This window comes from Agrobacterium leguminum, assembly GCF_015704895.1.
Classification (GTDB): Bacteria; Pseudomonadota; Alphaproteobacteria; order Rhizobiales; family Rhizobiaceae; genus Agrobacterium; species Agrobacterium leguminum.
In genome coordinates, this window is the sequence record NZ_JADQWB010000007.1 from 1 (window position 1) to 115343 (window position 115343).

The 115343-nt window shown below is 60.7% G+C and carries 102 protein-coding genes and 1 riboswitch (1 of these 103 running past the window's edge); of the genes, 67 read left to right on the plus strand and 35 right to left on the minus strand.

The genetic code is table 11. The features are described from left to right. Positions 1-318: 318 nt before the first annotated feature. The 9 genes from I3J13_RS12330 to argE form a co-directional block, all read right to left on the minus strand. Positions 319-1776, minus strand: coding sequence for an NAD-dependent succinate-semialdehyde dehydrogenase (locus I3J13_RS12330; protein WP_196378975.1), 1458 nt, complete (start codon positions 1774-1776; stop codon positions 319-321). A 15-nt stretch (positions 1777-1791) separates the two neighbouring features. Further along, positions 1792-2835: a tartrate dehydrogenase gene (locus tag I3J13_RS12335; RefSeq protein ID WP_196378976.1), complete on the minus strand. Its 1044-nt coding sequence runs from the start codon at positions 2833-2835 to the stop codon at positions 1792-1794. A gap of 13 nt (positions 2836-2848) precedes the next feature. Then, the gene (locus I3J13_RS12340; protein WP_196378977.1) at positions 2849-4312 is read right to left on the minus strand and encodes an aldehyde dehydrogenase family protein; all 1464 of its coding nucleotides are present in this window, start codon (positions 4310-4312) and stop codon (positions 2849-2851) included. A 141-nt stretch (positions 4313-4453) separates the two neighbouring features. Next, positions 4454-6421, minus strand: a complete 1968-nt coding sequence (locus I3J13_RS12345) for a hydantoinase B/oxoprolinase family protein (RefSeq protein WP_196378978.1) — start codon at positions 6419-6421, stop codon at positions 4454-4456. A gap of 3 nt (positions 6422-6424) precedes the next feature. Next, positions 6425-8467 (minus strand): hydantoinase/oxoprolinase family protein, encoded by a 2043-nt coding sequence (locus I3J13_RS12350; protein WP_196378979.1) that lies wholly within the window; start codon positions 8465-8467, stop codon positions 6425-6427. Between the two features lie 128 nt (positions 8468-8595). Beyond that, positions 8596-9051, minus strand: coding sequence for a GNAT family N-acetyltransferase (locus I3J13_RS12355; protein WP_078053503.1), 456 nt, complete (start codon positions 9049-9051; stop codon positions 8596-8598). Then, entirely contained in the window at positions 9048-9404 is a 357-nt protein-coding gene (locus I3J13_RS12360; protein WP_035264219.1) for a cupin domain-containing protein, read from the minus strand. The genes I3J13_RS12355 and I3J13_RS12360 overlap by 4 nt, the downstream gene beginning before the upstream one ends. 26 nt (positions 9405-9430) lie before the next feature. After that, positions 9431-10354, minus strand: coding sequence for a 2-hydroxyacid dehydrogenase (locus I3J13_RS12365; protein ID WP_196378980.1), 924 nt, complete (start codon positions 10352-10354; stop codon positions 9431-9433). 23 nt (positions 10355-10377) lie between these two features. Then, the gene (argE, locus tag I3J13_RS12370) at positions 10378-11502 is read right to left on the minus strand and encodes an acetylornithine deacetylase (RefSeq protein ID WP_196378981.1); all 1125 of its coding nucleotides are present in this window, start codon (positions 11500-11502) and stop codon (positions 10378-10380) included. 203 nt (positions 11503-11705) lie between these two features. Here argE and I3J13_RS12375 point away from each other — a divergent pair, with 203 nt between their 5' ends. The 5 genes from I3J13_RS12375 (at position 11706) to I3J13_RS12395 (ending at position 16346) form a co-directional block, all read left to right on the plus strand. Then, a complete protein-coding gene (locus I3J13_RS12375; protein ID WP_196378982.1) occupies positions 11706-12584 on the plus strand; it encodes a GNAT family N-acetyltransferase in 879 nt (292 codons plus the stop codon). A gap of 39 nt (positions 12585-12623) precedes the next feature. Continuing rightward, positions 12624-12858: riboswitch (cobalamin riboswitch) on the plus strand. Between the two features lie 158 nt (positions 12859-13016). Next, a complete protein-coding gene (locus I3J13_RS12380) occupies positions 13017-14048 on the plus strand; it encodes an ABC transporter substrate-binding protein (RefSeq protein ID WP_196378983.1) in 1032 nt (343 codons plus the stop codon). Then, positions 14045-15073, plus strand: coding sequence for a FecCD family ABC transporter permease (locus I3J13_RS12385; RefSeq protein WP_080857332.1), 1029 nt, complete (start codon positions 14045-14047; stop codon positions 15071-15073). The genes I3J13_RS12380 and I3J13_RS12385 overlap by 4 nt, the downstream gene beginning before the upstream one ends. Next, positions 15070-15870 carry an ABC transporter ATP-binding protein gene (locus tag I3J13_RS12390; RefSeq protein ID WP_196378984.1) on the plus strand — a complete coding sequence of 267 codons (801 nt, stop codon included), beginning with the start codon at positions 15070-15072 and terminating at the stop codon, positions 15868-15870. Before I3J13_RS12385 ends, I3J13_RS12390 begins: the two co-directional genes overlap by 4 nt. Further along, a complete protein-coding gene (locus tag I3J13_RS12395) occupies positions 15867-16346 on the plus strand; it encodes a pseudoazurin (protein ID WP_196378985.1) in 480 nt (159 codons plus the stop codon). The genes I3J13_RS12390 and I3J13_RS12395 overlap by 4 nt, the downstream gene beginning before the upstream one ends. 117 nt (positions 16347-16463) lie before the next feature. Here I3J13_RS12395 and I3J13_RS12400 read toward each other — a convergent pair whose 3' ends face one another. Beyond that, complete coding sequence (locus I3J13_RS12400) at positions 16464-17294, minus strand: class I SAM-dependent methyltransferase (RefSeq protein WP_174039930.1); 831 nt, start codon at positions 17292-17294, stop codon at positions 16464-16466. A 113-nt stretch (positions 17295-17407) separates the two neighbouring features. On the opposite strand from I3J13_RS12400, the gene I3J13_RS12405 reads away from it, so the two are divergent. The 11 genes from I3J13_RS12405 (at position 17408) to I3J13_RS12450 (ending at position 30404) form a co-directional block, all read left to right on the plus strand. After that, positions 17408-18541: an ABC transporter substrate-binding protein gene (locus I3J13_RS12405; protein WP_035262089.1), complete on the plus strand. Its 1134-nt coding sequence runs from the start codon at positions 17408-17410 to the stop codon at positions 18539-18541. A gap of 96 nt (positions 18542-18637) precedes the next feature. Then, complete coding sequence (locus I3J13_RS12410; protein ID WP_059753331.1) at positions 18638-19777, plus strand: ABC transporter substrate-binding protein; 1140 nt, start codon at positions 18638-18640, stop codon at positions 19775-19777. Then, complete coding sequence (locus I3J13_RS12415; protein ID WP_020813248.1) at positions 19774-20841, plus strand: FecCD family ABC transporter permease; 1068 nt, start codon at positions 19774-19776, stop codon at positions 20839-20841. The genes I3J13_RS12410 and I3J13_RS12415 overlap by 4 nt, the downstream gene beginning before the upstream one ends. Then, positions 20835-21587: an ABC transporter ATP-binding protein gene (locus I3J13_RS12420; protein ID WP_003524635.1), complete on the plus strand. Its 753-nt coding sequence runs from the start codon at positions 20835-20837 to the stop codon at positions 21585-21587. The genes I3J13_RS12415 and I3J13_RS12420 overlap by 7 nt, the downstream gene beginning before the upstream one ends. A gap of 188 nt (positions 21588-21775) precedes the next feature. Further along, positions 21776-22276, plus strand: a complete 501-nt coding sequence (locus I3J13_RS12425; RefSeq protein WP_003524633.1) for an RNA polymerase sigma factor — start codon at positions 21776-21778, stop codon at positions 22274-22276. A 111-nt stretch (positions 22277-22387) separates the two neighbouring features. After that, positions 22388-23383, plus strand: coding sequence for a FecR family protein (locus I3J13_RS12430; RefSeq protein WP_196378986.1), 996 nt, complete (start codon positions 22388-22390; stop codon positions 23381-23383). Further along, on the plus strand, positions 23349-23663 hold the full coding sequence (locus I3J13_RS25740; RefSeq protein ID WP_236000907.1) for a hypothetical protein: 315 nt from the start codon (positions 23349-23351) through the stop codon (positions 23661-23663). Before I3J13_RS12430 ends, I3J13_RS25740 begins: the two co-directional genes overlap by 35 nt. Continuing rightward, positions 23596-26382, plus strand: a complete 2787-nt coding sequence (locus tag I3J13_RS12435) for a TonB-dependent receptor (RefSeq protein ID WP_236000909.1) — start codon at positions 23596-23598, stop codon at positions 26380-26382. The genes I3J13_RS25740 and I3J13_RS12435 overlap by 68 nt, the downstream gene beginning before the upstream one ends. 104 nt (positions 26383-26486) lie before the next feature. After that, the gene (locus I3J13_RS12440; protein WP_196378988.1) at positions 26487-27242 is read left to right on the plus strand and encodes a calcium-binding protein; all 756 of its coding nucleotides are present in this window, start codon (positions 26487-26489) and stop codon (positions 27240-27242) included. A gap of 14 nt (positions 27243-27256) precedes the next feature. Further along, positions 27257-29104 carry a type I secretion system permease/ATPase gene (locus I3J13_RS12445; RefSeq protein ID WP_196378989.1) on the plus strand — a complete coding sequence of 616 codons (1848 nt, stop codon included), beginning with the start codon at positions 27257-27259 and terminating at the stop codon, positions 29102-29104. Beyond that, positions 29091-30404 carry an HlyD family type I secretion periplasmic adaptor subunit gene (locus I3J13_RS12450; protein WP_196378990.1) on the plus strand — a complete coding sequence of 438 codons (1314 nt, stop codon included), beginning with the start codon at positions 29091-29093 and terminating at the stop codon, positions 30402-30404. Before I3J13_RS12445 ends, I3J13_RS12450 begins: the two co-directional genes overlap by 14 nt. A 24-nt stretch (positions 30405-30428) precedes the next feature. On the opposite strand, the gene I3J13_RS12455 is transcribed toward I3J13_RS12450, so the two are convergent. Both I3J13_RS12455 and I3J13_RS12460 read right to left on the minus strand, forming a co-directional pair. After that, positions 30429-31349 carry an SMP-30/gluconolactonase/LRE family protein gene (locus I3J13_RS12455; RefSeq protein ID WP_196378991.1) on the minus strand — a complete coding sequence of 307 codons (921 nt, stop codon included), beginning with the start codon at positions 31347-31349 and terminating at the stop codon, positions 30429-30431. A gap of 33 nt (positions 31350-31382) precedes the next feature. Next, positions 31383-32096, minus strand: a complete 714-nt coding sequence (locus I3J13_RS12460; RefSeq protein ID WP_035240481.1) for a GntR family transcriptional regulator — start codon at positions 32094-32096, stop codon at positions 31383-31385. Positions 32097-32199: 103 nt separating this feature from the next. On the opposite strand from I3J13_RS12460, the gene I3J13_RS12465 reads away from it, so the two are divergent. From I3J13_RS12465 to I3J13_RS12510, 10 genes are read left to right on the plus strand one after another with little or no spacing between them, the layout of a single operon-like run. Continuing rightward, positions 32200-33252: a Gfo/Idh/MocA family protein gene (locus I3J13_RS12465; protein WP_196378992.1), complete on the plus strand. Its 1053-nt coding sequence runs from the start codon at positions 32200-32202 to the stop codon at positions 33250-33252. Continuing rightward, positions 33245-34261 (plus strand): Gfo/Idh/MocA family protein, encoded by a 1017-nt coding sequence (locus I3J13_RS12470; protein WP_196378993.1) that lies wholly within the window; start codon positions 33245-33247, stop codon positions 34259-34261. Before I3J13_RS12465 ends, I3J13_RS12470 begins: the two co-directional genes overlap by 8 nt. Further along, positions 34258-35331 carry a Gfo/Idh/MocA family protein gene (locus tag I3J13_RS12475; protein WP_196378994.1) on the plus strand — a complete coding sequence of 358 codons (1074 nt, stop codon included), beginning with the start codon at positions 34258-34260 and terminating at the stop codon, positions 35329-35331. The genes I3J13_RS12470 and I3J13_RS12475 overlap by 4 nt, the downstream gene beginning before the upstream one ends. 21 nt (positions 35332-35352) lie before the next feature. Then, positions 35353-36624: an ABC transporter substrate-binding protein gene (locus tag I3J13_RS12480; RefSeq protein WP_196378995.1), complete on the plus strand. Its 1272-nt coding sequence runs from the start codon at positions 35353-35355 to the stop codon at positions 36622-36624. A gap of 57 nt (positions 36625-36681) precedes the next feature. After that, positions 36682-37650, plus strand: coding sequence for a carbohydrate ABC transporter permease (locus I3J13_RS12485; protein ID WP_196378996.1), 969 nt, complete (start codon positions 36682-36684; stop codon positions 37648-37650). Then, complete coding sequence (locus I3J13_RS12490; RefSeq protein ID WP_142780490.1) at positions 37643-38686, plus strand: carbohydrate ABC transporter permease; 1044 nt, start codon at positions 37643-37645, stop codon at positions 38684-38686. The genes I3J13_RS12485 and I3J13_RS12490 overlap by 8 nt, the downstream gene beginning before the upstream one ends. Before the next feature lie 22 nt (positions 38687-38708). Beyond that, the gene (locus I3J13_RS12495; RefSeq protein WP_196378997.1) at positions 38709-39788 is read left to right on the plus strand and encodes an ABC transporter ATP-binding protein; all 1080 of its coding nucleotides are present in this window, start codon (positions 38709-38711) and stop codon (positions 39786-39788) included. A gap of 37 nt (positions 39789-39825) precedes the next feature. After that, positions 39826-41550 carry an L-arabinonate dehydratase gene (gene araD / locus I3J13_RS12500; protein ID WP_196378998.1) on the plus strand — a complete coding sequence of 575 codons (1725 nt, stop codon included), beginning with the start codon at positions 39826-39828 and terminating at the stop codon, positions 41548-41550. Between the two features lie 9 nt (positions 41551-41559). Then, complete coding sequence (locus I3J13_RS12505; protein WP_196378999.1) at positions 41560-42357, plus strand: NAD-dependent epimerase/dehydratase family protein; 798 nt, start codon at positions 41560-41562, stop codon at positions 42355-42357. 34 nt (positions 42358-42391) lie between these two features. Further along, positions 42392-43102, plus strand: coding sequence for a ribonuclease activity regulator RraA (locus tag I3J13_RS12510; protein ID WP_020813265.1), 711 nt, complete (start codon positions 42392-42394; stop codon positions 43100-43102). A 3-nt stretch (positions 43103-43105) separates the two neighbouring features. Here the strand turns inward: I3J13_RS12510 and I3J13_RS12515 are convergent, their stop codons facing one another. Beyond that, positions 43106-45457: a helix-turn-helix transcriptional regulator gene (locus tag I3J13_RS12515; RefSeq protein WP_196379000.1), complete on the minus strand. Its 2352-nt coding sequence runs from the start codon at positions 45455-45457 to the stop codon at positions 43106-43108. 136 nt (positions 45458-45593) lie between these two features. Between I3J13_RS12515 and I3J13_RS12520 the strand changes: the two genes are divergently transcribed. From I3J13_RS12520 to I3J13_RS12610, 19 genes are all read left to right on the plus strand, one after another. Beyond that, on the plus strand, positions 45594-46622 hold the full coding sequence (locus tag I3J13_RS12520; protein ID WP_059753288.1) for an ABC transporter permease: 1029 nt from the start codon (positions 45594-45596) through the stop codon (positions 46620-46622). Further along, a complete protein-coding gene (locus tag I3J13_RS12525) occupies positions 46622-47503 on the plus strand; it encodes an ABC transporter permease (RefSeq protein WP_020813268.1) in 882 nt (293 codons plus the stop codon). Before I3J13_RS12520 ends, I3J13_RS12525 begins: the two co-directional genes overlap by 1 nt. Positions 47504-47507: 4 nt before the next feature. Next, complete coding sequence (gene nikE, locus I3J13_RS12530) at positions 47508-49154, plus strand: nickel ABC transporter ATP-binding protein NikE (protein ID WP_196379001.1); 1647 nt, start codon at positions 47508-47510, stop codon at positions 49152-49154. Between the two features lie 17 nt (positions 49155-49171). Next, positions 49172-50728: a hydantoinase/oxoprolinase N-terminal domain-containing protein gene (locus tag I3J13_RS12535; protein WP_196379002.1), complete on the plus strand. Its 1557-nt coding sequence runs from the start codon at positions 49172-49174 to the stop codon at positions 50726-50728. Beyond that, the gene (locus I3J13_RS12540) at positions 50721-51854 is read left to right on the plus strand and encodes a DUF917 domain-containing protein (protein ID WP_004438394.1); all 1134 of its coding nucleotides are present in this window, start codon (positions 50721-50723) and stop codon (positions 51852-51854) included. The genes I3J13_RS12535 and I3J13_RS12540 overlap by 8 nt, the downstream gene beginning before the upstream one ends. A gap of 43 nt (positions 51855-51897) precedes the next feature. Beyond that, positions 51898-53493 (plus strand): ABC transporter substrate-binding protein, encoded by a 1596-nt coding sequence (locus I3J13_RS12545; protein ID WP_196379003.1) that lies wholly within the window; start codon positions 51898-51900, stop codon positions 53491-53493. A 117-nt stretch (positions 53494-53610) separates the two neighbouring features. After that, entirely contained in the window at positions 53611-54687 is a 1077-nt protein-coding gene (locus I3J13_RS12550; RefSeq protein WP_006698622.1) for a DUF917 domain-containing protein, read from the plus strand. Continuing rightward, positions 54684-56222: a hydantoinase/oxoprolinase N-terminal domain-containing protein gene (locus tag I3J13_RS12555; RefSeq protein WP_196379004.1), complete on the plus strand. Its 1539-nt coding sequence runs from the start codon at positions 54684-54686 to the stop codon at positions 56220-56222. The genes I3J13_RS12550 and I3J13_RS12555 overlap by 4 nt, the downstream gene beginning before the upstream one ends. Positions 56223-56267: 45 nt before the next feature. After that, positions 56268-57212 (plus strand): isoaspartyl peptidase/L-asparaginase family protein, encoded by a 945-nt coding sequence (locus I3J13_RS12560; protein WP_196379005.1) that lies wholly within the window; start codon positions 56268-56270, stop codon positions 57210-57212. 116 nt (positions 57213-57328) lie between these two features. Then, the gene (locus I3J13_RS12565) at positions 57329-58234 is read left to right on the plus strand and encodes a LysR family transcriptional regulator (RefSeq protein WP_196379006.1); all 906 of its coding nucleotides are present in this window, start codon (positions 57329-57331) and stop codon (positions 58232-58234) included. 180 nt (positions 58235-58414) lie between these two features. Further along, positions 58415-59359, plus strand: coding sequence for an ABC transporter permease (locus I3J13_RS12570; RefSeq protein ID WP_003524593.1), 945 nt, complete (start codon positions 58415-58417; stop codon positions 59357-59359). Continuing rightward, entirely contained in the window at positions 59356-60174 is an 819-nt protein-coding gene (locus tag I3J13_RS12575) for an ABC transporter permease (RefSeq protein ID WP_003500526.1), read from the plus strand. Before I3J13_RS12570 ends, I3J13_RS12575 begins: the two co-directional genes overlap by 4 nt. Continuing rightward, positions 60171-61805 (plus strand): ABC transporter ATP-binding protein, encoded by a 1635-nt coding sequence (locus I3J13_RS12580; protein WP_196379007.1) that lies wholly within the window; start codon positions 60171-60173, stop codon positions 61803-61805. Before I3J13_RS12575 ends, I3J13_RS12580 begins: the two co-directional genes overlap by 4 nt. A gap of 13 nt (positions 61806-61818) precedes the next feature. Next, positions 61819-62661, plus strand: coding sequence for a serine hydrolase (locus tag I3J13_RS12585; protein ID WP_196379008.1), 843 nt, complete (start codon positions 61819-61821; stop codon positions 62659-62661). Between the two features lie 29 nt (positions 62662-62690). Beyond that, entirely contained in the window at positions 62691-64235 is a 1545-nt protein-coding gene (locus I3J13_RS12590; protein WP_196379009.1) for an ABC transporter substrate-binding protein, read from the plus strand. Between the two features lie 127 nt (positions 64236-64362). After that, on the plus strand, positions 64363-65805 hold the full coding sequence (locus tag I3J13_RS12595) for a M20 family metallopeptidase (RefSeq protein ID WP_196379010.1): 1443 nt from the start codon (positions 64363-64365) through the stop codon (positions 65803-65805). A gap of 517 nt (positions 65806-66322) precedes the next feature. Beyond that, on the plus strand, positions 66323-67252 hold the full coding sequence (locus tag I3J13_RS12600; protein ID WP_003524584.1) for a sugar ABC transporter substrate-binding protein: 930 nt from the start codon (positions 66323-66325) through the stop codon (positions 67250-67252). Between the two features lie 239 nt (positions 67253-67491). Then, on the plus strand, positions 67492-69033 hold the full coding sequence (locus I3J13_RS12605; RefSeq protein ID WP_196379011.1) for a sugar ABC transporter ATP-binding protein: 1542 nt from the start codon (positions 67492-67494) through the stop codon (positions 69031-69033). Between the two features lie 32 nt (positions 69034-69065). Beyond that, a complete protein-coding gene (locus tag I3J13_RS12610) occupies positions 69066-70097 on the plus strand; it encodes an ABC transporter permease (protein WP_003524582.1) in 1032 nt (343 codons plus the stop codon). 81 nt (positions 70098-70178) lie between these two features. Here the strand turns inward: I3J13_RS12610 and I3J13_RS12615 are convergent, their stop codons facing one another. Next, positions 70179-70934, minus strand: coding sequence for a gamma-glutamyl-gamma-aminobutyrate hydrolase family protein (locus I3J13_RS12615; protein WP_196379012.1), 756 nt, complete (start codon positions 70932-70934; stop codon positions 70179-70181). Positions 70935-71238: 304 nt separating this feature from the next. On the opposite strand from I3J13_RS12615, the gene I3J13_RS12620 reads away from it, so the two are divergent. Next, positions 71239-72336, plus strand: coding sequence for a TRAP transporter substrate-binding protein (locus I3J13_RS12620; RefSeq protein ID WP_003524575.1), 1098 nt, complete (start codon positions 71239-71241; stop codon positions 72334-72336). 384 nt (positions 72337-72720) lie between these two features. Here the strand turns inward: I3J13_RS12620 and I3J13_RS12625 are convergent, their stop codons facing one another. Both I3J13_RS12625 and I3J13_RS12630 read right to left on the minus strand, forming a co-directional pair. Next, positions 72721-74190 carry a TRAP transporter large permease gene (locus tag I3J13_RS12625; protein ID WP_003524574.1) on the minus strand — a complete coding sequence of 490 codons (1470 nt, stop codon included), beginning with the start codon at positions 74188-74190 and terminating at the stop codon, positions 72721-72723. Positions 74191-74222: 32 nt separating this feature from the next. Further along, positions 74223-74762 carry a TRAP transporter small permease subunit gene (locus tag I3J13_RS12630; protein ID WP_020813285.1) on the minus strand — a complete coding sequence of 180 codons (540 nt, stop codon included), beginning with the start codon at positions 74760-74762 and terminating at the stop codon, positions 74223-74225. Positions 74763-75177: 415 nt separating this feature from the next. Between I3J13_RS12630 and I3J13_RS12635 the strand changes: the two genes are divergently transcribed. After that, complete coding sequence (locus I3J13_RS12635) at positions 75178-75402, plus strand: aa3-type cytochrome c oxidase subunit IV (RefSeq protein WP_003524572.1); 225 nt, start codon at positions 75178-75180, stop codon at positions 75400-75402. 69 nt (positions 75403-75471) lie between these two features. After that, entirely contained in the window at positions 75472-76005 is a 534-nt protein-coding gene (locus tag I3J13_RS12640) for a hypothetical protein (protein WP_196379013.1), read from the plus strand. Positions 76006-76021: 16 nt separating this feature from the next. Here the strand turns inward: I3J13_RS12640 and I3J13_RS12645 are convergent, their stop codons facing one another. After that, complete coding sequence (locus tag I3J13_RS12645; protein ID WP_142780472.1) at positions 76022-77275, minus strand: NAD(P)/FAD-dependent oxidoreductase; 1254 nt, start codon at positions 77273-77275, stop codon at positions 76022-76024. 318 nt (positions 77276-77593) lie between these two features. On the opposite strand from I3J13_RS12645, the gene I3J13_RS12650 reads away from it, so the two are divergent. Then, on the plus strand, positions 77594-79330 hold the full coding sequence (locus tag I3J13_RS12650) for a methyl-accepting chemotaxis protein (protein ID WP_080854536.1): 1737 nt from the start codon (positions 77594-77596) through the stop codon (positions 79328-79330). Between the two features lie 83 nt (positions 79331-79413). Here I3J13_RS12650 and I3J13_RS12655 read toward each other — a convergent pair whose 3' ends face one another. The 8 genes from I3J13_RS12655 to I3J13_RS12690 all read right to left on the minus strand — a co-directional run bounded on the left by I3J13_RS12655 (position 79414) and on the right by I3J13_RS12690 (position 89299). Continuing rightward, on the minus strand, positions 79414-80730 hold the full coding sequence (locus I3J13_RS12655; protein WP_020813290.1) for an LLM class flavin-dependent oxidoreductase: 1317 nt from the start codon (positions 80728-80730) through the stop codon (positions 79414-79416). Between the two features lie 18 nt (positions 80731-80748). Beyond that, the gene (locus tag I3J13_RS12660) at positions 80749-82095 is read right to left on the minus strand and encodes an MmgE/PrpD family protein (RefSeq protein WP_196379014.1); all 1347 of its coding nucleotides are present in this window, start codon (positions 82093-82095) and stop codon (positions 80749-80751) included. 4 nt (positions 82096-82099) lie between these two features. Then, on the minus strand, positions 82100-82900 hold the full coding sequence (locus tag I3J13_RS12665) for an amino acid ABC transporter ATP-binding protein (RefSeq protein ID WP_196379015.1): 801 nt from the start codon (positions 82898-82900) through the stop codon (positions 82100-82102). Positions 82901-82912: 12 nt separating this feature from the next. Beyond that, positions 82913-83695, minus strand: coding sequence for an amino acid ABC transporter permease (locus I3J13_RS12670; protein ID WP_059753232.1), 783 nt, complete (start codon positions 83693-83695; stop codon positions 82913-82915). Beyond that, positions 83692-84435, minus strand: coding sequence for an amino acid ABC transporter permease (locus I3J13_RS12675; protein WP_003524557.1), 744 nt, complete (start codon positions 84433-84435; stop codon positions 83692-83694). The genes I3J13_RS12670 and I3J13_RS12675 overlap by 4 nt, the downstream gene beginning before the upstream one ends. A 195-nt stretch (positions 84436-84630) precedes the next feature. Continuing rightward, complete coding sequence (locus I3J13_RS12680) at positions 84631-85467, minus strand: transporter substrate-binding domain-containing protein (protein ID WP_196379016.1); 837 nt, start codon at positions 85465-85467, stop codon at positions 84631-84633. A 409-nt stretch (positions 85468-85876) separates the two neighbouring features. Beyond that, positions 85877-88165, minus strand: a complete 2289-nt coding sequence (locus I3J13_RS12685; RefSeq protein WP_003524555.1) for an NADP-dependent malic enzyme — start codon at positions 88163-88165, stop codon at positions 85877-85879. Positions 88166-88324: 159 nt separating this feature from the next. After that, positions 88325-89299, minus strand: coding sequence for a LysR family transcriptional regulator (locus I3J13_RS12690; protein ID WP_196379017.1), 975 nt, complete (start codon positions 89297-89299; stop codon positions 88325-88327). 325 nt (positions 89300-89624) lie between these two features. Between I3J13_RS12690 and I3J13_RS12695 the strand changes: the two genes are divergently transcribed. Both I3J13_RS12695 and I3J13_RS12700 read left to right on the plus strand, forming a co-directional pair. Next, on the plus strand, positions 89625-92054 hold the full coding sequence (locus I3J13_RS12695; RefSeq protein WP_196379018.1) for a glucose/quinate/shikimate family membrane-bound PQQ-dependent dehydrogenase: 2430 nt from the start codon (positions 89625-89627) through the stop codon (positions 92052-92054). A gap of 281 nt (positions 92055-92335) precedes the next feature. Then, positions 92336-93766 carry a mannose-1-phosphate guanylyltransferase/mannose-6-phosphate isomerase gene (locus tag I3J13_RS12700; RefSeq protein ID WP_196379019.1) on the plus strand — a complete coding sequence of 477 codons (1431 nt, stop codon included), beginning with the start codon at positions 92336-92338 and terminating at the stop codon, positions 93764-93766. Between the two features lie 64 nt (positions 93767-93830). Here the strand turns inward: I3J13_RS12700 and I3J13_RS12705 are convergent, their stop codons facing one another. Further along, positions 93831-94553: a CPBP family glutamic-type intramembrane protease gene (locus I3J13_RS12705; protein WP_196379020.1), complete on the minus strand. Its 723-nt coding sequence runs from the start codon at positions 94551-94553 to the stop codon at positions 93831-93833. Positions 94554-94774: 221 nt separating this feature from the next. Between I3J13_RS12705 and I3J13_RS12710 the strand changes: the two genes are divergently transcribed. The 6 genes from I3J13_RS12710 to I3J13_RS12735 all read left to right on the plus strand — a co-directional run bounded on the left by I3J13_RS12710 (position 94775) and on the right by I3J13_RS12735 (position 101063). Then, a complete protein-coding gene (locus tag I3J13_RS12710) occupies positions 94775-96007 on the plus strand; it encodes an ABC transporter substrate-binding protein (protein ID WP_196379021.1) in 1233 nt (410 codons plus the stop codon). Between the two features lie 143 nt (positions 96008-96150). Then, positions 96151-97053, plus strand: coding sequence for a carbohydrate ABC transporter permease (locus I3J13_RS12715; protein WP_080854544.1), 903 nt, complete (start codon positions 96151-96153; stop codon positions 97051-97053). After that, positions 97046-97987 (plus strand): carbohydrate ABC transporter permease, encoded by a 942-nt coding sequence (locus I3J13_RS12720; RefSeq protein WP_003525110.1) that lies wholly within the window; start codon positions 97046-97048, stop codon positions 97985-97987. The genes I3J13_RS12715 and I3J13_RS12720 overlap by 8 nt, the downstream gene beginning before the upstream one ends. Before the next feature lie 5 nt (positions 97988-97992). After that, positions 97993-99081, plus strand: a complete 1089-nt coding sequence (locus tag I3J13_RS12725; protein WP_196379022.1) for an ABC transporter ATP-binding protein — start codon at positions 97993-97995, stop codon at positions 99079-99081. A gap of 60 nt (positions 99082-99141) precedes the next feature. Beyond that, complete coding sequence (locus I3J13_RS12730) at positions 99142-99906, plus strand: sugar phosphate isomerase/epimerase family protein (protein ID WP_020811471.1); 765 nt, start codon at positions 99142-99144, stop codon at positions 99904-99906. A gap of 23 nt (positions 99907-99929) precedes the next feature. Next, positions 99930-101063: a Gfo/Idh/MocA family protein gene (locus I3J13_RS12735; RefSeq protein WP_196379023.1), complete on the plus strand. Its 1134-nt coding sequence runs from the start codon at positions 99930-99932 to the stop codon at positions 101061-101063. Between the two features lie 92 nt (positions 101064-101155). Here the strand turns inward: I3J13_RS12735 and I3J13_RS12740 are convergent, their stop codons facing one another. Both I3J13_RS12740 and I3J13_RS12745 read right to left on the minus strand, forming a co-directional pair. After that, positions 101156-101326 (minus strand): hypothetical protein, encoded by a 171-nt coding sequence (locus I3J13_RS12740; RefSeq protein WP_183044106.1) that lies wholly within the window; start codon positions 101324-101326, stop codon positions 101156-101158. Beyond that, positions 101319-101456, minus strand: coding sequence for a hypothetical protein (locus tag I3J13_RS12745; protein WP_196379024.1), 138 nt, complete (start codon positions 101454-101456; stop codon positions 101319-101321). Before I3J13_RS12745 ends, I3J13_RS12740 begins: the two co-directional genes overlap by 8 nt. 224 nt (positions 101457-101680) lie before the next feature. Between I3J13_RS12745 and queC the strand changes: the two genes are divergently transcribed. From queC to queE, 3 genes are read left to right on the plus strand one after another with little or no spacing between them, the layout of a single operon-like run. After that, on the plus strand, positions 101681-102391 hold the full coding sequence (queC, locus tag I3J13_RS12750; RefSeq protein WP_196379025.1) for a 7-cyano-7-deazaguanine synthase QueC: 711 nt from the start codon (positions 101681-101683) through the stop codon (positions 102389-102391). Next, positions 102391-102747, plus strand: coding sequence for a 6-carboxytetrahydropterin synthase QueD (gene queD / locus I3J13_RS12755; protein ID WP_020811477.1), 357 nt, complete (start codon positions 102391-102393; stop codon positions 102745-102747). The genes queC and queD overlap by 1 nt, the downstream gene beginning before the upstream one ends. Further along, positions 102744-103499, plus strand: a complete 756-nt coding sequence (gene queE / locus I3J13_RS12760; protein WP_196379026.1) for a 7-carboxy-7-deazaguanine synthase QueE — start codon at positions 102744-102746, stop codon at positions 103497-103499. Before queD ends, queE begins: the two co-directional genes overlap by 4 nt. 193 nt (positions 103500-103692) lie before the next feature. On the opposite strand, the gene I3J13_RS12765 is transcribed toward queE, so the two are convergent. From I3J13_RS12765 to I3J13_RS12790, 6 genes are all read right to left on the minus strand, one after another. Next, positions 103693-104742, minus strand: a complete 1050-nt coding sequence (locus I3J13_RS12765) for a Gfo/Idh/MocA family protein (protein ID WP_196379027.1) — start codon at positions 104740-104742, stop codon at positions 103693-103695. 6 nt (positions 104743-104748) lie between these two features. After that, the gene (locus I3J13_RS12770) at positions 104749-105534 is read right to left on the minus strand and encodes a ThuA domain-containing protein (protein WP_046801358.1); all 786 of its coding nucleotides are present in this window, start codon (positions 105532-105534) and stop codon (positions 104749-104751) included. Between the two features lie 57 nt (positions 105535-105591). Next, positions 105592-106620 carry an ABC transporter ATP-binding protein gene (locus I3J13_RS12775; protein ID WP_196379028.1) on the minus strand — a complete coding sequence of 343 codons (1029 nt, stop codon included), beginning with the start codon at positions 106618-106620 and terminating at the stop codon, positions 105592-105594. A gap of 10 nt (positions 106621-106630) precedes the next feature. Further along, positions 106631-107464, minus strand: a complete 834-nt coding sequence (locus I3J13_RS12780; protein ID WP_003523786.1) for a carbohydrate ABC transporter permease — start codon at positions 107462-107464, stop codon at positions 106631-106633. Then, complete coding sequence (locus I3J13_RS12785; RefSeq protein ID WP_059758565.1) at positions 107461-108435, minus strand: carbohydrate ABC transporter permease; 975 nt, start codon at positions 108433-108435, stop codon at positions 107461-107463. The genes I3J13_RS12780 and I3J13_RS12785 overlap by 4 nt, the downstream gene beginning before the upstream one ends. A 64-nt stretch (positions 108436-108499) precedes the next feature. Then, positions 108500-109765, minus strand: coding sequence for an ABC transporter substrate-binding protein (locus I3J13_RS12790; RefSeq protein ID WP_196379029.1), 1266 nt, complete (start codon positions 109763-109765; stop codon positions 108500-108502). A gap of 269 nt (positions 109766-110034) precedes the next feature. On the opposite strand from I3J13_RS12790, the gene I3J13_RS12795 reads away from it, so the two are divergent. From I3J13_RS12795 to I3J13_RS12805, 3 genes are all read left to right on the plus strand, one after another. Then, positions 110035-111048, plus strand: a complete 1014-nt coding sequence (locus I3J13_RS12795) for a substrate-binding domain-containing protein (protein WP_020811486.1) — start codon at positions 110035-110037, stop codon at positions 111046-111048. Positions 111049-111222: 174 nt separating this feature from the next. Beyond that, positions 111223-111420 carry a hypothetical protein gene (locus tag I3J13_RS12800; RefSeq protein WP_003523793.1) on the plus strand — a complete coding sequence of 66 codons (198 nt, stop codon included), beginning with the start codon at positions 111223-111225 and terminating at the stop codon, positions 111418-111420. A gap of 229 nt (positions 111421-111649) precedes the next feature. After that, positions 111650-111844 (plus strand): hypothetical protein, encoded by a 195-nt coding sequence (locus tag I3J13_RS12805; protein WP_196379144.1) that lies wholly within the window; start codon positions 111650-111652, stop codon positions 111842-111844. Here the strand turns inward: I3J13_RS12805 and I3J13_RS12810 are convergent. After that, on the minus strand, positions 111813-112394 hold the full coding sequence (locus I3J13_RS12810; RefSeq protein ID WP_196379030.1) for a DNA-3-methyladenine glycosylase: 582 nt from the start codon (positions 112392-112394) through the stop codon (positions 111813-111815). The two genes, I3J13_RS12805 and I3J13_RS12810, sit on opposite strands and share 32 nt — an antisense overlap. 97 nt (positions 112395-112491) lie before the next feature. On the opposite strand from I3J13_RS12810, the gene I3J13_RS12815 reads away from it, so the two are divergent. The 4 genes from I3J13_RS12815 to I3J13_RS12830 all read left to right on the plus strand — a co-directional run. Then, the gene (locus I3J13_RS12815) at positions 112492-112875 is read left to right on the plus strand and encodes a hypothetical protein (protein ID WP_196379031.1); all 384 of its coding nucleotides are present in this window, start codon (positions 112492-112494) and stop codon (positions 112873-112875) included. Next, positions 112872-113657 carry a 3-oxoacyl-ACP reductase FabG gene (locus tag I3J13_RS12820; protein ID WP_196379032.1) on the plus strand — a complete coding sequence of 262 codons (786 nt, stop codon included), beginning with the start codon at positions 112872-112874 and terminating at the stop codon, positions 113655-113657. The genes I3J13_RS12815 and I3J13_RS12820 overlap by 4 nt, the downstream gene beginning before the upstream one ends. A 174-nt stretch (positions 113658-113831) precedes the next feature. Then, complete coding sequence (locus tag I3J13_RS12825; RefSeq protein WP_020811491.1) at positions 113832-114887, plus strand: L,D-transpeptidase family protein; 1056 nt, start codon at positions 113832-113834, stop codon at positions 114885-114887. A gap of 19 nt (positions 114888-114906) precedes the next feature. Then, positions 114907-115343: the 5' portion of a L,D-transpeptidase gene (locus tag I3J13_RS12830; protein ID WP_020811492.1), read on the plus strand. 349 nt of this gene lie beyond the right edge of the window; only the first 437 of its 786 coding nucleotides appear in the window; its start codon is at positions 114907-114909; the stop codon falls past the right edge of the window.

Sequence of the window (115343 nt, forward strand, 5' to 3'; positions counted from 1 at the left end):
TCACAAACTCTGTGCGTTGATCCATGACAGAAATCTCCCGCCAAGCCATCCCGACACTCCTCCGCCAAGCAGAAAAAGTGTCAGGGATGTCTCCGAACATCTGTCAACTATGTCTCCGGGCTGTACACTTGTCCCGAGGATCTGTCCACCTATCGTAAAATCAATCGGTAGCAGATGCTCGGGACAGGCCCGAGCATGACGGAGGAGAGGTTTGTGGGCGTTCCATCAGTCTAACAGCAGCTGTCCGGCCGTTTTATTGCCTCCACACAAAAAGAAGGGCCGCAGAGCGGCCCTTTAGGCGGGGAGAAGGAAGCGGGCTCAGGAAAGCCCGCCAATATGAAACGTCTTGATCTCCAGATATTCCTCGATGCCGACCTGTGCGCCCTCACGGCCGAGGCCGGATTGTTTGACGCCGCCGAAGGGGGCGACTTCGGTGGAGATCGCGCCGGTGTTGAGGCCGACCATGCCGAATTCCAGCGCCTCACCCACGCGCCAGGCGCGTTTCAGGCTTTCGGTATAGAAATAGGCGGCGAGGCCGAAGGGCGTACCGTTGGCGATGGCGATGGCTTCTTCTTCCGTCTCGAAACGGAAGAGCGGTGCTACCGGTCCGAAGGTTTCTTCGCTTGCCAGCCGCATCCCGGTCGTGGCGCCGGTCAGCACCACGGGGGCGGTATATTGCGGACCTTCCGGCAGATCGTGCGGCCTGGTGATGATCTTCGCACCCTTGGAAACCGCGTCATCGATATGGGCGCGGATCTTGGCGATGGCCGGCTCGTTGATCATCGGGCCGATGGAAACGCCTGCTTCCGTTCCGGGTCCGACCCTCATGGCGTCGACACGATCCGCCAGTTTTTTCGCAAACGCGTCATAAACGCTCGACTGCACGAGAATGCGGTTGGCGCAAACGCAGGTCTGGCCGCCGTTGCGGAATTTCGAAACCAGCGCGCCTTCGATGGCGAGATCGAGATCGGCATCGTCGAAAACGATGAAGGGCGCGTTGCCACCCAGTTCCAGCGACAGGCGCTTGACGCTATCTGCAGCCCCCCGCATCAAAAGCGAACCGACGCGGGTGGAGCCGGTGAAGGAAATTTTCCGAACCGTCTCGTTGGCCATGATTTCATTGCCGATTTCCGTCGGCATGCCGGTGACGATGTTGATGACGCCCGCGGGAATGCCGGCCCGTTCGGCAAGAACGCCGAGCGCCAGCGCCGAATAGGGCGTGAATTCCGAAGGCTTGATGACCACGGTGCAGCCGGCCGCAAGTGCGGGCGCGACCTTGCGGGTGATCATGGCGTTCGGGAAATTCCACGGGGTGATGATGCCGCAGACGCCGACTGCTTCTTTCAGCACCACGATACGCCGATCCGGCGTTGGGGAAGGAATGGTGCTGCCGCCGATACGACGAGCCTCTTCCGCGAACCATTTGACGAAGGATGCGCCATAGCGGATTTCGCCCTTCGCTTCATCCAGCGGCTTGCCCTGTTCGGTGGTCAGGATCAGGCCGAGATCGTCGACATTGTCGATCATCAGCGCGAACCATTTTTCCAGAAGCGCTGCGCGCTCCGCGTGGGTTTTCTTTTTCCACGGGCCGAAGGCGGCGTTGGCGGCTTCGATGGCCGCGCGGGTTTCCGCGCCGTCCATATCCGGTACGGTGCCGATGACCGCCTGCGTCGCCGGGTCGATCACGTCGACCGCCTTGCCCGATGCCGCCGCTTTCCATGCGCCGCCGATCAAGCCCGTCTGGCGAAAGAGTTCCTTGTCCTTCAAGCCCTGCATCATAATTCTCCGAAATCAGTCGAGCGCCGCAAGAATGGCGGCGGTGATGGCGTCTGTCTTGTCCTTGCCCGGCACTGTGCCTATACCCCGGCCGGTCGCCGTTTCCAGCGCCGTCATGATACGCACGGCCGCGTCTTTTTCGCCGAGATGCTCGAGCATCATCGCGCCGGACCAGATGGCGGCGATGGGGTTGGCAATGCCGAGATGGGCAATATCCGGGGCCGAACCGTGCACCGGCTCGAACATCGAAGGCGCGCTGCGGTCAGGATTGATATTGGCGGAAGCGGCAAAGCCGAGACCGCCCTGAATGGCTGCGCCGAGGTCGGTCAGAATATCGCCGAAGAGGTTGGAGGCGACGACGACATCGAGGCTTTCCGGGGCCATAACCATGCGGGCCGCCATGGCGTCGATGTGATAGCTGGAAACCTCGACGTCGGGATACTCAGTGGCGAGCTTGTGGGTCACCTCGTCCCAGAACACCATCGAATACTTCTGGGCATTGGACTTGGTGATGGAGGCAAGCTTGCCGCGACGCTTCTGCGCCTGTTCGAAGCCGAAGCGCAGGATGCGCTCCACGCCCTTGCGGGTGAAGATCGAGGTTTCGACCGCAACTTCGTCATCGGTGCCCTGATGCACGCGGCCGCCGGCGCCGGAATATTCGCCCTCCGTGTTTTCACGGATGCAGAGAATGTCGAAGCCATCGGCCTTCAAAGGCCCCTGCACGCCGGGCAGAAGCCGGTGCGGGCGGATATTGGCATATTGCACGAAAGCCTTGCGGATCGGCAGCAGCAGGCCGTGCAGCGAGACCGAGTCCGGCACTTCCGCCGGCCAGCCGACCGCGCCGAGCAGGATGGCGTCGAAGCCGCGCAGGGTTTCGATGCCGTCCTTCGGCATCATCGCGCCGGTTTCCTTGTAGAAGGCGCAGGACCAGGGGAGTTCCGTTCCTTCAAGCGCAAAACCGGAGGTTTTGGCGGCGGCGTTGAGAACCTGCCATGCGGCGTCCGTCACGCTTTTGCCGATGCCGTCTCCGGGAATGAGTGCGATGCGATGCGTTTTCAAGACATTTCCCCTGTTACAGTCCGATAAGGACGCTTTTGCTCTTGCGGTTGGCGAGATAGGCCTCGCGTCCGAGATCCTTGCCGATGCCGGAGCGTTTGTAACCGCCGGTCGGCAATATATGGTCGCGCGAGCGGCCATAACGGTTGACCCAGATCGTGCCCGCCTGAATGGCGCGGGACAGGCGCATGACGCGCGAGACGTCACGGCTGAAAAGACCCGCCGCCAGACCGTAGGTCGGATGGTCGGAAAGCGCCAGAGCCTCTTCTTCCGTGCGGAAGGTCTGCAGCGTCAGCACCGGCCCGAAGATTTCCTCGGTGACGGCAGGGGAGGTCTGGTCGACATTGGCGATCAACGTCGGCTGATAAAAATAGCCGGGACCGTCCATGATCGCGCCGCCGGTCAGGCATTCGCCGCCATGGGCGACCGCCGCCTGCACGATGCCGTCGATGCGCTTGCGCTGCACCTCTGAGATGATCGGCGAATATTGCGTCGTCTCGTCCCAGGTCGGGCCGGGCTTCACCGCCTTCATGCGGGCGATGATGGCAGTGGAAAGGGCATCCGCAGCACTTTCCTCGACGATGATGCGCGAGCCCGCCACACAGGCCTGCCCGGCATTGGAGAGGATATTGCCGGCGATGGCCGCTGCCGCCTTCTCGATATCGGCATCGGCGAAGACGAGTTGCGGGCTCTTGCCGCCGAGTTCCAGCGTCATGGGCTTGATGCCGGTGCGGGCAATGTTGGCCATGATGGCGGCGCCCGCGGCCGTGGAGCCGGTGAAGCTGACCTTGGAGATATCAGGGTGTCCGGTGATGGCATTGCCGGTCATGGGCCCGTCGCCCAGCACGATGTTGATGAGACCTGCCGGCAATCCGGCCTTGATCGCCAGCTGCGCCATGAAGATGCTGGAGAAGGGCGTCATTTCAGACGGTTTCAGCACTACGGCATTGCCTGCCGCGAGCGCCGGGCCGAGCTTCCAGCCGGCCATGGAGACGGGGAAATTCCACGGCGTGATGGCGCCGACGACGCCATAGGGTTCGGTCATGATCATGCCGAGGCTTGCATCGTCTGTCGGCACCAGATCGCCGCCTTCCTTGTCCGCGAATTCGGCGAAGAAACGGATCTGTTCGGCGGTGACGGCGATATCGCCGGCGATCAGCTGGCCTACCGGTCGGGTCGAAGAGAGTGCCTCGATTTTCGCCAGCGTCTCGGCTTCCTGTTCGATCAGGTCGGCCCAGCGCTGCAAGACCTTTGTGCGCTCGCGCGGGCGCACGCCGCCCCAGTTGCTGCTCTTCAACGCGGCCTTGGCAGTCTGTACTGCCTCATCGACCAGCGCCGCATCCGCCTTGGGGCAACCGGCATATTCGATGCCGTCCGATGGGCGGTGCATGTCGATGCCGTTTGCCGCTGGAACCAGCCGGTCGCCGATGAAGTGGCCGATCGGCAGGGATAAGCTGTCTGGATCGAAGCTGAGCGTCATGTGGAATCCTCTTTGGATATGCCCCAACGCTAATCCCTGATGGCAAGCAGCATCGACCGACTGCGGCGCGGGCGGTGAATGAAAATCCTGTTTTGCCACCGGCAGACAGCGCAATCTTCGGCGGCCGGTATATGCCGCAGGTCAAACGCCGTAGCGGGCGCTTATCCGGTCGAAAATCCCGGCCATCCGCTCGCTAAGGGGGCGAGGATCATCGCCCTCGTTTTCGACCGCTTCAAACACCCGGTGTTTCAGGAAGAAGCGCCATCCCACGGGCGATTTTTGCAGGAATTGCGTCAGAAGATCATAGCGTTCCCGGGTCCATACCGCCTCGAAGGCGAGCCGCTCCGGTCCGTAGCTGATGATATCGTCCGTCTTCCGGCGCGGCGCGGCGCGCAGGGCAGCCGTCGCCTCTTCGTCGATATCATCACCATTGAGCGCCACCCCATAGTGTCTTGCAGCATTTTCTGCCGAGACCGCACCACGCCGCACATCGCGCAGCACGGCCTGCGGCGGGCGGGTGAAGGGGTCGCCGTAACCGCCGGCTCCCGGCCCGACGACTCGAATGACATCGCCCGGATCGCAATGGACGATATCGGTATTGCCGAGCGAGATTTCGCCCTCGGTATCGGGATTGCGGAGGAAGCGGGAAATCAGCCCCGGACCTGCGCCATTGACACCCCAGCTCGCCATCACCGAACGGTTGCGGTTGCGGGCCGTGACCACCGTTTCCGGGGAGGATATTTCAAACTCCATGACAGCCGAAAGCCCGCCGCGAAAACGGCCCGCCCCGCCGGTGTCGCGTTGCAGCCCATAACGGCGGAAAAGGATCGGTACTTCCGCTTCGCTGATTTCAATCGGCGTGTTGCGCAGAAAACCGGTGGCGCCGCCCGCGCCGTCGCTGCCGTCGCAGAAGGGCGTGCCGCCGCCGCCGCCGCCAACCGGGCCTATGGAGGCCATGACCGGACGGCCGTTCCTATCGCTGGTCTTGATGTTCATGATGGCGTTTCCGCCGGGTGAGGCGGCGGGAATAAGCTCCGGCAGGGCCTTTGCAAAAGCGCCGATGGTGACGATCTGCGTCATGGCGCAGGTCAGCGAACGCATGCCGACGGCGGCCGGGCGCTGGCAATTGACGATCGTGCCTTCCGGCAGCACGGCCCGCGCCGGGCGCAGGGTGCCGGCATTCAGAAGCAGGCTGTTATCGAGCGTATAAAGCACATAGGTCAGTCCGACCATGACGAGTGAATGCCGCTCGCGGCCGCCGGTTGGCATGTTCAGCGACGAGCCGAGCTGCGGGTCGCTGCCGGTATAGTCGAGGATGGCTTCGCCGCCGCGGATTTTCAGCGTCAGCGCCACGCGGCATGGCCGGCCGCCAACGGAATCCTCATCGGCATAATCGGCAAAGAAATAGTCGCCATCGGGCACCCGGGTGAGGATTTGCCGGGTCTGCTCTTCCGCATAGTCGAAAATCTGGCGCACACCGTCCAGAAAATCGTCAAAGCCGAAACGGGCGACGATCTCCTGCATTTTGCGTTCGCCGATATTGACGGAGGCGATCTGGGCGTGGAGGTCGCCGATATTCTGTTCCGGCATGCGGACATTGGCCTTCATCATGTCGATGATGAAGGGGTCGAGCCTGCCTTTGCGAACGAGCTTGACCGGCGGAATGCGCAGGCCTTCCTGCTCGATTTCGGAAAGCGAGCGGGACAATGAGGCGGGAACCGCGCCGCCGACATCGGTATTGTGGATATGCCCAACCACGAAACAGGCGATTTTGCCCTCATGGAAGACCGGTTTCCAGATGTGAATATCCGGCGAGTGAGTGGCGACGAAACCGCTATAGGGATCGTTGGTGATGCAGATATCGCCCTCTTCATATTCCTCGAACATGGAAAGCAGCGGCGCGTAATCGATGCCGCTATACCAGGGCGCACCGAATTGCCGGGGATTGGCGAAGGCCAGCCCCTCGCGCGTCACCACCTGGCAGGAAAAATCCTCGGTTTCCTTGACGAAGGCGGAATGGGCGGTGCGCATCAGCGTAAAGGCCATGGCATCGGCGGCGGCCGAGCAGAAATTGGCGAGCACCTTGAGATTGCGGCGATCGATGGTCATGGGTCAAAACTCCCGCTTGGTAATGACGAGATTGCCGAAACGGTCCACATGGACCGTAAAGCCGGGCGGCACCACGGTGGTGGTATCGTCCTGAAGGACGATGGCGGGGCCGTCGAAATCGTGACCGCTCGCCAGATCGTCGCGGTGATAGATTGCCATGTCGTGTTCCATGCCGCCAAACCAGCCTTTCGTGTGAAAGCGAGGTGTTGCGGGGCCGGCGGCCATGCCTGTCTCGCGAAGCGGCGGCTTCGGTGTTTTCCCGGAGACGACAAGTCTGAGATTGACCATCTGCACGGCCGCCCGTTCATCGGAATGACCGTAGAGGCGGGCATGTTCCTCATGGAAAGCCCTGTTTATCGCGCCGGCGTCGCCGCTGCCCAGCCACTCCGGCTGCAGCGTGGTTTCGATTTCGTAGGATTGGCCGCGATAGCGCATGTCGGCGGAAAGCCGCATCTCGCAATCACTGTTAAAACCCTGTTCCTTCAGCCAGTTGCGGCCGGTTTCCTGCATTTCGGCGAGAAGGGGGGCGAGATCGGAGACCTCCCCGTCGTTCACATCGCAATAGGTGGTGCGGATAAAATCGTTCTTCAGATCGGCAATCAGGCCGCCGAGCGCGGAAACGACGCCCGGGGTGGGCGGCACCACCACACCCTTCATATCCAGCTCACGGGCGAGGAAGCAGGCGAGCATCGCGCCGGCGCCGCCGAAAGCGAAGAGGTGAAATTCGCGCGGGTCGATGGCGAAACGGGAGGTCAGGGCGTTCACCTCCGCATACATGCCGGAGACGGCGATATCGACGATGTTTCCGGCGAGCGCCTCGACGGAAAGGCCGAGCTTTTCGGCGAGCGGCGAGAGCGCGGCGCGCGATGCGGCGTGATCGACGGTTACCGCGCCATAACCGAGCGGCATATGGCCGATGAGATTGGCGGCCGCCATGGCGTCCGTGATCGTCGGGCGGTCGCCGCCGCGTCCGTAACAGGCGGGTCCCGGCGTCGAGCCGGCACTTTCAGGCCCCACCTGCAACAGGCCGAGGCTGTCGACCCATGCGACCGAGCCGCCGCCCTGGCCGACGGAGCTGACCGAAACGGAGGGGACATGAATCTGGAAATCGCCGATCAGCTCGCCGACCCCATATTGGGCCTCGCCATCAAGGATAACGGCGACATCGGCGCTGGTGCCGCCGATATCGAGGCTCATCACTCGCTCAAAGCCGCTGGCCTTTGCCAGATAACCCGCGCCGATGACGCCGGAAGCGGTGCCCGAGAGGATCATCTGCACACATTCCCGCCGCGCCTGATCGATGCCCATGACGCCGCCATTGGTCTTGGTGATGAGCAGCGGGCAGGCAATGCCTTGCCTGCGTAGCACCGTTTCGAAACGGTCGAGGTAATGTGCGACGCGCGGCTGGACATAACCGCTGATGACGGCGGTGACCGTGCGCTCATATTCGCGGATGATCGGCCATGTCTCGGCAGAGGAGACCACCGGCAATTGCGGCGCGATGCGTTCGATCATCGCCTTCACGGCCCGTTCGTTTTCAGGGTTGCGGTAGGAATGCAGGAAGGCGAGCACAATACCGTCGCAACCGGCTGCAAGTGCGCCGGCGACAGCCTGCGCCACATTCTCTTCGTTCGGGGTGAGCTTTACCTCGCCGGTCGCCAGCATGCGCTCGGCGATACCGAAAACCCGTTCGCGCGGGATGAGCGGTTCCGGTCGCACGGAATAGAGATTGTGGATCTGCGGAATTTTCAGGCGTGCAACGCCCAGCACGTCCTCGAAATTTTCGGTGGTGAACAGCGCGACGTTCTGGCCGTTGCGCTGGATGACGGTGTTGACGCCGACGGTGGTTCCATGGGTGAAATAGGAAACGTCCTTCGCTTCGATGCCGTCGCGCTTTTTCAGCGTATCGAGCGCGAGAAGGATTTCTTCTCCGGGCGCATCGGGGCGGGAAAACACCTTCAGGGTGGAAAGCGCGCCTGTGCCATCGTCGAACACGGCAAAATCCGTAAACGACCCGCCAACATCGACGCCAATGCGATATCCCATCTCTTCCGTCTCCTTTTCCAGTGCGGACGATGCTGTCATCGGGACCGGAAAAGGGCCAAGCATTTATGGGGTAAGGGTCATAGCCCCAGGTTATGAGGATGGCCGGGGTGACCCATAGGGAGGGTTGTTCAACCCTCGCCGGGTTTCGGCACCGTCATGTAATATTCGGGATGAGGTGCTGCGCGATAGCCGGCCTTTTCGTAAACGCCATGGGCGTCGCGGGTCGCCAGCATCCAGCTCGATACCGTCGAAAGCTCCGGGTGTTTGCGTATCTCGGTGGCGATCCAGGACGCAAGGCCGCGACCGCGATGATCCTCCACCGTGAAGACATCGCGCAGATAGCCGAAAACGGCATAATCCGTCACCAGACGGGCGAAGGCGGCCATGGAGCCGTCAGGGGCGTAAACGCCGACCGGCAGCGAATGCGAAAGCGCCCGCTTCAGCCGGTCGGCGGTCATTCCCTGCGCCCAGTAGGAATCGCGGGCGAGAAAACCATGGACCAGATCGAAATCCACCCGTGCCGGATCGGTGCTCAGCACGTAGCCGTCGCGGGTGATTTCGAAAATGGCCGGTTCCCAGTTCATCCGTTCACCGTAACATAGATCTTGCGGACGGTTTCGATGGTTTTCCACACGCCGACGAAGCCCGGCTTCATGACGAAGCTGTCGCCAGCCGTATAACGCAGCGGTTCGCCGCCTTCCGGCGTGATTTCGATGACGCCTTCGAGAATATGGCAGAATTCGAAGGTTTCGCCCTTGATCGAACGGCTTTCGCCTGGCGTCGCTTCCCAGATGCCGGTGTGGACGGTGCCGTTGCGGGCTTCGTCCAGCGGCCAGGTCTTGAAGGACGGATCGCCGGAGATAAGGCGTTCCGGCAGGGCCTTGGAGGCTTTCGGTTCGAAGGCAGGGTGCGTGTCGATGGTCTTGAGAAGTGGCATGGGTGTCCTTTCCTGGAACGGGATGATCAATATCCGCGATTGCGGTCGACGAGGCCGAGCGGCTCGAGGCCGGACTGGTATCGTTTTATGTTCTCGACAACGGTGCGTGCTGCCGAATGCGGCTGGGTGACACTGGCGATGTGCGGCGTCAGGAGAATTTTCGGATGCGTCCAGAAGGCATGGTCTTCCGGAAGCGGTTCCGGATCGGTGACGTCGATCACGGCGCCCGAAAGCCTGCTGCTGTCCAGCGCATCGATGAGGGCGTCGTGGTCGAGCTGTTTGCCGCGCCCGGCGTGAACCAGCCCCGCACCCTCGGGAAGCATCCCCAGGCGTTCGCCATTCAGAAGTCCCGTCGTTTCGTCGGTCAGCGGCAGCAGGCAAACGAGAATATCGCTGGTCGAAAGGATCGTGGATAATCCGGCTTCGCCATGATGGCAGGTCACGCCATCGATCTCGCGCGGTGAACGGCTCCAGCCGGAAAGAGGAAAACCGAAGGGTTTCAGCCGTTCCAGCGCCGCAACGCCCAGCATGCCGAGGCCGAGAACGCCCACCCGGCAGTCTTCCGCCTGACGCTGCGGCAAGGCCTTCCAGAGTTGCTGGCGCTGCTGCTTCAAATAGACCGGCAGGTTGCGGTGAAGCGCCAGCACGCCGAGGCTCACATATTCCTGCATCATGCGGATGATGCCTTCATCCACCATGCGCACGACCTTCACATGCGCAGGGACGGCATCGATGTGAAACTGATCGACGCCCGCACCGATGGAAAACAGGATTTCGAGATTGCGGTAGCGGCCGATATCCTCCGGCACGGTCCAGGTAATGAGGTATCGAACAGCATTCGGATCGACGCTTTCGGCATCCATCGAAAAGGGCAGTTCCGGCAGGTCGCGGGCCAGAGCCTGCCGGAAAATCTCGCCGCGCTTCGCGTCGGAATTGAAGAAGAAAGTCATCTGAAATCCGTGGTTCCGAAGGTTTAAACCGTGCAGCGGTTCGCCAGTGTTTCCAGCATTGACTGGCAAGCCGACAGTTCGCCGGCCGTTATGAATTCGTCCGGTTTGTGGGCGCGGCCGATATCGCCCGGGCCGCAGATGATGGCGTCGATGCCGGCCGCCTGAAAAAGCCCGGCCTCCGTGCCATAGCTGACGGCGGCGATGCAGGGCGCGTCGGTCAATTCTTCCAGAAGCTTCACGAGCGGCGCATCGGCGGCAAGGGACAGCGCCGGATAATCGCTCATCGGCGTCCATTCTATGTCGATGCCCTCGGCGGCGAGCGCTTCGACGCCGTCGCGCACCGGCTGGAGCAGGGCGACCGGCGACACGCCAGCAATCGCCCGCGCCTCCAGTTCGATGGCGCAGAGATCGGGGATGATATTGATCGCCTGTCCGCCTTTCGCCGTGCCGATCTGCAGGGAGGAATAGGGCGGCTCGAACGTCGCTTCGAAAGGACCCTCGGTGAGAGCCTGTGCGGTCTCGACCGCCTTTGCCATGATGCCGGTCATCAGATGAATGGCGTTCACGCCCTGATCCGGCCGCGAGGAATGGCCGGAGCGGCCGCGAATGGTGATGCGTGCGGCGGCCTTGCCCTTGTGGGCGCGCACGGCGCGCAGATTGCTCGGTTCGCCGATGATCGCGCCCGCCGGTTTTGCGCATAGTTCCGGCAATCGGGCGATGAGATGCGGAACGCCGCGGCAGCCCGCCTCCTCGTCATAGGAAAAGGCGATGTGAACGGGCCGCTTCAGCGCCATGCGTGAAAATGCCGGTGCTGCGGCGAGAACCGTGGCCAGAAACCCTTTCATGTCGGTGGTTCCGCGTCCGTAGAGACGCTCTCCTTCGGCTCTCAACGTGAAGGGATCGGAAGACCATTCCGGCTCACCGGCAGGCACCACATCCATATGGCCGGACAAGATGTATCCGCTGATATCGGTCGGGCCGAAGCTGGCAAAGAGATTGGCGCGGTCGCCCTCCGGGCCGGCAAGCAGCGATACTTTCGCGCCGTGGCTTTCCAGATAATCGGCGATCCATCCGGCAATGTCGCCATTGGCGGTTCCGACCACCGACGGGAAGCCGACAAGACGCTCCAGAATGTCGATTGCGTTCATGGCTGTCTCCGTCGCTTCAACGCCGAAAAGCTTAGAGCGGCCTGCGGCGTTTATCTGCTGAAATACGGGTGATTTCAGTAGATTGTTGTGTCCTTCCAGCGCTTTCGGAAAATTCCTGCTGACGAGGCTGGTTATCTTCGGATGTCGTGAGCTGGGCTGCCGGGATCAAGGTTCCGCGCCGGAGGGAATGAGAGCCGTTTGTCATGGAGCTGCTCAAAGTCGATAGTTTCGAGTTGCGGACAGTGGATATCGCCGATGTAGAGGCCGATCATCTGCATGCTTTGTCAATGGCTGTCGGATGGCGATATCACGCGAACGAATGGTGTTTCCTGCGGCAGTGCGGCGTCGGCCTTGCCGCGCTTGACGAAATCGATCGCGTTGTCGCAACGGCAATGCTGTTTCCCTATGATGAGGGTTTCGCGACGGTCGGCATGGTCATCGTTTCCCCCCGTTTGCAGGGGCAGGGCGTCGCACCATGGCTGGTGGGCCAGCTCATTGCGGGCTACCCTGACGCGGCCCTGCGGTTGAACGCCACGGAAGCCTCGCGACGGCTTTTCGCACGGCTGGGTTTTGTCGGAGATACGGAAAAAGTACATCTCCTGCGCGGCAAGGCGCGCTGCCCTGCCGAGATGCCGACACTTGGAAGAAAACAGAGAATCGAGCCGCTGTCCGAGGATCATTTGTCCGCCGTGGCGGATCTGGATCGGACGGCTTTCGGTGTTTCGCGCCGGGGTGTCCTGCAACGCCTTCTCCGGGAAAATACGGGTTACGGCCTGTTCGAGGCCGATCGTCTTGCCGCCTTTGCATTGCGGCGTGCGGCGGGGCGGGGTCATATTGTCGGCCCGGTCGTCGCCGGTGACGAGGCGGATGCGATTGCGCTGGTCAGGCGGCATTTTTCCGATCTCGACGATCAGCTTGTCCGTCTCGACGCCGTGCGGGATAGCGGTCTTCTGACCGAGTTCCTAGCGCAATCCGGGCTGGTGGTGATCGAAACGCTCACCACCATGTCGAAAGGCGCGCCGCAACCGGCAGGCTCCGGTTCCGCAAAGATTTTCGCCCTGGCAGGCCCGTCTTTGTGCTGAGGTGCGGCACTATCGCAATTGACGCCCCGCCTCTTGCCCCTTATGTGAAAAAGCGACGGTTCCTGCAGCCGAAAGGCGAAGGGATTAATAGGGAACATGGTGCGGGCGATCTTTTTCGCCCAATGCCGTGGCTGCCCCCGCAACTGTAAGCGGATTGTCGTTCATCCCCGTGACGCTTCAAGGCGTCATGCCACTGTATTCTCCGGAATGCGGGAAGGCAGATGAGTGACGCAAATCCGTGAGCCAGGAGACCTGCCGTCGAAATATAAACCATCGTTACGGGCGGGGAAGCCCGGAGGAGGAGATTGTAATGTTATTTCATAACATTTCGTTTGCGTCCTATTGCCGTTCTCCGTACAAGACGTCCCGCTGTTGCTGCGCGTTCTGACGCCTGCTGCTCTGGAATAAGATTTACTTTCGACTGGAGAACACATGTTTCATTCTAGACGCCTGCCGGTCCATGCCGGCTTTCTGGCCGCTGCGCTTGCGGTTTTGCCTGTCGCCGCCGCCAATGCTGCCGAAACCACCTATCCCCTGACGATCAACAGCTGCGGTCAGGAGATCACCTTCAGGCAGGCGCCCGCCCGCACCGTGTCCGTCGGCCAGAGCACAACCGAGGTTCTTTACCTCCTCGGCCTCGCCGACAAGGTGGTCGGCACGGCGCTGTGGATCGGTCCGGTTCTGAAGGGCTACGAGGAGGCCAATGCCAGGGTCGAGCGTCTGGCTGACAATGATCCGAGCTTCGAGGCTGTCGTCGGCAAGAAGCCGGACCTTGTGACGACGCAGTTCCAGTGGCAGATCGGCCCGGAAGGCGTTGTCGGAACACCGGCGCAATTCGCCGAGCTTGGCGTTCCCGTTTATACCTCGCCCGCCGATTGCATGGGCAAGGACAATTCCGGCGGCGGCGACGGCGTGCGCAACACCGTCTTCACCATGGATCTGATCTACCAGGAAATCCGCGATCTCGCCAAAATCTTCAACGTGCAGGATCGCGGTGAAGAAGTCGTTGCCGACCTGAAGAAGCGTGAAGAAGCCGCCCGCGCCAAGATCGCCTCCGCCAACGGCAAGCTCTCGGCCGTCTTCTGGTTCTCCAGCGCCGAGCTGGATATCGATCCCTATGTGGCCGGCCGCAATGGCGCTCCCGGCTACATCATGTCCGCGCTGGGCTTAAAGAACGTCATCGAAAGCGATGAAGAATGGCCGACCGTCGGCTGGGAAACCATCGCCAAGGCAAATCCCTCCATCATCGTTGCCGGCAAGATGGATCGCCGCCGTTTCCCGGCTGACGATGTCGCCGTCAAGCTGAAGTTCCTCGCCACCGATCCCGTGGCCAGCATCATGCCCGCCGTCAAGGAAGGTCATGTGTTCGAGATGGATGCGCAGGCGATGAACCCGACCATTCGCACCATTGAAGGCATCGAAACGCTGGCCGAGGCGATTTCGGCTGCCGGCCTCGCCAAGTGAACGGTCTTTCCATCCATCTCGGCAGGGTAGGGCTGGCTTTTGCCGCGCTCGCCCTGCTGCTCGTCGCGCTGATGGCCGGGGCGGCCATCGGCGAGACCGCCATTCCTTTTGACGTCGTGGCGAAAACAATCGCCAACCGCGTCTTCCATGCGGCCTATCCGCTGGAACCGCTGGATGAGGGCATTGTCTGGAGTTATCGTCTCAGCCGCGCGGTCGTCGCCGCCTGTTGCGGCGCTTCTTTGGCGCTTGCCGGGGCGGTGCTGCAATCGCTTTTGCGCAATCCGCTTGCCGATCCTTATATTCTCGGCATTTCCGCCGGCGCCTCCACCGGTGCCGTCGCTGTCGCGCTGCTTGGCTTCGGAGCGGGGTTCCTGACGATGCCGGCCGGGGCGCTCATCGGTGCCTTCGTCGCGTTTTCGCTGGTCAGCCTTCTGGCTGTGCGGGCGGGACATGGCAACAGCGCCATCATTCTGGCGGGGGTGGCCGGGTCGCAGCTGTTTAATGCCATGACCTCTTTCATCGTCACCAAATCCGCTAATGCCGAACAGGCGCGCGGCATCATGTTCTGGCTGCTGGGCAACCTCTCGGGCGTGCGCTGGCCGGATGTCTGGCTGGCGCTTCCGGTCAGCCTTGCGGGACTTGCAGTGTGTCTCTGGTATGCCCGGGCGCTCGATGCCTTCGCCTTCGGCGGTCAGGCGGCTGCCTCGCTCGGCATTCCGGTGCGCTGGGTCTATGCCGTGCTGATCTCCGTTTCGGCGATCATGACGGCTGCGATGGTGTCTCTGGTCGGCTCCATCGGCTTCGTGGGCCTCGTCATTCCGCATGCCGCGCGCATCTTCGTCGGCGTTCGTCATGGCATATTGCTGCCGGTGACGGCGCTGACCGGCGCGGTTTTCATGATCATCGCGGATATTCTCTCGCGCATCGTCATTCCGGGGCAGGTGCTGCCCATCGGCGTCATCACCGCGCTCGTCGGCGCGCCCGCCTTTGCCTTCATCCTCGGGCAGAAGAGGGGGCGTTCATGAAATTATCCGCCCGCGACCTGCATTTCCACGCCGGCAATATCGATATCGTGCGCGGCGTTTCGCTCGATGTCGGTTCCGGTGAGTTTCTCGGCGTCATCGGACCGAACGGTTCCGGCAAAAGCACGCTGCTTTCCATGCTGGCAGGCATTCGCAAACCACGCCGGGGGCATGTTACGCTCGGGGGTGAGCCGCTTGCCTCATTGGGACGGCGAGACCTTGCCCGCCGGCTCGCCTTCGTGGAGCAGCAGGCCGAAACCACCGAACGCATCACCGCACGACAGGCGGTGGAGCTTGGGCGCACGCCCTATCTCGGGCCGCTTTCCGCCTGGTCGCAGCAGGATGACGCCATCGTTGATGCAGCACTTGCCAATGTCGACATGGCCGACAAGGCGGAGCGCAACTGGCACCATCTGTCGGGCGGCGAACGCCAGCGCCTGCATATCGCCCGCGCATTGACGCAGGAGCCGCATATCCTGCTTCTGGACGAACCGACCAACCACCTCGATATCGGTCACCAGATCGGCCTGCTCGATCTGGTGCGCCGGCAGGGCCTGACCGTCGTAGCGGCGCTACACGATCTCAATCACGCCGCCATGTTCTGCGATCGCGTCGCCATCATGCACCGGGGCGAGATGATTGCGGTCGGTCCGCCGCGGGAGGTTCTGACACCGGCGAGAATAGCCGCCGTCTTCGGGGTGGAATGCGTCGTCACCACGGATGAGGGCGGCTTTTCCCATATTCGGTTTCTGCCGGCCCATGGGCGGGCCGAGCATCCAAGGAAAGTACTGGTACGATGATGACATTGACGACGCTCACAAACGCTGCTGCAACGACCAGACTGTTTTGCGCCGCTGCCGTTATTGCCGTGGCGTTCACGGGCTTTCCGCTTCAGGCTTCAGCCGAAACCTTCGAGGTGAAAATGCTGAGCCGGGGCGAAAAAGGCCCGATGGTATTCGAACCCGATTTTCTCGAAATAGCGCCTGGCGACCGCGTGCGCTTCGTGCCCACCCACAAGAGCCACAATGCCGCGACCATCGATGGCATGATCCCGGAAAGTGTCGAAGGTTTCAAAAGCCGGATCAATGACGAATTCGAGACCGGGTTTGAAAAGCCGGGCTTTTACGGCATCAAATGCTCGCCGCATTACGGTATGGGCATGGTCATGCTGATCAAGGTCGGCGAGGCGACCCTGCCGCAGAGCTACCGGACAGTGGACGTACCCGGCCGGGCGAAGCCAAGGTTCGAGGACCTCTTCGAGCAGGCGGAAAAATGAGGCCGCACTGAGCTCTCATCCGTCATGCCGGACTTGATCCGGTATCCAGCCACGGCGCGTCTGCGCCGTGGGAAGAGTCTTTTGCGATCAAGGACTTGATCGCACTGGGTCCCCGATCTAGTCCGGGGTGACGGAGTAGTCTCCCGGCTTCACCGCGCACACGGCATAACGATGCTGCAGCCCGCGCAGAATGCCTTTCAGCAGGCTGAAATTTTTCGCCTGGGCACGGTGGATGGCCTGAAGCTCCTGATCGATTGCGACAGGTTCGAAGCCGGTCGCACGTAACAGCGCCGCGACATCGCCGGCCCTTGCGCCCTTCGAAAAATAAACGCGGGAAAGAATGCTGTTGAAGGTGTTTTCCGGGTCCGCCGGCTTGTGCGGCTGGTCCGGTTTGACGAGGCCGATGCTTTCGAGGCTGGCCGCCAGTTTCTTCACCAGTTTTTCGCGCCAGCCGGTATTCACGAAATCGCCGTCGACGATCAGAAGCCGTCCGCCCGGTTTCAGAACGCGGAACCATTCGGCAAAGCTTGCCTGCGGGTCCACCAGCGTCCAGACCAGATGACGGGTGATGATGACATCGGCGCTTTCATCCGGCTCCATCGTGTTTTCGGCATCGCCGACGAAAAAGCGGATGCTGCGGCCACGGCTTTTCGCTTTTTCACGGGCAAGCGCCAGCATGGTTTCCGACCAGTCCATGCCGGTGACCTGAAAACCGAGATCGTCCATCAGGTGCGAGATGACGCCGGTGCCGCTGGCAAGATCGAGCGCCCTGCGGCCTTCTCCGCGGCCGAGATGTTTCAGGATAAGCGCGTGCCAGGCCTCGCGCTCGTCTTCGGAGAAAATTTCATGTCCGGGGGAAAGGTCGAAAGTCGCGGCGCGGCCGGACCAATAGGATTTGATTTCGTCTCTCAGACTGTCGTTTTTGCCATATTGGATTGTGTCGATCATCGGTCTTCAACTCACGTACCGGTCAGTTAAGAATGGCTCTAAAACATAAATGTTGACTAGTATAGTCAGAAAATAATACAGCCGCGCCAGTCAACACTGGAGAGCAATATCCGATGCGCATCTCAGCCAAATCTGCGGCACTTGCCCTTGGCCTTCTCGTATCCGCCGCATGGCCGGCATTCGCCGAAAAGGTCACCGTCAAGGATGTGACGGGCCGCGATGTCGAGGTGAATGTGCCGGTATCGCACGTCATCCTCGGTGAAGGTCGCCAGATTTATTTCCTGGCTGCGCTCGACAAGGAAAACCCTTTCCAGCACGTGGTTGGCTGGCGCGACGATCTGACGAAAGCCGACCCGGAAACCTATGCGGCCTATCTCGCAAAGTATCCGGAAATCGCCAAGCTGCCGACATTCGGCGGCATGAAGGACGGCACTTTCGACATAGAACAGGCTGTCGCCCTGAAGCCTGACGTGATCCTGATGAATATCGACGCCAAGACGGCGACCGAAGAAGCGGGCTATATCGAAAAGCTCGCCAAGGTCGGCATTCCGCTGGTCTACGTCGATTTCCGTGAAAAGCCGATGGAAAATACCGAGCCGAGCATGCGCCTCATGGGCCAGCTGACGGGCAAGGAAAAGATCGCCGAGGACTTCATCAAGTTCCGCGCCGACTCCATCGCCAAGGTTACCGATACGCTCGAAAAGGCCAATCCGAAGAAGCCTGTCGTGTTCATGGAGCGCGCCGGCGGTTACTCCGACGATTGCTGCATGTCCTTCGGCAACGAGAATTTCGGCAAGATGGTGGAGCTTGCCGGCGGCGTCAACATGGCCAAGGACATCATTCCCGGCACCTTCGGCACCGTCAATCCGGAACAGATCATTGCCTCCAACCCGGAGCAGATCATCATCACCGGCGGCAACTGGAACGGTTATGTTCCGGGCGGCAACTGGGTCGGCGTCGGTTATGGCGCGGATCTGAAGGAAGCCCATCGCAAGCTTGAAAACCTGACCAAGCGCCCGGCTTTCACCGGCGTGCAGGCGGTGAAGGACGGTAATGTCCACGCCATCTGGCATCAGTTCTACAACAACCCCTATCAGTTCGTGGCCGTTCAGGAAATCGCCAAGTGGCTGCATCCGGACCTCTTCAAGGACCTCGACCCGGAGGCGACCTTCAAGGAACTGCATGCCCGCTTCCTGCCGCTCGATTACAAGCCCGGCTACTTCGTTTCGCTGAAGGACGCCAGGTAATAAAGGGACGGTGAAGGGGAGCGCCGTCCAACCGATGGATAAAGCCGCAGCCATGCGGCTTTATCGCTTTGTTTTGGAACTCAATGAGGACTTCTCATGCGGCTCAACGCTCTCAGGCATCTTGCGGTGCTGGCTTTCTCCCTTCTCGCCGTGCCGGTTCTGGCTGCCGAGATTACCGATGTCACCGGTCGCAAAGTCGAGCTGGACCTGCCGGCCAGACGCGTCATCGTCGGTGAGGCGCGCCAGGTGCATGTCATTGCCGCGCTCAAGGGCGACAAGACCTTCGACACCATTGTCGGCTGGCGTGACGATCTTCTCAAGAAGGACCCCGACAGCTACACCGCCTATGTCGAGCGTTTTCCGCAGATCGAGAAGCTGCCGCGCTTCGGTTACGTGCCGCAGGGCGATTTCAGCCTGGAAACGGCCATCACCCTTTCGCCCGATGTGATCACCCTCAATCTGGAAGCGGAGAAATCCGCCAAGGAGAGCGGTTTCGAAGAAAAGGCCGCCGCCGCAGGCATCAAGATCATCTATCTCGATTTCCGCATCGATCCTGAAAAGAACAGCGAAGCCTCGGTCGAAATTCTCGGCAAACTCTTCGGCGCCGAAGAGCGGGCGAAGGAATTCATCGCCTATCGCCGCGCCGAAATCGCCCGCGTGACCGACCGGCTCGCCAGCGTCAAGGACCTGAAGCGCCCGAACGTCTTCATTGAACGCGCGCCCGGCATTTCCGGCGAAAACAATTGCTGCCGCACTTTCGGACCGGTCAATTTCGGCGCGATGGTCGATCTCGCCGGTGGCCACAACATTGCCGACGGCATCATCAAGACGACCTTCGGCGATCTCAATCCCGAACAGCTCGTCGTTGCCGATCCGGACCACGTCATCGTCACCGGTTCCAATTGGGCTGCCGAATCCGACATCAACCAGTTCGTTCCGGTCGGACGCGGGGCGGATATGGCTCTCTCGCGTGAGCGACTGGCCAACCTGATGAAGCGCACGCCGTTTCCGGAACTGAAGGCCGTGAAGCAAGGCAATGTCCATGCCGTCTGGCACCAGTTCTATGGCGCGCCCTACGAATTCTTCCCGATCCAGCAATTCGCCAAGTGGTTCCATCCCGATCTCTTCGCCGATCTCGATCCGGAAAAGAATTTTGAGGAATTTCACCGCAAATTCCTGCCCGTCACCTACAAGCCGGGCTATTTCGCCTCGCTCGAAAAAGGTTTGAACCAATGAGTTCGCTGAATGAAAGCGCGGTTGGCATCAGTGGGCGCGATCAATATCGCGCCCTTGCCGCGCGCAGGATAATCATCCTCTTCGGGCTTTTTATCGCGCTGTGTTTCAGCATGGCCGCCGACATGGCGCTCGGTCCGGCGCGCTACACGCTCTCCGAGGTTCTGGCGACGATTGCCGATCCGGCCGCCGTCGGAAACCAGCTTCGGGTGGTGATCTGGGATATTCGCATGCCGATCGCGCTGATGGCGGTGACCGTGGGAGCGTCGCTTTCGGTTGCAGGTGCGCAGATGCAAACCATCCTGTCGAACCCGCTCGCCAGCCCCTTCACGCTCGGCATTTCGGCTGCGGCAAGCTTCGGTGCGGCGCTGGCGCTGGTTGGCGGCGTGGCGATCTTTCCGGGCGCCGTGCATTACATGGTGCCGATCAACGCCTTCATCATGGCCATGGTCGCTGCTCTCTTCATCCATTTCGCCTCGACGCTTCGCGGGGTGACGGTCGAAACCATCGTGCTGCTCGGCATCGCGCTGGTGTTCACCTTCAATGCGGCGTTGTCGCTGCTCGAATATCTGGCCTCCGAACAGGCGCTTGCCGCCGTGGTTTTCTGGACCATGGGCAGCCTGACGAAGGCGACCTGGGACAAGGTCTATATCACCGCCGCCATCCTCCTCGTCACCGTGCCGTTGTTCATGCGCAATGCCTGGGCGCTGACGGCGCTGAGGCTCGGCGATGACAAGGCGGCCAGCATGGGCATCAATGTCCGGCGGCTGCGGTTGACGACCATGCTGACGGTCAGCCTGCTGGCGGCCATTCCAGTCTCTTTTGTCGGCACAATCGGTTTCGTCGGGCTGGTCGGTCCGCACATAGCCCGCATGGTGGTGGGTGAGGACCAGCGTTTCTTCCTGCCCGGCTCGGTGATCTGCGGTGCGCTGCTTCTGTCGGCAACCTCGGTCATCAGCAAGATTCTCATTCCCGGCGCTATTCTGCCGATCGGCGTCATCACGGCGCTCGTCGGCGTTCCGTTCTTCTTCGCGCTTATTTTCGGCAACAGGAGGCGCGCATGGTAGCGCTCGCACTGAAAGATGTCGGCGCCGCCTATGGGCGCATCACGGTTCTCTCCAAGGTCGGCATCGATACGCTGGAAAGCGGCAGTGTGACGGCTGTGATCGGCCCGAATGCCGCCGGCAAGTCGACGCTTTTCAAGCGCATCGCCAGCCTGATTTCCGGTCCCGGATTGGTGGAACTCTCCGATACGGCCCGCGGCAACCGCGCCATCTGCTACATGCCGCAGGATACCGGCGCCAACGCCGTGCTGACCGTTTATGAATCCGTACTTCTTTCCGCCAAGCAGGGCGGCGGCTGGCGAGTCCATGACGATGAGCTGTTCGAGATCGACGCCATTCTCAAGGCGCTGAAAATCCATGACCTTGCTTTCCGCGGGCTTGGCGAATTGTCCGGCGGTCAACGCCAGCTTGTTTCGCTGGCGCAGGCGCTGGCGCGCAAGCCGGAAGTGCTGCTGATGGACGAGCCGACATCCGCGCTCGATCTTCACCGGCAGATCGAGGTTCTGGGCTTCGTTACCGATCTGGCGCAGAAGACCGGTATGATCGTGCTGATCGCCCTGCATGACCTCAACCATGCGCTTCGTTATTGCGCCAATACGATGGTTATCGCGCGCGGTGAAATGGTGGTGAGCGGTAGCACGGAGGCGGTGATAACCCCGGAGATGCTGCGCGATATCTATCGCATCGATGCCCGTATCGAGCCCTGCTCGCAGGGCAGGCCGATGGTCATCGTCGACGGGGCCATCTGACAGGTCAAGACCCGGCCGCGCTTGCTGCCGGGTCTGCTCGATGCGGCCTGCACAAATTCTTGATGATAATAGTCATGAAATATCTGTTCGATCCACGGTTTGGATGCTAGAGCTTTGAGCGGCAGAACTGCGCGGCCATTCGGGGGCGGCAGGTTTCGTCGATCCTTGAAATTTCTCTCGGTTGAGACATGGGCATACGGGAAGATGACAAGCGTTATAACGCTTACGTCGCGCATAGGGTCGACCTGATCAAATACGCCACCCTCATTCTGGGGTCGCGGGCGGATGCGGAGGACGTGGTTCAGGAAGCCTTCCTGAAATTCGTTCCCGAGGCCTCCGGCAATCCTTCCAATCTCAAATCCTATCTGTTTCGCATCGTTCGCAATCTTGCGCTCGACAATCGCCGGCGCAGCCGCCAGGACCTTCGGGAACGGCCGGACGATACGCCGTTCTGGGGCGTGCCGCAGGACAATGGTACGCCGGAGGAGCATGCCCTTTTCTGTGACGAAGTCCGGCAGATGCGGACTATTTTGGCCGGCCTGCCGGTTCAGGCAAGGGTGGCATTGGAAATGCACAGATTCGGTGGTTACAATATGGAGGAGATTGCGCGTCACCTTGGCGTGTCCGTGGCCAGCGCACATCGTCTGATCAAGGGCAGCATTGCCGCGATTACCAAAGAAATGAAGTAAAATAGTCCCGATTGTCCCGCCCTGTGAAAAAAATCTCTTCCTCAAACGTCTTTATAGCAATGCAGAAGACGACGCTTCTCCTCCGCCCCGCAAAGGAACTGGCCCGGTTCAATGACCATTGATCCAGAGAAAAAAATTGAATTGCCGGCCGGTAAGGCGGAAGAGGCGGCCGACTGGCTGCTGCGCTTGCAGTCTGGCTCGGCGGAACCGCGGCTGAAGGCGGAATTCGAGCAATGGCTGGCGGCAGCGCCGGCAAACCGTCTCGCCTGGGAACGAACATGCAAGACGTGGCGCAATCTCGGCCTGGCGGAGCCAGAATTTAAGAACCTCTGGGAAGATGCGCCGCATCTGCCCGGCAAGGCCGCGACAAAGCCGCAGCGGCGGCGCTGGTCCGTGCGGCACTATGCCGGCGCGGCCGTGGCGGCTGCGTCCCTCTGTCTTGCGGCGCTGTTCGTTCCGGCATTTTTCGTTCGCCTGGAGGCTGACTATCAGACCACCACTGCCGAAAGCCGCACGATCACCCTCGAAGACGGCAGCAAAGTGCAGCTTGCCGCCGCGAGCGCGCTTTCAACGGATTTCACGAATGGCCGCCGCAACGTGACGGTGCTGAAGGGCGAAGCCTTTTTCGACGTCGTGCCGGACAAAACGCGTCCCTTCGTCGTGGAGGCAAAAAACGTGACCGTTCAGGTGCTGGGCACAGCTTTCGACGTCGACCTGACGGATGGCGTAACCCAGGTGGCGCTGGCGCACGGTTCCGTGGAGGCGTCTTTCCGCAATGCGCCGCCAACGCGGCTGGTGCCGGGCGAGATGCTGATTGTCGACGCTTCCGGCGCGATCCGCAAAGAGACTGTTTCCGTCGAGGATATTGGCGGCTGGCGCAACGGTGAACTCTATGTGGTCGATGCGACGATAGGCTCGGTCGTGGAGCAGATCCAGCGTTACCATCCGGCGTGGCTGACCATGGCCGACAAGCGGCTTGCCGAGCAGAGGGTGACAGGATTTTACGATCTGCGCGATCCGGATCGCGCGCTGGAAGCCCTGGTGGAACCCTACAAGGGCAAGGTGCATGCGATTGGCGGCAGCGCCCGCATCATCACCCGCTTCTGAAATATTGCGAAACAAAAAATCATATTTATTTTCAGTAATTTATAAAATTTCTTCCGAAAGCCTGAAAAAAATCGACGAGGCAATCGTCTTTTTGTTGAGTAATCCGGTCAAGATATATCCGGAGCGAAAGACAGGAAGACAAAAGCAATATGCGCCTCCAGACATGCAAGACCGGTTCAGGGGAAAAAGCAGCAAAGCAGGCTCGCAGGGCTTTGCTGCTGGCGACAACGGCGGTCGCCGTTTCATTCGCGACGCCCGTTCTGGCCCAGACCGGAGCTGACACCGCCAATTCCCAGCGTCCAGGCGGTGAGCAGGGGGCGACGCGGCCGTTCAATATTCCCGCCCAGTCGCTGTCATCGGTCGTGGGTGCTTTCGGGCGGCAATCCGGCCTTCAGGTCACGCTTGCCACGCCGGCGGCGGGCAATGTGCGCACCAATGCCGTCACCGGCAGTTTCACGGTGCGGGAGGCGCTGTCACGGTTGCTGGCGGGAACGGGCGTCAATTTCCGTATCGCCGGCAATGGCAGAACCGTCGTCATCGGCACGGGGCAATCGACCGTCGATCTTTCCGCCGCGGAGGGTACGACGGTTCTGGAAACCATTACCCTGACCGGCAAGACCGGGCGCAACTCCATTGCCGGTTCCGGTTATCAGGGGACGCCCGACTGGGTTTATGAAACGCCCGCCAGTGTCAGCGTGGTCGGCCGTGAGGCGATCCAGTCGGCCGGGGTGCGCAACACGCGCGATGTTTTCAACCGGGTTTCCGGTGTTTATGCCGGCGAGGGCAATGGCAGCTTCCCTACCGTTTCGCCCAATGTGCGCGGTTTGCAGGAAAGCGGCCGCGTGGTCGTCTCCATCGATGGCGCGCGGCAGAATGCGCAGCGTGGTGCGGCCTTCGGCGGCGCCACGAGCTACACCGCAAGCGCCGGGCAGGGTTATGTGGATGTCGCTTTCATCCGTGCCGTCGAGATCGAGAAAATAACCAATGCGCGCTCAGGCAATGCCGGCTCTCTGGGCGGCAAGGTCGAGTTCCGAACCGTCAGCGCTGATGATCTGATTGCCGAGGGTGAAAACAAGGGCGGGGAAGTGAATGTTTCCCGCGGCACCAATGGTTATGATTTTCAGGGCTCGGTTCTTGGCGCCGTTCGCTCGCCGGATGGTCCTCTCTCCTTCGTCGCCGGCTACAGCCGCACGATCATGGATGAATACAAGATCGGAACAAAAGGCGAGGCTCGCAGCACCGCGCTGACGATGAAGGATTTGCTCGGCCGCGACGGCTGGTCGACCTTTTTCAAGGGCGAAGGCGACTTCGGCGACGTGAAGGCTTCGCTGTCCTGGATGCATCAGGAGAATGACTTCGTTCAGGGCGCTTCCACGGTGATCGACCGGGAAAGCGTGCGAAACGACAGCGTCGTCGCGAAGCTTGACTGGGACCCGGAGAGTGAACTCATAGACCTCAAGTCGTCGCTGTGGCTCAACGATAATATGACGCATGAACTGCGGGCGGCGCGCACTGGAGCCGGGAGCGCAGGATATGCGGCTGAAACCAATCTTGACATGGGCCTACGGAGTTTCGGCGTTAGCGTTGAAAACACCAGTCGTGCCACTACACCGGCAGGCGAGCTTAGCCTTAACTACGGCGTCGAGGCTTTTCGAGATATTGCTTCTTCGATTGCCACCAGTTCCACCATCGAAAATAACCCCTCTTATGCCAGTAGTTATACCGCTTTTAGCCCGGCAGGGCGACGTGATGTAGCGAGCCTATTTTTCAACGGTGAGCTGGAACCTGCAGACTGGATCACGTTAAGCGGCGGTGTTCGGTATGACTGGTCGCGACTGAAGGGGCGCACGACATATTACAATCAGGTTACAGTCGCTACAGGCTCAAACCGTATTGTTGGCTCGGCAGACAGTTATCTCACGTATGTTTCACAATACCTGCCGGCGACCTACAGCCGCGTCTACGCCATCTGCATGACTGGGGTGTTTGGTGGCCGTACTTTCACTGCGGCCCAGAGGGCAAGTTCCTGCAATACTTTGAACAACGTTTGGCCCGCCACCAGGGGCGAAATCATTGACGGCCGGTGGCGCGATGCCGGAACGACTTACTATGCTACCACTTACTCAACGGAATATCCCTCCTATGACGTGGAGATAGACCATACCTACAGCGCATGGCTACCTTCCGCGACGATCGAACTGAAACCCGTCGACTGGTTCCGCCCCTATGTGAGCTATTCCCAGAGTCTGCGTCCGCCGACAATTCTCGAGGCGTTTTTTGCCGGTGCGCGTCCGGGCGATAGCCCCGGATACGAATACGCTCCGAACCAGGCCCTGCGTGCCGAAAAGGCGACGACCTACGAAGTCGGCGCGAATATGAGCTTCGACGGCGTGCTGCTGGACGACGATTCCATTCGCATCAAAATGGCTGCCTTTCGCCGCGAGGTGAAGGACTATATCGCGCTCGGTTATCTCGTTACGGATCAGGTTCTCGACCGCACCTATACCAGCTTCGTCAATCTGGACGGCACGACCTATATGCGCGGGCTTGAGTTCGAGGGCAACTACGATGCCCGCAGTTTCTGGATCGGCGGCTCGGCAACATTTCTGAAAACAGAATGGCCTGAAAAGACACAGGTTTTTTCCAACGGCACGACCACCACAACGGGCGAAATCGTTGCCTGGCCGGGCGACGTCGCGCCCAAGGTGAAGCTGACGCTCGATGGCGGCATGCGTTTCTTCGATGAAAAATTCTCGCTGGGCGCAAGGCTCAACCACGTTACGCCGACGCAGTCGCGCACGCTGGATACGGAAGGCAATCTGCGCGAGGTGACCGATCCCTACACGACGGTGGATCTCTACGGTTCCTATGCCTTCAACGACAAGGCCACGCTTCGCTTCGCCGTCAATAACCTGACGGACCGCAAATACATCCCGGCGGCAAGCGCCTACACGGCGCCAGGCCGCACCTTTATCGCGACGATGAACGTGAAGTTCTGAACCGTGGAAGAAATTCTCCGGGCTGGGTTGCAGCCCGTCCCGGAGATGAAACGCCTTCGCCACAGGACGAAGGTATCGATATTGGCCAGCAAAGGAGTACACCTATGGCTACCACAATTCAACTGACGCAGTCTTCCTCCGATCTGATCGGCTACCTCAACGGTTGGACGAGCGGTTTCGGTTCGACCTACGGTGCGTTCTACGACGCTCAGACCAGCTCTCTCGCCACCACCACCATCGATCCGAACACGACCTATGAGGCGTGGGGCGATGGCAGCACCGGCGGCAAGGGCATCGTCATGAGCGGCGCTCTGCAGTACTCCCAGGGTAACCTGACGGGTTCGGTCGACAGCATCGTTCTGGGCACCGGCTACAGCCAGTCCACCAGCGGCATCGCCGTCAGCCAGCAGGAACTGCTGATCGATCCCGACAGCGCCTATTCGCTCGCCGGTGCCCGCGATCTTCTCGATCTCGCCGTCTACCAGCTTGCCCGCTTCGGTTCGCTGGCCGGCTTCTATGATTACTTTGCCGCCACCGGCACGGTGATCGAGGATACGACGGCCTCCAACACCCTGACAGGCTTTGCTGGTGCAGATACGTTCGTATTCTCCGGCGGCAATGATGTGGTGCAGGCCGGTCCCACCGGGACCTACGGCTACCAGGACGGTACGGACAAACTGGACGTTTCCGCTTGGGGCTCCGGGAGCATTGACGATGTCTTCATCAGCAACAATACAAATGGCGATGCTGTCATCGAAAACATTTTTGGTGGCGACACTATCACCCTCGTTGGTGTAGATTCCAGCGTACTCGACGCATCGGACTTCATTTTCGCCAGCGCATCGGCGCTTGCCGCGTAAAGGAAAATCAGGCTGTGGGCTTTCAAAACCACCAGCAGACGCCGCCGCAGTCCCTCACTGCGGCGGTTGTTTCGCCCCTTAAAAGCACATTTCTCGGCGTTGCGCTGGTCAGCGGCGTGGTCAATATACTCGCGCTCACGTCGCCGCTCTTCATGCTGCAGGTTTATGACCGGGTTCTGGCAAGCGGCAGCCTGCCGACGCTGATCGGGCTCGCCATTCTCGCGCTTGGCCTTTATGGCTTCCAGTGCCTGCTCGATATCATCCGCGCCCGCGTTCTGATCCGCATCGGTGAAGATTTCGACATGCGTTATTCCGGCAGGGTGCATGATGCGGTGGTGCGTCTGCCGCTCGTCAACCGCATGCCGGGCGACGGTCTGCAGCCGCTGCGCGATCTCGATAATGTGCGCGGTTTTCTCTCCGGCACCGGGCCGACCGCCTTTTTCGATCTGCCGTGGATGCCGCTTTATCTCGGCATATGTTTTCTGTTTCATTTCTGGATCGGCGTGACGGCGCTTGCCGGCGCGATATTGCTTGTCTCCCTCACGATCCTCACCAATATCTTCTCGCAGAAGCCGATCCGCGACACCATGGTCGAGAATATGGCCCGCAACCGGCAACTGGAGGCCTCGCGCCGCAATGCCGAAGTCGTGCAGGCCATGGGGCTTGGCGGCCGGCTCGGAAAACGCTGGCAAAATTCCAACGAGGCGTATCTCGCCGCCAATCGCAAGGCGGGCGACGTGGCCGGCGGTCTCGGCAACATCGCGAAGTCTTTGCGGGTCGTGCTGCAATCGGCCATTCTGGCGGTCGGCGCTTGGCTCGTCATCAATCAGGAGGCCTCCGGCGGCGTGATGATCGCCAGTTCGATCATGATGGGCCGGGCGCTCGCGCCCGTCGATCTCGCCATTTCCAACTGGAAGTCCTTCGTGGCCGCCCGGCAGAGCTGGGCGCGGCTGAGGGAGCTTTTTGCGCAGATGCCGGCCAATGCCGCCGCTATGGCCCTGCCGAAGCCTGAAAAGGAACTGCGGGTCGAAAACGTCACCATCGTTCCGCCGGGGGAAAGAAAACCGACCGTCACCGGGCTTGGCTTCATCGTGACCGCCGGAAACGCGCTCGGCGTCATCGGCCCCTCCGGCTCGGGCAAATCCACGCTCGCGCGCATTCTCACCGGCGCGTGGATGCCGGCGGCCGGCAAGGTAAGGCTGGACGGTGCAAGTTTCGAGCAGTGGGACCGTGAGGCGCTGGGCCGCCATATCGGCTATCTGCCGCAGGGCGTGGAGCTGTTCGATGGCACGATCGGTGAAAATATCTCCCGTTTCGAGGATAATCCCGATCCTGACGCCATCATCGCGGCGGCCAGGGCTGCGGGCGCGCATGAACTGATCCTGCGTTTCGAAAAGGGTTATGACAGCGATATCGGCGAGGCGGGTTCGGCGCTTTCCGCCGGGCAGCGCCAGCGCATCGGCCTTGCCCGTGCGCTATACCGCGATCCCTTCATCGTGGTGCTGGACGAACCCAACGCCAATCTCGATGCGGAAGGCGAAGCCGCCGTGGTCAAGGCGATTTCCTCGGTCAAGGCGCGGGGCGGTATTGCCGTCGTCGTTGCCCACCGGCCGAGTGCCATCGGTGCTGTCGATTTCATTCTTATGATGGAAGAGGGGCGGATGAAGGCCTTCGGCCCGCGCGACGAGGTGCTTTCGAAGGTACTGCGCGTTCCGCAGGCGCAGGCGGCCAAGGGATTTACCGCATCCGCCCAGACGATCTCGCCGCTGCGCGTCGTCGCCAATACCCAGCCGCAGGCGTTGGTGCTGGAAGACGTCCGTGAAGAGAACAGCCAGGAAGGAGATGCGGATGTCAAACATTGATCAGCGCAGACATGTGTCCCGTTCCATCCGCAAACATCTTGTTGCCGGCCTTGCTGCGGGTGTGGCGCTGCTGGCCGGTGTCGGCGGATGGGCTGCGACGACCAATCTTGCCGGCGCGGTTGTCGCCTCCGGCCACCTGGTTGTGGATTCCTACAGCAAGAAGGTGCAGCACCCGAGCGGTGGTGTCGTCGGTGAAATTCTGGTGAATGAGGGCGACAGGGTGAAGGCCGGGGATGTGGTCATGCGCCTTGATGCGACCCAGACCCGCGCCAATCTCGCCATCGTGACCAAGCGTCTGGATGAGCTGAATGCGCGCATGGCAAGGTTGGAGGCCGAGCGCGACGATCTGCCGGAGCTCGTTTTTCCGCAGGCGCTGATGGCGCGAAAAGACGATGCCGATGTCGCCTCCGCCATGCGCAGCGAGACCAAACTGTTCGAATTCCGCAAATCCTATCGCGAAGGGCGTAAAGCACAGCTTTCCGAACGCATCACCCAGTTCGAACATGAGATCGAAGGGCTGAAGGCGCAGGAAGTCGCCTATGATAACGGCCTTGCCGTGCTGGAGGCTGAAATCACCTCGCAGAAATCCCTGCGCGAACAGGGTATCGTTTCGGTGCAGAGGCTGAACAGCCTGCAGACGCAGGCCGCGACATTCGGCGGCGAGCGCGGCGAAAAAATCGCCTATCAGGCGCAGACGGCGGGGCGCATTACCGAAACCAGGCTGCAAATCCTGCAGATCGATCAGGAATTGCGCACCGAGGTCGGGCGGGAACTGCGGGAAATACAGGCGCAGATGGGTGAATTCGTCGAGCGCAAGGTTGCCGCCGAAGACGAGCTGAAGCGCATCGATATCGTCGCGCCGCAATCCGGCGTGGTGCATGAAATGGCCGTGCACACGGTGGGCGGCGTGGTGACGCCGGCGGATCCGATCATGCTCATCGTGCCTGACGGAGACGAGCTGGCGCTGGAGGTGCAGATCGTGCCGAAGGATATCGATCAGCTTCAGGTGGGGCAAAAGGCCATGCTACGCATGACCGCTTTCAATCAGCGTGTCACGCCGGAACTGGAAGGCCATGTCAGCCGCATCGCGGCGGATATCACCACCGATCAGCGCAGCGGTCTCTCCTATTATCTGGCGCGGATTTCCGTGCCGGTTTCCGAGCGGCAGAAGCTGAACAATGCGCCGCTGGTGCCGGGCATGCCGGCCGAGGCGTTCATTCAGACCAGCGAAAGGACGGCGCTGTCCTATATCACCAAACCGCTGACCGACCAGATCAGCCGCGCGTTCCGTGAGGAGTAGGAATCTGGGTCCGGTTTCCGGGCTCTATCCACCTTCGCCAAAACGGAAGGCGGCAAAGCCTTTCGTCCGTGTCGGGATCGCCCAGACACCGCCCGAAAATGGTGCTTTCGCCAGCCGGTCTTCAGACATGTTGTGGCGGTGCGATGTCAGGAAAAGGATGCTGAAATCAGGTCCTCCGAAGCACGGCATGGTGGGGTGCGGGACGGGCGCTGCGAGCACCTCCGCATGCTTGCCATCGGGCGTGAAAACGTTCAACAGGCCGGCGGAAACGCCCGCGCTGTAATAGGTGCCGCTGCTGTCGAGACAGCCGCCATCGGGTCTTCCCGTCTCTTCCGTCATCCGGGCCACCAGCACGCCCTCATCGAATGTGCCGTTCCTGCTGTCGAATTTTCGCCGGCGTATCCATTTCTGGACGGAATCGCTCTGCCACATGATGGAGCCGTCCGGGGAAAAGGCGAGGCCGTTCGGGCATGTCAGGCCGGTCTGCATGCGCTCGGCGCTTTTTTCGGTGATCCGCCAGAGTTCACCATGGGGCTCCATGTCCGCGAGTGGCACATTATGCATGGTTCCCACCCAGAAGGCGCCGTCGGGGCCGATCCGTCCGTCATTCAGCCGGCAGGGAATGCCGTCCGGTGACGGGAGGGAGTGGAGAAGGCGTGTTTCGCCGCTCTCCGGATTGAGGATGACAATATCCATGCCGCAGGCGACGATGAGGTCGCCGTTCTGACAGAGACCGAGACTCGAGACCGTATGGGGAAACGCCCATTCGCGATAGAGACCGGGCTCAAGCGCTGCGGACCGCACCGTCCCGCCGAGTATATCGCACCAGAAAAGCACCTGTCGCCGCTCATCCCAAACGGGGGATTCCGCAAGTGTGCTCATCGTGTCGCACAGAAGTTTCGCCTGCGACATGGCAAGCGCTTTTTCGGGATTTGCCGTATTCATGATGCTCGAACCGTTGAAGATGATGGCGCGGAATTATTCGAAATAGTCCTGGTGGTTCTCGAAAACCTGCGAAAGAATGCCGAGAACGCGTCTCAGGTGCTTGCGCAAACCATCGGTCGCACGGGCTTCGTCCCCGGCCTTGATCGCATCGTAAACCGCCTCATGTTCGGAGAGCAGTCGCGCCATATGCGCCTCGTCGGTGATGGCGAGCGCGCGCAGGCGGTCCAGCCCCGCCTTCTCGCGGATCAACAGCGTTTCCAGCCTCTCAAGCCCCGTCGCGGCGGCAAGCGCGCTGTGGAACTGGTCGTCATGCACACGAAAAGCCTTTCTGTCCCCGCGGTGCATGGCTGCGCGCTGGCCGGTGAGGGCGTGTTCGATCTCCTGCTCGGCCTCCGCCGTTATGCCGATCTGGCACAGCCTGCAAACCGCAGCGACCTCCAGCGCCTCGCGGATGAATTGCGCGCTGCGAATGTGCTTTTCCGATAATCTGGAGACATAGGTGCCGCGGCTTGGCAGGGTGACGATCAGGCCGTCATCCCGCAGGCGGCTCAGCGCTTCGCGCACCGGCGTTCGACTGGAATTGAACAACTGTCCGATTTCGTTTTCCGAAACCGCCTGGCCGGGAAAAAGCTCCCGGGACAGGATGGCCGATTTCAGCGCGGAATAGATCTGGTCCACGACCGGACGGTTAAGGTCCAGTCGTTCCATTGTCGGCACGGTGCCACCTGTTACGGGAATTTTCGGCATATACCCTCCAGCGTTTTCATAACCGGTATACCGGAACACAAGTCTGTTGACAACCGGCATACCGGTATGCAAATGATTGCGTATTGGGAAGGAGGCTCCCGAAATGCAAAATATCAAGACCTGCGTCATTGTTGGCGCCGGAATGGTGGCGAAGACGCATGTGCTCGCCTGTGCGGCAAGTCCGGAAAAAATTCGCCTGAAGGGTTTAGTCGATGGCGGCTCCGGCCGCGCCAGGGCGCTGGCCGCCGAAGCGTCGAAACATACCGGATACGATGTCGCCGTTTATTCCTCGGTCGAGGAAGCCGCGCGCGATGCGGATGTCGATTTCGCCATCGTCGCAACGCCGCCGAATGCCCGCGTCGATATCGTCGGACAGCTCGCAAAGGCGGGCAAACACATTCTGATGGAAAAGCCCGTCGCCCGTAACACGCAGGAAGCCGGCGGCCTTGTCGCCCTCTGTCGTGAGGCCGGCGTCACGCTCGGCATCATCTTCCAGCACCGCATGCGGGCTGCATCGCAAAAAGCCCGTGAACTGGTCGATGACGGGACGCTCGGAGCGCTCGGTCTTTGCGAAATTTCCGTGCCGTGGTGGCGCGCGCAATCCTATTATGATGAACCCGGCCGCGGCACCCTCGCACGCGACGGTGGCGGTGTTCTGATCTCCCAGGCAATCCACGCCATCGATCTGGCGCTGAGCCTTGCCGGGCCGGTCTCGCGCGTTCAGGCCATGGCGGCGGCGACGCGGTTTCATCGCATGGAAACCGAGGATTATGTCGCGGCCGGCCTGCGCTTCAAAAATGGCGCCGTTGGCTCGCTGGTGGCAAGCACCGCAAGTTTTCCCGGCGCTCCGGAATCGATTGTCCTGCATTTCGACAATGCCAGCCTGCGGCTCGCTTCGGGCCTCCTGCATGTCGACTGGCGCGATGGCCGGCAGGAGACCTTTGGCGGCGCGGCATCCGGCACCGGCGGCGGCGGCGACCCCATGGCTTTCACGCATGAATGGCATCAGGGCGTCTTCGAAGATTTCGCAGACGCCATCTCCTCAGGGCGCGCCCCGGTCGTCACCGGTGAAGCGGCTCTTTTGTCTCACAGATTGATCGACGCGATCATCAACTCGGCCGACACCGGCAAGGAAGTGGAACTGCAGGATGACTAAAGCAATCAAGTTCGTCGCTCTCGGCATAGAGCACCGGCACATTTTCGGCATGGCCCAGAACCTGCTGGACGCCGGCGCGGAATTCGCTGGCTGGTGGACCGAAGGCGAACCCGACGTGGTGGAAGGCTTCGTCAAGCGCTTCCCGACCGTGCCGCGCGCGGCATCGAAAGAGGCTCTGCTTGCCGATGGCACCGTCGATCTCGTGGTGATCGCTGATATTCCTTCCAAGCGCGCCGATCTGGCGATCGCCGCCATGGAAGCGGGCAAGGACGTCATGTCCGACAAGCCCGGCTGCACCACTTTCGAACAGCTCGATCGCCTTCGCCAGACCGTGGCAAAGACCAAGCGCATCTGGACCGTCGATTTCTCCGAGCGTTTTGAAGTTCCGAGCGTGACCAAGGCGGCCGAACTCGTTGCGCAGGGCGCCATCGGCCGCGTCATTCAGACCGTGGGCCTCGGCCCGCATCGTCTGAACCGCCAGATCCGCCCGAAGTGGTTCTTCGAGCGCGAGGCCTATGGCGGCATCATCACCGATATCGCCAGCCACCAGATCGACCAGTTCATGTTCTTCACCGGTTCGACCGAAGTGGAGATCGTGGCTGCCACCGTTGCCAACTATGCCAACCCGCGCGATCCGGGCCTGCAGGATTTCGGCGAAGTGGTGCTGCGCGGCGACAAGGGCCACGGCTATATCCGCGTCGACTGGTACACGCCCGATGCGCTGCCGACCTGGGGCGACGGCCGCCTCACGATCCTCGGCACCGAGGGCTACATCGAGCTGCGTAAATATGTCGATGTCGGCAACAAGGAAGGCACCGACCGTCTCATTCTCGTGAATGGGGACCGCTGCGAATATATCGACGCCTCCGGTGCCGGCCTGCCCTATTTCGGCCGCCTGTGCGACGACATCCGCAACCGCACCGAAACGGCGATGACGCAGGAGCATGTGTTCAAGGTATGCGACCTGTCGCTGCAGGCGCAGGCCAAGGCCGAGGGAGCTTCGAAATGATCGGTGTTGCCATCATTGGCGCCGGCATCGGCGCCCAGCATCTAAGCGGCTATCGGGCCCTGCCGAAGCGCTTCGTCGTCAAGGCGATCTGCGACCTCGATCTGGAGCGCGCCCGCTCCGTGGCGGGTGAGGATGCGTCCATCCGTCTGACAACCGATCTCGATGAGATTCTGGCCGATGAGAGCATCCAGCTCATCGACGTCTGCCTGCCGCCGCACCTGCATTTCCCCGTGACGCTGAAGGCGCACGCGGCGGGCAAGGATGTGGTCTGCGAAAAGCCGCTCGTCCGCTCGCTTGAAGAGGCAAATGCGCTGATCGACTCCGTCAAAAAGACCGGCCGTGGCGTGTTTCCGGTCTTCCAGTACCGTTTCGGACATGCGATGCGGCAGCTTCGCGCGCTCATCGATGCCGGCCTTGCGGGCAAGGCTTTCGTCGCGAGTTCGGAAGTTCACTGGAACCGTGGCGCCAGCTATTACGACATTCCGTGGCGCGGTACGTGGAAGGGCGAGTGCGGCGGCGCTATTCTCGGCCACGCCATACACGCTCATGATCTTCTCTGCCACGTTCTCGGCCCGGTCGACGAAGTATTCGCCATGGCCGATACGCGCGTCAACAAGATCGAAACCGAAGACTGCGCGGCGCTCAGCTTCCGCATGAAAAGCGGTGCGCTGGCGACGAGCTCGGTGACGCTCGGTGCCGCCGAAGATACGTCCCGCCTGCGTTTCTGCTTCGAAGGCTTCACCGCCGAGAGCGGCACGCTGCCCTATCGCCCGGCCGAAGACACATGGCGTTTCATCGCCCGTGCGCCGACCACGCAGGACCAGATCGACGCCGTTCTGGCGACGGTGGCCGATGGCGAAAACGGCTTTGCCGGTTTTGTCGAAGCCATTGCCGACGCGATGGAAGGACGCGGCGGCAAGGAAGTGACTGTGAACGATGGCTTGCAGTCCATCGAACTCGTCACCGCCATCTACCGCTCGGTGCGGGAAGGAAAGCCGGTTCGCCTGTCCGACGCCGCAGAAGGCGAATGGATCAAGGGCTGGGCTCCGCGCGCATCCGCCAACGCATAATCATCTAAGGGAGGAAAAGAGATGATCGGTAAATACAGCATGGCATTGGCGCTCGCCATTGGCGCGGCGTCCTTTGCAGGCGCCGCCCAGGCGGCTGAGGAAGTGCGCTTCACCTGCGCTTATGACGGCAACGGCTGCGAAATTCTGAAAGACATTCTCGCGCGTTACGAAAAGCAGCATCCGGACGTGAAGATCGTCACCGACGTCGTGCCCTACAAGGCGCTGCTGGAAGGCTTGCCCGTGCAGCTCGCCGGCGGCAGCGGCCCGGATTTCGCAACCGTGACCGACCTTGGCGGTCTCAACCGCTATTATCTCGATCTCACGCCCTATGTGGACGCGAAATATTGGGAAGATAATTTCTCCAACGTGCTGAAATGGTACCGCAGCGGCCCCGACGACAAGGGCATCTACGGCATGCATACCCAGCTCACCATCACCGGCGCCTTCATCAACCGCACCCTGTTCGATCAGGCCAATGTCGCCGTACCCGGTAAGGATGCAACGCTGGACGACTGGGCGAAGGCTGCAAGTGCCGTCGCCAAGGCAACCGGCACGCCATACCCGATGGCCATCGACCGTTCCGGCCACCGCATTGCCGGTCCGGCCATTTCCTACGGCGCGAAGATTTTCGATGCGGACGGCAAGCCAATTCTGGTCGATGAAGGCTTCACGACCTTCGTGAAGAAATTCGTGGAGTGGAACAAGGACGGCACCATGGCGCGTGACGTCTGGGCCGGGCAGGGCGGCAATACCTATCGCGATGCCGCGCAGGAATTCATCAACGGCCAGCTCGTATATTATTACTCGGGCAGCTGGCAGACGGCGCGGTTCGACAGCCAGGTCGGCGATGCTTTCGACTGGGAAGTCGTGCCGCAGCCCTGCGGCGGCGCTGCCTGCACTGGCATGCCGGGCGGCACCGGCGTTGTCGGCTTCAAGCAGACCAAGAACCCGAAAATCGTTGCCGATATCCTGAACTTCCTCGCTCAGGACGAGAATTATCTCGACTTCACCGTGCGCACCCGCAACGTTCCGGCCCACAAGGCCGTGGCTGACAAGGGCGTGACCTATACGGGTGCGACGCCGGCGACGCAGAAGGCCATGAACGCCTGGCTGGACCAGATCCCTGGCCTCAGCCCGATTGCCTACACCTATCAGGGTTACAAGAATAATCGCGCCATGTTCAACATCTCCGTCCAGCGCATCACGCAGGCCATCGTCGGTGAAAGCACCGTCGATGAAGCCATGGCCCGCGCGAAGACGGACCTCGAGGAAGCGTTGAAACAGGCGAAGTGATCCATCGCCTTCCGGCGCGGCGCATGCCGCGCCGCGCCGGATCGAAGGAGGACCCTCATGTATAAATTTCTTGCGCCCGTCATGGGCATCGTCGAACTGCCCTTCGCCTTCCTGCAGAAGGTTCTCGGCCACCGGCGGATCGCCTGGGTGTTTCTTACACCCAACCTGATTCTGTTTGCGGTCTTCGCCTTTCTGCCGATCGTGCTGAACATGGCCTATTCCGTGACCGGCAGCGAACACATATTGCTTTCTGAGCGCCCTTCGGTGGGCGGTGAAAACTTTTCGGTCCTTCTTTCCTGTCAGAACTACCTTGAACCCAATTCCTGTCAGCGCGACCTGTTCTGGCGCTCGGTCTGGAACACGGTTTTCTTCGTGGTGCTGCAGGTCGGTTTCATGGTCGGTTTTTCACTGATCACAGCCATCGTGCTTAACCGCGATATCCGGGCGCGTGGGTTCTTCCGTGCCGTCTTCTTCTTCCCCGTGCTGCTGTCGCCCGTGGTTGTGGCCTTGATCTGGAAGTGGATTCTCCAGCGTTTCGGCGTTCTCAACGCAGCGATGGAGGGTCTGGGCCTCGGTTCGGTCGACTGGTTGCTTGAAGCCAATCTTGCCTTCGGCTGGTCGGTGTTCCTGTCGGTCTGGGCGCATATGGGCTTTTACACGCTCATTCTTCTGGCCGGGCTGCAGGCGATCCCGCGCGATGTCTATGAGGCGGCGCAGCTCGACAAGGCGAGCCCTTGGCGCATCTTCCGGCGCATCACGCTGCCGCTGCTTGCGCCCACCATGCTCGTCGTTCTCGTCCTGTCGCTCATCAAGGGCGTGCAGACCTTTGATGAAGTCTTTGCCTTCACGGGTGGCGGCCCGGGCTCGGCGACCACCTTCATCATTCAGTTCATCTATCAGACCGGCTTTGCCGGGACGCCCCGCAATTTCGGCCTGGCGGCTGCTGCTTCGCTGCTGCTCGCGGTGGTGCTGGTGGTGCTGACCGCCCTGCAATTCCGGGCAAACAGGAGCAAGGTCGATGGCTAGGATTGGCGCATTTCTGACCCGTACCCGCGGCCGAAACGGCAAGCTGCATTGGACCGACTGGTTGTCCTACGCCTATCTCGGCGTGGCCGTGCTTATGATGTTCGGTCCCGTCGTCTGGCTCGTGCTCTCCTCGTTCAAGACGGAAGCCGATCTCCAGCGCTTTCCGCCGCGCCTCCTGCCCTATACGCAGGAAACCGTGGTGGTGGATGGGCAGGCAGCGCCGCTGCCGGCCTACGTGGACAAGGATGGCCGCAAGTTCGGCATGGTCCGCCGCATCGGTCTCGTGGCCCAGGTGGTTGACCCCGCCAAGCCAAGCGAAGTCCTGAAGATGCCGTTCAACGAGCTGAAGCCGGCTGAAAAAGTGGCGCTGGCGACTGAAAACTACACAGAGCTTTTCCAGCGCTTCAATTTCCCGCTCTATTTCTGGAACTCGACCTTCATCACGGTGACGTCAACCATCATCATGCTGATCGTCAATTCCATGGCGGCCTTCGCGCTCTCGAAATACCAGTTCAAGGGCAGGGGTGTGGTGCTGGCGCTGGTTGTCGGCACGCTGATGATCCCGCAGACCGTCGTGCTGGTGCCGCTGTTTCTCATCACCAGCCAACTCGGCATGATCAACAGTCTCTGGGGCGTCATCATTCCGGGAGCCGCGACACCCACAGGTGTCTTCCTGCTGCGGCAATATATGCTGACGATCCCGGATGAAATCCTCGATGCCGCCCGCATGGACAAGGCGAGCGAGTGGAAAATCTACTGGCGCATCATCCTGCCGCTTTCGGCCCCGGCGCTTGCCGTTCTTGCGATCCTTGCGATCATGTGGCGCTGGAACGACTTCCTCTGGCCGTTGATCGTGCTGACGCGCAACGACAACTTCACCCTGCAACTGGCGCTCAACTCCTTCCAGGGGGAGATGACGACGGAATGGAGCAACCTTCTGGCCATGACGGTGCTGACACTCGCCCCGATCGCGCTGGTCTTCATGTTCCTGCAAAAATACATCGCCACCGGCATTGCATCGACGGGCGGCAAATAATCCTGAGGGAGGAAACACGACAATGGCAAGTATAGAGCTTCGTCAGGTCAAAAAGACATATGGTGCCCTCGATGTCATCAAGGGTGTCGATCTCGATATCAAGCACGGCGAGTTTTGTGTTTTCGTCGGTCCTTCCGGCTGCGGCAAGTCGACCCTGCTGCGCATGATCTCCGGTCTCGAAGAACTGAGCGGCGGCGATATCGTCATCGGCGGCGACGTGGTCAACACGGTTCCGGCCGCAGATCGCGGCCTTGCCATGGTGTTCCAGTCCTATGCCCTTTATCCGCATATGACGGTGCGTGAAAACCTGTCCTTCGGACTTGAGAACATCGGCACCTCCAAGAAGGATATCGCCGAAAAGATTTCCCAGGTTTCCAAGATGCTACAGATCGACCAGCTGCTGGAGCGTCGTCCCAAGGATCTCTCGGGCGGCCAGCGCCAGCGCGTCGCCATCGGCCGCGCCGTGGTGCGCGAACCGCGTGTGTTCCTCTTCGACGAGCCGCTTTCCAACCTCGATGCGGAACTGCGCGTCGACATGCGCGGTGAGATTTCCAGTCTTCACCGGCGTCTCGGCAATACCATGATCTATGTGACGCACGATCAGGTGGAAGCCATGACCATGGCCGACAAGATCGCCGTTCTGCGCGCCGGCAAGCTGGAGCAATTCGGCGTGCCGCTGGATCTTTATAACCGTCCGGCCAATCTCTTCGTGGCGGGCTTCATCGGCTCGCCGAAGATGAACTTCTTTGCCGGCGAAGTGACTTCGGATGCAGCGCCGTCGCTGAAGATCGCGACCGGCGAATTGATCCCGCTGCCGCAGACCGGCTTTTCCTACAAGCCCGGCCAGAAGGTGACACTGGGCATCCGGCCGAACCATGTACAGCCGGGTGAGGGCGGCGCACTGACCATGTCTGTGCGCACTGCAGAACAGCTGGGCGGGGAATCCTATCTCTATGGTAATCTCGGCGACGGCACTCCGGTGACGCTGCACCTTTCAGGTCAGACCTCGACCTCGGCGGGCGAAGTCATCCGCCTGTCGGCGCCGCTGGAACATATCCATCTTTTCGATACGACGAGCGGGCTGACGCTCCGGCAGGACTGACAGCCTTTGGCGCAACCCGCAACGCAGGACCATTGACATGACCGATAAAAAACTCCGTTCCGACCGCTGGTTTGCTCCCGACGACCTGCGCAGCTTCGGCCACCGCTCACGCATGATGCAGCTCGGTTATGCGGAGGAGGATTTTGTCGGCAAACCCGTCATCGGTATCCTGAACACCTGGTCCGAGCTGAATACCTGTCACTCGCATTTTCCCGAGCGCGTACAGGATGTGAAACGCGGTGTGCTGCAGGCTGGCGGTTTCCCCGTCGAGATGCCGTCGCTTTCGGTGGATGAGAGCTTCACCAAACCGACATCGATGCTCTACCGCAACATGCTGGCGATGGAGACGGAGGAAATGATCCGCTCGCATCCGCTCGACGGCGTGGTGCTGATGGGCGGTTGCGACAAGACGACACCCGGCCTCGTCATGGGCGCGATCTCGGCCGGCGTGCCGATGATCTATCTGCCGGCAGGCCCGATGTTGCGCGGCAACTATGCCGGCAAGGTGCTGGGTTCGGGTTCGGATGCCTGGAAATATTGGGACGAGCGCCGTGCCGGCAATGTCACGGACGAGGAATGGCGCGGCGTGCAGGGCGGCATCGCCCGCTCCGCCGGTGTGTGCATGACCATGGGCACTGCCTCGACCATGACCGCCATCGCCGACGCCCTTGGCCTCACCCTGCCGGGTGCCTCTTCCATTCCGGCGGTGGATGCCGAACACCAGCGCATGTCGGCAGGTTGCGGCCGGCGTATCGTGGAAATGGTGGCCGAGGAGCTGACGCCGGACCGTATCCTGACCGCGACCGCGTTTCGCAATGCCGCCATCGTCGCCATGGCGACCGGTTGCTCCACCAATGCCGTCGTGCATTTGATCGCCATGGCCCGCCGCGCCGGCGTGCCGATGACGCTCGATGAGCTGGACGAGCTTGGCCGGGTCACGCCGCTGATCGCCAACGTCCGCCCGTCCGGCAAAGACTATCTAATGGAGGATTTCTATTATGCCGGCGGTCTGCGCGCACTGATGAAGCAGCTGGAAAGCCGTCTCGACTGTTCGGCGCTCACCGTGACCGGCCGCAGCATGGGCGAAAACCTCGAGGGTGCGAAGGTCTACAATGACGATGTCATCCGCTCGCTGGATAATCCCGTCTATGCGGAGGGCTCGCTTGCGGTGCTGCGCGGCAATCTTTGCCCGGATGGCGCCGTCATCAAGCCTGCCGCCTGCGATCCGAAATACCATATCCATGAAGGCCCCGCGCTGGTTTTCGACAGCTATCCCGAGATGAAGAAGGCGATTGATGACGAAAACCTCGATGTCACGCCGGATCATGTGCTGGTGCTGCGCAATGCCGGCCCACTCGGCGGTCCCGGTTTTCCGGAATGGGGCATGCTGCCCATCCCCAAGGCGCTGATCAAGAAGGGCCACCGCGACATGGTGCGCATTTCCGATGCCCGCATGTCCGGCACCTCCTATGGCGCCTGCGTGCTGCATGTCGCGCCGGAGAGCTTCGTCGGCGGCCCGCTGGCGCTCCTGAAGACCGGCGATATCGTGCGCCTCGATCTGCCGCAACGTCGTCTCGATATGCTGGTCAGCGAAGAGGAAATCGCCAGCCGCCGCGCCGCCTGGCAGGCGCCCGCGCCACGTTATGAACGCGGTTATGGCTATCTCTTCTCCAAACACGTCACCCAGGCCGATCAAGGTTGCGATTTCGACTTCCTGCAGACGGATTTCGGCCGCACCGCCGGCGAGCCCGATATTTTCTAAGGACGCGACATGTTAAAGCGATTGCTCATCACCGGCGCCGGCGGCAAGCTGGGCAGCATGCTGCGCGGACGGCTCGGCCATATCTCCGAGACCATCCGCCTTTCGGACGTCGTCGATCTCGGGGAGGCAGCCCCCCATGAGGAGCTTTTTCACTGCCGGCTCGAAGATGAGACGGCGGTTCATGAACTGGTGAAGGGCTGTGACGGCATCGTCCATCTCGGCGGCATTTCGGTGGAAAAGGCTTTTGATCCCATCGAGGCCGCCAATCTTCGCGGCGTTTACAATCTTTACGAGGCGGCGAGGCAAAACGGCCTGCCGCGCATTCTCTTCGCCTCCAGCAACCACACGATCGGTTATTATCCGCAGGGACAGCAGCTCGAGCCGGAAACACCTTTCCTGCCGGACGGCCTTTACGGTGTCTCGAAGATTTTCGGTGAGGCCATGGCAAGCCTCTACCATTCCAAATTCGGCCAGGAGACGGCCATCGTCCGTATAGGGTCGTGCGAAGAAAAGCCCTCGAACTGGCGGATGTTGTCGACCTGGCTCAGCTACGGCGACTTCGTCTCGCTGATCGAGGCCACCTTCCGCGTGCAGAAACTCGGCTGCCCGGTCATCTGGGGCGTTTCCGCCAATGACGACAGCTGGTGGGATAATTCCCATGTCGATTTTCTCGGCTGGCAGCGCCGCGACAATGCCGCGCGCTACCGTGCGGAAATCGAACGCGATGTGCCGCGCCCCGATCCTGAGGCCGCAATCGCAAAATATCAGGGCGGTATCTTCACAGACGAGCCCATTCACCGGACTTGAAACACACCCATCCGCCCATTGCGAGGAGACAGACATGAACAATGAAACGCGCGAAAAACTGCTGACGATTTCCGTCGCTACCCTGGCGACGGCGCTTTACAAGCGGGGTCTGCGCAACCAGGTCATTCAGGGTGTGCGCCCGCTGGGCTACAAGGGCAAGAATATGGTCGGCCCGGCCTTTACCCTGCGCTACATGCCGGCCCGCGAAGACCGCAACCAGCTTGTTGAATTCCGCAATCCCGCCCATCCGCAGCGCGTCGCCATCGAAACATGCCCGCCGGGCCATGTGCTTGTCATGGACAGCCGCAAGGATGCGACCGCCGCCTCGGCCGGCGATATTCTGGTGACCCGCCTGATGGTTCGCGGCGGTGCCGGCATCGTCTCCGATGGCGGTTTCCGGGATGCGGCTACCATTGCCGAGCTCGATATTCCGGCCTACCACACCCGCCCTTCCAGCCCCACTAACCTCACCAAACACGAGGCAATCGAGATCAACGGTCCGATTGGCTGCGGCGATGCGCCCGTGTTTCCGGGCGATATCATCGTCGGTGACGCCGATTGCGTCATCGTCATCCCTGCGGGCATTGCCGACGACGTCGCGACCGAGGCGGTGGAAATGACGGCTTACGAGGATTTCGTGGTGGAGCAGGTCAAGGCCGGCCAGACGATCATCGGGCTTTACCCCTGCACCAAGGAGGAGCACCAGACGGCTTTTGCCGAATGGCGCAAGAAGAACAACCGCTGAACCTTACAGCCAACCCAGTGCTTTCGCCGCGCAGATCGCCTCCGCGCGGCGTTTGCAATCCAGCTTGCGGAACAGGTTGCCGAGGTGAAACTTCACCGTCACTTCCGAGATATTGAGCGTCTGGGCAATCTTCTTGTTTGACATGCCACTGGCCAGCAGTTGCAGCATCTGCGCCTCCCGCTGTGAAAGCCCGCCATGCAGGGCGCGCGCCTGCGGCGAATTCACCGAAGCGGCGAAAATCGACAGCGCGGTGCGGACATCGGACGAGGTTTCGATGAAACTGCGGATGCGGCGATTGTTCAGGAGCGGTGAGAGGAAGATGCGCTCCTCCGACAGGACGCCGCTGCAGCCAAGGCGGGTCGCGGATTCAATGGCGGTGAGGATATGGGCGCGGGCGGCGGCGTTGTCGCGGCGCTGGTGCGCGGCGTAGCTCTGCCAGATTCGCAGCGCGACCTTTTCGCGGTTGGTGACCTTGGGATTGGCGATCATCGCGTCGATCTGGCGGGAGAGATAGGCACGCGGCGTGAAAAGATGCACGGCATCGCGTAGCCAGGCCATCACATAGGCGATCTCATCGCGGCGCGTCAGCCGGGAAAGATCCTCATGCGCGCTCTCTACCCAGTTGCGGCCCATGGGCATGCGGATCGCCGAAAGCGTCGCGGCCGCATCCGCCCAGCGGTTGGCGTTCTGATAGGCGATGGCCGTCCTGATTTCCATCATCGCATGAAATTGCAGCCCTTCCGAAAGATGGATCCACAGACCGTCGAGAAAACCGGGGCGCACGGTCATCGGAAAATGATCGATCAGCACCTGCGAGGCATAGTGCAGAGCGAACTGCATCAGGCTCGGCCATATCTCGGCCGCAGCGAAATGATCGAATTCATGTTCGACGAAATGCAGCAAGTCGCGCGGTTTTCCCGCCTCATAGGCAAGACAGGCTTCCGCCAGCCGCAGCATCCGGAACTCCTGGGCGGCATCATGCGGCACCTGTTCCAGCCGCGCACGCGCCTCCTGCGCCGCTCGACGGGCCAGAAGCACATCGCCGCTCATCAGCCGCAGCACGATCTGGTGCAGATGGATGAAAAATTCGAGCAGCGGCTGACCGCCCATCTTGCGCAGATAGATGAGCGCACGGGCGGCGGCCGCCTCCGCCTCGCGGAAATTGCGGCGACGAATTTCGAATTCCAGCAGCGCATTGTAATAGGCCGCCCATTTGCCGTGGTCGTCCATGGGGTAGTCGGCCATGAACTCGGCGAGACGGGTTATCACCGCGTCATTGGGCGTCAGGTCCTCGGCAATCATCAGGTTCAGTCGGAAGGTGCGTGCGGCGAAGGAAAACCGTGAACCCCGGGCAAGCACCTTCAGCGGATCGAGGTAGTCCGATCCGAGGCTTTTGCCGAGCAGATGGCGCACGCGCTGCAACTCACCCTGTTTCAGCAGGGCGCGGGTAACGGCGAAGAGCACGGTTTCATTCGTTGCGATCATATCCTGCGAAAACCGCATGATGATCTCGCGAAACCTGTCGACGCTGCTCCTGTAGATCAGTTCGCGGCCATGGGCGCGTTCCAGGATTTGCGCGGCATGGGTCTCATAACCGCGGTCGAGCAGCATCGCCATGGCCGCAAGCGCCCGTCCTTCCTTTTCGAAAGCCGATGCGACCTCCACCACGGCGCTGCCGGCCTGCAGGGTAGCGAGACGTTCCCGTGCAGCCACGCTCAGAAGCCGTATCAGCGTGGGGTGGTTTTCGGGATTTCCGGTGAGGAAAGGCGGCAGCAGTTCGGTCCAGTCCGCCTCGGGCTCCGCAGACGGGTTTTCCAGCCAGAACGAAAGTTCAACCGTCTGGGCGGGAGAAAGATGCGGCAGGTAGTTTTCCCGCAGATAGTCGGCACACAGCGTTTCATCCGGAAGACGCGCCAGTGACAGAAAAGCCGGCCAACCCGCATAGTCGTGGAGTGCGAGACGTTTCTGCTCAGGTGGCAGGTCTTCCACCCCGTCCGCACCAAAAAGCAGTTCATTCGGCCCGATGGTGAGCGAGCCGCGATGCAGGATTTGCCGGGCCAGTCCGCTGATCCGCTGATCCGGCCGGCAGGCTATGACCACCAAGCGCACCGCCTCCAGAATGGCGGCCGGCATGCGCGCCGCCCGTGCGAAAACCGGCACGTCCCACAGGAGGCAACCATTCGCGGCCTCGTCGCTTCGCGGCTGGTGCGTGCGGCACACCTCGGTGCCGAGCTCTTTTGCGAGCATTTCCAATAGCACGCTTTTTCCCGCACCCGCAGGCGCCCGCAGAAAGATCACGCCGGCGGTTTCGCTGGCGATGCGGCGGCAGAGGCGGGTGCGGGGCAGGAGCGTCATTCGCAAAGGGATAGGGGATTTAATCTTAAAAACCTATACTCATCTTTTAAAAAACTATACCTTTCGGCAATTGTTCAAACGGACATGTGGTGAAAACTTGTGCTCACGCAACCGATGCACAAGGAACGTTCCACCGATGCAGCAACATCCGCTGGTCGCGATTTTGAACAGGCTCGGCACCTTCGTGCTGGTCATGATCGCCCTGTCCATCATGATTTTCGTGCTGGCCCGCGTGGTGCCTGGCGATCCCGCCCGCATGGCGCTCGGTCCTGCGGCAACGCAGGAGCAGGTGGATGCGCTGCGCGGCGAGATGGGTCTCGATAAGCCGCTTGCCGTCCAATATCTCGACTATATCGGCAATGCCCTGCATGGCGATCTTGGTTTCTCGCTGGTGTCGCAACGCCCGGTGACTACCGATCTGGCGCAGACCGTTCCGGCCACCGTGGAGCTGGTGCTGGTCTCGGTCATCTTCATGTTTGCCGTCGCCATCCCGCTCGGCGTCATCACGGCGCATTACCGCGATCGACCGCTGGACCATATCGGTCGCATCCTGTCGCTTACCGGGGTCACGATCCCAAGCTTTCTTTTCGCCATCACGCTGCAATTGCTGGCCGCCCGGTTTCTCTCCGGCTGGCCGATCATCGGCAGGCTCGACCATGGGCTTGGCTGGCAGGGCGGCCCGACGGGCTTCATCCTGATCGACGGTACGCTGGCCGGACGTTTCGACGTCGTGCTCGATGCGCTGAAGCATCTCGCACTGCCGGCTTTTGCGCTTTCCATGGCCGGCATCGGCCAGATCACCCGCATCACCCGCTCCTCGATGATCGAGAACCAGCGCAAGGACCATGTGCTGACCCTGCAGAGCTTCGGCGTGCCGGAGAGGGTCATCATCTTCCGTTATCTGCTGAAGCTCTCTTCCATCGCGCCGCTGACGATCATGGGTCTCGAATTCGCGTCGCTGATCGGCAATGCCTTCGTGATTGAGATGGTCTTCGCCTGGGGCGGGTTCGCTTCCTACGGGCTGAACGCCATCCTGCAGAAAGACCTCAATGCCGTGACCGCCGTGGTGCTGGTGGCCGGCCTGTTCTTCATCGTTGCTAACCTGATCGTGGATGTTCTGATCTCGATCATCGACCCGCGCCTGCGCCGCAAGGAGGCTCGCTGATGGCTGATATGAAAATGCTCGAACCCACCGATCGCGGCCTAAGCGCCGGTTACATGATGTGGTATCGCTTCAGCCGCAATCCGGCAGCCGTCATCGGCTCGCTGATCCTCCTATCGGTGCTGGTGTTGGCGGTCTTCGCGCCATGGCTCACGCCCTATCCCAAACATATCGGTGCGGTCGTCGATTTCCGTGCCCGCCACATGCCGCCGGATCTGGAGCACTGGTTCGGCACCGATAAGGCCGGACGCGATATCTTCTCCCGCACCATCTTCGGGCTCCGGGTCTCGCTGCTTCTCGTCATCGGCGTACTCGGCATTTCCGTGCCGGTCGGCACCGTACTTGGCCTCATCGCCGGTTATTTCGGCGGCTGGACCGAGAAGCTCATCAGCGGCCTGACGAATGTGATGCTGGCCATGCCGCCGCTTGTCATGGCGCTCGCGGTTTCCAACCTCCTGGAACCGACGCTGATGAACGCCATGATCGCGATCACGCTGCTGTGGTGGACCTGGCATGCGCGGCTGATCTATTCGGTGTCGAAGTCCATCGCCTCGGAAGACTATATCGAGGCGGCGCGTCTTGCCGGTGCCGGCCCCCTGCACATTCTTTTTCGCGAAATCCTGCCCAATTGCGTCTCGGTCATATCGGTCAAGACCACGCTCGATGCCGCCTTTGTCATCCTGTTCGGCGCGACGCTGAGCTTCCTCGGTTTCGGCGTCAAACCGCCGACCCCTGACCTTGGATCGATGGTTGCCGACGGGCGCCAGTTCATGCCGGATTTCTGGTGGGAAGTGCTCTGCCCCGGTGCGGCCGTGCTTTACGTGACGCTGGGTTTCAACCTGCTGGGCGACGGCCTGCGTGACATGTTCGACGTGGAAAGCTAAGGCCATGACTGAACCGCTTCTCAAGGTCGAAAACCTCAACGTCACCTTCACCAATTACGGCCGCACGCGGCAGGTTCTGCGCGATGTTGCCTTCACGGTTGCCGCCGGCGAACGCGTGGCGCTGATCGGCGAAACCGGATCGGGCAAGTCCGTCACCGCCAAGGCGATCATCGGCACTTTGCCGAAAAATGCCGCGATCACCTCCGGCGCGATCGTCATCGATGGCCGGGATGTGCTGTCCATGTCGCGCAGGGAGCGTGAGGCGCTGAAGGGCACGGCGTTTTCGCTGATCATGCAGGACCCGCTCTCGTCCTTCAATCCGGTCTTCAAGATCGGCACGCATCTCGATGATGTCATGCGTTTTGCCGACAAGCGCGACGGCGTCAACTCGTCCAAGGCAGAGCGTCGCAACCGCATAGCGGCGGTGCTGCGCCGAGTACAGCTTGCCGATACCGAGCGGGTGATGAATGCCTATCCGTCCGAGCTTTCGGGCGGTATGCGCCAGCGCGTGCTGATCGGGCTTGCCCTGCTGCACCAGCCGAAGCTCCTGATCGCCGATGAGCCGGGCACGGCGCTCGACGTGACGACACAGGATGAAATCCTCAACCTCATCAACCAGCTGGTTGCCGAAGAAAACATGGCGCTGCTGATGATTACCCACAATCTTGGCGTCGTGCGCAAGGTGGCGGACAGGGTCGTGGTTATGCATCACGGCGATATCGTCGAGACCGGTCCCTGCACGCAAATCCTGCATAGCCCTGCCAAGGACTATACGCGTTCGCTGCTGGATGCGGTGCCGCCGCTCTATGGCCCACGCGTCACGGACCTCACGCAAAGCACGCGGCAGCCGATCATCACCATCGAAGCTCTGAACAAGATTTACGGCAGGCGCAATGGCTACCATGCCGTGCGCGACGTGAACCTGACGCTGAAGCAGGGCGAGGTTTTTGGTCTTGCGGGCGAATCCGGTTCCGGCAAGACCTCGGTTGCGCGCATGATCATGGGCCTTTCGCGTCCTACCTCCGGCAATCTTGTCATTGACGCCCCAGCGCCTGAGCGCGGCAAGCGGCTGACGCAGATCGTCTATCAAAATCCGGGCACCTCGCTCAATCCGAAGCGCACGGTGAAACAGACGCTTGCCCTGCCGTTGAAATCCATCGGCATGGATGGGCAGGCGCGGGAAAGCCGCATGCAGGAACTGATGGGGCTGGTGCGGTTGCCGCAATCCTATCTCGGCAAATATCCGCATGAGCTTTCCGGCGGCCAGAAGCAGCGCGTGGCGATTGCCCGTGCGCTGGCGGCCGAGCCGAAAATCCTTATCCTCGATGAGCCGACGGCAGCGCTCGATGTCTCCGTGCAGAAGACGGTGATCGACCTTCTGCTGCAGCTGCGCGAGGAGCTTGGCCTCACCTATCTGATGATCTCGCACGACCTGTCGCTGATGCGCAATTTCTGCTCGCGCATCGCCATCATGCTGCGCGGCGAGATTGTCGAGGAAGGCGTGACGTCGGCGGTCTTTGCCGAGCCGGCCCATCCCTATACCCGCGCCCTGATCGCGGCCATCCCCGTCGTCACCGACGAGGAAGAACGTCTCAAACCCACCGTGACCGAGGAAGAGCGCATGCGTTTCCTCGTAAAAACGACCGATTGATGAAAGAGGAGCCTGACGTGTATCGCGTTGGAATTGACGTCGGCGGCACGAATACCGATGCCGTTGTGTTGCAGGATAAAACCGTTCTGGCGGGGGTGAAGGCCTCCACGACAGAGGATGTGACGTCCGGTGTCATCGAAGCCCTTGAAAAGGTCATCGAGGCTTCGGGCATCGACAGGGCGCGCATCGGCGCCGTGATGATCGGCACCACGCATTTCACCAATGCAGTGATCGAGCGCCGGCATATGGACGAGGTGGCCGCCATCCGTCTCGGCCTGCCGTCCGGCGCCGGCCTGCCGCCCATGGTGGACTGGCCGGACGATCTCCGGGAAATCGTCGGCAACCACGGTTATCAGGTGCGCGGCGGTTACGAATTCGATGGTCGGGAAATTTCGCCGCTCGATGAGGACGAGATTGTCCGCATCGCCGCCGATATCCGCGCCAAGGGCCTGAAGGCCGCAGCTGTCACCTGCGTTTTCAGCGGCATCAACGAAGCGATGGAGCTGCGGACGAAGGAAATCCTGCAGGAACGCTGCCCCGGCCTGCCGGTGGTCATGTCCAAGGATATTGGCCGTCACGGTCTGCTTGCGCGTGAAAGTGCTGCAATCATGAATGCCAGCCTGCTGTCGCTTGCCGACCGTACCGTTGCTGCTTTCGGCGAGGCGCTGAAGGCTGCGGGCATTACCTGCCCGTTTTATATTACCCAGAACGACGGCACGCTGATGGCGGCCGACGTCGTGCGCGGCTTCCCCGTGCTCACCTTCGCGTCCGGCCCGACGAATTCCATGCGCGGTGCGGCCTTCCTCACCGGCCTCAAGGATGCCGTGGTGGTAGATGTCGGCGGCACAACTTCCGACGTCGGCTCGCTCTCGCACGGTTTCCCGCGTCAGGCTTCGACCACGGTGGATATTGGCGGCGTGCGCACCAATTTCCGCATGCCTGACGTCTTCTCCATCGGTCTCGGCGGCGGTTCGCTGGTGGTCAATGGCGACCATGGCCTGACCGTTGGCCCGAAATCCGTCGGTTACCGGGTTCGCCGCGAGGCGCTCTGCTTCGGCGGCTCGACCCTGACGGCGACCGATATCGCCGTTGCCTCCGGCAAGGCCGATGTGGGCGAGAAGGCGCTGGTCTCCAGCCTCGACAAAAAGCTCGTGAATGCGGCGGTCGACAAGATCAATGACATGCTCGAGGCCTGCGTGGAGCGCAGCCGCATTTCGTCGTCACCGGTGCCGGTAATCGCGGTTGGCGGCGGTTCCATCCTGATGCCGGATCGGATCGGTGACCTGGAAGTCATCCGGCCCGAGAATTTCGCGGTGGCCAATGCCGTCGGTGCGGCAATCGCGCAGATCAGCGGCGAGACCGACCGGGTCTTCTCGCTGATCGACGGACGCACGCGCGAGAGCGCACTGGCCGAGGCGGAAGCGGAGGCTCGCGAAAAGGCGATTGCAGCCGGCGCGGTTGCCGAAACGCTGGAAGTCATCGAACGCGAGGACATGCCGCTTGCATACCTGCCCGGCAACGCCACCCGCATTCATGTGAAAGTTGTTGGAGAAATGGGAGCCAATCATGGCTGAGACACGCAAGCTGAAATATGACGAAGCGGCATTGCGGACGTTGACCCGTGAAGACCTCGACGCGCTGGAAATCGGCGCCGGCATTCTCGGCACGGGCGGCGGCGGCAATCCCTATCTCGGCAAGCTGCTGGCGCTGGAAGCCATGAAGGCCGGTTACGAGATGAAGATCCTCGCAACCGACGCCATCGAGCCGGACGCGCTCTGCATGTCCATCGGCGGCATCGGCGCGCCTGTCGTCGGCGTCGAGCGCATTCGTGAAGGCCGCGAAGGCCTGCGCTGCCTGCGTGCGATGGAAGAGTTGATCCGCACGCCTGTCGACGCCATCGTCTGCGAGGAAATCGGCGGCTCGAACTCCATGAACCCGCTGGTGACGGCGGCACTGGGCGGCCTGCCGATCCTCGATTGCGACGGCATGGGCCGGGCATTCCCGGAAATGCAGATGACCACCTTTTCCATCTACGGCCACAGTTCCACGCCGTCGGTGATGTGCGATCTGCACGGCAATGCTGTTATCTTCAGCCATGCCGTCTCCGAAGTCTGGCACGAGCGCATGGCGCGCGCCTGCGTCGTTTCGCAGGGTGGCGGCGCGATGCTGGCGACCGCACCGATGCAGGCGCATTACGTGCATCAGTATGGCATTCCGAAAACCTACACCAAGGCGATCGCCATCGGTGAGGCGGTGATCCGCGCCCGCAAGCAGCAGGAAGATCCGATTGCCGCGGTCTGCGCACTCGAAGGCGGGCGGCGCATCTTCAACGGCAAGATCACCGATCTGAAGCGCCACCTTCGCGGCGGTTTCGCGGTCGGCGATCTTACGCTCTCCGGCTTCGATGATTGCGCCGGCCAGACGGCGGGCGTCGCTATCCAGAACGAATTCCTGCTGTTCTCCCGTGACGGCAAAGTGGAAGTGACGGTACCCGATCTGATCGTCCTGCTGGATGTCGATACGGGTTATCCGATCACCACCGAAGTGCTGCGCTACGGCCAGCGCGTGGCCGTCATCGCCATCCCCTGCCACGACCTGCTGCGCAGCGCCCGCGCGCTTGAAGTCGTCGGGCCGGCGGCATTTGGCTATCCGGACATTCCTTTCTCACCGCTGCCCGTCCCGGTCAGCAAGGCTGCCTAACCATAAGTGGGGCCAATGCTCCGCAATAAAGAGGAGAACGATAATGAAAATGCCTGTACTTGCTTCCCGTCTCGCCGCGCTGGCGCTCGGCACGGCAATCGCCCTGCCGCTTGTCTCTTCCGCAGTCCTTGCGGAAGACAAGGTATCGGTCGCGGTCAACACCATGCAGATATTCAGCTCGCTCGATCCGGCGAAGGTGACTGATTACACCGGCTACATGGCCATCGTGAACATGTATGACGGCCTGACCACGGTGAACGCCAAGGGCGAAATCGTGCCGCATCTGGCGAAATCCTGGGAGATTTCGGAAGACGGCCTGACCTATACCTTCCACCTGCGCGACGATGCGAAGTTTCAGGATGGCACGGCGGTAAAGGCTGCCGATCTTGCCTGGTCGATCCAGCGCCTGCTCGGCATCAACAAGGGTCCGTCGAACCTCATCGTCGGCGTTCTGAAACCCGAAAACGTTACCGCGCCTGACGATGCCACGCTGGTCATGAAGATCGAGCGTCAGTTCTCGCCCTTCATGGCGGCGACGCCGCTGATGATGGCAATGAACAAGACGCTGATCGAAGCCAATGCCAAGCCGGAAGACAAATGGGGCGAGGCCTATGTCGGCGAACATTCCGCCGGTTCCGGACCCTACAAGCTCGTCAGCTATAACCGTTCCGCCGATATGGTCATCGCCCGCAATGCCGATTATTTCCTCGGCTGGACCAAGGGCAAGCCGATCGATGAAGTGCGCTTCGTGCAGACCAGCGACGACGCCACCGTCAAGGCGCTGGCGGAAAAGGGCGAACTCGGCCTTTCCTCGCACGGGCTTGGCAACGACACCTATGAATCCATCGGCCGGATGAAGGGTTACAAGTTGATCCAGACCCGCACCGCCGGCGGTTTCGTCATCAAGCTCAACACCAAGGTCTATCCCACCGACGACGTGCACGTTCGCCGCGCCATCGCCTATGCGACCGACTACAAGACGATCCAGGAAGTGATCTATCCCGGTTTCGACATGAAGGGACCGCTCTCCGACGCGTTCAAGGATGCGCATAACGGCGATATCCAGCCCGGCGTCTATGATCTGGACAAAGCCAAGGAAGAACTCGCGAAGTCGAAATATGCCGGCCAGAAGATTACGCTCGTCAACAGCTATGTCGCTTCGCTGGCCTTTGAGGCGGAAGTGGCGCTGCTTCTGCAATCCAGCCTCGAGCAGATCGGCATCACGCTCGACATCAAGCCGGAGCCGTGGAACCGCATCGTTGAGCTTTCCTCCAAGCCGGAAACGACGCCGGCATCGACGCAGGTGAATATTTCGCCGACCTATCCGTCGCCGGATTCGATGTTCTACAATCAGTATCACTCCAAGGCATCCGGCACCTGGATGTCGATGGAATGGCTGCAGAATGCGGAAATCGACGGCCTGATCGACAAGGTCCGCGCCACCACCGATGTGAACGAGCAGAACACGACCTACAAGGAACTGCAGACGAAGATCGCCGATCTTCAGCCTGACGTCTGGGCCGTTGCGCCGAACCGCCGTTATGCGGCGAACAAGTGCCTTCAGGGTTACGAGTTCATTCCCATGCAGAGCTGGGACCTGAACTTCTCCAACTTCCATTGGGACTGCAAGGCGGAGTGATCTCCGCCTTATGAAAACCGGCCCCGCCACAAAGGCGGGGTTGGCCAGACTTGGAACTTCAAAGGGAAGGAGCATCGCCTGCGGCCGGAAAGGCTGCGGCATGCCCGAGGATGACGCATGATCCAGGAATTTTCCGAAGACGATATCGAACCTCTGGCCACCGGCGCCTGGATCCTTGGAACCGGCGGCGGCGGCAACCCCTATATCTCGACGCTCAATCTGCGCCGTCTTTATGCCGAGGGCAGGCGGGTAAAGGTCATGGACCCCATGGCGCTTGCCGATGACGACATGGTTGCCGTCGTCTCCAAGATGGGTGCGCCGCTTGTCGGTCAGGAGCGGCTGGGGGACCCCGTGCATCTTGCCCGCGCCGTCGAGGTGATGGAGGATTATCTCGGCAAGCCGTTCCGGGCGATCATGAGCGTGGAAATCGGCGGCTCGAATGCGCTGTCATCCTTCCTCGCCGCTGCCGTGCTCGACCGGCCGGTCGTTAATGCCGATGCCATGGGGCGCGCCTATCCCGAAGCGCAGATGACATCCTTCGCCATCGGCAACCTGCCGATGTTTCCGCTGTCGCTGGTCGATGTGCGCGACAATGAGGTGATCGTGACGCGTGCTGCCTCCTGGAAGTGGATGGAGCGCATCTCTCGCAAGGTCTGCACCGAAGTCGGCTCCACCGCCGCCACCTGCAAGGCGCCGCGCACCGGCAAGGAAGTGAAGGAGTGGGGGATTCACTACACCGTCACCAAGGCGACTGAACTTGGGCGTGCTGTGATGGAGGCGCGTGCGCGCCACGACGATCCGGTTCAGGCGGTTCTTGACCATGAGGGCGGCAAGCAGCTGTTCCGCGGCAAGGTGGTGGATGTGGCGCGTGAGACCACCGGTGGTTTCCTGCGCGGCAGCACGACCATTGAAGGTATCGATGCCGACCGGGGTTCACGCATGGAACTGGCCTTCCAGAACGAATGGGCGGTCGCCTTCCGCGATGGCCAGCCGGTCGCCATGACGCCGGACCTGCTCTGCCTTCTCGACACGGTTTCCGGCGGTGCCATCGGCACGGAATCGGTGCGTTACGGCCAGCGTGTCACGGTTGTCGCCCTGCCGGCGCCGGAGCTTTTGACAACACCTGCCGGTATCGCCGCCGTCGGCCCGCGCGCCTTCGGTTATGACATTGATTTCAGATCGGTATTCCCATGAAACGCATCGGTATTGACGTTGGCGGCACCAATACGGATGCCGTTCTGATCGATGGCGACACCATCGTCGCTTCCATCAAGGTTCCGACTACGCAGGATGTCCTCTCCGGCGTAAAGGCGGCGCTTGCCCATGTGGCAAGCCATGTCGGCGCGGCTGACCGGCCGATTGATGCGGTAATGATCGGCACCACCCATTTCACCAATGCGGTGGTGGAGCGCGCCCGCCTGGAACGGGTCGCGGCGATCCGCATTGCGTTGCCAACAGGTTCTTCACTGCCGCCGATGTGCGACTGGCCGAAGGATCTTCGCGAGGCCGTGGATCCGCTCATCTTCATGGTGCATGGCGGCCATGAATATGACGGCAGCCCGCTGGTGCCCATGGTTCCCGATGAAATCCGCGAAGCGGCGATGAAAATCCGCGATGCGGGCATCACCTCCATCGCCATTTCCGCGACCTTCTCACCGCTGACGACGGAGTGCGAGGTGAGGGCGGCGGAAATCGTCCGTTCTGTGATCCCTGATGCACGCATCACGCTCTCTCATACGCTTGGCCGCATCGGGCTGCTCGAGCGAGAAAATGTCGCCCTCCTGAACGCAGCGCTGCAAACACTCGGCAAGACCACGGTGCAGGCATTTTCGGATGCGCTGCGCGACGCCGGTGTGAAGGCGCCGTTCTATCTGACCCAGAATGACGGCACGGTGGCGCTCGCGGATGTCGCCGCTGCCAACCCGGTGCACAGCTTCGCGTCCGGCCCGACCAACTCGATGCGCGGTGCGGCCTTCCTCACCGGTCTTTCCGATGCCATGGTGGTGGATGTCGGCGGCACCACCTCCGATATCGGCTGCCTTGTCGGCGGTTTTCCGCGCGAGGCGAACAATATCGTCCATATCGGTGGGGTGCGCACGCTCTTCCGTATGCCCGATCTTCTGCCGATTGCGCTCGGCGGCGGTACTATCGTCGACCCTGAGACGGGCAAGATCGGTCCGCGCTCGGTCGGTTATCGCATCCTGACGGAAGCCCGCGTTTTCGGCGGTGAGACGCTGACGACATCGGATATCGCCGTTGCCGCCGGCCTGATCGAGATGGGTGACCGCGACCGTGTGAAAGACCTCGATCCGGCTTTCGTGCAGGCCACGCTTCAACGCATCCGTGATATGGTGGCCGACAGTTTCGACCAGATGAAGACTTCCGCCGAAGACGTGCCGCTGGTTGCGGTCGGCGGCGGGGCGTTCCTGATCCCTGAGACTGTTCCGGGTGCATCGGAAGTGTTGCGGGTGGAAAATGCCGGCGTTGCCAATGCGCTGGGCGCGGCGATGGCGCAGGTTTCCGGCGAGGTCGATCAGGTCTTTTCCGGCCTGAGCCGCGATGAAGCCCTTGCGAAAGCCGAGACCGAGGCGCAGAACGCCGCGGTCGCATCCGGCGCGGAGCGGGCGAGCCTCAAGACGCTTGAGGTGGAGGATATTCCGATCGCCTATCTGCCTGGCGGCGCGCGGCGGGTCCGGGTGCGGGTCATCGGCGATATCGCCTTTCATTGATGGTAAGAGGCCCCGCCGCTGGTGGGGCGACGAGGGAGTGAGAACATGACGAAGATCGCACTGGCCATTCACGGTGGTTGCGGCGTGATGCCGGAAGGCAGCATGACGGCCGGGGAGTGGGCTGCCGCGCGCGACGATCTGGCAGCGGCGCTGCGCGCCGGTTATGGCGTGCTGAAGGCTGGCGGAACGGCGCTTGAAGCGGTTGAGGCGGCGGTCGTCGTCATGGAGGACAGTCCGCATTTCAATGCCGGCCACGGGGCCGCGCTCAACGAAAACGGCATTCACGAACTCGATGCTTCGATCATGGATGGTGAAACGCTGGCAGTGGGTGCGATCAGTGCGTCTCGCGCCATCCGCAACCCGGTAAAGGCGGCCCGTGCGCTGATGGCGGATGAGCGTGCCGTCTATCTGACGGGGGAGGCGGCCGACCGCTTTGCGAAGGAAAAGGGGCTCACCACCGAGCCTCAATCCTATTTCACCACCCCAAAGCGCCTCGAGGCACTGGCGGCGATGAAGCGCCATGCCTCCGCCGGCACGGAAGCGACGGAAAACGAAAAGCACGGAACCGTCGGTGCAGTTGCGCTCGATGCGATGGGTCATCTCGCGGCGGCCACTTCGACCGGCGGCTACACCAACAAGCCGGATGGCCGTGTGGGTGACAGTCCGGTGATCGGGGCTGGCACCTATGCGCGGGATGGGGCCTGCGCCGTTTCCGGCACCGGCAAGGGCGAGTTTTTCATCCGTTATGTCGTTGGCCACGAGATCGCGTCCCGCGTCGCCTATCTCGGGCAGGATCTGGAGACCGCCGCCGGCGATCTCGTTCACAAGGATCTGGCGCCCTACGATATCGGCGCGGGCCTCGTCGCAATCGATGCCGAAGGCGGCATATCCGCGCCCTATAATACATCAGGCATGTTTCGCGGCTGGGTAACACCATCGGGAGAGGCGCGTGTGGCCACCCATGACACGATCTATGAGGTGGAATTGTAACCGGCGACCGTGCCGGCCAAGTGGCGGCGTTAAAAAAAACGGTGACATCAAGGTCTATCGGCGGCAAAACGTTTGAACCGAAACCGGCTCGTCTCTTCACCCATGGTGCTGGCCTCATGAACATCAAGCAGCTCGAAGTCCTGCGCACGCTTCTTTCCACTGGCTCGACCATCGCCACGGCCAAGGCCATGGGGCTCAGCCAGTCCGGTATCAGCCGGCTTCTGGCCCAGCTCGAGGCCGACCTGTCGCTGACGCTGTTTGCCCGTGACAAGGGGCGATTGATCCCGACACCGGAGGCGGTGCTTCTCGCCCGGGATGCGGAAAGCGTGCTGCTTGCCGTGGACCGCATGTCCGGCCACGCCGAGGATTTGCGCAATGGCGCGGCCGGTCCGGAAATCGTCCGCATCGGCCTGCCGAGCAGCATGTGGGAAAATTTCGCGCCCGCCATGCTGATCGACTATGTCCGGGATTTTCCCGGCGTTCGCATCGAGACTTTTTTCGAAACGACGACGGCCATCAACAAGCTCGTCGGCGAGCGGGTGATCGATCTCGGTTTCCTGCGGATGGAAGGCGAGATCGGGCCGGGCATTGATGTCGAGCGTGTCGCGACCGGCAAGAGCGTCTGTGTGGTGCGGGAGGATCATCCCTTGGCCAAGCTCGAGGAAATTACCGTCAAGGACCTGCGCAATGTTCCGCTCATCCTGATCGGCCGGCAGCGGCCGAACCGCATGGCGCTCGATCAGGTTTTCAAGAAGGCCGGCGTCAAGCCGATGGTGAAGATCGAGACCCACACCAACAGTTCCGCTTGCGCCTATGTCGCGCATGGGCTGGGGGTCACGATCATCAGCAGTTTTTATGCCAACCTCTACCGGCATCTTCCCGTTGTCGCCCGGCCATTCGTTCCGCAGGCGACGCAGGAATTCGGCCTAGCCCGTGCTTCCGGCGCACCGCTGTCCATCGCTGCGCAGGCGCTGAGCGATGCCTTGAAGCGGGAAATCCAGCTTTCGCAAAAAATCGACTGAAAACGGGATTTTGGGCGGAAAATCTCATTGTCCTCATCAGGATGAAATGCGCCGTCATTCTGCATAGATATATGACGTTTATGCATAATATTGCGCCTTATTTATCAATCCGTCATAGTCACCAGCAACGAAACCGATAGAGGCGGGATACCATTCCCCGCCATCAATCGTGGGGAACCGATGATAAGATTCATACTGAGCCGTCTTTTGATGGCGCTGCCGACGATCGCATTCGTGTCGATCACGGTTTTTGCGCTCATCCGCTTCATTCCGGGCGATCCGGCTGCCCTGATGCTGGGCGACATGGCGCAACCGGAACAGATCGAAGCCATGAGGACTGAACTCGGCCTCGACAAATCCATGCCGCAACAGTTCCTCATCTGGGCCGGCAATGTGGTGCAGGGCGATTTCGGCCGCTCCATCGTCAATGATGAGGCGGTGCTGCCGCTGGTCGTGTCGCGTTTTCTCGTCAGCGCCGAGATCGTCGTGGTCGCCGTGCTGCTCGCCAGCCTGATTGCGGTTCCGGCGGGTGTGATCGCCGCCTGGAAACAGAATAGCCTGACCGATCTGGCACTTGTTGGGACGGCAACCCTGCTTCTGTCTATTCCGACATTCTGGCTGGGTCTTCTGCTTCTTCTGTTTTTCGGCCTCAAGCTCGGCTGGTTGCCGGTGCTCGGATATGTGTCGATCAGCGACAATCTCGTCGGCGGCATGCTTTATCTTGTCCTGCCTGTCATGACGCTGGTGATCCATGAAATGGGCGTCCTGATCCGCATGGCACGCGCCTCGACACTGGAGGTGCTGCGGCTGGATTATATTACCCACGCTCGCGCCAAGGGCCTTTCGGAAAGCGCCGTTCTCTGGCGGCATGCGTTCAAGAACGCCTTCGGCCCGACATGGACGATGATCGGCCTGATCCTCGGCAATCTCCTCGGCGGTATCGCCGTCATCGAGACCGTGTTCACCATTCCCGGCCTCGGACGGCTGATGGTCGACAGTATTTTCGCCCGCGATTACCCCGTCATTCAGGGATGCCTGCTGTTCGTCTCGCTGTCCTATGTGCTGGTCAACCTGTTTGTCGACCTTCTTTATCCCCTCTTCGATCCGCGTGTGGTTGCCGAATGAAAAAGTTCACACTTAACGGGCTTATCGGCGGCTTTCTCATCGCCCTCCTGCTCATCACCGCCGTGACCGGCCTGTTCTGGACGCCCTATGACCCGATGAAGCTCGGCTTTGCCTCGCGTCTGGCCGCACCCGGTCCGAGCCATCTTCTCGGCACCGACGAATTCGGGCGCGATGTTTTGAGCCGTCTGATGGTCGGCGCGCGCGCCAGTGTCTGGATCGGCTTTCTGACGGTCAGCTTCGCGACGATCTGCGGCACGCTGATCGGCCTTGTCAGCGGTTATGCGCGGGGCTGGGTGGATGGCGTCATCATGGCCATCAACAATGCGCTTCTCGCCTTTCCGGGCATTCTGCTGGCGCTCGGCCTGCTCGCGGTTTTCGGCGCAAACCAGTATGGCATCATCTTCGCGCTCGGCATCGCCTATACGCCATCCATGGCGCGTGTGGTGCGCGGTGCGGTCCTCTCATTGCGTGAGCGGGAATTCATCGAGGCGTCGCTGGTAATGGGCAATGGTGAGATCTACACCATGTTCCGCCACATCCTGCCCAATTGCATCGCGCCGATAACGGTTCTTGCCACCTCCATGTTCGGCTGGGCCATCCTTTCGGAAAGCGCGCTCTCCTTCCTCGGCCTCGGCGTGCCGCCGCCGGCGCCCACCTGGGGCAACATGCTGGCCGCCGGCCGTCCCTTCATCCAGCAGGCCGTTTGGCTCGGGCTTTTCCCCGGTCTCTGCATCGCACTGACGCTGCTTGGCATCAATCTTCTGGGCGATGCCCTTCGCGACAGGCTTGACCCGCGCATGAGAGGTCTCAAATGACGGACAACACACTTCTCACCGTTCGCGGCCTTTCGCTCGAAGTCGCCAGAACCGGCCACCGGGTGGTCAAGGATGTCTCCTTCGATATTGCCGCGGGCGAAATCTTCGGCATCGTCGGCGAAAGCGGCTCGGGCAAGACGCTCGCAACCCGCGCGCTCATCTCGCTTTTGCCTCCGGCCATCGCCGTCACAGGCGGGTCGATCATCTACAAGGGGCAGGATGTCATGTCCCTGCCGTTGAAGGAGCTTCGGCGTCTGCGCGGCGCGGAGATCGGCGTGGTGTTTCAGGAGCCGATGACCTCCCTCAATCCGTCAATGACGATTGGCCGGCAGCTGGAGGAGGGGCTGATCCTTCACACGAAGCTGTCGCCCGAAGAGCGACGTGAGAAAATTCTCGACATGCTGCGCCGGGTCGGCATCCGCGATCCCGAAGGCGCGCTGACGGCCTATCCGCATGAGTTTTCCGGCGGCATGCGCCAGCGCATCATGCTGGCCTCGGTCATGCTCCTGAAACCCGCTTTGCTGATTGCCGACGAGCCGACAACGGCGCTGGACGCGGTCATCCAGCGCGATGTCATGGAGCTGATGGTGGAGCTGACGCGGGCGGAAGGCACTGCCGTTCTCCTCATCAGCCACGATCTGCCGATGGTGGCGCGTTATACCAGCCGCATCGTGGTGATGGAAAAAGGCGCAATTGTCGAGCAGGGCCGCACCGACGACCTGCTGGATGCCCCGCAGCACCCCTATACGAAAAAACTGCTTTCCTCCCTGCCATTCCGCGGCGAGCCGCGCAGTATCGACACCTCCAAGGCGCCGATGGTTTCGGCCCGCGATATCGTTGTCGATTATGCCGGCCGTAAATCCCTGCTGAAGAAGGCCAAACCGAAGCGGGCGCTGCATGGTGTCAGCATCGATATTCATGAGGGCGAGGTCGTGGCGCTCGTCGGCGGTTCCGGTTCCGGCAAGACGACGCTTGGCCGCACCATTGCCGGGCTTGTGCAGGAGAGCGAAGGGCATATCCGCTTTCAGGGCCGGGAGCGCAACGAGGACTGGAAGGATTATCGCCTGAATTGCCAGATGGTGTTTCAGGATCCCTATTCCTCGCTTGATCCGCGCATGACCATTCAGGCGCTGGTGGAGGAGGCGCTGCGCCTCGTGCCTGACCTCGACCAGGCCGCCAAGCGCAAGCGGGCGCTGGAAACGCTGGAGGAAGTGGGGCTCGGCGCCGATTTTGCCGCCCGCTACCCGCACGAGCTTTCCGGTGGCCAGCGCCAGCGCGTGGCGATTGCCCGCGCCATTGCCCGCCGTCCGCGGTTCCTGATTGCCGACGAACCGGTTTCAGCACTTGACGTGACGGTGCGGGCGCAGGTGCTCGATCTCTTTTCCGATCTGCAGAAACGTTACGGTTTTTCCTGCCTGTTCATCAGCCACGATCTCGGTGTGGTGGAGCAGGTGGCCGACCGTGTCGTCGTCATGCAGGACGGCCGCATCATCGAAGAGGGTGATCGCGACACGATTTTCGACAGCCCGAGAGAGGCCTATACGCGCCGGCTGCTCTCGGCCATTCCCGCCCTCGACCAGAATGAAAAGGGCGGCGTGACACTCAAATGGCGTCTGGAAGATGAAGTTTAACAGGAAGATGACTATGACCGTGGCTGCCCAACTGAATGCGATCTGTGATGCACAGCCTTTCGTGACGCGCTTCATGGTGCGCAATCTCCTGACCGGCGAAGAGATTGGGCGCGGAGAAAACGAGGAGACGCCATCCGGCAGCACCCGCAAGACGTCGATCATGATGGCCGTGCTCAAGGCCGCCAGCGAAGGGCGGATCGATCTCGACCAGCCCGTCACCTATGAAAAGCGGCTGGCGGAAGAGGTTGCGAGCGGCATGTTCCGTTATATGACGCCGGGTATCGTCATCTCACTACGCGATGCCGTTGCCGGCATGATGGTGCTGAGCGACAATGTCTGCACCAAGATGGTGCTGGAGAGGCTGACGCTGGAAGAGGTGGACGGTTATTGCAAATCGCTCGGCATGGCCAATACCCACCACCGTTTCCTCATCCCACCGCTGGCGCTGGCGGCCGACCATCCGTTGAAGACAGTTACGACCACCTCGGCGGCGGATCAGGTACTTCTGCTGCAGACCATTCTCGATGCGCAATCGTCGCCGGAGGCGCAGGCAAAGCTCGGTTGCAGCCCGCAATTGTGCGAGTGGGCCATGCAGACGCTGAAGAACCAGATTTTGCGTTATGGAATCCGCTCCCGCCTGCCTTTCGAGGCCGTGGTGGCCAGCAAGAGCGGTCGCGGCAAGCGCGGGCGCATGGATGCCGGTATCGTCTACAGAAACGGCGCGCCGTCCTTCATCATCACCACCTATACCGATGAGGTGCCGCAAACCATGCCTGATGGCACGCCGGGATACACCATCGCGCTCGAAACGATCGGCCGGCTGGCACAGGCCTGCTGGGATGGCTTTCACCAATGACAATCAATGACAACAAAGAGGGTAGAACAGTGAAAAAACTTCTTCTCGCAGGCGTTGCCCTGCTCGTGACCGCCAATATGGCCGCAGCACGCGATATCACCATCGCCCAAAGCTCGGATCTGCGCAGCAACAATCCGGGTGTGAACCGCGACGGCAATACGGACGGGGTGATCCTGCATATCGTCGAAGGTCTTGTCGGCTACAACAACGCCGGCGAGGTGAAGCCGCTTCTCGCCGAGAGCGTCGACGTTTCGCCCGATGGCCTGACCTATACGTTCAAGCTGCGCAAGGATGTGAAGTTCCACAATGGCAAGCCGCTGACCGCAGAGGATGTCGTCTGGAACTGGACGCGCTATCTGAAGCCGGAAACCAAATGGGCCTGCCTCAACGATTTCGCCGAGGGCGGAGCAGCTCACGTCACGGGCGTCAAGGCCACGGATGCATCCACGGTTCAGATTACCCTTGAAAAACCCTCCGCCGTTTTCCTCGGTCTCATGTCGCGGCCGGAATGCGGTTATACCGGCATGATCTCGCCGGAATCGGTTGCTGCCGATGGCAGCTTCGCCAAGCCCATCGGCACCGGGCCGTTCCAGTGGGACGAGTGGAAGAAAGGCGAATATATCCGCCTCGCCAAATTTGCCGATTATGTTTCGCCGGCAAATGACGGCAAGCCGGACGGCATGGTCGGCTCCAAGCGGCCGCTCGCCGACGGCATCAAGTTCATGGTTATTCCCGATGCTTCGACCGTGAAGGCCGGGCTTGAATCGGGTGTGCTCGATACGGCCGAGATTTCGCCCGATCTCATTCCGGAGTTCAAGACCAATGAGAAGATGCAGCTCATCGTCGCCCGCAACAACGGCAAGAACCTGTTCTACATCCAGACCCGCGACAAGGTGCTGAGCAATCCCGGCGTGCGCCGCGCCATGGCGATGGCGCTTGATCTCGATGAACTGGTCGCGGCCGCATCGAACGGTACTGGCGAAGCCAACGGCTCGATGGTCTCGCAGGACTCGGTTTATTATGACGAGGCCCAGAAAAAGCGCCCGGCCTATGATGTCGAGGCCGCGAAGAAGGAGCTGGAGGCCGCCGGTTACAAGGGCGAGCCGATCTCCATCATCGCCAACAAGCGCGGCAACGTGCCGAGCTTCCCGGCCGCCGTCATGGCGCAGGCCATGATGCAGCAGGCGGGTCTCAACGTGCAGATCGAGGTGCTGGACTATGCCACGCAGGTGGATCGCCGCCGTTCCGGCAATTATCAGGTGATCTCGCAGTCGGTCGCCCCGCGTCTCGACCCGGCCCTGATGTATGCCTTCTATGTCGGCAACAAGGACAAGAACGCCTCCCTGATGTGGGACGATCCGAAGGCGATAGAACTGATGAAGGCCGCTTATGTGGAGGCCGACCAGACCAAGCGCCAGAAGATTTTCGACGAGTTCCACGAGCTGATGCTGAAGGAAATGCCGGGTATCTTCCTCTACGACATGGTCGATGTCTGGGGCGCCACGAAGAAGCTCAAGGGCCAGCCGGTCTGGCAGTCGAACGCCCGTCTCTGGGAAGTCTCGGTCGACAACTGATCCACTGTTGCCCGCGCCGGAGGCGGACCCCGGCGCGGGCTTTCCATCATAGGGTGCAAGGATTTGGCGGTGCATCCGCCGAAGCGCTTGCGCGTGCCCGTAAAGGGCGGAAATGCGAGGACAAGCCATGAACCGTGACGCCGTGATGTCGATTGCCGCCGAAGTCGAGGTGATGAAGCCCGATTTCACCACCTTGAGCGACAGCATCTGGGATTTTGCCGAACTCAAATTCGAGGAACAGCAATCTGCCGGCGTTCTGGCGGGCGCGCTCGAGGAAAATGGCTTTGCGGTTCGCCGTGGCGTGGCAGGCATGGAGACGGCCTTCATCGGCGAATTCGGCAGCGGCAAGCCGGTTATCGCTTTTCTCGGTGAATTCGATGCGCTGGCCGGCATGAGCCAGGTGGCCGATGTGGCTAAGGTGCAGCCGCGCGAGGCGGGTGCCACCGGCCATGGCTGCGGCCACAACCTGCTTGGCGTCGGCTCATTGATGGCCGCTATTGCGCTCGCCCGGCATCTGGAAACCAATAATCTGCCCGGCACCGTGCGTTATTACGGTTGCCCCGGCGAGGAGGGCGGTTCCGGCAAAACCTTCATGGTGCGCGCCGGCCTTTTTGACGATGTCGATGCGGCGCTGACCTGGCATCCGGCACCTTTCAACGGCGTACGCTCGACCAATAATCTGGCCGTGCTGGAATATTTTTACCGTTTCAAGGGTGTTGCGGCCCATGCCTCCAACGCTGCCCATCTCGGGCGTTCGGCGCTCGATGCCGTCGAACTGATGAATGTCGGCGTCAATTTCCTGCGCGAACACATGCCGCAGGATTGCCGGGTGCATTATGCGATCACCGATACCGGCGGCAAGGCGGCGAATGTGGTACAGGCGAAGGCGGAAGTGCTCTACCTGATCCGCGCCCCGGAGATGCGTCAGGCGCTCGATCTCGCCGCAAGGGTGGACAAGGTGGCGCGCGGCGCGGCGATGATGACCGAAACGGAGGTGGAAATCGTCTTCGATACCGCTTCCACCAATCTCCTGCCCAATATTACGCTGGAAACGGCGATGCATGAAAACATGGTGGCGCTCGGCCCCATCGCTTTCGACGAGGCGGATATCGCTTTCGCCAAACTTATTCAGGACACTTTCACCGACGAGGCGATCAAAAGCAGCATCCGGCTCTATCAGATAAAGGGCGATGTCTTTTCCAATCGGAGGATCGACGGGTCGACGCCGCTGCATCTCGGCCTGCGCGATTTCGAGGGCCAGTCGCATTTTCGGGCGGGTTCCACCGATGTCGGTGATGTCAGCTGGGTGACGCCAACCGCACAGTGCTGGACGCCCGCCTGGGCGATCGGCACCAATCCGCATACCTGGCAGGTGGTGGCGCAGGGCAAAAGCCCCGCCGCCCACAAGGCCATGGCCCATGCCGCCAAAACACTCGCATCGACCGGCTTTGCGCTGATGACCTCGCCGGAACTGCTCGCCAGTGCCAAAAGGGAATGGCAGGAAAAGACCGAGGGCAGCAAATATGTCTGCCCGATTCCCGCCGATGTCATGCCCGGTTCCCATCGATAGAACGTGGTGCACCAACACGCCCATTCTGCTGAACCTGTTCCCTTATCGCGTATTTTCGCCGGTGGAATGGTGCCTCACATGGGCGCGGCAAGCGAAAAAATGTGACCCGCCGGTGGTCTTGCCAATGGCAGGGTTTGCGGGTCCGGCATTGGAAACGGACCTTCCGCCATATTCCTCGTGATCCTCGGTTTCGGCCCGAGGATCCATGATTTCAACGGCTTATCGATCCTCGCCTGACGAGCGGGGGTAACATTGAAAAAGCTTCGGCGTGGTTCCCGGCAATCCGCCCCGGAACTCCTTCCTCCTGAAATCCTCCTTAATCACCGCCTTGTGTGCCGCTTCGCCGCCTTGCCGTGAAGAAAGCATTGACGTTCGGACCAAAAATGGAATAAATATATCGAACAGACAGAAAATCGGTTTCATTATTCCGTTTTCTCGCTGTGAGGAGGTAGCGGCGGGCTCTCGGGTTCGCCTCCGGCTGGGAGAGGTGGCGCCGGACACCGAGGAGGAGAAAACAATGAAGAAATTTATCATCGGCGCAGCCATGTCTGTGCTTCTGGGCACGGCGGCGCATGCGGAGACCGTGGGCGTCTCGATGGCGCTGTTCGACGACAACTTCCTGACCGTGCTGCGCAACGGCATGCAGGATTATTCCAAGGAACTGAAGGGCGTGACCCTGCAGGTCGAGGACGCCCAGAACGACGTCGCCAAGCAGCAGAGCCAGATCCAGAATTTCATCGCGTCCAAGGTCGACGCGATCATCGTCAACCCGGTTGATACGGATGCGACGGCGGCCATGTCGAAGCTCGCCGCCGACGCCAAGATTCCGCTGGTTTACGTCAACCGCCAGCCGGTGAACGTCGATAGCCTGCCGGACGGCCAGGCATTCGTCGCCTCCGACGAGACAGTGGCCGGCACGCTTGAAGCGAAAGAAGTTTGCCGCCTTCTCGGTGGCAAGGGCAATGCGGTCATCATGATGGGTGAGCTTTCCAATCAGGCGGCGCGCATGCGCACGCAGTCTGCCAAGGACGTTCTGAAGACCGACGAATGCAAGGGTATTTCGGTTGTTGAAGAGCAGACCGCGAACTGGCAGCGCACGCAGGGTTCCGACCTTGTGACCAACTGGCTCTCCAGCGGCATCGAATTCAATGCCGTCATCGCCAACAACGATGAAATGGCGATTGGCGCGATCCAGGCCCTGAAGGCCGCAGGCAAGGACATGAAGAGCTATGTCGTCGCCGGCGTTGACGCCACGCAGGACGCCCTTGCCGCGATGCAGGCGGGCGATCTGGATGTAACTGTGTTCCAGGATGCGGCAGGGCAGGGCAAGGGCGCTCTCGATGCTGCGCTGAAGCTCGTCAAGGGCGACAAGGTGGAGAAGAAGGTCTACATTCCTTTCCAGCTCGTCACGCCTGAAAACGTCAAGGACTACGTGGCCAAGAACTAACGGCCGCCTTCCGGCATCTGCGCCCGTTCAGATCGATATTGGAGGCAGATGCCGGTTTCCGACGGCGCCGAAGACAAGCTTCGGTGCGCGAGCGGATTACGATTGAATTTCAGTGAATTCAAAGTGTTGCAGCGCCTTTCATGTCGTGATCGACATGGCGCTGCAAGCCTCCCCGGAGGCAAGGTGCGCCGTCTGGCAAAGCCTGTTTCCGGTCATTTTTGTCTATTGTGGAGGATGAGATGGTCGTCAGTCCATCGACAATGGCCGCCGTGCGCGCCAGCGGAGCCGTGCCGAATGCGGAGTATCTTCTCGCGGCGGAAGGCATACGCAAGGAATTTCCCGGCGTCGTGGCGCTTGATGATGTGCAGTTCAAGCTGAAGCGCGGCACCGTGCATGCGCTGATGGGTGAGAATGGCGCCGGAAAATCGACGCTGATGAAGATCCTGGCCGGCATCTATCAACCGGACAGTGGCGAAATTCGCCTGAAAGGCGCCGACATACGTCTCGATTCCCCGCTCGATGCGCTGGAAAACGGCATTGCCATGATCCATCAGGAACTGAACCTGATGGCCTATATGACGGTGGCCGAAAACATCTGGATACGCCGCGAGCCGAAGAACCGGCTGGGCCTCATCGACCATGGCGAAATGTATCGCCGCACCGAAACGCTGCTGGAAAGACTCGGCATCGATCTAGACCCGGAAACCCGCGTCGGCGAGCTTTCGGTGGCAAGTCGCCAGATGGTCGAGATCGCCAAGGCGGTTTCCTATGATTCCGACGTTCTCATCATGGATGAGCCGACATCTGCGTTGACGGAGCGCGAGGTCGAGCATCTCTTCCGCATCATCCGCGATCTCCGGGAACGCGGTATCGGTATCGTCTACATCACCCACAAGATGAACGAGCTGTTCGAGATCGCCGATGAATTTTCGGTTTTCCGCGACGGCAAATATATCGGCACCCACGCCTCGACCGATGTAACGCGTGACGACATCATCCGCATGATGGTGGGCCGTGAAATCACCCAGATGTTCCCGAAGGAAGAGGTTCCGATCGGCGACGTGGTGCTTTCGGTCAAGAATCTCACGCTCGACGGCGTTTTCCATGACATTTCCTTCGATGTGCGCGCCGGTGAAATTCTCGGCGTTGCTGGCCTTGTCGGATCGGGCCGCTCCAATGTGGCGGAAACGGTGTTCGGTGTAACGCCCGCATCCTCGGGCACGATTGCAATCGACGGCAAGCCGGTTTCGATCGACAGCCCGACGAAGGCTATCAGTCACCGCATGGCGTTCCTGACGGAGGATCGCAAGGACACGGGGTGCCTGCTGATCCTGAATATTCTGGAGAACATGCAGATCGCCGTCCTGCAGGACAAATATGTCGCCAATGGCTTCGTGCAGGAAAATGCGCTGTCGGATGCCTGCGAGGAGATGTGCCGCAAGCTCCGGGTCAAGACGCCGCATCTTTACGAGCGCATCGAGAACCTGTCGGGCGGCAACCAGCAAAAGGTGCTGATAGGCCGCTGGATGCTGACGAAGCCGCGTATTCTCATTCTGGATGAACCGACGCGCGGCATCGATGTCGGGGCCAAGGCGGAAATTCACAAGCTGGTTTGCGAGATGGCGCGCCAGGGCGTCGCCGTCATCATGATTTCCTCCGAAATGCCGGAGGTTCTGGGTATGAGCGACCGTGTCATGGTCATGCATGAAGGTCGGGTGACGGGCTTCCTTGATAGAAGTGAAGCCACGCAGGTTAAAGTGATGGATCTCGCATCGCGGTGAGGCGCGCCGGGATTTCTCGAGGAGGAATGACTATGAATACGAACGCCGCCGCCAACACAGAGTTGGACGCAAAGTCCGGACGCAAGCCGCACCGGCGCATCCCGCCGGAGGCCAATATCTTTTTCGTGCTGATCGGCATCGCGCTGGTTTATGAAATTCTCGGCTGGATTTTCATCGGCCAGAGCTTCCTGATGAACCAGCAGCGCCTGACGATCATGATCCTGCAGGTCTCGGTGATCGGCATCATCGCGGTTGGTGTCACGCAGGTCATCATCACCGGCGGTATCGATCTCTCTTCCGGTTCCGTGGTCGGCCTGACGGCGATGCTGTCCGCCAGCGTGGCGCAATCGTCCACATGGCCGCGGGCGCTTTATCCGGGGTTGACCGATCTGCCCTTCTTCATACCGCTCGCCGTCGGCATATTGGCTGGCGCCCTTGCGGGCTTCATCAACGGGCAACTCATCGCCCGCACCAAAATTCCGCCCTTCATCGCAACGCTTGGCATGATGGTGACGGCGCGTGGTCTTTCCAAGTGGTATACGAAGGGCCAGCCGATCTCCGGTCTGACGGACGGTTTCAACTTCATCGGCACGGGCATCTGGCCGGTCGTGGTGTTCCTCGTCGTCGCCGTCATCTTCCACGTGGCGCTGCGTTACACCCGCTACGGCAAGTTCACCTATGCCATCGGCGCCAACCAGCAGGCGGCACGCGTGTCCGGTATCAATATCGAGGCGCATCTGATCAAGGTCTATGCCATTGCTGGCCTGCTCGCCGGCCTCGCCGGTGTTGTCACCGCCGCTCGCGCACAGACGGCGCAGGCCGGCATGGGCGTGATGTATGAACTCGACGCCATCGCCGCAGCCGTCATCGGTGGCACATCGCTCGCCGGCGGTGCCGGCCGCATCACCGGAACGGTGATCGGCACCATCATCCTCGGTGTCATGACGTCTGGCTTCACCTTCCTCCGGGTGGATGCCTATTATCAGGAAATCGTCAAGGGCCTGATCATCGTGGCTGCGGTCGTTGCCGACGTCTACCGACAGAAGAAACGCGCAAAGCGCTAAATCCTCCTCCCAGACTTGGGGCAGGCCTTCAGGCTTGCCCCTTTTTTGTGTTCCCGTGAGCCGAGGGGGATCGGCTAAGGCTCATGCCTTGCTGTTCCGATAGCCGTAGACGGCCTTGCCGAAGGCCTCGAACAAAGCGCGCGACGGCGCGTCGGTTTCAGCCCAATATTCCGGGTGCCATTGCACGCCGACGGCAAATCCCTTGGCGTCGATGACTGAAACGGCCTCGATGGTGCCGTCTGCCGCCGTCGCCTCCACCTGCAGGCGTGGCGCAGTTTCAGCAATCGCCTGCCGATGCAGCGAATTGATCTGGATTTCACCCGACATGCCGAGATGCTGTGCAATGCAGGAACCTTCGCGCACATGCACCGGCTGGCGGATGGCGAAGGCCACGTCGCGGTCGTCATGTTCCGGCTTGCGGTGGTCCCATATGCCGGGCTGCTCTTGAATTTCGGACGCAAGCGTGCCGCCCAGCGCGACGTTCAGCTCCTGAATGCCGCGGCAGATGGCCAGCATCGGGATGCCGCGTTCGATGGCGCGGCGGATGAGCGGCAGGCTGGTGGCGTCGCGGGCCTGATCGAACGGGCCGTCACTTTCCTGCGCTTCTTTTCCGTAAAGGGCAGGATGCACATTGGTGGCGGAGCCGGACACGAGCAGGCCGTCCACCCGGTCGAGAATGGCGTCGACCTCGTTCCCGTCTTCGAAGGCGGGGACGATGAAGGACATGACGCCAGCCACTTTCAGCGCGGCGGAAACATATTGGTTCTGCGCGGCGTGCCAGTCGGCTCCGGTGAAATGCCGGATGTCGGCGGGGACGGCGATAATGGGTTTTGGCATGGTGGCTCCGGGACGAATCTTCGAAATTTGTGCGACTGCCGGCTGGCCAAGTCAAGCACGCGTTTTGCGTTATGACGATCCTTTATGCGCCTAAAGTATAAGGCGATGCCGGGATATTTCAGTTGAAAATAAAATACGAAGCAGAGTTTCCGAAAATTCCCCGAAAGGCCGGTTTTTCCGCGATTAATTCTTGGTGCGGGTGCTTGTCAGCCGGGCCGTAACCGTGCTTACTTTGCTGCGATGCCTGAACAGCAACGAGGGGAATTCAAAGCTGCGGGCAGCGTTCATATCTGGGAGGATATAGATGGATCGCCGTTCCTTTATGAAAAAAGGTGCGCTTGCGGGAGCTGCCACGGCAGCGCTGGCCGCGCCCGCCATTGCACAGCAAAATACCAAGATCAACTGGCGCCTGACGTCGTCGTTTCCGAAATCGCTCGACACGATCTATGGCGGCGCGGAAGATATTGCCAAGCATGTCGCCGCCGCAACCGACGGCAATTTCACCATCCAGCCCTTTGCCGCCGGCGAAATCGTGCCCGGCCTGCAGGCAGCCGATGCCGTATCATCCGGCACGGTGGAAATGTGCCACACCTGCTCCTATTATTACGTCGGCAAGGACCCGACCTTCGCCATCGGCACGGCAATACCTTTCGGCCTCAATGCCCGCCTGACCAATTCATGGTTCTATGAAGGCAACGGCAACAAGCTGCTCAACGAGTTTTACGCCAAGCACAATCTCTACGGCATGATTTCGGGCAATACCGGTGCGCAGATGGGCGGCTGGTTCCGCAAGGAAATCAACACCGTTGACGATTTCAAGGGTGTGAAGATGCGCATCGCCGGTCTGGCCGGCAAGGTGGTGGAAAAGCTCGGCGTAGTGCCGCAGCAGATCGCCGGCGGCGACATCTATCCGGCGCTGGAAAAAGGCACCATCGACGCGGCGGAATGGGTCGGCCCTTATGACGACCACAAGCTCGGTTTCCAGAAGGTGGCGAAATATTACTATTATCCCGCCTTCTGGGAAGGTGGCCCGGTCATCCACTCCTTCGTCAATCTGGAGAAGTGGAACAGCCTGCCGAAAAACTACCAGACGGCGCTGCAGGACGCCTGCGCCTTCGCCAACACCAGCATGATGGCGAAATACGACGCGAAAAACCCGATCGCCATCAAGCAGCTCGTCTCTGAAGGTGCGGTGCTCAGGCCGTTCAGCCAGGAAATCCTCGAGGCCTGCTACAAGGCCGCGCTGGAAGTCTATGCCAATATTTCGGCCTCCAATCCGGACTTCAAGAAGATCTACGAAGATCAGGTCGCCTTCAAGCGCGAAGGTTATCTGTGGATGCAGCTTGCGGAATACACTTTCGATACTTTCATGATGATCCAGCAGCGTAACGGCAAGCTCTGATTATTCGGTGACGGCGGACCGAGCAAAGGCCCTGGGGATTTCGGTCTCCGGGGTTTTTGTTGTGCGTGCATGCCTTCACGCATCCGACAACAAAGGATGATTTACGATCAATTCCGTTGTGGGCAAAAGCAGCAGGCTCCGGGGCCAGCCGGAGTGTCGGCGAGGATTGGCCACGCCGACCTCGGCAAAGGCCTTGCTCTCAACTGTGGAGGTGATGCGATGTGGAAAACGCTGAGCATTGCATTCGTCATTAGGAAAAACCGGACAGGCTGGTCAGTGACTGTCCGGTTCAATTTCTAAAGAGAATAAACGGAAGGCAGGGGCGCAACCCTGTCTTCCACTCCGCAATCATAAGCGTTTCGCCCAGTCCTTACAAGACGCCGATCAGGGCCCGATCTTCGGTGGCTCGCCAAGATTCGGCATGCCCGGCAATCCACCCGGCTGGCCGAAATTGGGCATGGTGTTGCCACCCTGATTGCCGAAGGCGGGAACTTCGATCTTGATGGAATTCAGATCGACCTCGGGCGCCTTGTCCAACCAGTAGGTGACGGATTCCGGCCAGAAGATCACGATGGCGACGAGGATGAGCTGCATGCCGAGCCATGGGATGGCGCCCATGTAGATGTCCGATGTCTTGACCGTGCGTGGCGCGATGGAGCGCAGGTAGAACAACGCAAATCCGAAGGGCGGATGCATGAAGCTCGTCTGCATGTTGATGCAGATCAGAACGCCGAACCAGATCAGATCGATGCCGAGCGACTGGGCGATCGGCGCCAGCATCGGAATGACGATGAAGGCGATTTCGAAGAAATCGAGGAAGAAGGCGAGGAAGAAGATGAAGATGTTGACGAAGATCAGGAAGCCGATGGGGCCGCCCGGAATGCCCGACAGCATATGCTCGATCCAGAGCGAACCGTCCATGCCCTGAAAGACGAGGGAGAAGCAGGTGGCGCCGACCAGAATGAACACCACCATCGAGGTGATATGCATGGTGGAATGCATGCCTTGCTTGATGAGGTCCCAGGTGAGGCGGCGGTGCGCGGCGGCCAGCGCCATGGCGCCAACGACCCCGAGCGCACCGGCTTCGGTGGGCGTTGCGAGGCCGAGGAAGATGGTGCCGAGCACGAGGAAGATCAGCACGATGGAGGGGATCATGCCTGCCAGCACGCGGAACACCAGCGCCCGGTTGAGTTCTCCCCGCGCTTCCGGCGGCAGCGCCGGCAGGTCCTTCGGCCGCACGACCGACATGAACAGGATGAAGAGCATGAAGATGGCGACCTGCAGGATCGAAGGGCCGATGGCGCCCAGATACATGTCGCCAACGGATTTGCCGAGCTGGTCGGCAAGCACAATCAGCACCAGCGAAGGCGGGATGACCTGCGTGATCGTTCCCGATGCGGCGATGACGCCGGTGGCAAGCCGAGGGTTGTAACCATATTTCAGCATGATCGGCAGCGAGATGACGCCCATGGTGATGACCGAGGCGGCAACCGTGCCAGTAATCGCGCCAAGGATCGCGCCGACGATGATGACGGCATAAGCGAGGCCGCCGGGAATGGCGCCGAACAGCTTGCCCGTCCCTTCAAGCAGATCTTCCGCAAGCCCGCATCGCTCGAGGATCGCGCCCATGAAGGTGAAGAAGGGGATGGCCAGCAGAAGGTCGTTCGAGACGATGCCGAAGATGCGCAGCGGCAGGGCCTGAAGAAAGGCCGGCGAAAAATGCTCCGTGAAGATGCCGATGACGCCGAAAACGAGACCGACGGTGGCGAGCGAGAAAGCAACCGGAAATCCGTAAAGCATGAAGATGATCATGCCGAGGAACATCAGTGGCGGAAGAATACCATATTCGAACATGGGAAATATCCTGAAGGTTCAGATCGGTGCGATCATTGCAGGGGTTTTTCGTACTTCGTATCGAGCGCATAAAGCCCGTTGAGGGCGCCTATGCGCTTGATGAGTTCGGAAAAACCCTGAAGAACCAAAAGGGCGAAACCGGCGAAGATGATGAATTTCACCGGCCAGCGGATGAGGCCGCCGGCATTGGAGGACATTTCGCTCTGATGCCAGGATAGCGTGAACATGGGCCAGGAAAGCCAGGCGAGGTAAAAGCAGCCGGGAAGCAGGAACAGCACGATGCCGATAATGTCCACCCAGATGCGGCTGCGCGGTGAAATCGCGCCATAAATGATGTCCACTCGCACATGTTCATTCATGCGCAGCGTGTAGGATGCGCCGATCAGCACGATGAAAGCGAACATGTACCACTGGATTTCCAGCCAGCCGTTTGAACTGTAGTTCAGGGCGTAACGGACCATGGCGTTGCCGGCGCTGACAAGGCAGCAGATGAGCACGAGATAACCGGCAACCTTGCCCAGAGCTTCGCTTGCAAGGTCTATCAGCGCACTTAGTTTTAAAAGCGATTTCATAACTTTCCCCTCTTCCCTTTTCGGGCCCTTTGCGGGTTTATGGCGGAGAGCAAAGCCGGGCGCCCCTGCTGCGGCCACGCCTCCACGTGCTTCCGCTGCCACAGGTTCCAGAGTTCCTCCCCACAGAATCCCGTGTATGGTCAGGCGGTTCGAAAAGCAACCAAAACCACCATGAAACAGCTTGGTGGACCGTCCTTTTCAACCGTTTGCGAAAGAATGTTGCCCTATGACATGTTTTGCCCGGTTGAGCGGCAACGATGCATGCCGCTGCCGCTCTTTCATTGAGAACGCATTGCGCTTTTCGGCGACTTCATGTTACCTCTGGCTACGGAGAATCCGGCATGGGCCCGTGATCGTTCGCGGGCAGATTTCCCCGCACAACGGGCATGACGGATGGAGCACAAGGGGAAGCGGAATGAGCGAACACCACACGGGTCCTGTCGAAGTCGGCGCCGAGATGAACTACGCCGAGCACGAAAAGACCTATAACGGTTTTCTGGCCTTGACGAAGTACGGCACCATGATGCTGTGCGTGCTGATGCTGGCCATGGTCGCGGGTTTCTTCACCACCGCCGGCTTCCTTGGCGGTCTGGTCGTCTTCGTCGTGCTGTCGGCTGCGGGTTTCTTTTTGCTGCGCTGAACGATCCCGTTCATGAGCGGTTCCCGTTGCGGGGACCGGGCGATGCCGGATAACCGGAAAGGCCAAGCCATGAAGCGTCTGTTCTATTGTCTGTTTCTGCTGGTGGCGATTGCGCATCCCGCTTTGTCACGCGATCTCTCACCTGCCGAGCAGGATAGTCTTCGCACGCAGATAGAGCGATTTCAGACGGCTTTGAGCGCACAGGATTTCGATGTCGTCGGCAAGACGGTGCCGCCGAAAATCTTTGAATTCATCGCAGGCGAAGCGGGTATTACCGTGGAGCAATTGCGCGGCGCTTTGACCGCGCAGATGCAGATGGCGCTCGCGGCGGTCAAGATAACCGAGTTTACCATGGATACGCAGGCGATCAGCCTTGCGCAAACGCCTGATGGAACGCCCTATGCACTTATTCCGACCAGGACGGTGATGGAGACCGGCGGCCAGACGATCGAGGCGAAATCCCACACGCTGGCGCTGATGGACGGTGCCGACTGGTATTTGCTGCGGGTAAGCGACCAGCAGCAGGTCACGATCCTGCGCAAGGTCTATCCGTCCTTCGCCGAGGTGGTGTTTCCCGACGGTTCCATGCAGCCGGTGAAATAGTCCCGTCTTCCTGAACTCAGGAAAAACGTCCCGGACGGAAAGGATCGACCGAGATTTCCGTCTCCTCGCCGCTGGCCAGTTGCGTCACCAGACGGGCGGTTGCTGCCGATTGTGTCAGCCCCAGATGGCCATGGCCGAAGGCATAGATGACGGAGGGCGTGGCGCGTGCCGTGCCGATGACGGGAAGACAGTCCGGCATGGACGGGCGGAACCCCATCCATTGTTTCCCGCCTTCCAGTTTGAGGCCGGGCAGGAAGCGTCCCGCTTTCTTCAGCATGGCTTCCGCACGGCGGAAATTCGGCTTCAGTTCCAGCCCGCCGAGTTCGACCGCGCCGCCAATGCGGATGCCCGTCGATAGCGGAGTGACGACGAAGCCATGGTCGTTGAAATAAAGCTGGCGCGTCAGGTTGAAAGCCTCGGGGGAAAGGGTGGTGTTGTAACCACGTTCGGTTTCCAGCGGCACGATGTTGCCAAGCGTCGCGGCAAGTTTTCTCGACCAGGCGCCGCAGGCGATCACCACTTTGTCGGCATCGATCTTGTCGCCATTTTCCAGCGTCACGATCGTACTTTCGCCCACGGCGTCGATGCGTTCGGCCTCGCCTTTGCGCAGGCTGGCGCCGCGGGCGATTACCAGATCGAAAATGGCGCGGGTGAAATCGTAAGGGTCGGAGACCTGCAGGCCATCCGGCGAAAACATGGCATGGCGGAACTGGGGCGCGAGACCCGGCTGCAGTTCCTCGATTTCGGGGCGGCCGACGCGCTGAAAGGTGAAACCGGCGCTTTCCTTTTCGTCCCAGTCCCTGCGGGCAGCATTGAGACTTGCCTCGCTGTCATAAAGATCGAGCGTGCCGGTTTTCGAAACGAGATGCGAAAGTTCCGGCATCGCGGCGACATGGGCCATTTCCATGGCAGCCAGCCGGTTTATGTCGGTGAGTGATTTCAGCCCATGGCGAAAGTTGCGCTCGGCGCTCGCGCGCCAGAAACGCCACAGCCAGGGTGCGATCTTTGCCGCATAGGCCGGCGGCACACTGAGCGGGCCGAGCGGATCGAACAGCCAGCGCGGCGCTTTTTTCATGATGCCGGGAGCGGGAATGGGGATGATTTCGGGGAAGGCCAGAATGCCGGCATTGCCGGAACTCGCGCCCCGGGCAACCTCGCCGCGCTCCAGCAGCACCACCTCGCGTCCGGCATTCTGCAGATAAAGCGCCGCCATGGAACCGATAATGCCGGTGCCGATCACCAGCACATCGCATTTCAGGGTTTTGGTCATCGGCGCTCCTGCAACACAAATCTTTCAACCCCGCATAACAATGAATGCCGCCCCGATGAAAGGCCGTATCGTGTTGCCGGCGCAGAAATATCAGCACTGTGGCAAATAAGCGGTCCGAAATAGACAAGGCGAATATATTCGCGATGAAGCATACCGGCAGTCGATTGAGGCTCCGGATCAATAGTTATAGTTCATTATTAATCGCTATTTAACGGTGTCCGGCTAGTTTCGCGTTCAGGCGGGCCGACCGTTTTTCATCTCTATATTTCGAGGGTGGAACAGGTCTGCATATGGATTACTGTTTGAGGGTTCAAAAAGATGTCTCACTTTTCCAAACTCGGTCTGGATGCTTCTGCGGTGCTTGATGCGCTGAGCCGCTCACAGGCCATCATCGAGTTCGATCTGACCGGCAAGATTTTGAAAGCGAACGATAATTTCTGCAAGGCCGTCGGCTATCAGCAGTCTGAAATCGTTGGGCGTACCCACAGCATGTTCCTGTCCCCCGAAGATGCGGCCTCGCCTGAATACAAGAGCTTCTGGGCGAAGCTGTCGCGTGGCGAATACGATCAGGGTCAGTATCGACGTCGGGCCAAGAATGGCGACGAAATCTGGATCGAAGCTTCCTACAATCCGGTGTTCCGTTTCGGTAAGCCCTACAAGGTGGTCAAGATTGCAACCGACATCACCTCGATCAAGCGCAAGAGCGCCGAGGATGACGGGAAACTGGCGGCGCTCTCCCGCGCGCAGGCCATGATCGAATTTACGCCGGACGGAAAAATCCTCAGCGCCAACGAAAATTTCCTCTCGACGCTCGGTTACACGGCGGAAGACATCGTCGGCAAACATCATTCGATGTTCTGCGAGCCGGCCTATGTCCAGTCCCAGGACTATCGGGATTTCTGGAAGGAACTCGGAAAGGGCCATTTCTCGACGGGGCAGTTTATGCGCCTTGGCAAGGATGGCAAACGCGTCTTCATTCAGGCCTCCTATAATCCGATCATCGATGATCGGGGCCGCGTCTTCAAGGTAGTGAAATTCGCTTTCGATGTGACGGACCGGATGCATGCGGTCGAGGAACTTGGTGCTGCGCTCGAGCGGCTTTCCCAATGCAATATCCGTATTACGCTGGACAAACCTTTCGTCGGCGAGTTCGAACGGCTGCGTTGCGATTTCAATAAATCCATCGCCGAATTCCAGAAGACGCTGGAAAACGTTCTCGGGCAGACCGGAGACCTGACCCGCAGCAGCCAGGAAGTCAGCGAAGCCTCCGTCAATCTCGCCGAACGTTCGCGTGAGCAGGCGGTGGCGCTTGAGGAAACTTCGGCAGCACTCGAAGAAATCACCGCGACGGTCCGTTCGTCGACAGAAAATATGAAAGAGACACGCAAGCTCGTTCAGAGCGCGCGGACATCCACCGTGGCCTCCACCGAGGTCGTGGAGCGAACCGTCGATGCCATGCAGCGTATCGAGACGGCTTCGCGGGAAATCAGCCAGATCATCGGTGTGATCGACGAAATCGCCTTCCAGACGAACCTGCTGGCGCTGAATGCCGGCGTGGAAGCTGCACGTGCGGGTGAAGCGGGCAAGGGTTTTGCGGTGGTGGCGCAGGAAGTGCGCGAGCTGGCGCAGCGTTCCGCCAATGCCGCAAAGGAAATCAAGGCGCTGATCAACAATTCCGGCACCGAGGTTCTGGAAGGCGTCAGGCTGGTGGGCGAAACCGGCGAAGCGCTGAAGCAGATCGACGCGCTGGTCAGGCACATTGACGGCAATGTCGACATGATCGCCAAGGCGGCGGACGAGCAGGCTGTCGGCATCAGCGAGATCAACAAGGCGGTCAACCGGCTGGACCGGATGACACAGGAAAACGCCGCGATGAGCGCCCGTACCACGGTGATCAGCACGACGCTGGCGCAGGGTGCGGATGCGCTGGCGCAGCTTGTTAGCCTGTTCAAGCTGAACCGCCGCACGGTTCAGCGGGAAGACGGATCGTCCACCCGCTCGGATACTCCGAATACGGCCCGGCGCGACCAGACGTCGGCACGGGCGGCCGCGTAAAGGAGCGGGCTCAGGCCCGCTTCAGCTTGAGAATGAGATTCGGTGGATGCGGATGCCTTTGAACGGGCATCCGCATGGCTTTTTCACCGCAGCGCCGGTCGTTCGATACCGAGGTGGTCGCGCAGCGTCGAGCCTTCGTAATCCTTGCGGAACAGGCCGCGCTCCTGCAGCAGCGGAACGACCTCGCGGTTGAATTCCTCCAGCCCGCCAGGGAAGAAGGGCGGCATGACGTTGAAGCCATCGGCCGCGCCGTTTTCGAACCATTCCTGCATGCGGTCGGCCACATCCTTGGCTGTGCCCATGACAATATGGTGGCCGCGGCCGGCGGCGACGCGCAGCGCAAGCTCCCGGATCGTCAGCTTTTCGCGGCGCGCCAGTTCGGTCAGGAGTTCGGCGCGGCTGCGCAGCTGGTCGGAAATCGGCAGGTCCGGCAGCGGGCCGTCGAGATCGTAATCAGTGAGGCTGTGGCCGATGCGTTCTTCAAGCAGCGGCATGGCGCTCTTGATATCGGTCCAGCGGTTCAGTTCCTTCAGCTTTTCGCCGGCCTCTTCGAAGCTTCTGCCGATGATCGGCATGAAGCCGGGCATCACGGCGACGCTGGCCGGATCGCGGCCGAACTTCTCCACGCGCGCCTTGAGGCTGGTATAGAAGGCCTGCGCTTCGGAAATCGCCTGCTGGGCGGTGAAGACGATATCGGCGGTGCGGGCGGCGAGATCCTGCCCCGGACCGGAAGATCCGGCCTGGATGAGAACCGGGTGGCCCTGCGGCGAACGCGGAATATTGAGCGGTCCCTTGACCGTGAAATATTTGCCCTCGTGGTTGAGGATATGGACCTTTTCCGGATCGACATAACGGCCCGCCTGCTTGTCCTTGACGAAGGCATCGTCATCCCAGCTGTCCCACAGGCCGCGAACGACATTCACATATTCTTCCGCCACCGCATAACGTTCGTCATGCTCGGGATGGTCCTTGGAAAAATTGGCCGCCGTGCGGGCATAGGAGGTGGTGACGATGTTCCACGCCGCGCGGCCGTGGCTCAGATGATCGATGGAAGCGAAGGCGCGGGCGGTGTGGTAGGGCTCGCCATAGGTGGTGGAGGCGGTGGCGGCCAGCCCGATCTTGTCGGTGACCATGGCCAGTGCGGCAAGCAGGGTCAGCGGCTCGAAACGGGCGATCATCGAGGGATGGGCGTCGACGCCGCTGGTCAGGCCGTCGGCCAAGAATACCATGTCGAACTTCGCCGCTTCGGCCATTTTCGTCACACGGGTAAGCAGATCGAAATTCTCGCTGCCGGCCTCCGCATCGGGGTGACGCCAGCCGGAAACGTGGTGCCCGGCGCCCTGCAGGAAAAGGCCGAGATGCATCTGTCTTTTGCGTGTCGTGGTGGTCATGGGGATCATGCCTTCATGTCGGTCGAGTTATATTTGCGATACCAGAAGCGTTTCGAGCTTCTTGAGGTCGGCTGCGGTTTTCATGGACCGCACCAGTGCCGGAATGCCGGCGAATTTCTCATTGCCGCCGGTCGCGTCGGCAAATTTTTCGGTCGGGTCATCGATGCCGGGGAGGCCATCGACACGGCGCGACAGCACCGTGCCGTCCTTCTTCGTCACGTCGATGACCACGAACCGGGTGGTCGGATCGGGCGAGAGGCGGCGGGCGGTCTCGTCATGCCGGCGCGAGACTCTGGCGGAAAGGGCAAGCAGGTCGGCGCGCGTCGGGCGCTCATCGAAATGGCCGATGCCGAGCGCTCCATCAGTTAGCGCTGCGGCAAAGACATATTCGGCGCTGAAGCGTGCATCGATGCCGGTCGTGGGCGTGGCCGGTCCGACGAGGGCGGCATCGCCGCCCGGCGGGAAGGTGATGGTGACAGTTTCGATCTCATCCGGCGTCAGATCATTGCTGTTGCGCAGCGCCAGCGCGCCGACGGCAACGGGATGGCTGGCGGTGCAGCAGGGAAAGGCCTTGAGGGTGAGGCCGGGCGAGACGATCTGCCAGGGTGCGCCCCAGCCGGAGAGAACACGTTTCGGCTGCTCGGCGCCGAAGGCGTAGGCGGAATAAAAACCGATGGGGTTTTCCAGAAAATCCGGCGCGCCCTGAAAGCCCGATCGCGCCAGCCGCGCGGCGGTAAGGCCGGCACGTGTGGCGAGCCCGGCATGCAGCGGCTTGGCGTCATAACCGAATTGCAGACGAAGCCCAGCCGATTGGGTGGCAGCGAGGCCGAGCGCCACGGCCGTGGTTTGCGGATCGAATTTCAGGAGATGGGCAATCGCCGCCGCGGCACCGATGGGGCCGAGCGTGGCGGTGGCGTGGAAGCCGTTTTCGTAATGCTTGGTGCCGAGCGAGAGGCCGAGACGCGCCATGGTTTCCAGCCCGACGATATAGGCGGCGATGAAGGCGTCCGCCGTGGAGCCCTCTTCGACCGCGATAGCCAGCAAAGCGGGAATGATGGCAACGGTCGGGTGGCCGCGCACACTGCCATGGACATCGTCATAATCAAGCACATGCCCGGCGTGGCCGTTGATGAGGGCGGCGGTAAAGGCATCCGTGCGCAGATCGTGGCCGATAATGCCCGCCGTACCTGACGTGCCGGGTGTGAAGCTGTCGATCAGGATTTTCGTGCTTCTGTCGGCAGCGCCGCCCAGCACGCAGGCGAAAAAATCGATCAGCGCCGTGCGGGCGATGGCCACTGCCTCGTCGTCGCGTAAAGGATCGGAGGCGGCAATCGCTTCGGCGAGATGAAGGGTGAGTTTTTCGTCGGCGGCCATGGCATCAAATCCCTTCGCCGTCATTGACCCGTGCCACCTGTCCGCCGAGCCCCTTGACGAAGGCGTTGATGCGCGGATTGGTCGACTTGTAGAAGATGTGCTCCGGCGTGCCCTGATCGACGATCAGGCCGTTTTCGGTGAAGACGATATTGTCGCTGATTTCTTCCGCAAAACGCATTTCATGCGTGACGAGAATGCTGGTCATGCCGTCATTGACGAGATCGCGGATGACGGCGAGCACTTCGCCCACGGTTTCGGGGTCGAGTGCGGAAGTGACCTCATCGAACAACACCAGTTCCGGCCGCATGGCAAGCGCGCGGGCAATCGCCACGCGCTGCTGCTGGCCGCCGGAAAGCTGGCCGGGATAGGCATCGACCTTCTGGGAAAGACGGACCTTTTCCAGCAGTTCGCGGGCATGGCGCTCGGTTTCCGCCTTCGGCGTGCCGAGAATCTTGATCGGCGCGATGGTGATGTTTTCCATCACCGTCAGATGCGGAAAGAGGTTGAACTGCTGGAAAACGATGCCGATGCGCTTGCGCAGCGCAATGCGCTCCGCCTCGGTCTTCAGCTGGTCCACCCGCGTGCCGCCGACGGTGATCTTGCCCGATTGCGGAATGAGCAGGCCGTTGATGCAGCGCAGGATGGTCGACTTGCCGGAGCCGGAAGGGCCGATGATGGAGACGGCATCGCCCTTGTTGACCGTAAGGTCGATGCCCTTCAGGACCTGATTGTCGCCGAAGGACAGGTGTATGTCTTCCAGTTCAACCAGAGCTTTTGCGGCGGTTTGTGGTGCGGGTGCGGACATGGCTTGTTCCAATCAGCGGGAAGCGAAGCGCCGCTCGAGGCGCTGCGTGAAACGGGAGACGGGATAGCAGAACAGGAAGAACGCCATCAGAACGGTGAGATAGACCACGACGGTGAAATCGTTGCGCTGCACGGCGGTGCTGGCGTCCGTCGCGGCGTGCAGAAGCTCATGCACGCCCACCAGCGAGGCGAGCGCTGTGCCCATGGTGATTGACGCATAGAGGTTCATCCATGGCGGCAGCGAGCGCTTCACGCACTGCGGCAGGATGATCCAGCGCAGTGTCTGGTTGCGCGAAAAGCCCAGCCCCTGCGCCGCTTCCCATTGCGCTGTCGGGATCGACTGGATGGCGCCGCGGGTGATTTCGGCGATATGGGCGCTGGCCGGAATGGCGAGACCGACGACGGCCTTGATCCAGTCCGGGAAGGGAATGTAGTTGCCGAAGGCGACGATCTCGAAAGGGAAGATGTAGGTCGCGGCAAAGATCAGCACCAGATGCGGGGCGTTGCGGAATATCTGCACATAGGTCAGCGCCGGCGCCCGCACGAGGCGGTAGGGCGCAAGCTCCATGATGCCGAGCAGGACGCCGATGAAGGTGCCGATGGCAATCGCAAGGATGCTGATCAGCACATTCATGGCAAAACCCTTGGCCAGATAGGGCAGCCATTGCAGCAGCACCTGGCCGAGCGAGGGATCGAGGATCAGCCACAGAATGACTGATATCAGCACGCCGAGCAGCAGAATGGTGCCGAAGGGCGGCTTCTTTACCGCCTGTGTTGGAGAAACCACCGCACTCATTGACCGAACCCCGGAACCGCAAGACGCCGTTCAAGCCAGAGACCGGCTCTTGCGACGATAAAATTGATGACGCTGAAGAAGATCAGGATGACGATCATCAGCTCGACCACATTGTCGCGCTGCGTCCAGATCAGGATCGAGGCATAGGTGATTTCACCCACCGCAATTGCCGAGCCGACCGTGGTGAGCTTCACCAGATTGACGAGGTTGTTGATGATGGAGGGCAGTGCCGTGCGGATGGCCAGCGGAAACTCCACATAGCGTAAAATCTCGAAGGAGCTGAAACCGATCGCGCGCGCCGCCTCGATGGTGGTGGCCGGTACCGCTTCGATACCGCCGCGCAAGGCCTCCGCGTGGAAAGCGGCAATGTGCAGGCCGGTAATGGCGACGACCCAGAAAAAGGGTGTCAGCGGATTGTTCTGCGCGCCGCCCAGCGCATTGGAAATCAGCATGTTGAGCACAAGGAAACCGCACATCAGCTGCACCAGCGTCGGCGTGTTGCGTGTCAGTTCCACATAGGCGCGCACGGGGCCGGCGAGCCACACCTTGCCGGATGTCAGCATGGCCGCGAAGATGAAGCCGAAGACGAGGCTGAGCGGCAAAGTGACGGCGACGAGGATCAGCGTCATCTTCATGCCGTCGAGCCAGATCTGAACCTCGTAACCGCTGTTCAGAAAATCATAGTTGAGGCCGAGATGCGCGGCCAGTTCTATGAAGCGCGCTGTAAATCCATCCTGCATCGGAAATCCATGCTGTTGTCGCGGGTGCGCCGCCCTGCAGGCGGCGCCAGAATGACCTGTCTTGCTTTAAAGCAGAAAAGAACGGCGGGCGAAACCGGCCGTTCCTGATGGTCATAGGAAATCACTCCGCCTGTTCGGCATCATCCTCACCCTGCGGTGAGGACAGGCAAGGAACGGAGAGACCCTGCGCCTGTCTTATTGCGCCGAAAGCTTCTTCTGCTGCTCTTCCATATAGCCGATGCTCGGCAGACGGTTGGCCTTGGCGAATTCGAGCATCTTGCCGGAGGCGTGCAGTTCCTTGACGATCTTGTCGAGAGCGGCCTGCGCGTCGCTTTCGCCCTTGCGCAGCCAGATCACAGAATCAGACGGGATAAGGTCGGTGGGGATGAGGATGCCGTAATCCTTCCACTCATCGGCGCGGTCCTGAAGCATCAGACTCAGCGTGCCGTTGACGTGAACGGAGACGTCGCAATTGCCGCCCTTGAGAGCCAGCAGCGATTCCGGCTGGCTCGGCAGCGCCTTTACCTGAGCGCCATATTGTTCGATCAGCGGCTGGGTGTAGTTCGAGCCTTGCGAAACGCAGGCGATCTTGCCCTTCAGATCCGACCAGTCCTTGATGCCACTGTCCTTGCGGCCGATGGCGGCGCCACCCTGGCGGTCATAGGGGGTCGGTACGTAATCGAGCGTTTTGGCGCGCTCTTCCGTGTACTGCATGTTGGCGATCAGAATATCGACCTTGCCCTGCTGCAGGAACTGCACGCGGTTGGGCGGGGTCACGGTTTCGGTGACCAGCTCGACACCGAGTCCGGCGGCCAGCGCCTTGGCGACGTCGATGTTGAGGCCCTTCTGCTCCTGCGTCTTCGGATCGATGAAACCGAAAGGCGCGCCGGAGAGGATGACACCGACGGTAAGCTTGCCGCGACCCTTGATGCGGTCGAGCGTTGCATCCGCGTAAGCGGCAGTGGCCATCGAAGCGATGACAACGGTTCCGGCGATGAGTTTTGCGGCAAATTTGGAGAAAGAGAGGGCCATGGGTATTTCCTTTTGATTGTAGGTGGAAACTACATGAGGCACCCGCCAAGAGCGAGAATTGGCATTGCGTGAAAAATAGTATGAATAAAATCCGGTTCCAATAAATCTTTTGGAGGGAAAAATTATCCTAATAATTTGAGATCGTAGAATCTTGTTCTTTGCTTCCGCTATTTTATGTCTGGCCGTGAGGGCGGGAGGATAATCAAGATGCCGTGTGTGGGCCAAATGGCCACAGGGAGAGCGAGCGAATGCCGCTTGTTTCTTCTCCCCGCCGGGGAGAAGGTCGCGGCAGCGGGATGAGGGGGCAAGCTCTCGGTTTATAGCCAACGTCGCCCCCTCATCCGACCCTTCGGGCCACCTTCTCCCCGGCGGGGAGAAGAAACGTGCCGCAAACGTTCCGCCCCTGCCGTCACCGTCCGGCGTTATAGGCCGCAATTGCCGCCATATTAACGATATCGCTGTCCTTCGCCCCCATCGAGGTGATCTGTACCGACTTGTCGAGGCCGACGAGAAGCGGGCCGATGACGGTTGCGCCGCCCAGTTCCTGCAGCATCTTGGTGGAGATGGAAGCGGAATGGATGGCGGGCATGACCAGCACATTGGCCGGGCCGGAAAGCCGGGCGAAAGGATACTGGCTCTGCATGCGGTGATGGTTCAGCGCCACATCAGCCGACATTTCGCCGTCGACCTCGAAATTGACGTTGCGCCTGTCGAGGATTTTCACCGCCTCGCGCACCTTGTCGGAGCGTTCGCCGGTCGGCTGGCCGAAGGTGGAATAGGCGAGCATGGCAACGCGCGGCTCGTAACCGAAACGACGGGCAAGGCCGGCTGCTTCTTCGGCGATATCGGCAAGGTCTTCCGCATTCGGCATATCATGCACGGCGGTATCGGCAACGAAGACGGTGCGGTTGCGCGAGACGACCAGCGAAACGCCGATGACGCGATGGCCAGGCTTGGTGTTGATGCAGCGGCGGATATCTTCCAGCGCCGTTGAATAGTTACGGGTAACGCCTGTCACCACGGCATCCGCATCGCCCATAGCCACCATGCAGGCGGCGAAATGGTTGCGGTCGTTGTGAACCAGACGCTGCACGTCGCGCAGCAGGAAACCGCCGCGCTGCAAACGCGCATAGAGATAATCGACATAGGCATCGACGCGGCTGGAAAGGCGGGCGTTGGTGATCTCGATATTGGCGCGGTCGAGATCGATGCCGGCGCGCTCCGCATTGGCCTTGATGATATCGTCACGGCCGAGCAGGATGGCGGTGCCGAGGCCCTGCGCGGTGAACGAAATCGCCGCGCGCATGACCTGTTCTTCTTCGGCTTCCGCAAAAACGACCCGCTTCGGCGAGCGGCGCACGCGCTCGTAAAGGCGCTGCGTGGTGGAGGCCATCGGGTCGCGGCGGGCGGAAAGCTCGCGGGCATAGGCGTCGAGATCGGGCAATTCGCGGCGGGCGACGCCGGTTTCGATGGCGGCTTTGGCCACGGCCACCGGAATGGCCGAGATCAGGCGCGGATCGAAGGGAACCGGAATGATATATTGCGATCCGAAGCGCGGGCGGTTGCCCTGATAGGCGGCGGCCACATCGTCAGGCACATCCTCGCGGGCAAGATCGGCGAGCGCCTGTGCCGCCGCGATCTTCATCGCGTCGTTGATCTGGCTGGCGCGAACATCGAGAGCACCGCGGAAGATATAGGGGAAGCCGAGGACATTGTTGACCTGGTTCGGGTAGTCCGAACGCCCGGTCGCCATAATGGCGTCGTCGCGGATGCGCGACACTTCTTCCGGCGTAATTTCCGGGTCCGGATTGGCCATGGCGAAGATAATCGGCTTCGGCGCCATGGAACGGATCATCTCCTCGCTGAAGGCGCCCTTCTGCGACAGGCCGAACACCACATCCGCACCCTTCATGGCTTCCGCCAGCGTGCGGTTGTTGGTTTTCACCGCGTGGGCGGATTTCCACTGGTTCATGCCTTCGGTACGGCCTTGATAGATCACGCCCTTGGTATCGCAGAGCGTGATGTTTTCAGGGTTGAACCCCATGGCCTTGATGAGGTCCATACAGGCGATTGCCGCCGCACCCGCACCGTTGCAGACGAGCTTCGTCGTCTTGAAGTCGCGGCCCGTCAGTTCGATGGCGTTGATGAGGCCGGCAGCGGCGATGATGGCGGTGCCGTGCTGGTCGTCATGGAAAACGGGAATGTCCATCAACTCGCGCAGGCGGCTTTCGATGATGAAACATTCCGGCGCCTTGATGTCTTCCAGATTGATGCCGCCGAAGGAGGGGCCGAGGTAGCGCACGCAATTGATGAACTCATCGGCGTCTTCGGTGTCGACCTCGAGATCGATGGAATCGACGTCGGCGAAGCGCTTGAAAAGGACCGACTTGCCTTCCATCACGGGCTTGGAGGCGAGTGCGCCGAGATTGCCGAGGCCGAGGATGGCCGTGCCGTTGGAGATGACCGCAACCATGTTGCCGCGTGTTGTATAGTCGTAAGCGGTCGCCGGATTTTCGGCGATGGCTTTCACCGGCACGGCCACGCCCGGCGAATAGGCGAGCGACAGGTCCCGCTGCGTCGCCATCGGTTTGGTCGGGGTGATTTCCAGTTTCCCCGGTCGGCCTTCCGCGTGGAAATCCAGGGCTTCCTGATCCGTAACCGATGTTCTGGTGCTGGCGGGTTTCGTCGTGTCGGACATGGGCTGAGCGTGCTTTCGTGTCGATAACAGTGTAAAAATATCCGCCGTTGTTATTGTATTTTTCGCGCCCCTGCCAAGCCTTGAATGTTGTTCAGTGCAGCAAATTTAAGCGTGATGAAATTTGCGGCCGATTCAATCGATTAATTCCCCTGGTTCGCGTCAGAGGCTTGGCCGATAGGCCTGTCGGGCCATGTTCACGAAGGCTTCGACATGCAGGGCGAGGGCGCCGCGCCTGACGACCAGCACACAATCGGACCATGCATCGGCGCTCTCCAGCGGCACGCCGACAATGCCTCTTGCGGAGCGCACCGTGGTTTCCGGCAGGATGGAAATGCCCGCGCCGGCCTCCACGAGCGCGAGGATCGTATTGACGTTGGCGATGCGCATGCCGATTTCCGGCGCACAGCCAGCATCCTCGAAAAGCGAAAGTGCGCTGCTACTGAGGCCAAGACCGATCTCGTCAACCGGCAGCAGTAGTTTTTCCCGCACGATATCGTTGACCGAAATCCGGGAGCGACCGGCGAGTGCGTGACGTTCCGGCAGGGCGACGCAAAGCCTCGAGCGATCGAAGGGCATGGCCCGCAGGGTCTGCGGTAGCGAGGGAAGGGGCGCGCGGATGAAGGCGACGTCGGTCTTGCGTGTCGTCACCTGCTCGATCAGCTGTTCCATTGTCATGCCGGGCAACAGTTCCAGCGTCACATCCCTGTGCTCATCGCCGTAGCGGGTGATCAACGCCGGAAGTTTGCGCTCGGCCATGACACTGGTGCCGTAACCGATGCGCAGCGTGCCGAGCTGGCCGCGCCTGATCTGCTGCGCCTTTTCCAGCGCGCCCTTGGTACGGGCGAGGATTTCTTCCGCCTCGATGAGCATAGACTGACCGGCCGGGGTGAGTTCGACGCCGCGATTGATGCGATGAAAGAGCTTGAAGCCCAGATTTTCCTCCAACTGGCGGATGCGTTGTGTCACGGCGGGCTGGGCGATGCCGAGCTGCAGGGCGGCGGCGCGAAAGTTCCTGGCCCTTGCGGCTTCCACGAATATTGTGAGCTGGCGAATATCCATCGGCGGACAGGTCTTTGTGTTGAGGGGCTTGGTGTGGTATAAGTACAGCTTATCAAAATTGCCCATCTTGCGCATTGTCATCTTGTCGCAGGCGACGTTATACCGCAGCCAGTGTTTCGGTCGTCTTTGCCGCTTTTGCGGGGTTTGGCGATGCGGACCGGGGAGGATTTGTTCAAGCACCTTGTCCGCCGTCCATGGGACCGGCGGTTACCTGCAGTGAATGGGTCAAAATGACAGTCACGATGGAAGTCTTCCCCACTATTGTTCCCCGTTCAGCCGCGCCGCCTCTGGCGCAACTTCGTCTGGCCGCAGTGGCGGTGGACTGTCCGGGCTTTGCCGGACACTGAACGATCATCGGGCGTCAGCCTTATGGGCGGCTCTTCCAAACGGACATTCTTTCATGGGTAATCCAGCAACTTCATTATCGTTCCCAGCCAGATTATGGCTGTTGGTGCTCGGCGCGGTCATCGTTGCCGCAGGCCTGTTCTTTGCCATTGGCGGCGGCCAGCTCGTGGCCCTTGGCGGCAGCCTTTATTTCATCGCGGCGGGTATCGGGCTGATTGTCTCCGGCCTGCTCATCCTGCTGCGCAAGCCTGCCGGCGCGCTTCTCTTCGGCCTCGTCTTCGTTCTCACCGGCGTCTGGGCGGTGTGGGAAGCCGGGTTGCACTTCTGGCCGCTCATTTCCCGTCTTCTGGCGATGGGTGTCGGCGCCACGGTCGTTGCGCTCTCCTATCCGCTCTTGCGCCGCGCGGCCGGCAAGGCCCCGGCATATGGCTCTTCTTTCACCATCGCCGCCATTCTTGCCATCGCTTCCGGTGCCGGTTTTGCCGGCATGTTCGTGCCGCATCCGACCGTCGCCTTCAATGGCGAGGCGGCCGCGCTGACGCCGGTAACTCCGGAAACGGAGCAGAAGAACTGGGAGCATTACGGCAATACATCCGGCGGCAGCCGCTTTGTCGCGCTTGACGAGATCACGCGTGATAACGTCAAGAACCTTGAAGTCGCATGGACCTATCATACCGGCGACACCCCCATCAGCCCCGGCGCGAATGGTGCGGAAGATCAGGAAACACCGCTGCAGGTTGGCGACACCGTGTTCCTTTGCACGCCGCACAATAATGTCATCGCCCTCGATGCCGATACCGGCGCTGAGAAGTGGAAGACGGAAATCAACGCGAAATCCTCCGTCTGGATGCGTTGCCGCGGCCTTGCCTATTTCGATGCGAAGGCGCCGCTGAAGCAGCCGACTGCGCCGGGCGCAACACCTGTCACGCCGGCGGTGGTGGCTGAAGGCGCGCTTTGCCAGCGCCGCATTCTGATAAACACCATCAATGCCGAATTGATCGCGCTCGATGCAGATACCGGCGCATTCTGCCCGGATTTCGGCACCAATGGTCGCGTCGATCTGAAGATCGGCCTCGGAAATGCGCCGGACCCGCAATATGTTCTGACCTCGGCTCCCACTCTTGCCGGCACCACCGTCGTTGTCGGCGGCCGTATCGCCGACAACGTGCAGGTGGACATGCCCGGTGGCGTGATGCGCGGTTTCGATGTGGTGACCGGCGCGCTTCGCTGGGCCTTCGACCCCGGCAACCCGGAGATCACCGGACTGCCGCCCGAAGGGCAGACCTACACGCGCTCCACACCCAACGTCTGGGCATCCATGTCCTACGATCCGGAGCTGAACACCGTCTTCATGCCGGTCGGCAGCCCTTCGGTGGATTTGTACGGCGCGACGCGCACGCCGCTCGACCATAAATATGGTGCTTCGATGCTGGCGCTCGATGCCACCACCGGTCGGGAAAAGTGGGTCTACCAGACGGTTCATAACGACCTCTGGGATTTCGATGTGCCGATGCAGCCAAGCTTCATCGATTTCCCGAAAGCGGATGGAACGACTGTTCCGGCACTGGTTTTCGGCACCAAGGCTGCCCAGATCTATGTCCTCGACCGGGCGACCGGCCAGCCGCTGACCAAGGTGGAAGAGGTTCCCGTCAAGCCTGCCAATATTCCGAACGAGCCCTATGCGCCCACACAGCCGCGCTCGGTCGGCATGCCTGAGATCGGCGCGCAGACCCTGACGGAAGCGGACATGTGGGGTGCTACCCCATTTGACCAGCTTCTTTGCCGCATCGCCTTCAAGGGCATGCGCTACGAAGGGCTTTATACGGCGCCGGGTACGGACCTCTCCCTGTCGTTTCCGGGCTCGCTCGGCGGCATGAACTGGGGCGGTCTTTCGACGGACCCGACGACGAACACCATTTTCGTCAATGACATGCGCCTCGGCCTCTGGATTCAGATGAAGGAAGCCGCGCCCAGCAAGGCGACGGCAAGCGGCGGCGAAAGTGTCAATACCGGCATGGGCCTCGTGCCGATGAAGGGCACGCCCTATGCCGTCGACAAGAACCGTTTCCTTTCGGCTCTCGGCATTCCCTGCCAGGCTCCGCCCTATGGCACGATGACGGCCATCGACATGAAGACCCAGAAGATCAAGTGGCAGGTGCCTGTTGGCACCGTCGAGGATACGGGTCCGCTCGGCATCAAGATGGGCCTGCCCATCCCGATCGGCATGCCGACGCTCGGCGGCACGCTTGCCACCCAGGGCGGTCTCGTCTTCATCGCCGGCACGCAGGATTATTATCTGCGCGCCTTCGATACGGCGACCGGCAAGGAAGTCTGGAAGGCCCGCCTTCCGGTCGGAAGCCAGGGCGGCCCGATGAGTTACAAGTCTCCGAAGACAGGCAAGCAATATGTGGTCATCTCGGCCGGCGGTGCACGCCAGTCGCCCGATCGCGGCGACTATGTGATCGCCTATGCGCTACCGGATTGATCCGGACGGTTCATCGTTTTGAAAAGAAGCTCCGGGGCATGGTCCCGGGGCTTTTTCTTTGCCTGTGGTCGGTTTGAGCGGCCATTCCGTGCGGAACCTCGCATTCCCGCTTGCGTTAGGAAAACGGGCCTGCCGGCAAATGCCCCCGCCGTTCACCAAGCTTTCACAAGGCGAATTTATGAGCTTGCGCTTATCCGCCCGTGAACCGATGATGGCGGTATTTCGAAATATGTATATTGTCCGGCGCGCCGGGAAATTTTTAGAGTTGGAAAGGTTTTGTTGTGAAGGAACACTCTCGAAAGATCACGCCGGTTCTTCTGGCCGGCGGTGCTGGTTCGCGGCTTTGGCCGGTATCGCGCGATCAGTTGCCCAAGCAGTTCCAGCCGCTGGTCGGCAATCTTTCGACCTATCAGCAGACGCTGCAGCGGGTGGGCGACAAGGGGCTTTATGCCGAGCCGCTGGTGATCACCAATGAGGATTTCCGTTTCTTCGCCCGCCGTCAGGCCGAAGAGATCGATCTGCCGGCAACCGTGGTGCTGGAGCCCGCCCGCCGCGACAGCGCCGCCGCCATGGCCGCCGCCGCCGTGCTGGCCGAGCGCCGCGAGCCCGGATGCCTGGTGCTGGCGCTTGCCGCCGATCATGTGGTGCTCGATGCCGACAAGTTCTCCGACGCCGTGAAACTCGGCGCAAAAGCCGCCGATCAGGGCAATATCGTCGTCTTCGGGCTGGTGCCGACCGAACCGCGCACCTCCTACGGTTATATCAAGCCGGGCGAGGCGATCGACGGCGAAAAAGACCTCAGCGCCGTCGACGCCTTCGTGGAAAAGCCGGATATGAAGACGGCGATCTCCTATCTGGAAAAGGGTTATCTCTGGAATTCCGGCAACTTCCTGTTCCGCTCCGATGTGATGATCGCCGAACTGAAGGCCTTCGCCCCGGAGATTCTTGCGGCGGTGACGCAGGCGGTCGAGCAATATGAAAGCGACCTCGGCTTCGTGCGCCTGCATCAGGCAAGTTTCGAGGCCTCGCCGAAAAACTCCATCGACTATGCGGTGATCGAGAAGACCAAACGCATGGCGGTGGTGCATGGCCATTTCCGCTGGTCGGATATAGGCAGCTGGGATGCGATCTGGGAGATCGCCGACAAGCGCGGCAACGACAATGCGCTGGAAGGCAACGGCGTCTTCATCGATTCCGAAGGCTGCCTCATCCATTCGACGCAATTGCTGACGACGGTGGTGGGCGCCAAAGACATGGTGGTGGTGGCCACCAAGGATGCGGTTCTGGTGGTGCCGAAAAACCGGGTGCAGGATGTGAAGGGTCTGGTGGAGACGCTGAAGGACGGCGAACACGCACCGCAGACGCAAAGCCACAAACGCGTCTATCGCCCCTGGGGTTATATCGAACACATGTATGTGGACGAGCGTTACCGGGTGGGCCACATCACGGTCGATCCCGGCCACCGCATCTCGTTCCAGAAACATTATCATCGCTCGGAACACTGGATCGTCGTCAAGGGCACGGCGACGGTGACGATCGGCGAAGAGACGAAGTTGCTGACGGAGAACCAGTCGGTCTATATCCCGATCGGCCAGCCGCACCGGCTTGCCAATGAGGGGCAGATCCCGCTCGAACTGGTCGAAATCCAGACCGGAGCCTATATCGGCGAGGATGATGTCATCCGTATCGAGGACGATTATAAAAGGCAATAGAACTGCCCCAGCGCCGAAGGTTTAGGGAAGGTGAGCGGATAGTTGTCCGGCTCGCCTTTTCGGCTCAGGAGATCAGCGCGTTCACGCAATGGGCAAGGGCATGGGAAAGCATCGCTGCCTCCAGCCCCCGACGCCAGAACAGCCATCCGAACAGCAGGCCGGGAATGAAATTGGTGAGCAGGACTGCAAGGATCAGCGCCGCTTGCGGTTGAGCGACAATCGCAAACAGAAACGGCAGATGACCGGCGGCGAAGAGTGCCGCCGCCAGAAGGATGGCGGCCCACAAAATCACCGGTCGAATCTGTTCTCTTCCTGTCATGCGCCAGAACGCCCAGGCGAAAAACGACATCAGGCCCCATCGGGTCAATAGCTCTTCCGTGATCCCGCCATAGAGAATCCGGGTCACCAGCGGGACATTAAATGCGGTCATTCTTGCCACGGTGGCCGCATCCGCGACCGATGGCAGGATCGCCGATGAATAGGCGATCATCAGCAGGCCGACGGCAATGCCCACGGCCAGTGCGGGCGGCACCTGTGTTCGCAGCACCGCTCGCGGGTTGCCACCCGTCAGCCAGCTATCGACCAAGGGCGCGCCAAGCCCGAGTTTTGCGGCCAGAGCCTGACCGGTTGCAGCCGCCGCGATGGTCAGCATTGCCGGCTGGATGAGGATCAGCAGGCGCATTCCGAATGAAAGTTGCTGTCCCGGTACAAGCTGTTCAAATGTCGCCAATAAAAGCGATGCGACACCGGCCAGTCCGATGACCAAAAGAATATGCCAGCGCTTCATGGTCTCTTCACCTGTTTTCCTCGCTGCGAAGTTTTGTAAGAGACTGGCATTGCGTGTGGATTACGCAGCGCAATCCCCTGTGTCGCAAGCTTATTCGGCGCATTTTCCAATGGTTCGAAATGCCTCCTGAGGGCGCTGTGAGATTCGTATTTTAGGCGGTTGCCTAATCAAAAATCTTCGCATACGTTCCAACTGCAACGTTTCAGTGAGGGAGGAGACTCATGCGAATGCGTGTTATTTCTGCGGCCTTTTTGGCCAGCGTCATGATTCCGGCGGGTGTCGCCGGGGCCACCGATCTTGAGGTGACCCATTGGTGGACATCGGGCGGCGAAGCCGCAGCGGTGGCCGAACTGGCCAAGGCTTTCGACGCCACCGGCAACAAATGGGTGGATGGCGCGATTGCCGGTTCGGGCGGCACGGCCCGTCCGATCATGATCAGCCGCATCACCGGCGGCGACCCGATGGGCGCGACCCAGTTCAACCACGGCCGTCAGGCGGAAGAGCTGGTGCAGGCAGGTCTGATGCGCGACCTGTCCGATGTTGCCGCAAAGGGCAACTGGAAGGACGTCATCAAGCCGGCAAGCCTGCTCGACAGCTGCACCATCGACGGCAAGATTTACTGCGCGCCGGTCAACATCCATTCCTGGCAATGGCTGTGGCTTTCCAATGAAGCCTTCAAGAAGGCGGGCGTCGAAGTTCCGAAGAACTGGACGGAATTTGTCGCCGCCGCGCCGGCGCTGAAAAAGGCTGGCATCCAGCCGCTCGCGCTCGGTGGGCAGGCATGGCAGGCCAACGGCCTGTTCGACACGCTGACGCTTTCGATCGGCGGCAAGGATCTTTATCAGAAAGTCTATGGCGACAAGGATGCCGAGGCGGCAGCCGGGCCCGAGATGGCGAAGATTTTCGCGGCTGCCGTCGAGGCGCGCGATATGGCCAAGGGCACCAATGTTCAGGACTGGAACCAGGCCACCAACATGGTGATCACCGGCAAGGCCGGCGGCCAGATCATGGGTGACTGGGCACAGGGTGAATTCCAGCTTGCCAACCAGAAGGCCGGCACGGATTACACCTGCCTGCCGGGTCTCGGCCTCAACGATTACATAACCACCGGCGGCGACGCTTTCTATTTCCCGCTCCTGAAGGATGAGGCGAAATCCAAGGCGCAGGATGTGCTGGCCGAAACCATCGTCGATCCGAAAACCCAGGTTGCTTTCAACCTCAAGAAGGGTTCGCTGCCGATCCGTGGCGACGTCGATCTCAACGCCGCCAATGACTGCATGAAGAAGGGTCTCGAAATTCTGGCCAAGGGTAATGCGCTGACCAGCACCGACCAGCTGATTTCCGCCGATACGCAGAAACAGAAGGAAGACCTGATGGCGGAATTCTTCGCGGGCTCGATGTCGGCGGAAGACGGGCAGAAGCGCTTCGCGGACATTATCGGTTCGGCGGACTGAGTGTGATCTCTCCGGGTGGGAAAGCGGTTCGCCGCTTTCCTTTCCAGCGTCCTGCCTGTGCAACAATCACCAGCACGGGCAGGGGTTTCATGCGGTGAGGCTTTTGCCTGACTGTTGACTGTAACGTTACAGGATGAGGTAACATGGCGGGTCAAGCGCGCTCGGGGCGCCCCAACCAGCTTTTCCGCAATCTCAATTCCAAGATTGCCTCCATTCCCATGATACTGACCGCCATGGTGATCTTCCTCGGCGGAACGATCTGGACCGTGGTTTATTCCTTCACCAATTCAAAGCTTCTGCCGCGCGCGAGTTTCATCGGTTTCGATCAATATGAGCGGCTGTGGGCAGCACCACGCTGGATCGTTTCCATCCAGAATCTGGCGATCTACGGCATTTTGTCTTTGATTTTCAGTCTCGTCATCGGCTTCGTGTTGGCGGCGCTGATGGATCAGAAAATCCGTTTCGAAAACACCTTCCGCACCATTTTCCTCTATCCTTTCGCCCTGTCCTTCATTGTCACAGGCCTCGTCTGGCAATGGCTGCTGAACCCGGAATTCGGCATCCAGTCCGTGGTTCGCTCGATGGGCTGGGAAAGTTTCACCTTCGATCCGCTCTATAACTCCCAGATCGTCATCTACGGTATCCTGATCGCGGCACTCTGGCAGGGCACGGGGCTCGTCATGTGCCTGATGCTGGCCGGTCTTCGCGGTATCGACGAGGACATCTGGAAAGCGACGCGCGTCGACGGCATTCCGATGTGGAAGACCTATATTCTCATCATCATTCCCATGATGCGGCCGGTCTTCATCACCACGCTGGTCATCATCGCCAGCGGCATCGTCAAGGTCTACGATCTGGTGGTGGCGCAGACCAGCGGCGGGCCGGGCATCGCTTCTGAAGTGCCGGCGAAATATGTCTATGACTACATGTTCCAGGCGCAGAACCTGGGGCAGGGCTTTGCCGCCTCGACCATGATGCTTCTGACTGTCGCCATTATCATCATTCCATGGGCCTACCTCGAATTCGGAGGCAAGAAGCGTGGCTAATATCAGCACATTAAACACGGTCGTGGCCGCCACCGATGCGGTTGCCAAAGATCTTTCCGGCCCGCGCGGCAGGAAGCCGAGGAAGACCTTTTCCCGCCGCAACATCATTCTTTACGGCACGCTGTTCGTGGCTGCTGCCTATTATCTGCTGCCGCTTTACGTGATGGTCGTCACCTCGCTGAAAGGCATGCCGGAAATCCGTCTCGGCAACATCTTCGCGCCGCCGGTGGAAATCACCTTCGAGCCGTGGGTGAAGGCCTGGGCCAATGCCTGCACGGGCTTGAACTGCGACGGACTTTCGCGCGGCTTCTGGAATTCCGTGCGCATCCTCGTGCCTTCGGTGGTGATCTCGATCGTCGTCGCTTCCGTCAGCGGCTACGCCATGGCCAACTGGAAGTTCAAGGGGTCGGAGCTGTTCTTCTCGATCCTCATCATCGGCGCTTTCATACCCTATCAGGTGATGATCTATCCGATCGTCATCGTGCTGCGGGAAATGGGCGTTTATGGCACGCTGACCGGTCTCGTCATCGTGCACACCATCTTCGGCATGCCGATCCTGACGCTGCTGTTCCGCAACTACTTCGCCTCGCTGCCGGAAGAACTGTTCAAGGCGGCGCGCATCGATGGCGCGAATTTCTGGCAGATCTATTTCCGCATCATGCTGCCCATGTCGCTGCCGATCTTCGTTGTCGCGATGATCCTGCAGGTGACCGGTATCTGGAATGACTTCCTGTTCGGCGTGGTGTTCACGCGGCCGGAATATTATCCGATGACGGTGCAGCTCAATAATATCGTCAACTCCGTGCAGGGCGTGAAGGAATATAACGTCAACATGGCCGCAACCCTTCTGACGGGTGCCGTGCCGCTGATCGTTTATTTCGTCTCCGGCAGGCTTTTCGTCCGCGGCATTGCCGCAGGCGCAGTAAAAGGTTGAGCTATATGAACAAAAGCGTTTCCATTCGCGATCTTTCCCTGTCCTTCGGCGCCGTTACCGTGCTGAAAGACCTCAATCTCGATATTTACGACGGCGAATTCCTCGTGCTGCTCGGCTCTTCCGGTTGCGGAAAGTCGACCCTTCTCAACTGCATTGCCGGCCTTCTGGAGCCGACCGATGGGCAGATCTTCATCAAGGACCGCAATGTCACCTGGGAGGAACCGAAGGATCGCGGCATTGGCATGGTGTTCCAGTCCTATGCGCTTTATCCGCAGATGACGGTGGAGAAGAACCTGTCCTTCGGCCTCCAGGTCGCCAAGGTGCCAAAAGAGGAGATCGACCGCCGCGTCAAAAGGGCGGCCGGCATATTGCAGATCGAGCCGCTGCTGAAACGCAAGCCCGCCGAGCTTTCCGGCGGCCAGCGCCAGCGTGTGGCCATCGGCCGGGCGCTGGTGCGGGATGTGGATGTTTTCCTGTTCGACGAGCCGCTCTCGAACCTTGACGCCAAGTTGCGCTCGGAACTGCGCGTCGAAATCAAGCGGCTGCACCAGTCGCTGAAGAACACCATGATTTATGTGACGCACGACCAGATCGAGGCGCTGACGCTGGCGGACCGCATCGCCATCATGAAAAGCGGTGTCATCCAGCAGCTCGCCGATCCCGTCACCATCTACAACAAGCCGCGAAACCTCTTCGTCGCCGGCTTCATCGGCTCGCCCTCGATGAATTTCCTGCGCGGCGAATTGATCGAAAAGGACGGCAAGGTGGTCTTCACCACCAATGGCGTGACTTTCGCGCTGGACGGTTATCATGCGGAAACGCCGCTCGCCGCCGGCCGCGCCGTGGTTCTGGGTGTCCGCCCCGAACACGTGCGCGTCGATGCCGATATCGTTGGCGGTGAAGTGCATGAGGCGATTGTCGATATCGAGGAGCCGATGGGCGCCGACAATCTGATTTGGCTGAAACATGCCGGGCATACCATGTCCGTGCGCGTCGGTGGGCACAGGCGGTTTTCGCCGGGCACCAAGGTGCGCCTCGGCCTCGACATGACGATGGCCTCGCTGTTCGACTCGCAAAGCGAGGACCGGCTCTAGAACAGCTTCGATTTACCCCCCACACACAATCCCAAGACCCAGATCTCTATGGAGGAGACAATGACAGAACTCGGTTTCCAGCTTTACAGCGCCCGTAATTTCCAGCCTTTTTCCAACATTCTGAAGAAGCTTTCGGCGGCGGGTTATAAACATGTCGAAGGTTATGGCGCGATGTACGCTTCGCTGGATGATGCCGGTTTGAAAGGCCTGCGCGCCGAACTCGACGCCAATGGCCTTGCCATGCCGACCGGCCATTTCGGCCTCGACCTTCTGGAAGGCGATCCGAAAAAGGCGCTGAACATCGCGAAAGTTCTGGGTGTTGAGGCGATCTATTGCCCTTACCTGATGCCTGACCAGCGCCCGACAGATGCCGCAGGCTGGTTTGCTTTCGGCAAGCGCCTGCAGGAAGCCGGAAAGCCCTTCGTGGATGCAGGGCTGACCTTCGGCTGGCATAACCATGATTTCGAGTTCAAGACGCTTGGCGATGGCTCCACACCGCAGGAGCAGATATTTGCCGGTGGGCCGGATTTGAAATGGGAGGCGGATATCGCCTGGATTATCAGAGGTAATGCCGATCCGCTTGCATGGATCGAAAGCTATGGCAAACGCATTACTGCGGTACATGTGAAGGATATCGCACCAGCAGGCGAGAATGCGGATGAGGATGGCTGGGCCGATGTCGGCCACGGTACAGTGGACTGGAAGGGTCTCGTCGCGGCGCTGAAGGCGAAATCCGCCACGAAACATTTTGTGGTTGAGCACGACAATCCCAAGGATATCGACCGGCTGATCACCCGCTCGATCGTATCTTTCAAAACCTACTAAGTTTCAATTTCGGAGTTTGCATCATGGCCAGGGATCTTGGCGTCGGCATCATCGGATGCGGCAATATCTCGTCTGCTTATTTCTCGCTGGCACCGCTCTTCAAGGGCATCAAGGTGCTTGCCTGCGCCGACCTCAACCGCAATGCGGCGGAGCTGAGGGCGGAAGAATTCGGTGTTGTCGCGCAGTCCATCGAGGAGCTGCTCGCCAACAAGGATATCGATGTGGTGGTGAACCTCACCATTCCCGCCGCACATTTTCCGGTGTCGAAAGCCGCCCTTGAGGCGGGCAAGCACGTCTATTCGGAAAAGCCGCTGGTGCTTTCGCTGGAGGAAGGCGAGGAGCTGCGGCGCATTGCCCGCGAGAAGAACCTTTCCGTCGGTTGCGCGCCGGATACCTTCCTCGGCGGCGCACATCAGCTTGCCCGGCAATATATCGATGACGGCAAGGTCGGGCGCATCACCTCCGGCACCTGCCATGTGATGAGCCCCGGCATGGAGATGTGGCACCCCAATCCGGGCTTCTTCTTCCTGAGGGGCGGCGGGCCGATCCTCGATCTTGGTCCCTATTACGTCGCCAATCTCATCAACCTCATCGGTCCGGTGAAGCGTGTCGGCGCACTGACCTCGATGGCAAATCCGACCCGTACGGTGACCAGCCAGCCGCTGAACGGCGAAATCATCCCAGTCGAAACACCGACCAATATCCATGCCCTGCTGGAATTCGTGAACGGCGCGACGATCACGCTTTCGGCAAGCTGGGATGTCTGGTCGCACCGCCACGCCAATATGGAGCTTTACGGCACGGAAGGCTCGATCTACGTGCCGGACCCGAACTTCTTCGGCGGCGTGGTGGAAGCGAGCGGTCGCGACAAGAATATCCAGCCGCTGGAAGATTGGGCGCATCCTTTCGGCATCGCCAATCAGGAAAGCCCCAATGGCCCGCGTGCCAATTATCGCACGGCGGGCCTTGCCGATATGGCAATCGCTATTCTGGAAGGCCGCGATGCCCGTTGCTCGCTGGAGCGCTCCCTGCACGGCATCGATGTGATGACCTCGATCCTGAAGTCCGGTGAAGAGGGCCGTTTCATCGAAATGACGACGACCTGCACCCAGCCGGCGGCACTCGGTATCGAGGAGGCGCAGGCGCTGCTGCGCTGAGCGCACAGCCAAAAAAGGCCCGGCGCACTGCCAGTTCGCCGGGCCTTTTCCGCTCAGCCATGTAGTGGCGAGCGTGCGTGTTCATCAGATTTTCATAGGCCGATAAAAAGACCCAGCCAGCGCGCAACGGTCCTGACCATCCAGATCAGGAACACGAAAGGGGCTATGCCAACGGCCGCGACGAGCGCCGCGGAGGCGACAACGAGCGCCGTGGTGAGATTGCGCCTGAACCGGTGGCGTTTGGTGTCGAGAGCCTTATCCATGGCGAACGGCGGCAACCAGCCCGCGAATGGTGAGCGTGACATAAAGCATGCCTGCCATCGCCATCAGCAGGCCGGTGCCGAGAGAGCTGAGGTTGCTCAGCGAAAACAGAAATGTATCAGCCGCCACCATTGGCAAGACCCTTCAAGAACAGCAGATTTCGCATCGTTCTAGATCGTGCCGGTTTCCCGCATATGTCCCGATTGTTTCATCTTGTTGCTGCCGCAGGGCATTTTCGTGATGGCGCGGCTTTGCGCGATTTCCGCAAGGCCCTTCACAAGCCCGTCGGTTTGGTTTAAAGCCGCTCCCCGTAATCCGGTCGCAGCCCACCCGGTCAAAACAAGGGATCCCAAATTATGAAAACCATCGTCATCTGCTCCGGCGGATTGGACTCCGTTTCGCTTGCGCATAAAATTGCGGCGGAACACGAACTTCTCGCTCTCGTCTCCTTCGACTATGGCCAGCGCCACAAGAAGGAGCTGGATTTCGCGGCCGATTGCGCAAGGCGTCTCGGCGTGCCGCATCATGTCATCGATATCAGAACCATCGGCGCCCATCTCACCGGTTCGGCGCTGACTGACGACGTGGAGGTGCCGGACGGGCACTACGCGGAAGAGACCATGCGCTCCACCGTGGTGCCGAACCGCAATGCCATCATGCTCACCATCGCTTTCGGGCTGGCCGCCGCGCAGCAGGCGGATGCCGTGGCGATTGCCGTGCACGGCGGCGATCACTTCATCTACCCCGATTGCCGGCCGGGCTTCATCGACAGCTTCAATGCCATGCAGGCGCATGCGCTGGAAGGTTATGCCGACGTCAAGCTCTTCGCGCCCTATGTCACCGTTTCCAAGGCGGCGATCGTGACCGATGGTGCGAAATACGGCACGCCCTTTGGCGAAACATGGTCCTGTTACAAGGGCGGCTTGCGCCACTGCGGCCGCTGCGGCACCTGCGTCGAACGGCGCGAGGCCTTTCATCTGGCCGGTGTCACCGATCCGACCGACTATGAGGATCCGGATTTCTGGGTGGCGGCCACCCATGCCTATGCGGCGCAGGAGGTGCGCTGATGTTCCGCATCACCAAGGAATTTCACTTCTCCGCCTCGCACCAGTTGAAAAGCCTGCCGTCGGATCACCAGTGCAATCGCCTCCACGGGCATAATTACATTGTTGAGATCGAGCTTGCGGGCGAAGCGCTGAACGAGCACGGTTTTGTGCGCGACTATCACGAGCTTGCACCGCTGAAACGCTATATCGACGATCATTTCGACCATCGCCACCTGAACGACGTTCTTGGCCATGACCGGGTGACGGCGGAATGTCTGGCGAAGCATTTTTACGACTGGTGCAAGGATCGCCTGCCGGAAACCAGCGCCGTGCGGGTCAGCGAAACCGCCAAGACCTGGGCGGAATACCGGCCATGACGGCGGTTGCACACAAGATTGCAGCCAAGGAGACCACGATCCGCATCAGCGAAATCTTCGGCCCGACCATTCAGGGCGAAGGCCTGCTGATCGGTCTGCCGACCGTTTTCGTGCGTACCGGCGGCTGCGATTACCGCTGCTCCTGGTGCGATACGCTGCATGCCGTTGACAGCGAGTACCGCGATACATGGAAGCCGATGCCGGTCGAGGCGATCTGGCAGGAGGTGCGGCGGCTTTCCGGCGGCGTGCCGCTGACGGTCTCGCTTTCAGGCGGCAATCCGGCCATCCAGCCGCTCGGGGCCTTGATCGCGAAGGGGCAGGGCGAGGGGTATCGCTTCGCGCTGGAAACGCAGGGCAGCATCGCGAAAGACTGGTTTGCCGATCTCGACCACCTGGTGCTGAGCCCCAAGCCGCCATCGAGCGGCATGGAAACGGACTGGCAGGCCTTAGAAGACTGTCTTGCCGCCGCCGGTGACGGACCGAAGGTGGCGCTGAAGATCGTGGTGTTCGACGATGCGGACTATGCCTATGCCAAGGCGGCATCCGCGCGTTTCCCGCATCTGCCGGTCTATCTCCAGCCCGGCAACCACACTCCGCCGCCGCCGGATGACGACGATGCGCGTGTGGATATCGATGGGGTGATGGATCGGATGTTGTGGCTGGTGGAGAAGGTCAGCGAAGATCGCTGGTTTTCCGCCCGGGTGCTGCCGCAGCTTCATGTGCTGTTGTGGGGGAATAAGCGCGGGGTTTGAGGGAGTTATAAGTTCCCTCCGTCATGCCGGACTTGATCCGGCATCCAGCCACGGCGCGTCTGCGCCGTGAAAAGAGTCTTTTTCGATCAAAGACTTGATCGCGCTGGACCCCGGATCAAGTCCGGGGTGACGGAGAGCGACGAGCCCTTTGCAGCAATCCATGCGGCGGCTTGTGCCGCCGCACTTTCGCAAATCAGGCCGAAACGGCCAGCTCGCGCCTTTCGCGGTCGGCGATGATCGACAGATCGAGCACCTTCTGCAGATTTGCCGCATGACGGAAATCCGGATCGGCGGGGCCGCCTTCCATGACGGCCCTGGCGAATTTTTCGTAATTCGTCGGCACCGGGTCGACATCGATGGTCTTCCAGATCGCCTTTTCCACATCCTCGCCGATGCAGGCGCGCAGGCTGGAATAATCCGGCGTGTGGATCACTTCCAATGCGCCCTTGTCGCCATGGATGCGCAGGCGAAGTTCGTTGAGGTGACCCGTCGCCCAGCGGCTGGCATGGATGACGCCCATGGCGCCGTTTTCAAGCTCGGCGGTCATGGTGAAGCTGTCATTGGCATCGAGGTCGTAGACGCCGATTTTATTGCCTTCATATTTGTCGAAGGTCTTCAGCCGCGTGAAGATGCGCTCCACATCGCTGCCCGCACCATAGGAGGCGAAGTCGAGAATGTGGATGCCGACATCGCCCAGCACGCCGTTCGAGCCATGCTTGGTGGAAAGTCGCCACAGCCACTTGCTCTCCGTCATCCAGTCGCCCCAGGCCTTGGAAACGAGCCAGCTCTGGAGATAGGAGGCTTCGAGATGCCGCACCTTGCCGATCTTGCCTGCCAGCACCATCTCGCGCGCCGCCTGCAAGGGTGCGACGTTGCGATAGGTGAGGTTGACCATGGCGACGAGGCCGGCCTTTTCAGCGGCGTCGGCCATTTCGGCGGCCTTGGCGTAGTTTTCCGCCAGCGGCTTTTCGCAGAAGACATGTTTGCCGGCCGCCAGAAGCTTCAGGCTGGTCGGGTGGTGGATCGCGTCCGGCGTGACATTGGCCGCCGCGTCGAATTCACCCCAGGCAATGGCGTCATCCAGCGAGGTGAAGGAGAGCGGGATGTTGTGGCGCAGCGCAAAGGCCCGCACCACCACATCGTCCACATCCACCGCTGCGACGAGTTCGACGCCGGGGATTTCAGAGAAATATGTGGCATGGTTGTTGGCCATGCCGCCGGTTCCGAGAATGAGAAGTCTCATGGCTTGTTACCTGTAACCTGCTTCGCCTGCTTTGTGCAGCTTGGGGCCGCGTTCTTCGATTGGCTCCAGAGCCTTGTCGACGGGAACATTGGGGGCGTCATGAATGCTCTTCAATGCGCCAACGGGATTATAGGCCCATTTCACCGAGTTGCTGATGACCTTCTGCACATTGGCGTCGTGATAGGTGGGATAGGTCTCGTGGCCGGGGCGGAAATAGAAGATATTGCCTGCACCACGGCGCCAGGTAAGACCGGACCGAAAGACTTCGCCGCCCTGGAACCAGGAGATGAAGACGGTTTCCAGCGGCTCCGGCACGGAGAACTGTTCGCCGTACATTTCCTCGTTTTCCAGCTCGAAATGCTCGGGCAGGCCGGCTGCAATCGGGTGGCGCGGATTGATGGTCCACAGGCGTTCACGCTCGCCCGCCTCACGCCATTTAAGCGCGCAAGGCGTGCCCATCAGGCGCTTGAACGGCTTGGAAAAGTGGCCGGAATGCAGGACGATGAGGCCCATGCCTTCCCAAACGCGCTTGGCGACACGCTCGACGATCTCGTCCTGCACCGCGCCATGGTCCTTGTGGCCCCACCAGACCAGCACGTCGGTCTTGTCGAGGCGCTCCTGCGAAAGCCCGTGTTCCGGCTCCTGCAGCGTGGCGGTCGTGGCGTTGATCTCAGGATTCTGGTTCAGCGCGTCGGCAATGGTATTGTGCATGCCGTTCGGATAGATAGAACGCACCGTCTCATTGATGTGTTCGTGGATATTTTCGCCCCATACAACGGTGTTGATGGTCATTGTCATGCTCCTCGGTGAAAGCCGGGACCTTGGGTGAGCCCGGCGAAAGTTGAATGTTCAGGCGGCACCCCGGGCAGGGTTGCGGGCAAGCGCCCGGCCGTCTGCGTCGAAACGATGTATCTGCGCCGCATCCGGCGCAATGGCGATGCGTTCACCGGCCGTGCGGCCGGTCACGCCCTCTTCACGAACGACGACGGGTTCACCCGCGCCGATCTCGACATAGATATAGCTGTCCGATCCCAGCATTTCCGAATGCACGATCTCGCCGCTCCAGCCGCTGCCATCGGTGGCGATGGTGATGTGTTCGGGGCGGATGCCGATGGTTTTCGCCCCTTCGGCCTCCGCATATTTACCGGTGAGGAAGTTCATCTTCGGCGAGCCGATGAAGCCGGCGACGAAGGTGTTGACCGGGCTTTCGTAAAGCTCCAGCGGCGTGCCGATCTGCTCGACACGGCCGTCACGCAGCACACAGATACGGTCGGCGAGTGTCATCGCCTCCACCTGGTCGTGGGTGACGTAGATCATCGTCGTGTCATGCATCGAGCGATGCAGCTTGGCGATTTCGAGACGCGTGGCGACGCGCAATGCCGCATCGAGATTGGAGAGCGGCTCGTCGAAGAGGAAGACCTTGGGATCGCGCACGATGGCGCGGCCGATGGCGACACGCTGGCGCTGGCCGCCGGAAAGCTGCTTCGGCAGACGTTCCAGATAGGGCGTGAGCTGCAGCATCTCGGCGGCGGCTTCGACGCGCTTCCTGCGCTGTTCCTTGTCCGCGCCTGACAGTTTCATGCCGAAGGCCATGTTCTCGAACACGGTCATATGCGGATAAAGCGCATAGGACTGGAAGACCATGGCGACGCCGCGTTTGGCGGGCGGCAGGCGGTTCACCGTCTCGCTGTCGAAGGAAAGCGTGCCACTGGTAATTTCCTCCAGCCCGCAGATGAGGCGCAAAAGCGTGGACTTGCCGCAGCCGGAAGGTCCGACGAAGACCATGAATTCGCCGGAGCGGATGTCCATGTCGATGCCCTTGATGACATCGAAGGCGCCGAAGGATTTGCGAAGATCGCGCAGTTGAATGGTGGTCATTTGTTTTCTCCTAGCCTTTGACGCCGCCGGCGGTGAGGCCGGAGATGATGCGTCGCTGGAAGATCAGAACGAGGACGACGAGGGGTGCGGTAACGATGACGGATGCGGCCATGATCGTTCCCCAGGGAATTTCGAACTGCGAGCCGCCCGACAGAAGCGCGATGGCGACAGGCACCGTGCGCTGCTCGTTCGATGAGGTGAAGGTAAGTGCGAAGAGGAATTCGTTCCACGCCGCGATGAAGGCGAGAAGCCCTGTCGTGACGAGTGCCGGCCACATCAGCGGCATGAACACCTGGGTGATGATGACCCATGGCGTTGCACCATCGACGATAGCCGCTTCCTCAATCTCGATCGGCAGGTCGCGCATGAAGGTTGTCAGCACCCAGACCGTGAAGGGCAGGGTGAAGATCATGTAGGAAAAGATCAGCGCGAGCGGCGTGTTGAAGATGCCCGCCCAGCGGATCAGTTCGAACAGGCCGGCGAGAACGGCGATCTGCGGAAACATCGAAACCGACAGGATGGTAAGCAGCAGCAGCGCGCGGCCACGGAAGCGGACACGGGCCAGGGCATAAGACGCCGTTACCGCAAGGAACAGCGACAATATGACGACGGAAGATGCAACGAACAACGAATTGCCGAGATTGCGCAGGAAAGTGCCGTTGCCGATGACGAAGCTGTAATTGGTCAGCGAGAAGTCACGCGGCCAATAATTGACCTGGAACAGCGCCGAGCCGGATTTCAGGCTCGTCAGGATCGCATAATAGAAAGGGAATACCGAAATCACCATGATGATGGCGACCAGCGCATAAAAAGCGGTGGTTTTCAGGATGCTTGGCAGGGTCATCGCGCGGCTCCATCGGTGTTGACGCGCCCGAGCCACATGTAGATGACGGTGATCGAGGCGATGATGAGGAACAGCATGGTGGAGGCTGCAGCACCGTAGGAGAACTTGTCGAAATCGAACAGGTTCTCGCGCGCCAGCACCGACATGGTGCGGGTCTGGGCGTTGTTGGGCGTCAGGATATAGATGAGGTCGAAGACGCGCATCGCATCCAGCATGCGGAAGATGACGGCGACCATGAGGGCCGGGCGGATCATCGGCAAAGTGACGCGGAAGAATACCTTGACGGGATGAATGCCATCCACCTTTGCCGCCTCATACATGTCCTTCGGCACCATTTGCAGGCCGGCGAGAATGAGCAGCGCCATGAAGGGCGTGGTCTTCCAGATATCGACGATCAGCACGGCGATCATCGCGGTCTCGGGATTGGCAGTCCAGGCGATCTTGCTGGAGATCAGCCCGAGATTGAGGAACAGGTCGTTCAATATGCCGAACTGGTCGTTCAGCATCCACGCCCACATCTGCGCCGAAACGATGGTGGGAATGGCCCAGGGCACGAGGATCGCGGCGCGCACGAGGCCGCGTCCCTTGAATTCGGCATTCAGCACCAGCGCGACGATGAGACCGAGCACGGTTTCGAAGCTGACGGAAAGGATGGTAAATTTGAGGGTGTTGAGAACCGCGCCCCACCATGCGGGATCGGCAAGCAGGCCGCGATAGATGGTGCGGCCGCTGCTGAGCGTGATCCAGGTGAGGTAGTTCTTAAGGCCGACGAACTGCGCCCCGTCGAGATTGGTGAGCGAGGCGTCGGTGAGGCTGAACCACACGGTGCGCACCAGCGGCCAGCCCGCCACCAGCGCCAGCACCAGAAATGTGGGGGCAAGGAACAGCCAGGCAGATTTCAGTCGTTCCGACTGCAGGTCGGAGCCGGTGCCGGATGCCGCGACCGGTCTTTGAAGGGCTATGTCGTTCATGGGGATATCTCGCGGTTGGGGCGCGGGAGGCGATCAGGCGAGACCGCCTCCCGCGCGGGCCGGATTACCAGCCGTTGCCTTTGAGATCGGTCAGTTCAACCTCGAGAAGTTCGAGATTTTCAGCCGCCGTGCCGTTGCCGGAGAGCGTGTTGTGCACGGCGCCCCAGAACTTGGCGGAAACCTCGTTATATTTCACCTTCGCCGAGGCCGAAGGACGGGGAACGGCGGTCTGGAAGATCGGCTTCCATGTCGGCATGAAGGGCTGCGCGGCAGCGACATCCTTGTCGTCGTAGAGGGATGCGATCGTCGGCATGTTGGAGAGCTGGATCGCGCGCATTTTCTGGGTGTCTTTCGACGCCAGGAATTTCACGAGCTGAATGGCAGCTTCCTGATCGTCGGAATATTTCGAAACGGCGAGGTTCCAGCCGCCGAGTGTCGAGGCAGGGGCTTCGCCTTCCGTACCAGCCGGCAGCGGAGTGACGCCGAACTTGCCCTTGATGGCGCTGTCGTCGCCATTACCCAGTGCATATGCATAGGGCCAGTTGCGCATGAAGACGGAATTGCCGGTCTGCCAGACGCCGCGCGCTTCCTCTTCCTTATAAGCGAGCACGCCCTGCGGCGCGATGGTGCCGACCCAGCCCTTGGCGGTTTCGATGGCGGCTGCGGCCTTCTCATTGTTGACGGAGATATCGCCGTTGGTCTCGACAATATGGCCGCCGCCGGCGGAAGCGATCCATTCCAGCGCGTTGCAGGTCAGGCCCTCATAGGCGCTACCCTGGAAAACGAAGCCCCAGAGGTCCTTCTGTCCGCCTTCGCGCTCCTTGTCCTGGATTTCCTTGGCGGTCTCGCTCAGTTCCTTCCAGGTCTTCGGCGGCTGCTTGCCGTATTTTTCCAAAAGGTCCTTGCGATAGAAAAGCGCCGGTGCGTCGGTGAACATCGGCATGGCGACGAGCTTGCCGTCAACCGTCTGTGAGGCGACGATGGAAGGGAAATGATCGCCGATGACATCCTTTGTCGCTGCGGTCAGATCCACGAACTGGTCGGCCAGTTGCGGCGCCCAGATCACGTCCGTCTGGTAGACATCGACATCCTTGTTGCCGGCGGCAAGCCACAGCCGGTACTGGCTGAACTGTTCGCTGGACGATGACGGCATGGTGACGAGATTGACCTTGTGACCGGTCTCTTTCTCGAAGGCGGCGATCCGTTCGCGGAAGAACGCGACGTTCTTGCCGGTCGAATTGGCGGCGATGGAAAGCTCGGCCGCCTCAGCCGAAACGGCGGCGGAAAACGCCGCTCCGCACAGGAACAAAGTCTTCATGGAAATATTCATTGTCAAACTCCTCCGTTGACGCTTCCGATTGTCCTCAAAATTGAAAGCGCTTTTGACTGACGCGAGGCTCTCAAAAGCCGAGCAATCTGTCAATACTCTTTCTAATCCCCCGGAAATCGGCTGTTTTCGCCTGCAATTTTTCGGCGTTTGCCTTTGGGAATGATCAACTGTAAGGTTTCAGGTGGAGGAAAATTGAAATCGTTTTCAATTTTTGTCGGCTTGAAAAATCCGCAGCGGCGACGCATGCAGGGGCAAATTGGCAAAAAATTATGAAGCTCAAGGAATTCGCAGAGAAAGTCGGGCTCTCGCCCACCACCGTCAGCCGGGCGCTGGGCGGCTACCCCGAGGTGCGCGAGGAAACGCGCCAGCGGGTGATGGAGGCTGCGCTGAAATACGGCTACCGGCCGAATGCAAACGCTGTCAGGCTGGCGACGGGCAGGGCAGGCGCCATCGGCGTCGTCATGGGCCGTTCGGGCGGCGGGCACTTCTTTTCCGAATTCATGGGCGGCATGGCGACCCGGCTGGAACGGGAAGAGACCGACATTCTCGTTAGCGTCACCGTCGACAATAATCTCGATGAGGAACTGGCGATTTTCAGCCGGCTGGCGTCGAGCGGCCGGGTGGATGGCATCATCGTGCATTCCCCCCGCCCGGAAGATGAACGCATCGCTCTGCTCAACCGGCTGGGTGTGCCCTTCATCGTGCATGGCCGCTCAAAGACGCCTTTCGAACATGCCTGGCTCGATATCGACAACCACGACGTCACCTATCGTCCGACGATTCATTTTCTGGAGCGCGGACACAGGCGGATCGCCCTTATCAATGGTCCGGTCGGCCGCACCTTCGTGCAGGACCGCGAGCAGGGTTTTCGCGAGGCGCTGGCCACGCACGGCATTACGCCGGATCCGCGTTTCATGATGAATGAGCACTTCAGCGAAGAGACGGCCTTTCGCTTCGCCCGCTCGCTGCTGGAACAGACGCCGCGCCCGACGGCTTTTGTGGCGGGCGCGATGATGACGGCGCAGGGTGTCTATCGCGCCGCGACGCAGATGGGGCTGACGATCGGCAGGGATGTCTCAGTCATCGCCCATGACGACGTGTTTCCTTACCTTACGCCGGAAAGCATGATGCCGCCGCTTTCCACCACCCGCTCGCCCATGCGCATGGCGGGCATGCGGGTGACGGACCTGCTTTTGCAGATCATCGGCGGCCGTCCCGTTCGCGAGGTTCAGGAATTGTGGCCGGTCGAACTGATCTTGCGGGAATCGGTCGGCCCTGCCTGAACTTGTCGGCATAGCTCACTGATTCCACTCCATTTCGTGAACGTCAGTTGATAACGTTCGCCTTTCGTCATCTATACGTCCGCGCCGTCTCATGTATAATCGGGACAGTCACGGGTGTTATGGAACAGGACCCGGGCCGGCGCGTTGAGGGGACGTGTCGAAGGAGGTGGACGGATGTTTGAATTTTTAAAACCGCAACAGCAGACTGTGATCGATGATGTCGAGGCGACCGGCACCTATGCCGATGCGCTGCTCAACGTTCCGAGCCCGGAACTGAACCGTTCGACCGCTCGTGAGCATGGGCACGAGGCCCACTCCCGCGACTATTGCGAAAATCGCGATATTTCCCGCAGCGCGCTCGGTTTCGCCTGAGCCATCGCAAAAACCTTCCTAAAAAACGGAACGGACAGGCCGTGCCCGCGTTTTCCCTGTACGACCCGCAGGGCGGCGCAACCGGACCGAAGGGACCTGACCGGCATTTGACCGATGGGCGAATTGGGTGTTGCGCCGCCTGATTGGCGACAGCGCAAACGCGCTGTCCCACGAGATAAAAACGCAGCTTGTGCCCATCGTGGCTAAGCGTGTTTATCAGGAGGCCGCGATGCCAGCCGTTCCCGTCGAACCCTATCCCGAACCGCCGATGCCCGTGCCGCCGCAGCCGGATATTCCGCCGGTGGAAGAACCGGAACCTGACCGGTTGCCGGACGAGGCGCCGACACCCAACCCCGACGAAAATGATGGGCCGCCGAAGGTGCTCGCGCCTGTCACGCCTCTCCGTTCTCGAATTTCTTGCTGACGAAAGCCGAGCCCTTGAGCCCGAAGCGCCACGGATATTCCGTCGCGCGGCTGATGCCGATTCGTCTGCCGCTGGTGACGGCGGCGGCTTCTTTCGGCAACCGCAGGAAAAACGGCGCTGCGTTCAACGGCGCGCCGTCCATCTCCGCCGTAATCGCCAGCGCCTGACAGAGCCTGCCCGGACCTGAGCAGAGAAGTTTCGGCTTGTCAGTTCCCCGTCGCAGTTTCATCATGTCTATGCCGGTCAGGGGTTCGATGGCGCGCAGAAGCACGGCGGAACCCGGGGCGCAGACAAAGTTGGCGCACCAGTGAATACCATAGGACCGGTAGACATAAAGACGGCCGGCCGGGCCGAACATTGCCCTGTTGCGCGGGGTCTGCCCGTTAAAACTGTGGGATGCCGGGTCGTCCGGATGATAGGCTTCGGTTTCCACGATGATGCCGCCGGTATTGCCGATGCGGAACTCCGCGCCGATGAGGGCGCGGGCCACATCCAGCGCATCGCGCAGGAAGAAACTCTCCTGCATTTCCGGGCCAAAGGCCTGATCCATCTGGAACCCTTCCGCTCTGCCGTCGTTGTGAATTCAGGTTCTAACCGTTTTCCAGCATCGGATTCGTACCGGTGCTTTCCAAGCCGGAGGGCATGTCATGCAACTTTCGACGACCTATGTAAAACGCAATAACGGGTTTATCTCCGTCGAGTTCGTCGGCAACGACGGCGATCAGGTCTCGGTTCGCCTCGCCGACGGTCTTGAGGGGATCGACGATGCCGAGGCCATCAAGCGGGCGAGCGCGGTGATGGTGCAACTGACCGCGTTCGGAACGCGCCATGGTGCGGATGCGCCTTCGCAATTTTCCGTTCTGGGTACGGCGCAGGATGAAGCTCCGCACGGACAGGCGAGCGCCCGCACATCGAAGGATCGCGACATTCTGGAGGAAGAGCTTGAGGAGGGGCTGGAAGACAGTTTTCCGGCGAGTGACCCCGTCTCGGCGACGGTCACGTCCATTGCTTCCCGAAAAGGAGGGCGGTGACATTGGCCGTTCGCAAAGTCGCTCTGGTAACCGGCGCTGGCTCCGGCATTGGGCGCGCCGCCGCCCTTCATCTGTCGGCGCAGGGTTTCTCGCTCGGCCTGTTGGGTCGCACCGAATCGGAATTGAACGATGTCGCCCGGGAAATCGGCGCTGCATCCGGGTCTGCGAAGGTGCTTTTGGCCGATGTGGCTGATGAAACGGCGATGCGTCACGCGGTCGCAGCGCTGGTTGAGGATTTCGGCCGGCTTGATGTCGTGGTGGCCAATGCCGGCGTCAACGGCGTCTGGGCGCCCATCGATGAACTGAAACCGTCCGAATGGGACGATACGATCCGCATCAACCTGCGCGGCACCTATCTCACCGTCCATGCCAGTGTGCCGCATCTGAAAGCGGTCGGCGGCGGGTCCATCGTCATCATTTCATCGATCAATGGCACCCGCACCTTCACGTCGCCCGGTGCTACGGCCTATTCCGTGACGAAGGCCGGGCAATTCGCCATGGCGCAACAACTGGCGCTGGAGCTGGGGCGTCACCGTATTCGCGTCAATGCGGTGTGTCCGGGCGAAATCGAAACGGCAATCGATGAAAATACCGATATACGCGGGCGGGAAAAAACGGAGGTTCCAGTTCGTTTTCCGGCTGGGGATATTCCGGTAACCGGCGGCGTGGCCGGAACCAGCGACGATGTCGCTGCGCTGATCGGTTTCCTGGCGTCGGATGCGTCCCGCCACATTACCGGCACGCCGGTATGGATCGATGGCGGTCAGGGGCTGCTTCGATAATCGCGGCTCGCACTTTCACTGCCACACCATCACGGGCTTGTGTCCTTATGATTAACGAATGGGTAACGTCTGTTCACGAGACTTTGTCCATGGGCGAGGTTGCCGTGTTGTGGCCACCTTCGATAGTTAAGCGTCTGCCGGAAAGGCGGGCAAATCAGGCGGGCAGAACGATCCATGGGCATGCAGGCATTGCTGGATTTCGCGGTTGCGGGGTTGCGGCAAAAGGTAAGGGCAGGGGCAAGAATGGCCGCGATCGTTGCGATCGGTGGCGGCCTTGCCGCGTGCACTTCCATGGGGCTCGATAGCGTCAAGAAAGACCCGCCGAAACTGTCGTCCAAGATGATGGCGCAGATGTCGGCCAAGAGCATGCGCCCGGAAAGCCCTGTCCTCGTTCGCATTTTCAAGCAGGAAAGCGAGCTTGAGGTCTGGAAGGTCGACAAGACCGGAAATTACGCGTTGCTCAAGGCCTATCCCATGTGCCGCTGGTCCGGAAAGCTCGGCCCCAAGATGAAAACGGGCGACCGGCAGGCGCCGGAAGGGTTTTATCATGTCTCGGCCGGCATGCTGAACCCGAACTCACAATATTACGTTTCCTTCAATCTCGGTTATCCCAACCGGCTGGAATCGGCGCTCGGTTACACCGGGGAGGCGTTGATGGTGCATGGCGCCTGCTCCTCTTCCGGCTGCTACGCCATGACGGATGCCCAGGTGGGCGAGATTTACGCCATCGTCGCGCGTGCGCTTCAGGGCGGGCAGGACCGCTTTCAGGTACAGGCCTATCCCTTCCGCATGAGCGCAAGGAACATGGTGGCGCATCGGGACGACCCCAATATGCCGTTCTGGAAGACGCTGAAGGAAGGCTACGACTATTTCGAGGTGACGCGCCGGCAGCCCAAGGTTTCTGTCTGCGGTCGCCGTTATGTCTTCAACAGCGAATTTGCCGAAGGCGAACCTGCCGATCCGCTGGCGGCCTGCCCGCCGGCCATCAACCAGCAGGATCCGCTGGTGGCTTCGAAACTGGCCGAAGAGCAACAAAAATTTGCCGCCGCCATGAGTGAGGGAACTTCCAGCCCGCTCAGCGCGTATGTAGACGGCGGCATGCATCCGAGCTTCCGGGCCATTTTGAAATCGAACGGCGCCAAGGCCATGGCATCGCAGGTTTCCGGCACGAAGTACCCTATCAGCCGCCCCGAGGCGGCGCTGGCAGATCCCTTTGCCGGCGTGAGATGACGTAAATGAGGTTTTTCAATTGAACGAGACGACGACGACCCGGCGGGGTTTCCTGCTTGGAGCAGGTGGACTGGCGCTTGCCGGCCTTGCGGGCTGCAACACAACCGCGCGTGAGGCCGCCCGGCCTGCAGCACCCGCGGACGACCCGATGTATGCCCTGATGTACGGCCCCAAGCCGGACGAGCAGTTCCCGCTGCCGGAAATCCCCTACAAGCGGATTCCGCGTCAGTTCCTGCGGCAGATGGTGGCGAACCCGACGGGTGAACGCCCCGGCGTTATCGTTGTCGATACCGCCAATCATTTCCTCTATCTCACCTATGAGAACAATCAGGCCATGCGTTATGGCGTCGGCCTCGGCCGCGCGGGCTTTGAATGGGCCGGTCGCGGCGTCATTCAGTACAAGCGGCAATGGCCGCGCTGGACGCCGCCCGATGAGATGATCGCGCGCCAGCCGGA

Coding starts and splice junctions, on each gene's coding strand:
- I3J13_RS12330 (WP_196378975.1), bottom strand. CDS start 1,776: ATGCAGGGCTTGAAGGACAAGGAACTCTTTCGCCAGACGGGCTTGATC.
- I3J13_RS12340 (WP_196378977.1), bottom strand. CDS start 4,312: ATGACGCTCAGCTTCGATCCAGACAGCTTATCCCTGCCGATCGGCCAC.
- I3J13_RS12345 (WP_196378978.1), bottom strand. CDS start 6,421: ATGACCATCGATCGCCGCAATCTCAAGGTGCTCGCCAATTTCTGCTCG.
- I3J13_RS12350 (WP_196378979.1), bottom strand. CDS start 8,467: ATGGGATATCGCATTGGCGTCGATGTTGGCGGGTCGTTTACGGATTTT.
- I3J13_RS12355 (WP_078053503.1), bottom strand. CDS start 9,051: ATGAACTGGGAACCGGCCATTTTCGAAATCACCCGCGACGGCTACGTG.
- I3J13_RS12360 (WP_035264219.1), bottom strand. CDS start 9,404: ATGCCACTTCTCAAGACCATCGACACGCACCCTGCCTTCGAACCGAAA.
- I3J13_RS12365 (WP_196378980.1), bottom strand. CDS start 10,354: ATGACTTTCTTCTTCAATTCCGACGCGAAGCGCGGCGAGATTTTCCGG.
- argE (WP_196378981.1), bottom strand. CDS start 11,502: ATGAACGCAATCGACATTCTGGAGCGTCTTGTCGGCTTCCCGTCGGTG.
- I3J13_RS12375 (WP_196378982.1), top strand. CDS start 11,706: ATGGAGCTGCTCAAAGTCGATAGTTTCGAGTTGCGGACAGTGGATATC.
- I3J13_RS12380 (WP_196378983.1), top strand. CDS start 13,017: ATGTTTCATTCTAGACGCCTGCCGGTCCATGCCGGCTTTCTGGCCGCT.
- I3J13_RS12390 (WP_196378984.1), top strand. CDS start 15,070: ATGAAATTATCCGCCCGCGACCTGCATTTCCACGCCGGCAATATCGAT.
- I3J13_RS12395 (WP_196378985.1), top strand. CDS start 15,867: ATGATGACATTGACGACGCTCACAAACGCTGCTGCAACGACCAGACTG.
- I3J13_RS12400 (WP_174039930.1), bottom strand. CDS start 17,294: ATGATCGACACAATCCAATATGGCAAAAACGACAGTCTGAGAGACGAA.
- I3J13_RS12405 (WP_035262089.1), top strand. CDS start 17,408: ATGCGCATCTCAGCCAAATCTGCGGCACTTGCCCTTGGCCTTCTCGTA.
- I3J13_RS12410 (WP_059753331.1), top strand. CDS start 18,638: ATGCGGCTCAACGCTCTCAGGCATCTTGCGGTGCTGGCTTTCTCCCTT.
- I3J13_RS12415 (WP_020813248.1), top strand. CDS start 19,774: ATGAGTTCGCTGAATGAAAGCGCGGTTGGCATCAGTGGGCGCGATCAA.
- I3J13_RS12420 (WP_003524635.1), top strand. CDS start 20,835: ATGGTAGCGCTCGCACTGAAAGATGTCGGCGCCGCCTATGGGCGCATC.
- I3J13_RS12425 (WP_003524633.1), top strand. CDS start 21,776: ATGGGCATACGGGAAGATGACAAGCGTTATAACGCTTACGTCGCGCAT.
- I3J13_RS12430 (WP_196378986.1), top strand. CDS start 22,388: ATGACCATTGATCCAGAGAAAAAAATTGAATTGCCGGCCGGTAAGGCG.
- I3J13_RS12440 (WP_196378988.1), top strand. CDS start 26,487: ATGGCTACCACAATTCAACTGACGCAGTCTTCCTCCGATCTGATCGGC.
- I3J13_RS12450 (WP_196378990.1), top strand. CDS start 29,091: ATGTCAAACATTGATCAGCGCAGACATGTGTCCCGTTCCATCCGCAAA.
- I3J13_RS12455 (WP_196378991.1), bottom strand. CDS start 31,349: ATGAATACGGCAAATCCCGAAAAAGCGCTTGCCATGTCGCAGGCGAAA.
- I3J13_RS12460 (WP_035240481.1), bottom strand. CDS start 32,096: ATGCCGAAAATTCCCGTAACAGGTGGCACCGTGCCGACAATGGAACGA.
- I3J13_RS12465 (WP_196378992.1), top strand. CDS start 32,200: ATGCAAAATATCAAGACCTGCGTCATTGTTGGCGCCGGAATGGTGGCG.
- I3J13_RS12470 (WP_196378993.1), top strand. CDS start 33,245: ATGACTAAAGCAATCAAGTTCGTCGCTCTCGGCATAGAGCACCGGCAC.
- I3J13_RS12475 (WP_196378994.1), top strand. CDS start 34,258: ATGATCGGTGTTGCCATCATTGGCGCCGGCATCGGCGCCCAGCATCTA.
- I3J13_RS12480 (WP_196378995.1), top strand. CDS start 35,353: ATGATCGGTAAATACAGCATGGCATTGGCGCTCGCCATTGGCGCGGCG.
- I3J13_RS12485 (WP_196378996.1), top strand. CDS start 36,682: ATGTATAAATTTCTTGCGCCCGTCATGGGCATCGTCGAACTGCCCTTC.
- I3J13_RS12490 (WP_142780490.1), top strand. CDS start 37,643: ATGGCTAGGATTGGCGCATTTCTGACCCGTACCCGCGGCCGAAACGGC.
- I3J13_RS12495 (WP_196378997.1), top strand. CDS start 38,709: ATGGCAAGTATAGAGCTTCGTCAGGTCAAAAAGACATATGGTGCCCTC.
- araD (WP_196378998.1), top strand. CDS start 39,826: ATGACCGATAAAAAACTCCGTTCCGACCGCTGGTTTGCTCCCGACGAC.
- I3J13_RS12505 (WP_196378999.1), top strand. CDS start 41,560: ATGTTAAAGCGATTGCTCATCACCGGCGCCGGCGGCAAGCTGGGCAGC.
- I3J13_RS12510 (WP_020813265.1), top strand. CDS start 42,392: ATGAACAATGAAACGCGCGAAAAACTGCTGACGATTTCCGTCGCTACC.
- I3J13_RS12515 (WP_196379000.1), bottom strand. CDS start 45,457: ATGACGCTCCTGCCCCGCACCCGCCTCTGCCGCCGCATCGCCAGCGAA.
- I3J13_RS12520 (WP_059753288.1), top strand. CDS start 45,594: ATGCAGCAACATCCGCTGGTCGCGATTTTGAACAGGCTCGGCACCTTC.
- I3J13_RS12525 (WP_020813268.1), top strand. CDS start 46,622: ATGGCTGATATGAAAATGCTCGAACCCACCGATCGCGGCCTAAGCGCC.
- nikE (WP_196379001.1), top strand. CDS start 47,508: ATGACTGAACCGCTTCTCAAGGTCGAAAACCTCAACGTCACCTTCACC.
- I3J13_RS12540 (WP_004438394.1), top strand. CDS start 50,721: ATGGCTGAGACACGCAAGCTGAAATATGACGAAGCGGCATTGCGGACG.
- I3J13_RS12545 (WP_196379003.1), top strand. CDS start 51,898: ATGAAAATGCCTGTACTTGCTTCCCGTCTCGCCGCGCTGGCGCTCGGC.
- I3J13_RS12550 (WP_006698622.1), top strand. CDS start 53,611: ATGATCCAGGAATTTTCCGAAGACGATATCGAACCTCTGGCCACCGGC.
- I3J13_RS12555 (WP_196379004.1), top strand. CDS start 54,684: ATGAAACGCATCGGTATTGACGTTGGCGGCACCAATACGGATGCCGTT.
- I3J13_RS12560 (WP_196379005.1), top strand. CDS start 56,268: ATGACGAAGATCGCACTGGCCATTCACGGTGGTTGCGGCGTGATGCCG.
- I3J13_RS12565 (WP_196379006.1), top strand. CDS start 57,329: ATGAACATCAAGCAGCTCGAAGTCCTGCGCACGCTTCTTTCCACTGGC.
- I3J13_RS12570 (WP_003524593.1), top strand. CDS start 58,415: ATGATAAGATTCATACTGAGCCGTCTTTTGATGGCGCTGCCGACGATC.
- I3J13_RS12575 (WP_003500526.1), top strand. CDS start 59,356: ATGAAAAAGTTCACACTTAACGGGCTTATCGGCGGCTTTCTCATCGCC.
- I3J13_RS12580 (WP_196379007.1), top strand. CDS start 60,171: ATGACGGACAACACACTTCTCACCGTTCGCGGCCTTTCGCTCGAAGTC.
- I3J13_RS12585 (WP_196379008.1), top strand. CDS start 61,819: ATGACCGTGGCTGCCCAACTGAATGCGATCTGTGATGCACAGCCTTTC.
- I3J13_RS12595 (WP_196379010.1), top strand. CDS start 64,363: ATGAACCGTGACGCCGTGATGTCGATTGCCGCCGAAGTCGAGGTGATG.
- I3J13_RS12600 (WP_003524584.1), top strand. CDS start 66,323: ATGAAGAAATTTATCATCGGCGCAGCCATGTCTGTGCTTCTGGGCACG.
- I3J13_RS12605 (WP_196379011.1), top strand. CDS start 67,492: ATGGTCGTCAGTCCATCGACAATGGCCGCCGTGCGCGCCAGCGGAGCC.
- I3J13_RS12610 (WP_003524582.1), top strand. CDS start 69,066: ATGAATACGAACGCCGCCGCCAACACAGAGTTGGACGCAAAGTCCGGA.
- I3J13_RS12615 (WP_196379012.1), bottom strand. CDS start 70,934: ATGCCAAAACCCATTATCGCCGTCCCCGCCGACATCCGGCATTTCACC.
- I3J13_RS12620 (WP_003524575.1), top strand. CDS start 71,239: ATGGATCGCCGTTCCTTTATGAAAAAAGGTGCGCTTGCGGGAGCTGCC.
- I3J13_RS12625 (WP_003524574.1), bottom strand. CDS start 74,190: ATGTTCGAATATGGTATTCTTCCGCCACTGATGTTCCTCGGCATGATC.
- I3J13_RS12630 (WP_020813285.1), bottom strand. CDS start 74,762: ATGAAATCGCTTTTAAAACTAAGTGCGCTGATAGACCTTGCAAGCGAA.
- I3J13_RS12635 (WP_003524572.1), top strand. CDS start 75,178: ATGAGCGAACACCACACGGGTCCTGTCGAAGTCGGCGCCGAGATGAAC.
- I3J13_RS12640 (WP_196379013.1), top strand. CDS start 75,472: ATGAAGCGTCTGTTCTATTGTCTGTTTCTGCTGGTGGCGATTGCGCAT.
- I3J13_RS12645 (WP_142780472.1), bottom strand. CDS start 77,275: ATGACCAAAACCCTGAAATGCGATGTGCTGGTGATCGGCACCGGCATT.
- I3J13_RS12650 (WP_080854536.1), top strand. CDS start 77,594: ATGTCTCACTTTTCCAAACTCGGTCTGGATGCTTCTGCGGTGCTTGAT.
- I3J13_RS12655 (WP_020813290.1), bottom strand. CDS start 80,730: ATGATCCCCATGACCACCACGACACGCAAAAGACAGATGCATCTCGGC.
- I3J13_RS12660 (WP_196379014.1), bottom strand. CDS start 82,095: ATGGCCGCCGACGAAAAACTCACCCTTCATCTCGCCGAAGCGATTGCC.
- I3J13_RS12665 (WP_196379015.1), bottom strand. CDS start 82,900: ATGTCCGCACCCGCACCACAAACCGCCGCAAAAGCTCTGGTTGAACTG.
- I3J13_RS12670 (WP_059753232.1), bottom strand. CDS start 83,695: ATGAGTGCGGTGGTTTCTCCAACACAGGCGGTAAAGAAGCCGCCCTTC.
- I3J13_RS12675 (WP_003524557.1), bottom strand. CDS start 84,435: ATGCAGGATGGATTTACAGCGCGCTTCATAGAACTGGCCGCGCATCTC.
- I3J13_RS12680 (WP_196379016.1), bottom strand. CDS start 85,467: ATGGCCCTCTCTTTCTCCAAATTTGCCGCAAAACTCATCGCCGGAACC.
- I3J13_RS12685 (WP_003524555.1), bottom strand. CDS start 88,165: ATGTCCGACACGACGAAACCCGCCAGCACCAGAACATCGGTTACGGAT.
- I3J13_RS12690 (WP_196379017.1), bottom strand. CDS start 89,299: ATGCGCAAGATGGGCAATTTTGATAAGCTGTACTTATACCACACCAAG.
- I3J13_RS12695 (WP_196379018.1), top strand. CDS start 89,625: ATGGGTAATCCAGCAACTTCATTATCGTTCCCAGCCAGATTATGGCTG.
- I3J13_RS12705 (WP_196379020.1), bottom strand. CDS start 94,553: ATGAAGCGCTGGCATATTCTTTTGGTCATCGGACTGGCCGGTGTCGCA.
- I3J13_RS12710 (WP_196379021.1), top strand. CDS start 94,775: ATGCGAATGCGTGTTATTTCTGCGGCCTTTTTGGCCAGCGTCATGATT.
- I3J13_RS12715 (WP_080854544.1), top strand. CDS start 96,151: ATGGCGGGTCAAGCGCGCTCGGGGCGCCCCAACCAGCTTTTCCGCAAT.
- I3J13_RS12725 (WP_196379022.1), top strand. CDS start 97,993: ATGAACAAAAGCGTTTCCATTCGCGATCTTTCCCTGTCCTTCGGCGCC.
- I3J13_RS12730 (WP_020811471.1), top strand. CDS start 99,142: ATGACAGAACTCGGTTTCCAGCTTTACAGCGCCCGTAATTTCCAGCCT.
- I3J13_RS12735 (WP_196379023.1), top strand. CDS start 99,930: ATGGCCAGGGATCTTGGCGTCGGCATCATCGGATGCGGCAATATCTCG.
- I3J13_RS12740 (WP_183044106.1), bottom strand. CDS start 101,326: ATGGATAAGGCTCTCGACACCAAACGCCACCGGTTCAGGCGCAATCTC.
- I3J13_RS12745 (WP_196379024.1), bottom strand. CDS start 101,456: ATGGTGGCGGCTGATACATTTCTGTTTTCGCTGAGCAACCTCAGCTCT.
- queC (WP_196379025.1), top strand. CDS start 101,681: ATGAAAACCATCGTCATCTGCTCCGGCGGATTGGACTCCGTTTCGCTT.
- queD (WP_020811477.1), top strand. CDS start 102,391: ATGTTCCGCATCACCAAGGAATTTCACTTCTCCGCCTCGCACCAGTTG.
- queE (WP_196379026.1), top strand. CDS start 102,744: ATGACGGCGGTTGCACACAAGATTGCAGCCAAGGAGACCACGATCCGC.
- I3J13_RS12765 (WP_196379027.1), bottom strand. CDS start 104,742: ATGAGACTTCTCATTCTCGGAACCGGCGGCATGGCCAACAACCATGCC.
- I3J13_RS12770 (WP_046801358.1), bottom strand. CDS start 105,534: ATGACCATCAACACCGTTGTATGGGGCGAAAATATCCACGAACACATC.
- I3J13_RS12775 (WP_196379028.1), bottom strand. CDS start 106,620: ATGACCACCATTCAACTGCGCGATCTTCGCAAATCCTTCGGCGCCTTC.
- I3J13_RS12780 (WP_003523786.1), bottom strand. CDS start 107,464: ATGACCCTGCCAAGCATCCTGAAAACCACCGCTTTTTATGCGCTGGTC.
- I3J13_RS12785 (WP_059758565.1), bottom strand. CDS start 108,435: ATGAACGACATAGCCCTTCAAAGACCGGTCGCGGCATCCGGCACCGGC.
- I3J13_RS12790 (WP_196379029.1), bottom strand. CDS start 109,765: ATGAATATTTCCATGAAGACTTTGTTCCTGTGCGGAGCGGCGTTTTCC.
- I3J13_RS12795 (WP_020811486.1), top strand. CDS start 110,035: ATGAAGCTCAAGGAATTCGCAGAGAAAGTCGGGCTCTCGCCCACCACC.
- I3J13_RS12800 (WP_003523793.1), top strand. CDS start 111,223: ATGTTTGAATTTTTAAAACCGCAACAGCAGACTGTGATCGATGATGTC.
- I3J13_RS12805 (WP_196379144.1), top strand. CDS start 111,650: ATGCCAGCCGTTCCCGTCGAACCCTATCCCGAACCGCCGATGCCCGTG.
- I3J13_RS12810 (WP_196379030.1), bottom strand. CDS start 112,394: ATGGATCAGGCCTTTGGCCCGGAAATGCAGGAGAGTTTCTTCCTGCGC.
- I3J13_RS12815 (WP_196379031.1), top strand. CDS start 112,492: ATGCAACTTTCGACGACCTATGTAAAACGCAATAACGGGTTTATCTCC.
- I3J13_RS12825 (WP_020811491.1), top strand. CDS start 113,832: ATGGGCATGCAGGCATTGCTGGATTTCGCGGTTGCGGGGTTGCGGCAA.